This window comes from Selenomonas sp. GACV-9, from assembly GCA_900116485.1.
In the GTDB taxonomy this organism is placed as follows: Bacteria; Bacillota; Negativicutes; order Selenomonadales; family Selenomonadaceae; genus Selenomonas_A; species Selenomonas_A ruminantium_G.
In genome coordinates this window covers 1-102,410 of the sequence record FPAX01000007.1, presented here as the reverse complement: position 1 = coordinate 102,410, position 102,410 = coordinate 1, and the positions used below count along the sequence as shown (strand labels likewise).

The 102,410-nt window shown below is 53.3% G+C and carries 98 protein-coding genes, 2 tRNA genes and 1 other RNA gene; 19 read left to right on the top strand and 82 right to left on the bottom strand.

Translation table 11 applies throughout. The features are described from left to right. Nucleotides 1–152 precede the first annotated feature (152 nt). On the bottom strand, nucleotides 153–1,139 hold the full coding sequence (locus BM322_RS08080) for a diaminopimelate dehydrogenase (protein ID WP_075429477.1): 987 nt from the start codon (nucleotides 1,137–1,139) through the stop codon (nucleotides 153–155). A 202-nt stretch (nucleotides 1,140–1,341) separates the two neighbouring features. Between BM322_RS08080 and BM322_RS08075 the strand changes: the two genes are divergently transcribed. Beyond that, the gene (locus BM322_RS08075) at nucleotides 1,342–1,590 is read left to right on the top strand and encodes a DUF896 domain-containing protein (protein ID WP_177220839.1); all 249 of its coding nucleotides are present in this window, start codon (nucleotides 1,342–1,344) and stop codon (nucleotides 1,588–1,590) included. Between the two features lie 60 nt (nucleotides 1,591–1,650). On the opposite strand, the gene ssrS is transcribed toward BM322_RS08075, so the two are convergent. Further along, nucleotides 1,651–1,823, bottom strand: a non-coding RNA gene (gene ssrS / locus BM322_RS08070) — 6S RNA. 221 nt (nucleotides 1,824–2,044) lie between these two features. Between ssrS and BM322_RS08065 the strand changes: the two genes are divergently transcribed. Further along, nucleotides 2,045–2,359, top strand: coding sequence for a hypothetical protein (locus BM322_RS08065; RefSeq protein WP_075429475.1), 315 nt, complete (start codon nucleotides 2,045–2,047; stop codon nucleotides 2,357–2,359). Between the two features lie 48 nt (nucleotides 2,360–2,407). On the opposite strand, the gene BM322_RS08060 is transcribed toward BM322_RS08065, so the two are convergent. Then, nucleotides 2,408–5,725 (bottom strand): DEAD/DEAH box helicase, encoded by a 3,318-nt coding sequence (locus BM322_RS08060; protein WP_075429474.1) that lies wholly within the window; start codon nucleotides 5,723–5,725, stop codon nucleotides 2,408–2,410. Nucleotides 5,726–5,880: 155 nt separating this feature from the next. Between BM322_RS08060 and BM322_RS08055 the strand changes: the two genes are divergently transcribed. Further along, nucleotides 5,881–6,960 (top strand): glycosyltransferase family 9 protein, encoded by a 1,080-nt coding sequence (locus BM322_RS08055; protein ID WP_075429473.1) that lies wholly within the window; start codon nucleotides 5,881–5,883, stop codon nucleotides 6,958–6,960. A gap of 18 nt (nucleotides 6,961–6,978) precedes the next feature. Here BM322_RS08055 and BM322_RS08050 read toward each other — a convergent pair whose 3' ends face one another. After that, nucleotides 6,979–8,232 carry a DAK2 domain-containing protein gene (locus tag BM322_RS08050; protein ID WP_075429472.1) on the bottom strand — a complete coding sequence of 418 codons (1,254 nt, stop codon included), beginning with the start codon at nucleotides 8,230–8,232 and terminating at the stop codon, nucleotides 6,979–6,981. Between the two features lie 132 nt (nucleotides 8,233–8,364). Between BM322_RS08050 and BM322_RS08045 the strand changes: the two genes are divergently transcribed. The 3 genes from BM322_RS08045 (at nucleotide 8,365) to BM322_RS08035 (ending at nucleotide 11,526) form a co-directional block, all read left to right on the top strand. Next, nucleotides 8,365–10,857, top strand: coding sequence for a cell division FtsA domain-containing protein (locus BM322_RS08045; protein WP_075429471.1), 2,493 nt, complete (start codon nucleotides 8,365–8,367; stop codon nucleotides 10,855–10,857). Nucleotides 10,858–11,024: 167 nt separating this feature from the next. After that, entirely contained in the window at nucleotides 11,025–11,204 is a 180-nt protein-coding gene (gene rpmF / locus BM322_RS08040) for a 50S ribosomal protein L32 (protein WP_005842638.1), read from the top strand. 136 nt (nucleotides 11,205–11,340) lie between these two features. Further along, nucleotides 11,341–11,526 carry a helix-turn-helix transcriptional regulator gene (locus BM322_RS08035; RefSeq protein ID WP_075429470.1) on the top strand — a complete coding sequence of 62 codons (186 nt, stop codon included), beginning with the start codon at nucleotides 11,341–11,343 and terminating at the stop codon, nucleotides 11,524–11,526. A gap of 325 nt (nucleotides 11,527–11,851) precedes the next feature. On the opposite strand, the gene BM322_RS08030 is transcribed toward BM322_RS08035, so the two are convergent. Next, nucleotides 11,852–12,259, bottom strand: coding sequence for a very short patch repair endonuclease (locus BM322_RS08030; RefSeq protein ID WP_075429469.1), 408 nt, complete (start codon nucleotides 12,257–12,259; stop codon nucleotides 11,852–11,854). Nucleotides 12,260–12,432: 173 nt separating this feature from the next. On the opposite strand from BM322_RS08030, the gene dcm reads away from it, so the two are divergent. After that, nucleotides 12,433–13,629 (top strand): DNA (cytosine-5-)-methyltransferase, encoded by a 1,197-nt coding sequence (gene dcm / locus BM322_RS08025; RefSeq protein ID WP_082334431.1) that lies wholly within the window; start codon nucleotides 12,433–12,435, stop codon nucleotides 13,627–13,629. A gap of 35 nt (nucleotides 13,630–13,664) precedes the next feature. On the opposite strand, the gene BM322_RS08020 is transcribed toward dcm, so the two are convergent. The 4 genes from BM322_RS08020 to BM322_RS08005 form a co-directional block, all read right to left on the bottom strand. Continuing rightward, nucleotides 13,665–15,167 (bottom strand): Sau3AI family type II restriction endonuclease, encoded by a 1,503-nt coding sequence (locus BM322_RS08020; RefSeq protein ID WP_075429467.1) that lies wholly within the window; start codon nucleotides 15,165–15,167, stop codon nucleotides 13,665–13,667. Nucleotides 15,168–15,319: 152 nt separating this feature from the next. Next, complete coding sequence (locus BM322_RS08015; protein WP_075429465.1) at nucleotides 15,320–17,923, bottom strand: SNF2-related protein; 2,604 nt, start codon at nucleotides 17,921–17,923, stop codon at nucleotides 15,320–15,322. Further along, on the bottom strand, nucleotides 17,901–19,157 hold the full coding sequence (locus BM322_RS08010; protein WP_075429463.1) for a hypothetical protein: 1,257 nt from the start codon (nucleotides 19,155–19,157) through the stop codon (nucleotides 17,901–17,903). The genes BM322_RS08015 and BM322_RS08010 overlap by 23 nt, the downstream gene beginning before the upstream one ends. A gap of 3 nt (nucleotides 19,158–19,160) precedes the next feature. Continuing rightward, nucleotides 19,161–21,842, bottom strand: a complete 2,682-nt coding sequence (locus BM322_RS08005) for a hypothetical protein (RefSeq protein ID WP_075429461.1) — start codon at nucleotides 21,840–21,842, stop codon at nucleotides 19,161–19,163. Nucleotides 21,843–22,466: 624 nt separating this feature from the next. Between BM322_RS08005 and BM322_RS13590 the strand changes: the two genes are divergently transcribed. Then, the gene (locus tag BM322_RS13590; RefSeq protein ID WP_177220838.1) at nucleotides 22,467–22,631 is read left to right on the top strand and encodes a hypothetical protein; all 165 of its coding nucleotides are present in this window, start codon (nucleotides 22,467–22,469) and stop codon (nucleotides 22,629–22,631) included. A gap of 1,101 nt (nucleotides 22,632–23,732) precedes the next feature. Here BM322_RS13590 and BM322_RS08000 read toward each other — a convergent pair. Then, entirely contained in the window at nucleotides 23,733–24,935 is a 1,203-nt protein-coding gene (locus tag BM322_RS08000) for a hypothetical protein (RefSeq protein ID WP_075429459.1), read from the bottom strand. 293 nt (nucleotides 24,936–25,228) lie between these two features. On the opposite strand from BM322_RS08000, the gene BM322_RS07995 reads away from it, so the two are divergent. The 6 genes from BM322_RS07995 (at nucleotide 25,229) to BM322_RS07970 (ending at nucleotide 27,912) form a co-directional block, all read left to right on the top strand. Then, complete coding sequence (locus BM322_RS07995; RefSeq protein ID WP_074513851.1) at nucleotides 25,229–25,450, top strand: hypothetical protein; 222 nt, start codon at nucleotides 25,229–25,231, stop codon at nucleotides 25,448–25,450. A 20-nt stretch (nucleotides 25,451–25,470) separates the two neighbouring features. Continuing rightward, the gene (locus BM322_RS07990) at nucleotides 25,471–25,683 is read left to right on the top strand and encodes a DUF2922 family protein (protein WP_074513852.1); all 213 of its coding nucleotides are present in this window, start codon (nucleotides 25,471–25,473) and stop codon (nucleotides 25,681–25,683) included. A gap of 77 nt (nucleotides 25,684–25,760) precedes the next feature. Continuing rightward, a complete protein-coding gene (locus BM322_RS07985; RefSeq protein ID WP_075429457.1) occupies nucleotides 25,761–25,967 on the top strand; it encodes a hypothetical protein in 207 nt (68 codons plus the stop codon). A 13-nt stretch (nucleotides 25,968–25,980) separates the two neighbouring features. Next, nucleotides 25,981–26,196, top strand: a complete 216-nt coding sequence (locus BM322_RS07980; protein WP_075429455.1) for a DUF2922 domain-containing protein — start codon at nucleotides 25,981–25,983, stop codon at nucleotides 26,194–26,196. 12 nt (nucleotides 26,197–26,208) lie between these two features. Then, entirely contained in the window at nucleotides 26,209–26,358 is a 150-nt protein-coding gene (locus BM322_RS07975) for a YvrJ family protein (RefSeq protein WP_074513855.1), read from the top strand. 78 nt (nucleotides 26,359–26,436) lie between these two features. Beyond that, nucleotides 26,437–27,912, top strand: a complete 1,476-nt coding sequence (locus tag BM322_RS07970; protein WP_074513856.1) for a DUF4885 family protein — start codon at nucleotides 26,437–26,439, stop codon at nucleotides 27,910–27,912. 58 nt (nucleotides 27,913–27,970) lie between these two features. Here the strand turns inward: BM322_RS07970 and BM322_RS07965 are convergent, their stop codons facing one another. From BM322_RS07965 to BM322_RS07935, 7 genes are all read right to left on the bottom strand, one after another. After that, on the bottom strand, nucleotides 27,971–29,344 hold the full coding sequence (locus BM322_RS07965) for a FlxA-like family protein (protein ID WP_075429453.1): 1,374 nt from the start codon (nucleotides 29,342–29,344) through the stop codon (nucleotides 27,971–27,973). 1,303 nt (nucleotides 29,345–30,647) lie between these two features. Beyond that, on the bottom strand, nucleotides 30,648–31,214 hold the full coding sequence (locus BM322_RS07955) for an N-acetylmuramoyl-L-alanine amidase (RefSeq protein WP_074513859.1): 567 nt from the start codon (nucleotides 31,212–31,214) through the stop codon (nucleotides 30,648–30,650). Nucleotides 31,215–31,244: 30 nt separating this feature from the next. Beyond that, on the bottom strand, nucleotides 31,245–31,805 hold the full coding sequence (locus BM322_RS07950; protein ID WP_074513860.1) for a hypothetical protein: 561 nt from the start codon (nucleotides 31,803–31,805) through the stop codon (nucleotides 31,245–31,247). A gap of 2 nt (nucleotides 31,806–31,807) precedes the next feature. Next, nucleotides 31,808–32,320: a hypothetical protein gene (locus BM322_RS07945; protein ID WP_074513861.1), complete on the bottom strand. Its 513-nt coding sequence runs from the start codon at nucleotides 32,318–32,320 to the stop codon at nucleotides 31,808–31,810. After that, complete coding sequence (locus BM322_RS13450; RefSeq protein WP_074513862.1) at nucleotides 32,305–32,517, bottom strand: hypothetical protein; 213 nt, start codon at nucleotides 32,515–32,517, stop codon at nucleotides 32,305–32,307. The genes BM322_RS07945 and BM322_RS13450 overlap by 16 nt, the downstream gene beginning before the upstream one ends. Before the next feature lie 64 nt (nucleotides 32,518–32,581). Next, complete coding sequence (locus tag BM322_RS07940; protein WP_177220837.1) at nucleotides 32,582–32,926, bottom strand: helix-turn-helix domain-containing protein; 345 nt, start codon at nucleotides 32,924–32,926, stop codon at nucleotides 32,582–32,584. Between the two features lie 20 nt (nucleotides 32,927–32,946). Further along, complete coding sequence (locus BM322_RS07935; RefSeq protein ID WP_143102209.1) at nucleotides 32,947–33,159, bottom strand: helix-turn-helix domain-containing protein; 213 nt, start codon at nucleotides 33,157–33,159, stop codon at nucleotides 32,947–32,949. A 244-nt stretch (nucleotides 33,160–33,403) separates the two neighbouring features. Here BM322_RS07935 and BM322_RS07930 point away from each other — a divergent pair, with 244 nt between their 5' ends. Both BM322_RS07930 and xerC read left to right on the top strand, forming a co-directional pair. Next, nucleotides 33,404–33,844: a helix-turn-helix domain-containing protein gene (locus BM322_RS07930; RefSeq protein WP_074513865.1), complete on the top strand. Its 441-nt coding sequence runs from the start codon at nucleotides 33,404–33,406 to the stop codon at nucleotides 33,842–33,844. A 307-nt stretch (nucleotides 33,845–34,151) separates the two neighbouring features. Then, the gene (gene xerC, locus BM322_RS07925) at nucleotides 34,152–35,372 is read left to right on the top strand and encodes a tyrosine recombinase XerC (protein ID WP_074513866.1); all 1,221 of its coding nucleotides are present in this window, start codon (nucleotides 34,152–34,154) and stop codon (nucleotides 35,370–35,372) included. A 186-nt stretch (nucleotides 35,373–35,558) separates the two neighbouring features. Here the strand turns inward: xerC and BM322_RS07920 are convergent. After that, nucleotides 35,559–35,647: transfer RNA gene (locus BM322_RS07920), tRNA-Ser, on the bottom strand. Between the two features lie 242 nt (nucleotides 35,648–35,889). On the opposite strand from BM322_RS07920, the gene BM322_RS13585 reads away from it, so the two are divergent. After that, nucleotides 35,890–36,087, top strand: a complete 198-nt coding sequence (locus BM322_RS13585) for a hypothetical protein (protein WP_075429449.1) — start codon at nucleotides 35,890–35,892, stop codon at nucleotides 36,085–36,087. Nucleotides 36,088–36,152: 65 nt separating this feature from the next. Here the strand turns inward: BM322_RS13585 and BM322_RS07910 are convergent, their stop codons facing one another. The 59 genes from BM322_RS07910 to BM322_RS07615 all read right to left on the bottom strand — a co-directional run bounded on the left by BM322_RS07910 (nucleotide 36,153) and on the right by BM322_RS07615 (nucleotide 95,607). Continuing rightward, the gene (locus BM322_RS07910) at nucleotides 36,153–38,081 is read right to left on the bottom strand and encodes a TRAP transporter permease (protein WP_075429447.1); all 1,929 of its coding nucleotides are present in this window, start codon (nucleotides 38,079–38,081) and stop codon (nucleotides 36,153–36,155) included. Further along, nucleotides 38,078–38,554, bottom strand: a complete 477-nt coding sequence (locus BM322_RS07905) for a DUF1850 domain-containing protein (protein WP_075429489.1) — start codon at nucleotides 38,552–38,554, stop codon at nucleotides 38,078–38,080. The genes BM322_RS07910 and BM322_RS07905 overlap by 4 nt, the downstream gene beginning before the upstream one ends. Before the next feature lie 82 nt (nucleotides 38,555–38,636). Beyond that, on the bottom strand, nucleotides 38,637–39,599 hold the full coding sequence (locus BM322_RS07900) for a TAXI family TRAP transporter solute-binding subunit (protein WP_075429445.1): 963 nt from the start codon (nucleotides 39,597–39,599) through the stop codon (nucleotides 38,637–38,639). 158 nt (nucleotides 39,600–39,757) lie between these two features. After that, complete coding sequence (locus BM322_RS07895) at nucleotides 39,758–41,080, bottom strand: M18 family aminopeptidase (protein ID WP_075429443.1); 1,323 nt, start codon at nucleotides 41,078–41,080, stop codon at nucleotides 39,758–39,760. Nucleotides 41,081–41,112: 32 nt separating this feature from the next. Continuing rightward, on the bottom strand, nucleotides 41,113–41,943 hold the full coding sequence (gene rnfB, locus BM322_RS07890) for an RnfABCDGE type electron transport complex subunit B (RefSeq protein WP_075429441.1): 831 nt from the start codon (nucleotides 41,941–41,943) through the stop codon (nucleotides 41,113–41,115). Nucleotides 41,944–41,982: 39 nt separating this feature from the next. Then, nucleotides 41,983–42,558, bottom strand: a complete 576-nt coding sequence (locus BM322_RS07885; protein WP_075429439.1) for an electron transport complex protein RnfA — start codon at nucleotides 42,556–42,558, stop codon at nucleotides 41,983–41,985. After that, nucleotides 42,558–43,208, bottom strand: a complete 651-nt coding sequence (gene rsxE / locus BM322_RS07880; protein WP_075429437.1) for an electron transport complex subunit RsxE — start codon at nucleotides 43,206–43,208, stop codon at nucleotides 42,558–42,560. Before rsxE ends, BM322_RS07885 begins: the two co-directional genes overlap by 1 nt. 1 nt (nucleotide 43,209) lies before the next feature. Continuing rightward, on the bottom strand, nucleotides 43,210–43,761 hold the full coding sequence (locus BM322_RS07875) for an RnfABCDGE type electron transport complex subunit G (protein WP_255449356.1): 552 nt from the start codon (nucleotides 43,759–43,761) through the stop codon (nucleotides 43,210–43,212). After that, on the bottom strand, nucleotides 43,758–44,747 hold the full coding sequence (locus BM322_RS07870; protein WP_075429434.1) for an RnfABCDGE type electron transport complex subunit D: 990 nt from the start codon (nucleotides 44,745–44,747) through the stop codon (nucleotides 43,758–43,760). Before BM322_RS07870 ends, BM322_RS07875 begins: the two co-directional genes overlap by 4 nt. After that, a complete protein-coding gene (gene rsxC / locus BM322_RS07865; protein ID WP_075429432.1) occupies nucleotides 44,744–46,099 on the bottom strand; it encodes an electron transport complex subunit RsxC in 1,356 nt (451 codons plus the stop codon). Before rsxC ends, BM322_RS07870 begins: the two co-directional genes overlap by 4 nt. Before the next feature lie 33 nt (nucleotides 46,100–46,132). Beyond that, nucleotides 46,133–46,549, bottom strand: a complete 417-nt coding sequence (locus tag BM322_RS07860) for a SoxR reducing system RseC family protein (protein WP_075429430.1) — start codon at nucleotides 46,547–46,549, stop codon at nucleotides 46,133–46,135. A gap of 819 nt (nucleotides 46,550–47,368) precedes the next feature. Continuing rightward, nucleotides 47,369–49,348, bottom strand: a complete 1,980-nt coding sequence (locus BM322_RS07855; protein ID WP_075429428.1) for a penicillin-binding protein — start codon at nucleotides 49,346–49,348, stop codon at nucleotides 47,369–47,371. Between the two features lie 9 nt (nucleotides 49,349–49,357). Next, nucleotides 49,358–50,506, bottom strand: a complete 1,149-nt coding sequence (locus tag BM322_RS07850) for a toxic anion resistance protein (RefSeq protein ID WP_075429426.1) — start codon at nucleotides 50,504–50,506, stop codon at nucleotides 49,358–49,360. Between the two features lie 17 nt (nucleotides 50,507–50,523). Further along, nucleotides 50,524–51,492, bottom strand: a complete 969-nt coding sequence (locus BM322_RS13690; RefSeq protein WP_218154612.1) for a 5-bromo-4-chloroindolyl phosphate hydrolysis family protein — start codon at nucleotides 51,490–51,492, stop codon at nucleotides 50,524–50,526. A gap of 123 nt (nucleotides 51,493–51,615) precedes the next feature. Further along, the gene (rlmH, locus tag BM322_RS07835) at nucleotides 51,616–52,095 is read right to left on the bottom strand and encodes a 23S rRNA (pseudouridine(1915)-N(3))-methyltransferase RlmH (protein WP_075429424.1); all 480 of its coding nucleotides are present in this window, start codon (nucleotides 52,093–52,095) and stop codon (nucleotides 51,616–51,618) included. Then, nucleotides 52,095–53,231 carry a S1C family serine protease gene (locus BM322_RS07830; RefSeq protein WP_075429421.1) on the bottom strand — a complete coding sequence of 379 codons (1,137 nt, stop codon included), beginning with the start codon at nucleotides 53,229–53,231 and terminating at the stop codon, nucleotides 52,095–52,097. The genes rlmH and BM322_RS07830 overlap by 1 nt, the downstream gene beginning before the upstream one ends. 21 nt (nucleotides 53,232–53,252) lie before the next feature. Next, nucleotides 53,253–54,008, bottom strand: coding sequence for an MBL fold metallo-hydrolase (locus BM322_RS07825; RefSeq protein ID WP_075429419.1), 756 nt, complete (start codon nucleotides 54,006–54,008; stop codon nucleotides 53,253–53,255). A 115-nt stretch (nucleotides 54,009–54,123) separates the two neighbouring features. Then, nucleotides 54,124–56,157 (bottom strand): LTA synthase family protein, encoded by a 2,034-nt coding sequence (locus BM322_RS07820; protein WP_075429417.1) that lies wholly within the window; start codon nucleotides 56,155–56,157, stop codon nucleotides 54,124–54,126. Nucleotides 56,158–56,242: 85 nt separating this feature from the next. Further along, nucleotides 56,243–56,776: a hypothetical protein gene (locus BM322_RS07815; protein ID WP_075429414.1), complete on the bottom strand. Its 534-nt coding sequence runs from the start codon at nucleotides 56,774–56,776 to the stop codon at nucleotides 56,243–56,245. Next, the gene (locus tag BM322_RS07810) at nucleotides 56,776–57,804 is read right to left on the bottom strand and encodes an ATP/GTP-binding protein (protein WP_075429412.1); all 1,029 of its coding nucleotides are present in this window, start codon (nucleotides 57,802–57,804) and stop codon (nucleotides 56,776–56,778) included. Before BM322_RS07810 ends, BM322_RS07815 begins: the two co-directional genes overlap by 1 nt. Nucleotides 57,805–57,924: 120 nt before the next feature. Next, nucleotides 57,925–58,296, bottom strand: a complete 372-nt coding sequence (locus BM322_RS07805) for a hypothetical protein (protein ID WP_143102208.1) — start codon at nucleotides 58,294–58,296, stop codon at nucleotides 57,925–57,927. A 222-nt stretch (nucleotides 58,297–58,518) separates the two neighbouring features. After that, nucleotides 58,519–58,755: an acyl carrier protein gene (locus tag BM322_RS07800; protein WP_075429409.1), complete on the bottom strand. Its 237-nt coding sequence runs from the start codon at nucleotides 58,753–58,755 to the stop codon at nucleotides 58,519–58,521. Between the two features lie 12 nt (nucleotides 58,756–58,767). Continuing rightward, a complete protein-coding gene (locus BM322_RS07795) occupies nucleotides 58,768–60,273 on the bottom strand; it encodes an amino acid adenylation domain-containing protein (RefSeq protein ID WP_075429407.1) in 1,506 nt (501 codons plus the stop codon). After that, nucleotides 60,251–61,102 (bottom strand): AAC(3) family N-acetyltransferase, encoded by an 852-nt coding sequence (locus BM322_RS07790; RefSeq protein WP_075429405.1) that lies wholly within the window; start codon nucleotides 61,100–61,102, stop codon nucleotides 60,251–60,253. The genes BM322_RS07795 and BM322_RS07790 overlap by 23 nt, the downstream gene beginning before the upstream one ends. After that, entirely contained in the window at nucleotides 61,092–62,393 is a 1,302-nt protein-coding gene (locus BM322_RS07785) for a DUF4910 domain-containing protein (RefSeq protein WP_075429403.1), read from the bottom strand. Before BM322_RS07785 ends, BM322_RS07790 begins: the two co-directional genes overlap by 11 nt. Then, a complete protein-coding gene (locus BM322_RS07780) occupies nucleotides 62,394–63,488 on the bottom strand; it encodes a polysaccharide pyruvyl transferase family protein (RefSeq protein WP_075429401.1) in 1,095 nt (364 codons plus the stop codon). It lies immediately after the preceding gene. Between the two features lie 4 nt (nucleotides 63,489–63,492). After that, the gene (locus BM322_RS07775) at nucleotides 63,493–64,569 is read right to left on the bottom strand and encodes an N-acetylneuraminate synthase family protein (protein ID WP_075429399.1); all 1,077 of its coding nucleotides are present in this window, start codon (nucleotides 64,567–64,569) and stop codon (nucleotides 63,493–63,495) included. Further along, entirely contained in the window at nucleotides 64,562–66,196 is a 1,635-nt protein-coding gene (locus BM322_RS07770) for a cytidylyltransferase domain-containing protein (protein WP_082334429.1), read from the bottom strand. Before BM322_RS07770 ends, BM322_RS07775 begins: the two co-directional genes overlap by 8 nt. A 51-nt stretch (nucleotides 66,197–66,247) precedes the next feature. Beyond that, nucleotides 66,248–67,402, bottom strand: a complete 1,155-nt coding sequence (locus BM322_RS07765; protein ID WP_075429395.1) for a polysialyltransferase family glycosyltransferase — start codon at nucleotides 67,400–67,402, stop codon at nucleotides 66,248–66,250. 53 nt (nucleotides 67,403–67,455) lie between these two features. Then, complete coding sequence (locus BM322_RS07760) at nucleotides 67,456–68,361, bottom strand: VirK/YbjX family protein (protein WP_075429394.1); 906 nt, start codon at nucleotides 68,359–68,361, stop codon at nucleotides 67,456–67,458. Between the two features lie 12 nt (nucleotides 68,362–68,373). Continuing rightward, nucleotides 68,374–69,453 (bottom strand): glycosyltransferase family 4 protein, encoded by a 1,080-nt coding sequence (locus BM322_RS07755; protein ID WP_143102207.1) that lies wholly within the window; start codon nucleotides 69,451–69,453, stop codon nucleotides 68,374–68,376. 13 nt (nucleotides 69,454–69,466) lie between these two features. After that, nucleotides 69,467–70,231, bottom strand: coding sequence for a glycosyltransferase family 2 protein (locus tag BM322_RS07750; protein WP_075429392.1), 765 nt, complete (start codon nucleotides 70,229–70,231; stop codon nucleotides 69,467–69,469). Between the two features lie 117 nt (nucleotides 70,232–70,348). After that, nucleotides 70,349–71,887: an L-lactate permease gene (locus BM322_RS07745; protein WP_075429391.1), complete on the bottom strand. Its 1,539-nt coding sequence runs from the start codon at nucleotides 71,885–71,887 to the stop codon at nucleotides 70,349–70,351. A 79-nt stretch (nucleotides 71,888–71,966) separates the two neighbouring features. Next, entirely contained in the window at nucleotides 71,967–72,479 is a 513-nt protein-coding gene (locus tag BM322_RS07740) for an HAD family hydrolase (RefSeq protein ID WP_318254569.1), read from the bottom strand. After that, the gene (gene rfaD, locus BM322_RS07735; RefSeq protein ID WP_075429388.1) at nucleotides 72,463–73,449 is read right to left on the bottom strand and encodes an ADP-glyceromanno-heptose 6-epimerase; all 987 of its coding nucleotides are present in this window, start codon (nucleotides 73,447–73,449) and stop codon (nucleotides 72,463–72,465) included. Before rfaD ends, BM322_RS07740 begins: the two co-directional genes overlap by 17 nt. 31 nt (nucleotides 73,450–73,480) lie before the next feature. Further along, nucleotides 73,481–74,458 (bottom strand): D-glycero-beta-D-manno-heptose-7-phosphate kinase, encoded by a 978-nt coding sequence (gene rfaE1, locus BM322_RS07730; protein WP_075429386.1) that lies wholly within the window; start codon nucleotides 74,456–74,458, stop codon nucleotides 73,481–73,483. Nucleotides 74,459–74,488: 30 nt separating this feature from the next. Continuing rightward, nucleotides 74,489–75,655 carry a glycosyltransferase family 9 protein gene (locus BM322_RS07725; protein WP_177220836.1) on the bottom strand — a complete coding sequence of 389 codons (1,167 nt, stop codon included), beginning with the start codon at nucleotides 75,653–75,655 and terminating at the stop codon, nucleotides 74,489–74,491. Nucleotides 75,656–75,661: 6 nt separating this feature from the next. Further along, entirely contained in the window at nucleotides 75,662–77,542 is a 1,881-nt protein-coding gene (locus BM322_RS07720) for an LTA synthase family protein (protein ID WP_318254568.1), read from the bottom strand. 101 nt (nucleotides 77,543–77,643) lie between these two features. Continuing rightward, on the bottom strand, nucleotides 77,644–78,666 hold the full coding sequence (locus tag BM322_RS07715; RefSeq protein ID WP_075429384.1) for a glycosyltransferase family 9 protein: 1,023 nt from the start codon (nucleotides 78,664–78,666) through the stop codon (nucleotides 77,644–77,646). A gap of 10 nt (nucleotides 78,667–78,676) precedes the next feature. Next, complete coding sequence (gene rfaE2 / locus BM322_RS07710) at nucleotides 78,677–79,150, bottom strand: D-glycero-beta-D-manno-heptose 1-phosphate adenylyltransferase (RefSeq protein ID WP_075429382.1); 474 nt, start codon at nucleotides 79,148–79,150, stop codon at nucleotides 78,677–78,679. Between the two features lie 12 nt (nucleotides 79,151–79,162). Beyond that, complete coding sequence (locus BM322_RS07705; RefSeq protein ID WP_075429380.1) at nucleotides 79,163–80,152, bottom strand: bifunctional heptose 7-phosphate kinase/heptose 1-phosphate adenyltransferase; 990 nt, start codon at nucleotides 80,150–80,152, stop codon at nucleotides 79,163–79,165. Nucleotides 80,153–80,193: 41 nt separating this feature from the next. Continuing rightward, entirely contained in the window at nucleotides 80,194–81,732 is a 1,539-nt protein-coding gene (locus BM322_RS07700; protein ID WP_075429378.1) for an organic solvent tolerance protein OstA, read from the bottom strand. A gap of 153 nt (nucleotides 81,733–81,885) precedes the next feature. Next, nucleotides 81,886–82,812 carry a hypothetical protein gene (locus tag BM322_RS07695; RefSeq protein ID WP_075429377.1) on the bottom strand — a complete coding sequence of 309 codons (927 nt, stop codon included), beginning with the start codon at nucleotides 82,810–82,812 and terminating at the stop codon, nucleotides 81,886–81,888. 86 nt (nucleotides 82,813–82,898) lie between these two features. Beyond that, nucleotides 82,899–83,846: a cation diffusion facilitator family transporter gene (locus BM322_RS07690; RefSeq protein ID WP_075429372.1), complete on the bottom strand. Its 948-nt coding sequence runs from the start codon at nucleotides 83,844–83,846 to the stop codon at nucleotides 82,899–82,901. 96 nt (nucleotides 83,847–83,942) lie between these two features. Further along, on the bottom strand, nucleotides 83,943–84,410 hold the full coding sequence (locus BM322_RS07685) for a hypothetical protein (protein WP_075429371.1): 468 nt from the start codon (nucleotides 84,408–84,410) through the stop codon (nucleotides 83,943–83,945). A gap of 106 nt (nucleotides 84,411–84,516) precedes the next feature. Beyond that, complete coding sequence (hypE, locus tag BM322_RS07680; protein ID WP_075429370.1) at nucleotides 84,517–85,524, bottom strand: hydrogenase expression/formation protein HypE; 1,008 nt, start codon at nucleotides 85,522–85,524, stop codon at nucleotides 84,517–84,519. Then, entirely contained in the window at nucleotides 85,514–86,623 is a 1,110-nt protein-coding gene (gene hypD, locus BM322_RS07675) for a hydrogenase formation protein HypD (protein ID WP_075429369.1), read from the bottom strand. Before hypD ends, hypE begins: the two co-directional genes overlap by 11 nt. Beyond that, nucleotides 86,616–86,873: a HypC/HybG/HupF family hydrogenase formation chaperone gene (locus tag BM322_RS07670; protein WP_075429368.1), complete on the bottom strand. Its 258-nt coding sequence runs from the start codon at nucleotides 86,871–86,873 to the stop codon at nucleotides 86,616–86,618. Before BM322_RS07670 ends, hypD begins: the two co-directional genes overlap by 8 nt. After that, on the bottom strand, nucleotides 86,873–87,472 hold the full coding sequence (locus BM322_RS07665; protein WP_075429366.1) for a HyaD/HybD family hydrogenase maturation endopeptidase: 600 nt from the start codon (nucleotides 87,470–87,472) through the stop codon (nucleotides 86,873–86,875). The genes BM322_RS07670 and BM322_RS07665 overlap by 1 nt, the downstream gene beginning before the upstream one ends. A gap of 158 nt (nucleotides 87,473–87,630) precedes the next feature. Next, complete coding sequence (gene hypB / locus BM322_RS07660) at nucleotides 87,631–88,299, bottom strand: hydrogenase nickel incorporation protein HypB (RefSeq protein WP_075429364.1); 669 nt, start codon at nucleotides 88,297–88,299, stop codon at nucleotides 87,631–87,633. Continuing rightward, entirely contained in the window at nucleotides 88,300–88,641 is a 342-nt protein-coding gene (gene hypA / locus BM322_RS07655) for a hydrogenase maturation nickel metallochaperone HypA (RefSeq protein WP_075429362.1), read from the bottom strand. A gap of 92 nt (nucleotides 88,642–88,733) precedes the next feature. Continuing rightward, nucleotides 88,734–88,976: a hypothetical protein gene (locus BM322_RS07650; protein ID WP_075429360.1), complete on the bottom strand. Its 243-nt coding sequence runs from the start codon at nucleotides 88,974–88,976 to the stop codon at nucleotides 88,734–88,736. Between the two features lie 29 nt (nucleotides 88,977–89,005). Further along, complete coding sequence (cybH, locus tag BM322_RS07645; protein ID WP_075429358.1) at nucleotides 89,006–89,707, bottom strand: Ni/Fe-hydrogenase, b-type cytochrome subunit; 702 nt, start codon at nucleotides 89,705–89,707, stop codon at nucleotides 89,006–89,008. 36 nt (nucleotides 89,708–89,743) lie between these two features. Continuing rightward, a complete protein-coding gene (locus BM322_RS07640) occupies nucleotides 89,744–91,657 on the bottom strand; it encodes a nickel-dependent hydrogenase large subunit (RefSeq protein WP_075429356.1) in 1,914 nt (637 codons plus the stop codon). Then, nucleotides 91,658–92,749 carry a hydrogenase small subunit gene (locus BM322_RS07635; protein ID WP_075429354.1) on the bottom strand — a complete coding sequence of 364 codons (1,092 nt, stop codon included), beginning with the start codon at nucleotides 92,747–92,749 and terminating at the stop codon, nucleotides 91,658–91,660. Between the two features lie 325 nt (nucleotides 92,750–93,074). Continuing rightward, nucleotides 93,075–93,150: transfer RNA gene (locus BM322_RS07630), tRNA-Ala, on the bottom strand. 52 nt (nucleotides 93,151–93,202) lie between these two features. Next, a complete protein-coding gene (locus BM322_RS07625) occupies nucleotides 93,203–93,712 on the bottom strand; it encodes an 8-oxo-dGTP diphosphatase (protein ID WP_075429352.1) in 510 nt (169 codons plus the stop codon). Beyond that, nucleotides 93,709–94,533, bottom strand: coding sequence for an ATP-dependent sacrificial sulfur transferase LarE (gene larE, locus BM322_RS07620; protein WP_075429350.1), 825 nt, complete (start codon nucleotides 94,531–94,533; stop codon nucleotides 93,709–93,711). The genes BM322_RS07625 and larE overlap by 4 nt, the downstream gene beginning before the upstream one ends. A gap of 21 nt (nucleotides 94,534–94,554) precedes the next feature. Next, nucleotides 94,555–95,607 (bottom strand): FAD:protein FMN transferase, encoded by a 1,053-nt coding sequence (locus tag BM322_RS07615; RefSeq protein ID WP_082334428.1) that lies wholly within the window; start codon nucleotides 95,605–95,607, stop codon nucleotides 94,555–94,557. An 873-nt stretch (nucleotides 95,608–96,480) separates the two neighbouring features. On the opposite strand from BM322_RS07615, the gene BM322_RS07610 reads away from it, so the two are divergent. Next, a complete protein-coding gene (locus BM322_RS07610; RefSeq protein ID WP_075429346.1) occupies nucleotides 96,481–96,759 on the top strand; it encodes a hypothetical protein in 279 nt (92 codons plus the stop codon). A 55-nt stretch (nucleotides 96,760–96,814) separates the two neighbouring features. Here the strand turns inward: BM322_RS07610 and BM322_RS07605 are convergent, their stop codons facing one another. From BM322_RS07605 to BM322_RS07585, 5 genes are all read right to left on the bottom strand, one after another. Further along, a complete protein-coding gene (locus tag BM322_RS07605; protein WP_075429344.1) occupies nucleotides 96,815–97,351 on the bottom strand; it encodes a 2-oxoacid:acceptor oxidoreductase family protein in 537 nt (178 codons plus the stop codon). After that, complete coding sequence (locus tag BM322_RS07600; RefSeq protein WP_075429342.1) at nucleotides 97,348–98,172, bottom strand: 2-oxoacid:ferredoxin oxidoreductase subunit beta; 825 nt, start codon at nucleotides 98,170–98,172, stop codon at nucleotides 97,348–97,350. The genes BM322_RS07605 and BM322_RS07600 overlap by 4 nt, the downstream gene beginning before the upstream one ends. A gap of 2 nt (nucleotides 98,173–98,174) precedes the next feature. Then, nucleotides 98,175–99,317: a 2-oxoacid:acceptor oxidoreductase subunit alpha gene (locus BM322_RS07595; RefSeq protein WP_075429340.1), complete on the bottom strand. Its 1,143-nt coding sequence runs from the start codon at nucleotides 99,315–99,317 to the stop codon at nucleotides 98,175–98,177. Next, nucleotides 99,314–99,514, bottom strand: a complete 201-nt coding sequence (locus BM322_RS07590; RefSeq protein ID WP_075429338.1) for a 4Fe-4S binding protein — start codon at nucleotides 99,512–99,514, stop codon at nucleotides 99,314–99,316. The genes BM322_RS07595 and BM322_RS07590 overlap by 4 nt, the downstream gene beginning before the upstream one ends. A gap of 287 nt (nucleotides 99,515–99,801) precedes the next feature. Next, nucleotides 99,802–100,686, bottom strand: a complete 885-nt coding sequence (locus BM322_RS07585) for a DMT family transporter (RefSeq protein WP_082334427.1) — start codon at nucleotides 100,684–100,686, stop codon at nucleotides 99,802–99,804. A 236-nt stretch (nucleotides 100,687–100,922) separates the two neighbouring features. Between BM322_RS07585 and BM322_RS07580 the strand changes: the two genes are divergently transcribed. Next, nucleotides 100,923–102,107 (top strand): iron-containing alcohol dehydrogenase, encoded by a 1,185-nt coding sequence (locus BM322_RS07580; protein WP_075429336.1) that lies wholly within the window; start codon nucleotides 100,923–100,925, stop codon nucleotides 102,105–102,107. Nucleotides 102,108–102,410: the final 303 nt, after the last annotated feature.

Genomic DNA, 102,410 nt, shown 5'->3' with positions numbered 1-102,410 from the left:
ATTTAGCGGAGCGGAGAAAAAGTGCACCCACCCTCACCCAAGCTGAGCTGCAGCAAGCTTATTGTAATCGCGCACTGACAGACAAACTGCAATTTATAATACAAAGATCCGCCGACACATCTCTGCATCGGCGGACCAACAATCATATTCTCTTAGAGCAGATGGGCGCGCAGTTCCTCGCCGCTCTGTGCACAAAGGTAAGCTGGTGCGATATCGAGTACCGTGCGGCAGCCAGTCTGCCCTTCTTTCGCCAGACGATAGGCGGCACGCGCATAAGCGATGAGCACGCTCGTCGTGAACTCCGGATTGGAATCCAGGTCGAGCTTGAACTCGATGACATGCTTGTTCTCCTGCGCATGTCCCGTCGCACCCGTACGGATGACCGAGCCGCCATGTGGCAGGCCGCGATGATTTGCCTGCAGCTCCTCCTCGCTGATGAACGTCACCGTCGTGTCATAGTCAGCGAAGTAGTTCGGCATCGTCTTGATCTCGTTCTCCACATAAGCCGCATCAGCGCCTTCCTCCAGCACGACGAAACATTCACGCGTATGTTTCTCCCGCGTCGTCAGCTCCGGATTCTTGCCAGCGCGGACAGCCTCCAGAGCTGCCGGAACCGGCACCGTGTACTGGCGGGCATCCTTTACGCCCTTGATGCGGCGGATGGCATCGGAATGCCCCTGCGAGACTCCGCGGCCCCAGAACGTGTAGTCCTTGCCGTTCGGCAGGATAGCATTGCTGTAGACCCGCGCCAGGGAGAACAGGCCCGGATCCCAGCCGACAGAGATGATCCCGATATGGCCCGATGCCTTGGCAGCTGCGTCGACAGCCGCATAATGCTCAGGAATGCGCGCATGGGTGTCAAAGCTGTCGATGATATTGAACAACTTCGCATACTGCGGCCCCTGCACCGGCAGATCCGTGGCGCTGCCGCCGCAGAGGATCATGACATCGATCTTGTCCTGCCAAGCCTCAACATCATTGACACTGACGACCGGCACGCCAGCCGTCGCAATCTTGAGTGCCGACGGATCGCGGCGCGTGAACACAGCTGCAAGCTCCATGTCCACATTAGCCGCAACGGCACACTCAACACCGCGGCCCAGATTACCATAGCCCAGGATACCAATACGAATACTCATCAGGAACTACCCCTCTCTGTCAAATATCACCTAGAGTGAATTATCATAATAATACGGTATTAATATATCATACAAGTCCTGAATTGAAAACGGATTTCTCTCGCTGAATGCGACATATTTCCCTATACAATTTCCCAGCGACCCGCTATAATAGTAGCATTACCGCAAAATTCAAAGACAGCAATATCAGGAGGTCTTTTTCATGATTACACCGGAACTCATCGCCCGCATCAACGAGCTTTCCCGCAAGAAACGCTCGGTCGGCCTTACGGAAGAAGAACTGGCCGAGCAGCAGGTCCTGCGCCGCGAATATCTCGATAACATCCGTGACCAGGTAAAGGGCATGCTCGACAACATCGAGATCGTCGATGCACCGCTGCAGCAGCCAGTAGAGCCCAAGGTCACACGCATCAACGAGGTTTCTTTCTCCCTGCGCCGCCAGCTGCACTGATTTGGATAAATATACACAAAGAGGGACTGCCAGCCCTAAGGCAGCAATCCCTCTTCAAAGCAGGGGTCCAAAATGCCGTTCGCTTTTCATGCCTAAAACCTGCGACTCGCAGGTGGGTGCCTTAAGTCTGACTTCTGGCATACGCCGAGGCGGACCTCCATCAGAATCAAATCAGGCTCCCTAGAAAAAATGTAGGTTAGACATAACAAAGCCCGCGCACATTCCAGGCTTATCCTTCTTTGTCTGTATAATAGCATAAAAAAAATATGCATGCAAGACTTGACAAATAAGGCTTAGTTGTTAGTTGACAAAAAAATCAGTATGTTTTAACTTTTACCGCATTATGCATTTCTGCCAACACCTTTTGGACTTTCGCGGCAAAATAGACTATAATGAATAAATAAGTTTCTGAAATATGACATGCAATACATTCACGCATAAAGGAGTTTTACTTATGGCTACTACTTTCAGCGTAGCAATCAGCTACAATAACGCTCTCGGCTGGATTGACTACGATGCTGACGCCCGCAAAGCTGAGGTTCATCTGAGCGACGACGAGGGCAAAAAGCTCACAGAAGACTATCTGCGCACGACTCACGAAATCAACATTCCTCACGAGACGCTTATGGACTTCACCCATGAGACCATCGACCCGCTGGCCGATGAGAATAGTTTCAAGCTGGCCCTTACGCGTCTCTGGAACGAAACGAAAGTTCATGTTGACTGGAGCCGTCCGGTCGACTACGTAAAGCAGCATCCGCATTATTGATTGCAAAAGGCAGCCGCAATGGGCTGCCTTTTTTGTTTCCCTATGATATCAGCGCTTGGAAAACAGCTCCCGCACTTCTTCTTCGGTTAGTTTTGACAGGAAGTTGTCGCCAGGCTGGATCATCTGATCGATCAGCGATTTCTTCTTCTCCTGCAGTTCGAAGATCTTCTCCTCGACTGTGCCCTTGGTGATGAACTTCAAGACCTGCACGTTGTTCTTCTGCCCTAAGCGGTAAGCACGGTCTGTCGCCTGATCCTCGACAGCTGGATTCCACCAGGGATCGAAATGGATGACCATATCCGCCCCCGTAAGATTGAGACCTGTGCCACCCGCCTTGAGTGAAATCAAAAATACCGGAATATTGCCAGCATTGAACAGCTTCACGAGACGGATGCGCTCAAGGGCCGGTGTCGAGCCGTCCAGATAATAATACGGCACACCGATCTGCTTGAGCCGCTCGCCGATATGGCCGAGCATCGTCGTGAACTGCGAGAACACGAGGATACGATGACCGCTGGCCACAGCCTCGCCAACGACTTCCTCGAGCATATCTAGCTTGCCCGAGCCGCCCTCATACCCTTCGAGGAACAAGGACGGGTCACAGGCAATCTGCCGCAGGCGCGTGAGGATAGCCAGGATCTTGATGCGGCTTTCGCCAAAGCCATTGGCCCGGAGCTCCGCCGCAAACTCCCGCTGGCTGCGGATGAACCAGGCCTGATAGACCTTCTCCTGCTTGGCCGTCATCTCCCCCACCATCTTGCGCTCGACCTTATCGGGCAGCTCCTTCAAGACATCCTTCTTCATGCGGCGCAGGATAAACGGCATCACATGACGCTTGAGATCCGTAAGGGACCGTTCATCCTGCTCACGGACAATCTGCGTCTCATAGTGCTCCTTGAATTTCTTATGGGTCAGCAGATACCCGGGCATCAGAAAGTCAAAAATCGACCAAAGCTCGGTCAGCGTATTCTCAATCGGCGTGCCTGTCAGGGCGAAATAGCCGCCAGTCTTCAATTTCTTGACCGCCCGCGCATTCTGCGTCGTCGGGTTCTTGATATGCTGGGCCTCATCGAGGAACGCATAGCGGAACTTGCGCTTTTCATAAAGTGCGATATCGCGCTTGAGCATGTTGTAGGTCGTGATCAATACATCGTAGCTCTGGTCAGCTGCCGCGAGGATTTCCTCGCGCTGCGCCTTGGTGCCGGCTACAGCGGCAGCCTTAAGCGACGGCGCAAAGCGCGCGATCTCATCGAGCCAGTTATACATCAGCGACGTCGGGGCCACGACAAGGGAAGGTGGCTGCGCCGCATCCTGCCGCGCCAGCAGGAAAGCAATGACCTGCAGCGTCTTGCCAAGGCCCATGTCATCGGCTAAGATGCCGCCCAGATGATAGTCGGCCAGTGTCGACAGCCAGTTGAATCCCGTGACCTGATAGTCGCGCAGCACACCACGTAAAACCTCTGGCACCTCATACTCCGCCTCTTCGGGCCGGCGGATATTGCGCACGATGGCGCGGAAGGTCCGGCTGCGCTCAAGGTGCAGGTTCTCATCGGCTCGTGCGAGTTCATCGAGATACATGGCATGGGACAGCGGCAGCTCCACCGTCGCACCATCCGCCGCATTCTTGCGCGTGATGCCTGCATTCTCGACGAAATCTGCCAGCGCCTGCATCTGCTGCTCCTCCAGCGTCACAAAGGTCCTGTCCTTGAGACGATGATAGCGCCGTTTCTGCTTATAGGAATCGAGGATATCCATAAGCTCATGGAAATCGAGATCCTTCATGTTGAAGGTGACTTCCAGCAAATCCATATCATTGACGCTGACGCCCGCCGCCACTTTGGGCATCGGCCGTATCGGCCGTTTGACGAAGCTGTCTGCATAAAAGACATCGACCCATTCCGGCAAATTCGGCAATTCCTCGGTCAGGAAATCATAGCTCTTTTCCTCATCTTTCTGCACGAGCTGATCCTTCTCGGGCCGGAACCCATAGTGGGAAAGACGCAGCATGATTTCCTGCTCGCCACGCGCATCGCGCACCAGATGGCGGCCATCCCGCAGCGGTGGCTCCGCGGTCACCAGCGGGTTGAACTTTGCATCGCCATAGCAGAGCTGCGGCCGCACCGCAATGCCATCGCCAGCATAATCGATATAGAGCTCTGCCGTCAGCGGCTGGAGCGTATACTGTTCCAGGAACGCAGGGTCTACTTCGACATCAGCGGCCTTCTCGATCCGCGGCAGCACCTCGCTGAAAAACCGTCCCATCTCTGAACGCGGTACCTCGATGCGCGAGGCTGTGCGGAAGGACTGCCAGAGAGGCTTTACTGCCCGGGCAAATTTCGGTGACACCGCATAGATATGCTGTCCCTGAAAGATATAGCGGCACGCATCGTCCAGGGGCATGATCTCCTCAGTTGTCAGGCTGACCTGCCCACGCCCATCCTGCTCACGGACGCTGACCCCCAGCTGCGGCTTTTCCTGACTGCCGCGCACATCGCCGAGATCCGCGCCATTGATGCGCATCTCAAAGGCCATATCCCCCATGACCGCCAGGAACCGGCCAAGATTATCCGCAGACAATCTGAACTTCTTCTGCTCAAAGATATAGCTGTGATAACCCGTGTAATAAAAGCCGCTGTTCGGGCCATAGGAAAGCACATCCTTCTCCGCCCGATGTGCCTCCTTGAGCATCGCATAGAGCTTGGCTGACACGGAATCTGCCCAACGGATGGCCGCAAGATCGATTTCGGCATTCCGCCCGAGCTGCCAATGCCCTCCCTTCTCCTTGCTGCTCAAGAACTCCAGAACATTGCGCACCACATAAAGCCGCTCCGTGCCAAAGCGGAACTCGAGCCAGCACTCCGTACGCCCGTACAGATCCTCCACATACAAACGCGGCACAAGATACGCCGGCTGGCTGGCCATCCGGTACTGTGAATCTTCCTCACGGTCAGCATCGGCAAAAAAGCGGAACATCCGCCGGCTGTGTGTCGACTCCCCGCGCTCGCCCTGCTGGCGCACATCAAAAGTTCGCTTGAGCTGGCTGAAAATCTCATCCTTTGAAAGTGCGCTCTCATGCTCCTCGTCAACCTGCTCTTCCTGGATGGCCTTGAGCACTGCGACAACATGCTTGCAGGCGCCAAGATACTGGCTGGCCGCCGGACAATCGCAAGTGTAGTGCTCAATCCCACTGCCATCTTTGGAAAGCCGGACCTCCACCTCATATTTTACCGAGCCATCCACTTCCGCCCGGTAACGGCTGTCCCGCACGCGCTCGAGCCGTGCCACCCGGCCCTGATTATAGTAGCGTACACCGCGGCTGTAGGCCATGTCGCTGGCCACCGTACGAATCATCATATCTTTCAGCAAGTGTTTCCGCTCCTTTTCCGCCTGGATCCTGCCCTCCAGCGCTTGAATCCACGGCTTTTCCTATGCTAAGATAATACTATCGCTTTATTGGCAATTACGTATCCTTTTATTTTACTATGTAACAGTAGAAAAACCAACCAATACGAAGGAAATTTATGAAGAAAAATCATCCGGTTCTTACAGCTGGTACCCGCATCCTCATCGTCCGCCTCAGCGCAATCGGCGATGTGCTGCACGCGACTACTGTGGTCCATAATCTCCGGCGCAGCGAACCAAACTGCCATATCACCTGGCTCGTCAGTCCGCCGGCCGCTGGCTTGCTGGCAAACAATCCCGACATCGACGAGCTGCTCATCTGGGACCGCCGCGAGCTCGACCGCGCCTTTGCCCAGAAAGACCTGCGCGCCATCGCGCGCAGTCTCCGCAAAGCCCGTGCGCTGCTGCGCGCCCATACCTTCGACATCGCCCTCGACATCCAGGGCCTGTTCTTAAGCGGCTTATTGACCCGCCTGAGCGGTGCCCCGCGCCGCATTGGCATCCATGAACGCCATGAGGGCAATTTCCTGTTCATGACCGAGCTGGCTCCAAATATCACCGCCAGCCATAAGATCCATCGCTATATGACAGCCCTTGCGCCGCTCGGCATAAGTCCTGACAGCTTCCAGCCCGGCCTCGTCCTGCCAATCAGCGCGGACCAGCGCAGCTGGGCCCAAGGATTCTGGCAAGCCAAGGACATCGAGACCGGCAATCCCCAGCATCCGCTGCTGCTAGTCAACACGCGCACGACCTGGCCTGACAAGAACTGGCCCGCCGAAAACTTCGGCCGCTGCCTGCGCGGCATTGATCCTAAGATACAGATCGTCTTTACCGGCGCTCCCAGCGATATGCCCTATATCGCCAAGGCTCAGCAATCCCTCAGCCGCCCCAGTCTCTCCATTGCAGGCCAGACGACACTTATGGAGCTTGCTGCCCTGTTTGCCGAGGCCGACCTGCTTTTGACTGGCGACACGGGGCCGTTATACATTGCCGAGGCTGTCGGCCTCACGACGCTTTCGCTCTGGGGGCCGACCCATCCGGATATCTATGGGCCGCTGACGGCTGGCCATCACTTCATCCTCAGCCCGCACAGCTGCACGGCCTGCTGCAAAACAAAATGCAGGCATCATACGAATGCCTGCATGCAGGCCATCGAGCCTGCTCTGGTCACCGAAAGAATCAACCGCCTGCTTTCCTGACAGGCGGTTGATTTTTCCTTATTCCACTGTGACAGCCCGCGTCATAGCGCGGACATTGTCGGCCACTGATTTCTTTGGATCGAACAGCCGGACAGCCTCTGCTTGCTGCTGCTTGTCCGCGCAGAGCACCAGCTCCACACGGCCCCCCAGCAGGCGCTTGGCCTGCCGGAACGCCAGCCAGAAATCACGGCTCCAGGCCAGCATGATGTAGGCATCAGCCAGGTCGCTATGCGCGGCGCTGACAAGCTCAGCTACCGACGGGCCAGCATCCTCGCTGCCACTTACCAGCACATGGATGCCCATATCCTGCCATTCACGCGCCTGTACCTTGTTTTCGGCCACAGCCATCAGCGCTACCGGCATCAACGCACCGTGAGCGCCAAGCACATGACTCTCGCTCATATTCGTGACATGGATATCCTTGAGTGGCCCCCAGCCGACAGCCTGCTCGATCACCTTGCCCGGATGATCGGTATGCAGATGGACCGATACACCGCGTTCCTGTGGCTGTACCAGCACGAAATTCGAATATTCCTTGAGCTGCTGCTCCATGGCCTTGCAGTCAGGCTTGGCATTTATGACGGCAAAGCGCACGCAGTAGGGGCGCACGATATCATTGCGCGGATCCGGCATCCCCGACTGCGGTGACTCCAGCCCCAGCGACAGGCTCACAGCCGGTGAGACGAAGTTGCCATCAAGGCCCTTGAGGCAGCCTTTGAGGAACGTGAACATGATGCAGGCGCCTGCATCCTCACTGCCCACCGTTGGCAGTGCCGTCTCGCCCGCGGCGATAGCCGCCTCAAGGATCTCTGATATCGGCTTATTGGCACGCACTGCATGATAGGCACCCTTGGCCACCGCCTTGGCCAGCTTGATGATTGGCCGCTCCGGCTGCTCGGGGATCACGCGCTGCGAGTAGAGGATGCCGTACTGGAAGGCTTTGCCGAACTCCGAGGAAGTCGCACTGTACTTGCCCGACAGCCCCTTGCCGAGACCGCGGAACATCTGCGCCAGCACGACACCGGCACTGCCACGGGCGCCAAACAAGGCCCCCGATGCCACACGGCGCGCCAGTCCGCCAATGCCATCATCCTTCACATCCCGCAGCGGCATCACCGCCGCCCCCATCGTGCGCAGCACATGGGTGCCCGGCAGGCGGCCTGCTCCCGCCAGCTGGTTGATGTTCTCATACTCGAGCAGGAACTCGCTATACGCACCGCTGACCATGCGCTTGAAATCGCCAGCAGTTATTACCTCTTTATTTCCTGTCATAACAATCACACTCGTTTCTTTATAATGTAGTATCAAACTTTGAAAATTTCTGCTAAAAACAGGATTCTATTATATACTTCGCGAAATAATAAAAATAACCTTTAAAATTCTAAAAATACAAGGAGTTTTTTTATGCCCACGATAGATAAATCCACGGACGCTGCCACCAAGAAAACCACCGCAGCATCCAAGACCACCAAGGCTGCCAAAACAGCAGCTGCGGCAAAAACCAAAGCTGCCAAAACGGCAAAGACGGCCGCCAAATCCGCCGAGTCAAAGTCTGCGAAAGGCACAGGCGACCGCATCTTCTCCCTCGATATCGGCACGCGCAGCGTCATCGGCATCGTCGCCGAATACCATGAAGATGACGAACAGCTCCACGTCGTCGCCACTGACCGCCTCGAGCATACGACACGGGCAATGCTTGACGGCCAGATCCACGACGTCCCACAGGTAGCCGCTGTCATCGAGAAGGTCAAGAGATCCCTCGAGGCTAAGACCGGCCCGCTCAAGAACGCCGCCGTCGCTGCCGCTGGCCGCGCGCTCTACACGATGACCGCCGAGGCCGAGATGGATGTCAACGGCCTCATTACCGCCGAGCAGCAGCGCAACCTCGATTTTGCCGGCGTACAGGCCGCCCAGGCGGCACTGGCCGACTCTCATACCGTCGATGACCCGACGCGCTACTACTGCGTCGGATACAGCACCATCCGCTATATCCTCGACGACATCCAGCTCAAGATGCTGATTGGTCAGCGCGGCAAAAAGGCCAAGGCCGTCGTCATCGCCACCTTCCTGCCACGGCAAGTCATCGACTCGATGCAGAGCGCCCTCCATGCGACGAACCTTGAGATGCGTGCACTGACCCTCGAGCCGATTGCGGCCATCAACGTGCTGATTCCACCGACCATGCGCCATCTGAACCTCGTGCTCGTCGATATCGGCGCCGGCACCTCCGACGTTGCCATCACGAAGAATGGCTCCGTCATCGCCTACGGCATGGTACCGCTGGCCGGCGATGAGATTACCGAGGCTATCAGCCAGCGTTTCCTGCTGGACTTCAATATCGCCGAGGACATCAAGCGCCGCGCCGCTAGTGGGGAGGACGTATCGTTCACCGACATCCTCGGCATGGACTACGAACTCAAGGCAAACGAAATCATCGATCCGGTGCTGCCGAACATCGAGAACCTCGCCGGCGCCATCGCCAAACAGGTCCTCGAGCTCAACGGCGATGCGCCCCAGGCCGTCATGCTCGTCGGCGGCGGCTCTCTGACCCCGCATCTGGCAGAATTCGTGGCTGAGGCCCTCGGCATGCCCGCCAACCGCGTCGCCGTGCGCAAACCCGACCGCGTTGACGGCATCACGGACCTGCCCGAGGAGCTCCACTCCCCGGACGCCGTCACGCCCCTCGGTATCCTGAAGATCGCCTCGCTCAACACGCTGCACTTCCTCTCCGTCTATGTCAACGACGAGGAATACAGCCTGTTCAACTTCCGCGAACTCACGATTTCCGACGCGCTGCTCAATGCCGGCATCAACATGCGCAAATACAACGGACATCCTGGCCTCGGCCTCATGGTCAACATCGGCACCGAAAAGAAATTCTTCCCAGGCACTCTCGGCACCTTCGCCAAGATTATGCTTGGCGATGAAGAGGCCGACCTCGACACCGTCATCCACGACGGCGCCCGCATCACGATCATCCCAGGCGAAAACGGCACGACACCGAGCGTCCGCCTCGGCGACCTCGTGACCGCCGGACAGGAGTACACCATCTATATCAACGGCCGAGAAAAACACATCCGCCAGCGCGTGACCGTCAACGGCAAAGAGGCCACAGCTGACCAGCTGCTCGCCGACGGCGACACCATCGAGAGCCGCGAGTTCAAGAGTCTCGGCGAGGCCCTGCTGGCTGCCGGCTACCCGCCGACAGGCCGCAAGATTCACTATAAGCTCAATGGCAGCGATACGACTTACAGCTGCACACCGGAAATCCTCTTGAACGACAATCCGGCCAGCATCTCGATGCCCATTCATGAAGGCGACCACGTCGAATATATCGCCGACGAGGAGCCAAAACTTGGCGATATCTTAAACCTCAGCAATTCCGATACCTCCATCGTCATCTACTACGAAAACGCAGAGTATCAGATCCCCTCCGCCAGCGTCGAACTCACAGTCAACGGCCGCAAGGCCAGCCCGGGCACATTGATTGACGATGGCTGCGAGATCACCTACATCAAATCCGAGCGCACGGCGACAACCGTCAGCGATGCACTGCTGGCCGTAAACTTCCAGCCGCCAGCTGCCACGAGCCGCGTGACCTTCACGATCCTCGTCAATGGCCAGCCCGTCGACTTCACCGATCCGGTCAAGAACGGCGACAGCCTCGAGGTGCGCCTGACGTCACTGGAACCGCCCACGTCTGCCGCACAGACCGCTCCAACAGTCTCGCCACAGCCAGCTGAGCCGGAAAGACCTGCGGCCCCTAGCATCAGCAGTTTCATCCACACGCCGCAGCCAGCGATCCAGCCCAGCACGCAGCCAGCAGCAGCGCCGGCAGCCCCTGCAGCACCCCAGCCACGGCGCCGCACCATCGCTGATTTTATCCGCACCGATTGATTGTATTACGGAGCGCAAAAATTTTGCTTGCATAAATGACAAAAAGAAGGTATCATAGTAACATGTGTCAACGCACATCAACATGTGAAATGAATCCATTCAGCATCAACCCATTGCATGGATTTCACTAACAAGGAATAAGATTCGCTCCGGAGGTGAAAATCAACATGGCAGTACCAAAGCGTAAAACTTCCAAGGCTCGCCGCGATCAGCGCCGCGCTAACTGGAAGCTCGAGGCCCCAGGCTTCGTTGCCTGCCCGCAGTGCCACGAGCCGAAAATGCCACATCATGTATGCCCGGAATGCGGCTACTATGATGGCAAAGAGGTCGTAAAAGCAGCAGAATAATGCATACTATAACAGGGCAGCCTTTTGGCTGCCCTGTTATTTTACTCAGGAGCGGACATATAACCTTGTCCTCACTTCTTTTTCATGCAATAATTATATGGGTAATATCTACAAACTCACAGAAAGGAGCTTTCGCTTGAACATCAAATCCTTCCGCGCCATCGAACAGATTCGCGCGGCTCGTATCGATCAGGGCCTCAGCTGCAGTCAGCTGGCACTCAAATGCGGCGTCCGCCCCTCCCTGATTCTCAACTTCGAATGCGGCACGCGCCCCATTTGCGAAGACACCTACAAAAAAATCCGTACCGTATTAGGGCTGTAATGCCCCAGCGGCACATCCCGTATAAAATCGTAAAGGCTTCAGGACCAATACACAAAATGTCCTGAAGCCTTTTTCCGTTTATTCGTCATAAACTCTCCTAAGCCATATTATACCATAACATTCGCGCACAAGAAAGACAATCCGCATGAGCAGTACGGATTGTCTTTCTTGCTGTGTATTATATTTTAGGAGAGCTTTGACACCCGTTCAGCGCCTCCACGCTTTGAACAAATGCCATAACGAAAGCCTGTACATAATATACCGTAAATGAGAATTGTTGTCAATATGTTTTCATGAAAGTTTTTCTCAGATACTACAATCCGATTCATAGATATTCTTCAAGCTGCCGAAGGCATTCGCTTAAATCCTTCTTTATATCGCTCTCCCAGAACCGCAGGACAAGCCATCCCTCTTGGGTCAAGGCATCATTGACTTCCTTGTCACGCTCGACATTCCGCCCAAGGTGCCGCGTCCAATATTCCTTGTTGCACCTTACCTGCGCCCCTGGATTATCCTGATAGCCACGCGCGTGCCAGAAATCACCATCGACGAAGATAGCAATTTTCTGACGCGTCAACACGATATCCGGCGTCCCGGGCAGTCCCCGATAGTTCTTGCGATAACGGATTCCCTTATGCCAGAGTGCCTTGCGCAACATGACTTCCGGCTTCGTATCCTTACCGCGTATCTTAGACATGACTTGACTGCGTGTCTTTCTTGCATTTTTTACCATCATGCACCTCAAAACCATTGAAGGCCCTAATTCTTGCCATATGCACCATTGACAATACTAGCATCCCCCATCAGAAAAACCTTGACAAAAAATCTTTCTTGATCGAAAATAGTTCTTGTGCTATAATAGGCCAATAGAACAATCGTACTGACAATAAGGAGGAACTACCGATCATGGATAAAACCTTATGCGAACTCTTTGCTGGTGTCGGAGGTTTCCGCGTTGGGCTCGAACGTTCCTCTCAGGAATGGGATACAGTCTGGGCCAACCAGTGGGAACCCAGCCGTACTCGCCAAGACGCATTCGATTGCTACTGTGCACATTTCGGCAAGAAAGACATCTACGTAAATGAAGACATCGGGAATATTGACAAGTCAAGCATCCCAGACCATACATTGCTGGTCGGCGGTTTCCCATGCCAAGACTACTCTGTTGCCCGCACCGGTGCAAAAGGCATCGAGGGCAAGAAAGGTGTCCTCTGGTGGCAGATCCGTGAGATACTTGACGTCAAGCGCCCACCATTCGTCCTGCTTGAGAACGTCGACCGCCTGCTCAAGTCTCCAGCCAGCAAGCGTGGCCGCGACTTCGGCATCATCCTGGCGTCCTTCTGGGAATTCGGCTACAGCGTTGAATGGCGTGTCATCAATGCTGCTGACTATGGTTTTGTCCAGCGCCGACGCCGGACGTTCATTTTCGCTTATCGTAACGATACCAACTATGGACAAGATATGGCCGGACATGATCCGCTCGAAGCCATCAACCAAGATGGATTCTTTGCCCGGACATTCCCGATTGAAGAATGTCCGACAGTAATTGAGCGTGACCTGCCATCCCAGGACCTCTATGAGATCACTCAAGATTTCTCGTTCCCCTTCGAAACAGCAGGCTACATGCATGATGGTCATATCGCTACGGCAAAAGCTGTTCCAGCTTATCATGGGCCGCATAGAGTCCTCGCCGACATCATGGATCATGATGTTGACGAGAAATACTATATCGGCGATGATTTGGAAAAATGGACTTACCTGAAAGGTGCCAAGAGAATTGAGCGAACATCACGGACTGGCCATAAATACATTTTCTCCGAAGGCCCCATTGCCTTTCCTGATCCGATAGACAGACCTGCTCGCACTATGCTGACGAGCGAAGCCACCACGAACCGCAGCACCCATGTTGTCAGAGACCTCGACACCGGCAGGCTCCGTCTGCTTACTCCGAATGAGACCAACAAGATTCAAGGGTTCCCCGAACACTGGACAGACACCGGCATGAGCGAACGATTCCAATACTTCTGTATGGGCAATGCCCTCGTTACTGATTGCGTCGAGAAAATGGGCGAAACCTTGAACAATATCATCGACCAAGAATGATAGTTGACTTTTGCCGCATGAAGCTCAGTCGATCTTCATGCTTTTTTCGTACCTGCAAAATGCATCCTCAATTGCGACAAGATATAATCATTGTTCAACCAAAAACACTGCTTAGAAAACATCGTATCATCCGGCCATTCAAAATCCTTTGACCGATTGCTGCGCACAGTAAGATGCGTCCCTTTCGGCAAAGGTATCATATCCGACCGATCAGCCCCATGCGGGCGAACATGACAAATCATATTATCACTAGCTTTGGGAAGGTTATTACGCACGAGTCCGCCAGGCGTAATATCCAGCATCAGCTTACCATCCCTGAAGATATCACGTGTCCGCTCCCAAACCTCACGGACAGGTCCTTCGATATCGTGATATGGCATATTCCAGAAGCAGCTGCCTTTCAAACGGTAGATACCATCCTCACCTTCTTGAAAGAGCACAAAGAAGAACCTCTGTTCTTGCAGAAAATTACCGAATACACTATTTTCCCATTCCGTCTTCACCAACGCTTGGAAATCAAATGGTGAAAACGACATACTTTCTTTGATTTTGCCGTTCTTTTGGATGCGAATGGTCTTCACTACGATATTTGCCTTCCGGAACTCCTGTGCAGAATTCCCCTTTATCCCCAACATCCTATAAGCCAACATTGCATAGCGATTTTTTGCATTGGATCCCATCTCAAGTGCAACAGCCAGTTCATCCTCTGACCGTCCGATATAAGCCGCTATTTTCCGCTGCACATACTTTTCCAGATCATCGACCAATACATCCGATGATATAATTGACTCTTCATCCCGGTTCTGTCCTTCATAATGGTATGTCGGTTGTTGTTTGAGGATATACTCATTGAGCAAATACGTCATATAGCTGTTTTTCAACGAGAATGCACGTTGCTTCGCCTCAACATCACTGAATGGCTGTTTGCGGACAGATTTGGCCGAAGAGCCTTTCGTACATGCTCCTAAATAGAGCGTATCGCCTTCGGAAAGGTCTTCTGCCTTTCCCGCTTCAATTTTTGCCAAGATTTTCCGATAATCAGTCTTGATGATTTCCAGATCTTCTGCCGGCAACGTGAATAACTGCACGAAGTCCACCGTGCTATCGATGTCATTCTGACCGTCTTTATGAAGATACCAAGCCAGCAGGATGCACCCCAGCTTTTTCCACAAATGACTGGATAGCAGATCCTTCTCCTTATACACTTCCATATAATCGATCAGCGTCAGGACCAGACGTTCTTTTGCCGAGAAACCTTTCTTGACAGCTTTGTATGGTGTGACCTTCAGCTCGACGCCTGCCTTCTCGAAATCCGGCTCCGGATTGCTGTTCGCCTTATATCCAAACCAACATTCCTCGACCAAGTTTCCCATGCCGCCCTTGAAATTCTTATCCGCATGGATGTCCATATACTTCTTGTCTGCTACTAATGGATTGCCTTCCGCCACTGCCCGTTCGAATATCTCACGGAAACTCATCCCAATCATTTCCTTGCCATATCTCTCGATGTCTATAGGGTCAGTCTCATCGTATCTCACGATATCTCCTCCATTGTCATGATCTACCTATATACAGTTTAGTCCTAAATCCATTTGTCCTGCAACCCATCTCATGAAAATAAGCATAACCAACAAAAGGTGGTTCACCGACTCCTATGAGTCAGTAAACCACCTTTACCATATCTATCGATTCAGGATCTTCCCCAATCATCACCAAAGACTTCCGCAAAGATCATCTCAAGATCTTCATCACTGGTAGTCGTATCTTCCAGCACACCATCGTCGATAGCTGTGAGCATGAGCTGCTCTTTCTCCTGGAGCCGCTCATAGACAGCCTTGTCCACCGATACAGGCTTTCCTTGGAAATCAAAGTCTACCATCATGTAATAGTATTGCGTATATTGGCCATCAGGAAGCCCAAGTCGATGGATCCTGTCCTTCGACTGCAAGAGATGGACAAGATTATAGGTATACTCCATATATACAGCATCATGACAAACGCTATGCAAGGATACGGACTCTGCCAACGTATGCGGATTCGTGATCAATACATCGAATCCTCCCTTGCGGAAATCATCAATGATCACCAACCGATCCGCCTGCTCTACGCTGCCATCGATAAACCTCGCTCGGATTCCCCTGCGCTGCAACTCCTGCTGGACCTTGCGGATCGTACGCCGGAACACGCACCAACATACCGCAGTCTTCCCAGCAGCCACCAACGATACTAGCTGCTCGATACAGCATCTCATCTTGGAGCTAAGACCGGAACATGCATCCACCAGCTTCGGGACCTCATCCGAGAAGTCCTTGAAATCGATATCATCGATATCTTTGGCATCGTACTCCATGACATCCTCATAATCCGACATGCTGATATTATCCATGAGCATCGCAGGATCAGACTCCAACTGCAGCACACGAAGGAAGAACAGCAAAGAATTCCCCTTGCCATAGGCCTCCCGCAGGATGTAGAACAACCTGGACTCGGCTTCACTTGCCGTCACTTCACGATATATATCTGGCGATACTGGCGGGACAGCCAATTGTTCCTTCGTCGTACGGCAATAGAATGGCTTCAGCTTGCGATTGATTTCCTCTTTCTCCCACTCCGTCGGATCTTTCAGCTCACTGAGCTGATATCCAAAGAACGAACGATACTCATTAGGGAACATGATATGCAGCATATTGTAGATATCAACGTAACCATTCGGTATCGGTGTTCCTGTCATGACCGTCACATAACGTGCAGCACTTGCAATAGAAAGCGCGACCTCGGCACGCTTCCCATTGACCCCCTTCACCTTATGGACCTCATCGAATACCAGCATGGTATCCGACCTGGCGACCAATGCCTTCAATTCTTCCTCATAGGTTCCGATACTTTCATAGTTGAACAGCATCAAATTATAATTCTCGAAATGATACCGCAACAGGCGACGATTCTCTTCCTTCGTACGGGGCTCCTCATCATGGAGGTTGAACAAGCACAGCTCCTGCTTATCGCCGAAGCAGGCCTGGAACTCGTCTATCCAGGATCCGAAGGAGTTCTTCGGTCCCACCATGACGATGCGCCGCATCCCTGCACGCTCTTGCAGGAATGCGTACATACCAAGGACAGAGGATGTCTTACCCGACCCTGGCACCGAGAAGTTGCCACTCTTCACCATAGTCGTCATGAAGAACGCATCCCACATCTGACGCTCACGCAGCTTACGTTCCATCCGATGATTGACAATGACTGCAAACTCCTCGAAGCGTTCCAATAACCTCTCATCGCGCCGTTTGATGTCCAGCCCCATAGTGGAACGCTCATCGATATGGATCTCTCGCTCCCGGATGAAATCCTTCAAGACCTCCGTCATGCGATAAGTATAGCCTTCCTTAGGGATGCGGTCTGCCAGCAGCTTATCGATTGCGATGCAGTCGATATGGCTGAGCCCTTCACGGAACAAGATCTTGCCGGTCCTTTCCTCTGCATCCCGATCCATATACTTCTTTATCCGCCGCATGAAGCCTCTGGTCTTGAGGTATTCTCCACGGTCTTCCACATTCAAGTGCAAGAGGAATCGCCCATCCACGACGTCTAGTATACAGGCGTTATCCATCAGCAAAGCAGCCTCCCTTACCATCTCACCTTTGTCATGACGCATGATCTCCTGCAGTACCACATCATCTACATCACGTACGATCACACTACCATACCCGCCATCCCAGTACGCGTCGAAGATGCGCTGGCACTTGTCGATACCTCGACCATAGAATCCATCCTTGTCATACCAGCTGCAGACCACATCAAAGGATTCATGATTCTGCCACATCGCTGCAGTCGTCTCATTGTTGGAGCCTATGAACTTGATCCGATTCCCTGCATCATCCGTAAGGATGCCGAACTTGTCATGGAATATCCCTCGCTTATTGTAAGCGATCTTGATATCCATCCTTCCAATCGCAATCAAGTGGGCAAGGTTCGAGAGTCCCTTCTCTGCAGATATATCCAACTCCCGGCGAAGGTCAGCGAGCATCTCTTGCCGCAAAGAATCACGCAGCGCATAACCACGTTTCATCGCTTCGAAATCTTCCTCTGAGATATCCTTGGAGACAATCAAGCGATAGGAATGCTCTTTGCCGCAGAATTCCTCCAAGCCTTCCGCATAAGCGGCCAAGGAACCAGCCGTGAAATAGGCACTGACCCTGTCATAGGTCTTTGCCTCCTTCAATACTGGCGTCAAGAAGTTCTTATCGATATCATCTTCCGATGTATAGAACGGACTAAGCGTCAGATCTGTGAACACCTGCTGCCTCCTTGATCTCTCCCAACAGCTCTATCAGCTCATCTGCATCCTCAACGATCGTCGTCCGCAACTCTTCTGACAGTTTCGGGAAGATTCTCTGGTCAAGCTCACGGATAGAATCGATCGCCTTCTCGATGACATGGGCTGCACGCTCGCGGTCTGCCGTAGCTCGTACACGGTTGTCGAATACCTCCGTGCAGCGTGATGCCTGCTTGGCCAAGTCAGACTCTGCCTTCAGGCTCTCCAAGGTCTCCATCACCTTGCCATCAGAGACCATCTTGCTGTCGCTGATCTCATCGGTCAGCTTCTCGGCGATATCCAGCTGCTCTTCTATGAAGTTCTTCGCCTGACGCTTGTCCTTCAAGATTCTCTTGATATTACGCATGTATCGCGTCATATCGGTATGGGGCATGAGTGTAAGCTGGGTAAAGGCCACCTCTTTCATGTCTGCCTTCATATCCTCATCTTTCTCAGCACGGATCACCGAGAAGATCTCACGGATAGGGCCATCCAGCTTGTTCTTGCGTGCGATATGGAACTGCAGCGGCATCTGGATAGAATCCAGATACTCAGCCAAGAACTCCGCCAGTTCCAGGTCCTTCTGCACATCGGACTCCTGCTGATTTATGCTCTGGGCATACTCTTTGACCGTCAAGAGCTTGTTGCGCACCAGGTCATTATAGAGCCCTGCCAAGCGATTTATCGGGTCATAGTCCACACGGCTTTCCTCACCATGCTGTACCATGAGCTCCAGCATCTTGATATGCTTCATATCTTTCTCGATGCTCTCCGGAAGGATTACCGTCTCGAAAAAGGCAAAGTTCTCATTATGCAAATTCTCTCGGTGAAGCTGACGCAAACAAGTAAAGCGACGATTCCCGTCTACGACACGGCCATCTGCCAACGAGATGCCTGCTTCACGCTGGCAGAACATCGCGATGTTGTTGCGCGTCTGCACGAGCTTTTCCCGATTGCTTTCCTCGATGAATGTCTCGATGAGGCTGTTATAGGACTCCATCTCATCCTCATTACAGTTCAGCTTATCTATGCCATTTTTCAGGCAATACTCCTCGATCCAGGTAGAGATACGGTCATTCTGATCGTTATAGTACAACTTGTCCAGCCGGACACGATAGACCGGATATGCCATAGTCTTCCCTGCCAACGTAAGCTTACGGGTCAATTCCGTCTTCTCTACCCAACCATTCTCGATACCTTCAACTAAAAGATCCATAAATCAAACCTCCGCATAATATGTCTCATAATCCCGATAGACTCGACGCCTGATGTCGTTGTAATAGAGCTCATTATCACCACGTCTGATATTGTCCAACACATGGAATGTATTCGGCAAGCATATGCCATAATCCATTCGCAGCATATCCATCAGATCATCCAGATCAACAGAACCTTCACGCTCCAGCAGGTATTCCAAGGCCCCCGCAAAAGTCCCTTTGGCATTCAGTGATGCATACACCTGTACCCCACCCATGCGGAATACCTGGAACGCATCCGAAGCCCATAGGATCGAATCCACGAAATCGTCCTCAAACCCCAACCGGTCTAGCGACAGCTTCATCCCTGCTTTCCGCAGGGAATACATCGTAAAATAATCATCCTTGGCAAACTGCTTGACCTCATCGGCCGCTGCGAGCAACTCATCTTTCGTGACACCGACACTCTCCAGCTTCGTGATATGGATGAACTGCGCAGGTGCGAACTCGATGACTTCCAGATCATGCTGGAACGCATTCAGGTAATTGTAGAAGACACCGTACGACCTCATAGCCGCCCCCCTATCACCTGATAGCCCAAAGATGCCTTCCTGCCTGAACTGTGCCTCCATAGCAGCTTTGACCGATGGAAAATCCGTACGGTAGATAGTCTGCTCATTCCAGCGATATCCGAGTTGCTCCATATTGTAATGATTGAGATATCCATGCTTGTCGGGGAACAGCTTCCGGAATATCCCCTTCATCTCACCGATTGAATAGAAACTGCGTTTCAATACGGACGAGAGTTCCGCCAACTCATCCTGCGACAGCTTCTTCACATCCACCGTATAGGAATCTCCATGCCTGTATTGCCGGATATACTTTGCCAAGTTAGCCTTGAATGTATCTGATGCGACTCCATACATTTCCCGATATGCCTCTGCAAACGCTTCCTGCTTGATTGTCCCTTTCTCCTGCAAGAGATCTAGCACCTGACTCTCCGTGTCTGCTTCACCGAATCTCAACATCGGCATCCGCCCGAATCCCAGCTGATATTTCTCACACAGTTCAGGACTCAACCGTTTCTTCAATAGATTGTGAAGCTCATAGCAATCCCGCAGGTCATACTGTTCGCGCAAGGCGGGATATTTATCCAAGAACAGTTGGGCACTCACTTCCACATCCTGATATTCATCGACATGCATATCCCGAAGCAGTTCATCGATATCTACCCTATCGACCTCATAATAACGCAAGACTTGTCCCTGCTTCCATAACAGTTTATGGGACATCGGCAAGGTAGCTGTATAATACCTGTCCTCAATATGCAGCTTCTCCTCATCTTCCCGCCCCAGGAGCATGAGGAGATACTCATACTTCTTCTGGAAATCAGCAACAGTGATATCCTCCTGACAGAACTTCTCCAGGAAATATTCCAGCAAATCGTGCCTGCGTGCCTTGACATATGTACCATCCAGCTTGATGTAGGAACGATACAAGCTCTTCCGCAATCGTTTCCGATATGACCTGGGGATAGAATCATCCACCAAGGCTTCCTTAGCCGACCTCTCCCCCTTCTTATATCTCAGCTTCAGGTACTGATACGTCTGTGGTAAGATATCGAACGCCGCAACCATATCTTGCTCGCCGATATCATATTCTTCGAACACGTTCCGATAGCGCACGGCATCAACATCTTTGACATGCTTGAAAAAACATTCTATGATCTGAGAGGCTCGTTGCCTAGTCAGACCTTCTTCTTGTCCTGCTTGTGCTGCCGGCTTTCCTCCCAGTACCGCACGGATCATCCTCTTGTCCCGCGAGACATTGTCACTACGCCAGCCGATTCCCTCATCTTGCGTCAACACTTCAAGGATATCCGGTCGATGTCTCCAATACCCCTCGGGCATAAGGTCTACCAGCCCGGATTCCACCGCCTGATCCAGCTGTTCCTGTACGCCCATGTCCAGTATCCATTCTGCAGGGAATATGCGCTCGAGACTCTCTTGGATGATATCTGCCGAACTCGGCCATTCCGTATCCGTTGCCACCTCGAGCCATCTAGCCATCCCCTTCCGGAAAGGCTCCGTACGGAACAGCACCTTACGGAACTCGCGATTCCCCACGATATCTGCCGCCTGCTCACCAAAATCCATTACCCCCACAGGCAACGCGATGATGGCTGCTTCTAATATCACGTAGGCTCCTGACGCTTCTAACCGTCTCCTGCTGATACCTGGATGCCCCTCCAGCACATCGGTCATATATACAAACACTTCATTCGCCAATCCATCAGTGCTCATATTCTTCACATTTCCAAATTGGATCGGCTTTTTCTGTAAAAGCCCCGCTGCCTGCGCAGAAGCAGATTGCTGATCCGCGTTCATCAATCGTCCCAGCAATCCCTGAACAAAAGCTGCAGTATCTTGCGATACTCCTTGCGTCTCCAAAGTCATAGACTCCATGCATTTCCCTATCTCTTGCTGGAGGCAAAGCAGTCCATCGACCTTCTTCTTGCCCACATAGCGCATAGCCTGGAACTCTTCTCCTGAAGCAGCCAAGAACCCCCCCAGCGTATCGATTGACTCGAGCACGGTATCTATAGTCTTCTGGGTCATGCTCCCCGCTAGAAATCCACGAAACATTTCCAATGGGATCTTATGAAGGATTTCCTCCAATTCTTTCCTGTCCGCAAAAACATCCATGCTGATCACTCCTCAAACGGTTCTTCAATCCTTTATCTCAACATATAATAGGATACCGCATCAATCTCCACTAAGCAAGCAAAAACACGCACAAAAAAAGCCTCGTGAAAACTCACGAGACCAATGATATCAATGGCAGAGAGGGTGGGATTCGAACCCACGGTGGCTATTAACCACACTTGATTTCGAGTCTTGCCCGAGGAGAGCGAAAACGGATTTCTCCTCATGTCTGCGAGGCGTGTACTGGTGCGGAGTGGCGGAGTCCTTGATGGGATTGGGGAGCGGGCGGGGGAGATTAGAAAACTGGTTGATTCGTGACGTTTAGTTCCTTTTAATAGCTGATGGATTTCTTCATGGTAACCCGCTTATTACCCGCTGTGGGGGTAATAAACATTATGAGGATGCAAATCTTTGAGATTGTGAATGGTTGAGTAAGGAAAGGCGTGGACTTAATTTATCGCAATCAACAAAATCATATACTGGAAAACGCTGACAAGCTCTATGTGGATAGCATAGGGCTTTTTTTTTTAGGAAAAAGTCAAATGGGGATTTATTCATTTTGATGGGAGTTTATGCAGGGGCTTTCCTTATTGTCTATATTAGCGAGTTGACTGGTCAAAGGCAATGCGTTTTTTTATTGGTCAAAAGGTTTCCCCGCCCTGCGGCATCCCTGCTTTGGTGGACGCTGGCACCCATGACGACGTGCCACCGCCACGGACGGCCAGCGTCCACGTCGCAGAGGGACACCGCGCCCCGCCCTTTGACTCATCATCGGCACTGGAAAGCTAGGCGGAGCCGGACTGTCCGCCTCCGTTCCCTCGTTTCTCCCTCCGTCAGGTCAGGCCGTGACGTGCCACCGCGTCCCGACCTTCCTCCCTCCGGCGCTCAGTCACTACGTCGGACAGACCGCCCCCGCGTACAACGAGCAACAGGCAACGGGTGTCCAGTGGCTTTGGTGTATAGCTGCGCTATCCACGTCGCCACAGACACAGGCACAAATTGACCAGTCAATCTTGAAAAAGGTCAACATTATGCAAAGGTCAATGCGCAGGGGGGGCAGGTTTCGGGACGTGCAGACGCACCTCCCGCTCGTTACAATCCGGTCACCGCAGGCCGCAGCCTTGTCGGTCAAAATCGGCAACAAGGCGGGCGGCACTGAGGGCAGGGGGCCGTCTCTGCACATGGACGCATCCGCGTCCATTCTCCGCCCCCTTTCCCCCTACGGCCCCGGCGGGCGGGGCCTACCCTCTTTCCTCCGTTTTCCTGTCCTGCGGTGCGGCAGCTCCTCGGCCAGAAGGGGAATAATGTGCTGCGGGATAGGGGGACAGGGGGCTTGGCAGCCCTCCCTGCGGTCGGGACGACTACGGCGTCCAGCGAGATAGGAGCAGGATAACTCGCGCCGCCGTACCCCCTGCCCTCAGTGCCGTGAAGTGACCTCACGGGCTATATGCAGCCTGCTTGTCGGTCATGCGTATTCGGTTTGTGTCCATCTGCTCGGGTGGACAGCTTCGCCGTCCACTTCGCAGCAGACACTTTCCGTTGCTATGGATGGAACGATATAAAAAGGAACTGGTTCGCTTATCTCGTCAATGAGTAGTTGACCCGTCAGGCGGGGCAGGACAGCGGGGCTTCACTCCTGCGGCCTTTCGGTCGTCAGTCTCACGCCTATGCAGGCGTTCAAGTCTTCACGCTATTTCTGTATAGGTGTGAACCTTCCTCCCTCCAGCACTTCGTCCTTCCGCCCCGCAGACCTGCCCGGGCACAAGCCGTCACAGGTTCGGGTGTCCGTTGCTTTTGGTGGACAGCTTCGCTATCCACGTCAGCAACCGACACAAGGGGCTGACCAGTCAAAATTGACGGTCAGCCCTGCTGGGTGTTGTATTTAGGTGTTTATGTATCTGTTCGGATGACACTTCCGTCATCTAATATGCGCCAGCTTACAGGAGCGCGGCTTCCCGGTGCATGGTATAGATTGTTGTTGTCTTCAATCGCCTGATTTAGCGCACGATTTAGTTCACGGACCGAATAGGTCAAATTAGAGCCGTTTTCAATGCCTGCCTGTTGTTGGAGTTTCTGATAGTTTGTATCGCTCACTTCCCGGCCATTAAAGCCTGTACTGCTGGCCCAAAGAGCGCCTGTCTCACGGGTAAAGTTATTGTTTAGAACATTGTCCATCGTGTAGACTTTTCCGCGTACCGCTTTTTGCAGGTGTTCGGTATAAGTTGCGGCGGTATCACTTAGGCCTCTGTTTTTGAGCGCCTGCACGATTTCGCCCTGATTATGATACTTGCCCTGTATCGCGCTTACCCAGATAGACTCTGCTTCTTTGTGTTCGGCCATAAAGCCCAGTTCCTTGATGCCTACTTTGACGAGCGAGTTATTGTAGCTGCTGTCTATGCTGGTCTCAAAGCGCTGGCTGGAAGTGCCGAGATTTACCAACACAAATACACCTGCCTTTTGCTGCAGGTTTTGTGCGTAACTCTTGGCCTGTTGGTATTCCGCATTGGTAAATTGACCGCGTTCGATACGATTCGCGGCTTTTTGGTCGTTGGTGCGTGTCTCCGCCTCAAAAGTCATAGCAGCGAAGGTCAGGTTATATTCACGGAAGGAGGATGCACCTCCTGCGGTAATTTTCTCATATACATTGAGGAATTTGCTTAGTGCCTTGTCCAGGCTCCCGGAAAGGCGATTGAGATTGCCGGCATTTTCTGCTGCCTTGTCATTCTGGTGCATTTGGATAGCCCAGCTGATTAAGGTTTCGCCATCAATAAGGACTTCGTTGCTGGGATGATTTAGCTCGTAGTCATACTCACAAGCCTCAAGCGCTGTCCCTCCCCAGACAGTTCTGCTTTCCTGGCTTTCCTTCTCCTCACGTTTGGCCTGCATTTCTTCCGGTGTCAGCGCCCGGAGCTGGCTGGCATCAATGTTCTTAAAGGTTTTCGCATTTATCAGCATCGTATCCGCAGAAATATCCACTTGATAAGCTGCATTTTCCTGCGCCGCTCCGTCTTTTGGTGCGGCTTCCTCTTTGAGCTGTTGTGAGTAGGGTTTGATATAATATGGATTATGGCCGGATGTTTTGTCTACAAGCATTTTCGATACCTCCCTGTTTGCATAAATTCATTCCACATAATATTATCGGTGAACTGGGGCCGAATGTTAAATGATTTCGCGAAATTTTTGGAAAATCTCTTGCTTTTGACCGGTCAACTCCATAATATGGAACTGGAAAGAACTGAATACCGTTGCGGAAATGACAGAAAAAAAGGTTATCCGGCGCGAGTCTCGCGCTTGATATATGGGTTGTCATTCCGCAAGAGGGCCGCCGGGTGACAATCCGGCGGCTCTTTTGCTAGGAAACAGAGTTCCATAAGGAGGGAAACAACATGACTGTTCGCACGAAACAGACCACCACCTTGAAAATCACCCGTGTCACTGGCACGTCCAGTACGGGGAAGGAAACCCATGATTTTGTCAACCTGTCCGTCAATCCAGAACTTGCCGACGGGGACGTGCTTTCCATCGGGAGCAAGCTCAGCAACTTGCAGAAGTACCCCGTGGACGGCATTGGCCGCATTGACGCAAGTACGCTGGCAGAAGAACACTAAGGTTAAGGGAGGGCTAGACCATGAAAGAAACGCTTTTGATTGAGTTTGCGGTGGAAAACGGCAAAAACACCACCATTTCCATTCCCGACCCCCGGGCTGATGTGGCCAAGGCCGATGTGGCTGCGGCGGCAGAGGAAATCGTGGCCAAGAAGGCCGTCCTTTCTGCAGGCAACCCGGTGACGGCCTTTAAGCGGGCCTACGTCCGCACCATTCAGGAGACGGAACTGGAATAAGGGCAGCGCATTTGCGCCTAAAGGGGAGGCCGCTGGGGAAACCTTGCGGCCTCCTGTTTTCATAGGAGGGAAGAATTATGCGAAAGAATCCGACCACCACCTTGAAAATCGCCTGCGAGTGTGGCTATGACTACGACCGGGTGATTTGCAAAAACATCAATCTGACGGTCAATCCCGAGGCGGCCGATGACGACCTGCTCCTTGCCGCCAAGACCATTGCAGGCTTGCAGACGCTCCCCCTGCACGGCGTGGAGCGTCTGGATATGTGCGATTTAGCAGAATGAGGAGGGCTGACTGATGCAAGTAACACTGATGATTATCCTTTGGCTGGAAAACGGCAAAACCATGACGCTGGGCATCCCCGACCCCCGGAAGGGCCTGACGGAAAGCGAAGTCTATACGGCCATGTTTGAACTCCTGAAGCGGGAGGTCATATTCTCCGAGGGCGGGGTGCGGGCCACTTCCTACAAAAAGGCCTACCTGCGCATTGTGGATGAGCAGGCTTTGCCATAAGGAGGGCGGAAAATGGAACAGACCATACTCACCGCCATTTCCGCCGTGGGCTTTCCCATCGTGGTGACCTTTTACCTCCTCACCAGCTTCCAGAAGTCCATGGACAAATTCACCGACAAGCTGGGAGAGCTTATACAGGAGCTGAAACGGTTGGAGAAATGACAAAATCCATTTAACAAATCAGCTGGTTATCCGATAATATAAGTGGTTGGAGCGATTTTCTGCGGGGAGGCGAAAACGATGCTCTATAACAAAGTAGGTCACTTGGATGCCAGCGGTAATTACGTCTATACCAAGAACAGTGACCGCATTGCCAATGAAAAGCGGCAGTATCTCAGCACAGACAGCGAGTATACGGTGGAAATCAACGCCCGGAAGGGAAAGATTATTGCCGATAACTTCCATGATGAAATCGTGGAGCTGCAGCACAGTGAAAATCCCGGCGCCATCCTGTATAAGCGCTATGACATGACCGACCTTATGCAGTTTAATCATGTGCAGACATTATGGAATTTTTTGAACGATGATGGCTCCGGCAGTATTGGCACGGGGATGCTTATCGAGCCTATCCTCAAAGGCGAGCCGGTGATGAGAGGCGACATGGAGGAGGCTTTGGAAAAGCGCTTTCAGCGGCAGATTATCAACAAGCAGCTGGACAATATCTTTACGGCGGCAAATATCAAAATCCCGGAAAATGTTTCGCTGGATTTCACCGTTACCACGGACTACAAAATCCACGTTATCGGGGATGCAGATGCTTCTCTGCTAAAGCGGGTCGAAAACGTCCTCAACCGCACCCCGGGCAATGGCCGCGCCTTGTCGGAACACATTCGGGAAATGACCTATTGCAGCTGCATGAAGGCAGACGAGGCGGACAAGGAGGCCTTGAAGACCTGGGCGCAGGATGCGCACAAGATACGCTATGAAAACGGCTCCCTCTACGATTACAGCCATTACCAGTACGGCGACGGACAGACACAATGGCTGGAAGAATGGGAGGCCAATCTGCGCAAGATAGGCGATAACGAAGAAGACTTTGCCACGCCCAGCTGGCTGAATGCCGCGACGCTAAAAGAATCTGCGTGGCCACAGATGTTATTGAAAAAATCCCGGGAAACACTGGACAAAATGGTATGCAATGGCTTTTTGTCCAACTGGGCAGCCGAAATGGGCAACCGAAATATCGACATTACCCATTGGAATTTCCGCTTTGACTTTTCCGCCCGGCGCGGCGGCTGGTGCGTTGTGGGCCATGAGGGAACGCCGGCGGCCTCCATCATGGAAAAGACCTTAAATCAGGAGGACATCCGCCGGAAACTCCTGCGGAATGTGATTGCCTCCATGAACCCTGCGCGGCTGCAGCACAAGGTAAAGGCCTATTTTCGCCCCATGACCCTGCGGGAAATCGAGGATGTACTGATAATTGCTGAAAAGTATGCCAACCGGCATGAAGAACTGCTGCCCCCCAAGGTATTAGACCGGCTATATGATGCCGCTGAGGATATGTCCAAGGTGATAGCGGATAATGAGGTGGCGGTATATAAAATCGAACAGCAGCTATACAAGCGTGTAGAAGAAGGCTGGGACCCCTGTTCCGACTTTGATGTAAGCATCGAATACCGCAATGGCCATATCTATGACTTAGGACAGGAAGAACAATACGGCTGGGGCGAAACCGAATGGATAGAACGGGTCTATTGCCATAAAGAAGCATAGGGCAAAAGCGGGGGCTGACCGTCAAATTGACTGGTCAGCCCCCGCTGGTTGTTATGGATTAGCGGTTTCTTTGTTGTTCCAGCTGTTGCAGCTGTATGTCGGCAATCTGCTGCTGGTAGGTGTTAATCATCTTCTGATAGGTTGCCGCCTGTTTCTCGATAGCTTCCGGGGATAGGTTGAAATTCTTGTGCAGGGCGGAAATCTGCTGGCGCAGGCGTTGGATTTTTTCCCGCAGGGCGGCTATCTGTTCTTCGCCTTGCTTGTTTTTGGCAACAGGTTCGTCCTGGTCTTCCTTATTGTCCACCAGAAAGCCGTTTTCATCGCGCTTTTGTGGATTGGCCCGCAAATCGGCCAGTCCTTCCTTGCCCCTTTGGGCGATGGCGGCCAAATCCTTGGCGGAAAATCTCACCTTCGTTTCGGACAGGCCTAATTTCTGTGCAAAGTCCTGATAGGCCTCTTCGCCGACGGTTTCCCGCCACAGCTCGCCCATATTGGCCTTGTAAGAGAATTGGCCCACGGATTTATCCAGTTTCATGCTGCCGCTGCCTATGTGGCTGCGGGCTTCTTCGATATTGGCCTGCAGGGCAGCAGCCAAATCCTCATGCCCATCTTCCGTCAGGGCGGCATAGAGTTCGTCTGCATCCTTGTACTCGCCCTGTACGGCTTTTATCCAGATGGCTTCCCCTTCCTGATGGTTAGCCATGAAATTCAGCAGGTTTACGCCTACATGAGCCATGGAACCTAAATTGCTGGCTTCGATGCCGTTGGCAGCGTTCAGGTGCTGGGGGGATTTATATACTAAGTCCACGGCCAGCAGTACGCCGGATTTTCCCTGCAGGGTACTGGCGTAGTCCTTGGCCTCCTGATAGAATTTTTCCAATGACGCTGACCATTGGCCGTCCTTCTTCCAGCCCTCAATGGTTCCCTCGTTGCTCCGCTCTGCGGCGGCCTGGGTAATGCCTGCATACAGCTGGTTATATTGCAGGAAGGTTTTGGCACCGCCCTGCTGTATGTTGTCCGCCGCCTGAAAGAATTTTTCCTGCCGGGCAACAACGTCCGCATCAAAGTTTTTCGTCCAGCCGTAACTGCTGCGCAAAATCCCCATGTAAACGCCTGCACTGGTATCGCCGTTCCGATTGCTCAATAAATCCATGCTGATGTCCGTAGCGGTGATTTCCCACAGCGGAGTCTGGGTCTGACTGCTGGCCTTCATGGCCCGGGTGGCTTCCCTGTCCATGAGAGTGCTGTCTGATAGCAGCTGGCCGCGCTTGTCTGCAAGGGTCGGGGCGATTTTGGCCGCCTCTTCTTTTCGTGTGCTTGCAATCTCCACCGTATAGGCAGGCGTGGCCATAGGGTCTTCCTGCTTGACTGTGACCGGGGATTGGTATTTCATGCCAGTGCCGGGCACATTGGCAATGCTGTCAATTTTCACGATGTTTCCTCCTTGAAAAGTTCCGTTCCTAAATATTCTCAACCTATATATCGGATAATTCCTGCAATTTATTAAGGGAATTTTGAAAAAAAGCGGGGATGGCAGGTGTCGGTTGGCGACGTGGATAGCGAAGCTGTCCACCAAAGCCAACGGACACCCCGTAGCCTGTGACCGCTTGTGCCCGGGCAGGTCTGCGGGGCGCAGTGACGAAGTGCTGGAGGGAGGAAAACTCCTACCTGTACGGAAATAGTGCGAAGACCTGAGCACCCGTACAGGCAGGAGCTTGACGACCGAAAGGCCGCAGGAGTGAAGCCCCGCTGTCCTGCCCCGCCTGACGGGTCAACTTCTTTCTTGCGGGATAAGCGAACCAGTTTCTTATTATATCGCTCCATCAATAGCAACGGAAAGTGTCTGCTGCGAAGTGGGCAGGTTTCCTGCCCACCCGAGCAGGCGGACACAAACCGAATACGCCCTATCGACGAGCAGGCTTCCACCAGTCTATGAGGTCAGCACGAGGCACTGCGGGCAGGGCGGTACGGCGGCGCGAGTTATCCCACTCCGCTCTCGCTGGACGCCGTAGTCGTCCCGACCGCAGGGAGGGCTGCCAAGCCCCCTGTCCCCCTATCCCGTGGCACATTATTCCCCTTCCTGACCGAGGAGCCACAGCACCGCAGGACAGGAAATCAGGGGTAAGGGGGTAGGCCCCGCTGGACGGGGCCGTAGGGGGAAAGGGGGCGGAGAATGGACGCGGATGCGTCCATGTGCAGAGACGGCCCCCTGCCCGCAGTGCCGCCCGCCTTGCTGACGATTTTGACCGACAAGGCCACGGCCTGCAGATGCCGGATTGTGACGAGCGGGAGGTGCGCCCGCACGTCCCGCCACAACAGCCTGGGCACGGTCAAAGTATATATTTTTTGTTCACGTTACGCGCACATTGCCGTGATTTTGTGCTATACTATTTTTGCCGCTACCTCTTACCATGGGAATCTCACGGCAGCGAGGGAGGTGAGGCTTGTGGTTGAGAACCTTCTGGCATCGTTTGTCGTAGGTGTAGTCAGCAGCTTCATTGCTGCATGGCTCTACGACAAAACCCGTAACAGCGGCAACCGGTAAAACTGTCACCTGTCTGCCCTTACCAATCAGGCGGATGACGCAGAAAAGCACCAGTGCATTGCATTGGTGCTTTTTCTGTATCGGGCATAATAAAAGAGCCTTGCAGGTTACCAAGCTGCAGGCTCCTTTACCGGTGTAAACTTGTGGTCTACCCTCTTGCATCGTTTGTAGCTTCATTATACCATTTCTGCTAGGGGCTGGCAAGAAAATTTGCGTAGTCCGTCACCCCCCGGGCGATGGCCCGTGCGATGTCGTCACCGTGCTGGGTCAGGAGGGTGACGTCTGCGCTATCAATAAAGCCGGTTTCCACGAGGACGGCGGGCATGGTGGTATGGCGCAGGACGCAGAAGGAGGGATGGGCTTTAATGCCTCGGTCTTTATAGCCTGCGTCAAAGGGGGAGAGACTTTTGACAAGCTGGTTTTGGATGCAGCGGGCAAGTCTGCCGCCCGCGCCTGCCGTGTCGTAGCAGAAGGTTTCTGCGCCCCGCCCGCCGCCCGCGTTGACGTGGATGCTGATGAATACATCCGCAGGCCATGCGTTGGCGGCATCCACTACGCAGGGGAAGCCCGGGGCCTCGCCATAGAGGTTGTGGCTTTGCAGGAGCTGGACGGAGCACCCCGCCGCCTCCAAGTATTTGCCGCACAGGGAGCCATAGGTCAGAGCAAGGTCACATTCCCGCAAGCGGCAGGTGGGATTGACACAGCCGGGGTCAGGGTCACCGCCCAGAGCATGGCCGGGGTTTAGGAATACACGCATAGAGTCGCTTCCTTTCTTTCCACAGAGGGCTTATTCTACCACAAAACCGTCCTCGGTCTGCCAGGTGTGGTAGGTGTCCTCCCCTTCGTATTCGTGGGAGTATACGGTATAGGTGCCTTCTTCCAGCAGGCTTTCGCTGATGTCAACACAGGAGCCCAGCGCGTTCATCAGGGCGTCCGTCCATTCGTCAAAGTCGTAGAAATTCCCCGCGACATGGGGCATGGCAGGCAGAAAGCTGTCATGGGCGGCGGGGAGCGTTTTGGCGGCGGGCGGAGGGGCCGTGGCAGAAGGGGCAGGCCTGTTATTGGTGGGCGGGGCAAGGGGGACTTCACCGCTGGGATTGTCCCCGGCCTTCCCTTGGCCCTTTTCCTCCTGCTGACCGCTTTCGCCCTGTTGACTGGTCAAGGTATAGATGAGCTTGCGGCTCTCTTTGGTGATGGAAAGAAGCCCCTCGGCCACCAGTTCCTGCCGGGCGGCCACAATGCTGCCGTGACTTAATCCCGTCTTATCCCGCAGCCAGTATTCGTCAAAGTAGCCCCCGCCCCGGGCGGTGATGACCTGCAGGAGATTTTGTGCTTTGGCCGATAACATGGTCACACCTCCCCGAACATTTGCATTACCACATATTCCCGCACACCGTGAGGCGGGCGCTTTTTGATGCCGTGCTCCCGGTCGCGGATATTCATGCCGTTTTCAAAAAGCCTGCGGCCTGCGATGGTGGAAAAGTCGATATAATCCTGTCCCAGCATGGCACAGCGGGGCAGAATTTCCCGGGCCACATTCCAGGCAAGGCTGGCATAGAGCTGGGCCCAAAGCCGGGCCATGTGGGTGTAGCCAAAATCCCCCAGCGCAAGGGAAATATCCAGTATATCGCTGCCGGAAAGGTCAGCGTCCTCCGTAAGGTCAACGCTATGGGGCGCAATATGCAGGGGCACCCACAGGAAAAGTCCCGCAGAAGTCAGCCGTTCATCCAGTAGCTGCCGCCAGTAAGCGGCGAGGGTGGGCGGCCCGGACAAAACCTCTGAGGCGGGCTTTTCTCGTTCGAGACAATCTGCGATATAGAGGGCCTGCGGCCCGTCAATCCTTAATCTTATGCTTCGTTCCATGTCCGTACCGCTCCTTTCTCCTCTGCCCGGGCAACTCTGGCCACCGGGCGGCCATTCACTAAGGCGACCATGGTTGACCGGTCAACGCACAGGGGAACCCGCGCCCGCCGATACACCTCCAAGACCGCACACTCCACGGCTGTCCTGCCGCTAAATTCTGTGTATTCCTCGAATCCAACTTCTCGCGTAATTCTCAATGTCAAATCTCCCCCTACCGGGTGCCCTGACCCACCCCCACGTGGATCAGGACACCTGATGTCGTTATGACGGGTCAGCCTTGCCCTCACTCGCCGCCTTCACTTTGGACGGGCGGGGCGCAAGGGGCTGACCGATGTTGATGTTCGAGAGCAGGTAATAGCCTGCAGGCTTGTTGCCTCCAAAGGCGGTGTGGCGGATATAACCGTAATCCTCCAGCTCCCGCCGGGCCCTTTTGACCATGGTCACGGACATTTTCGTACCCCCGGCCAGTTCCAGCAGGGACAGCCGCAGGGGAAAATGCCAAAAGGCTTCATTGCCCCGATACATCAGATAAGACCATAATGCCTGCGCATGGGTGGATAACGGGAAGGCCAGCTGCCGCTTGTAAAAAAAGCGGATTTCCTGCATCCACCCGCCCACCGTATCCATTAGATTTCAATGGACGGCAGGCAGGCGTCCTGATGGGCGGCATAGTCTGCCAGCCAGTCCTCTGCTGACTGTTTGTGAATCATAATACGATGTCCGATGCGGATAGCTGGAAAACCCCGCACATGGGAGAGCCGCCGGATGGATTTTTCCCCCAGCCCTGTGATTTTCGAAAACTCCTGCACCGATAAAAGAATCTTGCTTGTTTCTGCCATTTCATCCACGCCTTTCCTGCTATTCAGATGGGAGTACCTACCCACATGGACATTGACCAGTCAAAATCTGCCGAACTACTAGAAAATAACTGGTTTTGAAACATTACTCCCCATCTGTTAGTCTTATTATACTATTATTCGGGCGCACTGTCTACCAAAATGTAATGATTTTATCGTATTTTAACAGTATTTTGTGGTATTTTGCGGTAGACTATGGTAAAATAAGGGTGAAAGGAGGTGTGCCATGAACGACAAGAGCAACAAAGACCGCGTGGCAAAATCTGACCGGTCAATACGGGAGGAGCGTCCTGATTTAGCGGCAAGGTTCGCTGATTTGGCTGCTCAGGAGGCTTGCGATAACCTGTTTCCCAAGCGGATTAAATCCCTGCGGCAGGATTTGGATATACGGCAAAATGAAATGGCGGATATCTTGGGGGTGCCCAGCACCACTTATGCCAACTGGGAGCAGGGCAGAGCCTTTCCCAGCGTTGACCGCCTGCCGCGCATCGCGGCCTTCTTTGATGTCACGGTGGATTATCTTCTCGGAGCCAATCGGGACACCGTGAACCGCCGCATTGTCGAGCAGCTGGCCGTTCTCTCACCGGAGCAGCGGCAGGCTGTGGAGTTAGTTTTATCCAGTATGAACAGCAATAAGAAAAGCAGCAATAAATCCAGCAAGTCATGATATAGGATTGACGGTGTTTGGGCAGAGCCTACCCACTACTATTATATAGAAGGTTATGTCTTCAAATAGGGTTCGTCTTAGGGAGCCTTGGAGGCCTTGCGCCCCAAGGGATAGCGGCTATCCACAGGGCACATTGTGCCCGCAGTTGTACCCACAGTTGTACCCGCAGATGTGCCCGCAATAGTACCAACCCTGCCCGTTATCCACCGGTTAATCACAAGAAATTCACAGTTTATCCACAAGGTTATCCACATTTTGGTGGATAAGTCCATGCCTTTCCTGTGACGACGTTAAGGAGTGACAGGAAATGACAACGATAAAGAAATCGGCACATCGTTGTGCCGGCGAAGGTTCGATTTACAAGGACAGCACCCGTGACCGCTGGGTTGCCCAGATAACGGTGGGCTTTGACGGGCGGACAGGCCGCCTCATCAAGCGGACGAAATACACCCGTACCCGCAAGGAGGCGCAGGCGGCACTAGCGGAGCTCAAGGAAAAGTATGCAAGTCAGACGGCACTTTTGGCTTGCAGCATGACGGTGGGCCAGTGGCTTGACCGCTGGTTTGATACCTATTCGCGGCCGCATATCCGACAGAATACGGCGGCGGGTTATTTGCTCATGCTCGACCTGGCCAAGGAGTATGTGGGCAGTATTGACCTTGAATCCTTGTGCAGTTTTGACCTGCAGAACATCATCAATAAGCGGCTCTACACCCATTATCGGGAGGCGCAGTATTTTCGGACGGTTCTGCGCATGGCGTTTCGGCGGGCGGTGAAGTTAAAGCTCATTCCGGAAAATCCTGCCGAGGATTTGGAACTGCCCAAGAAACCGCCCAAGCGTCCCTTTGTGGCACCCACCAAGGAGCAACGGGAGGCGCTGATTGAGGCACCGTCCATCTATTACTGCTGGCGGCAGATGATGCTGGTTGAATTTATGACCGGCCTTAGACGCGGGGAGCTTTTGGCCCTCCATTGGGAGGACTTGAATCTTGATGAAGGCTGGCTGAAAGTCCGCCATGCACTGGTCAACGGGCAGAAGGAAGAAGGGATGGAGGCGTACCCGGTCTATTTGAGCCAGCCCAAGACGGAAAAGAGCCGCCGCCAGCTTTATCTGCCGCCTGCCCTCTGCAAGGAGCTTGCGGCCTACAAAGTCCAGCAGATGAAAATGCGGTTGCAGAATGGCCACTGGGAGCACCCGGAAATGGTGTTCACGGATAAGGACGGGGACTACATCAGCCCTTGCGTCTTTTCTTCCCAGTACACCAAAGTCCGCAAGAAGCTGGGCATCCAGACGACCTTTCATATGTTGCGCCACGATATGGCCAGTCGGATGAAGGCGTCCCACCAGTTTGACTTCAAGGATATTCAGGAGCAGCTGGGCCATAGCACTATCCAAATTACTATGGATATTTATACACATATCAATGAAGAAAAAAAGACTGCGGTCAGCAACTGGCTGCAGGAAGATATGGATAATATCGTGGATTTTGGAGAGTGTGATAAAAGTAAATCATATCAGTTGAAATGAAAAAAGGGGACGACCAGAGCAGAAAAATCTGCCTGTTCGTCCCGACCTATCTGACGGAAAAACGTCCCGAAATGGCCTGTAACGGCTGGAAAAATACCTCCGTGTTACCCGCTAATTACCCGCTGAACCTCTAAAAAACACAGCAAAAAAGACCCACGCAAAATCGCGCGAGCCCTTTAATCTCAATGGCAGAGAGGGTGGGATTCGAACCCACGGTGGCTATTAACCACACTTGATTTCGAGTCAAGCACCTTCGACCACTCGGACACCTCTCCGTGTTCGTTGCGAACAGGAATATTATAGCATATATTCTTAGCCCTTGTAAAGCGATAGATTGATGATTTCTTGCAGGTTTTCCGATTTTTTACAGATACCGTTGCTTTTATCAACTTGTCCTGCCTTTTGCTTAAAAGATTATTAGATTATTTCCTATCTATTATTGCGAAACGCACTTCTTTCGACTATAATAATAGTGCGGTCCTGCAAGACCGACGACATACCAACGGGAGGGTCCGGTGTGAATAGTCTACATTCCGATCGAGCCCCCACTAGCTTTACTATGCTGGAGGAAGATTTCTTCCTACTGCAGGCCAAGGCTGAAGACATCCTCTTGGATACAGTGGGACTAGGTCAAAAAATGCAGGAAGCGTTTGAACGTCATGGCGATACCTTGAGCTCTGCAGTACTGTGGAAAGCATTGCAGCACGAAAGATAACCCATTGACGGCGAAAAGCCCCCTGGTTTCGACAGAAACCAGGGGGACTTTTTTTCGAAGAAGAATTATACTGTCTGAGCTTCGCCTCTGCGGCGCTTGAGCTGATACACCAGGATGAGTCCAAACAACGTCAAACCGATGACATCAGTCAAGAGTCCCGGCTGAATCATCAACAGACCGCCGATGACGAGCAGGATACGCTCGAGCCACAGGCAGTTGGCGGCCAGATAGCCGATAAGTGCCGACGAGATGGCAACCATGCCCGCCAGGGCCGTGACCGTCGAGAACAGCAGCTCGGCCATGGAGCCTTCCATCATCAACAGCACTGGCGACAGTACGAAGATATACGGGATGATAAAGGCAGCAATGGCTAGTTTCGACGCATTGATACCGGTCTTCAAGGCATTACCACCGCTGATGCCCGAGCCCGCATAAGCTGCCAGCGCTACCGGCGGGGTAACGTCGGCGATGATGCCGAAGTAGAAGACAAACATATGGGCAGCCAGTACCGGCACTCCCATCTGCACGAGGGCCGGAGCCGCAATTGTCGAAGTGATGACGTAGTTGGCCGTCGTCGGCACGCCCATGCCGAGGATGATGGCTGTAATCATCGTGAAGAACATCGTCGGCAGCAGCATACCGCCCGAGAGCTGCAGGAGTCCCGAGGCCAGCTTGAGGCCAACGCCCGTCTTCGTGACGACACCGATGATGATACCAGCAGCCGCACAGGCTACCAGCACGCCAAGCACGTTGCGCGCTCCATTTTCGAGGCCGCGCACGATCTCGATCGGTTTCATGCGCGTCGATTTGCGCAGGGCCGAGCAGAGGATGGACAGAACGATAGCGACAAGCGCCGCCCGCATCGGCGTATAGCCAGAGACCAGCAGATAGACAATGATGATCAGCGGAATAGCCAGATGACCACGTTCACGGATCAGCGTCATGATTTTCGGCAGCTGGTCGCGCGGGATGCCCTTGAGGTTCTCACGTTTGGCCTCGAAGTGGACGCCGAGCCAGACACCAGCAAAATACAGGAAGGCCGGCACGACAGCGGCCTTGACGATATCGATATACGGCACACCGACGAATTCTGCCATCAGGAAGGCAGCTGCGCCCATGACCGGCGGCATGAGCTGGCCGCCAGTCGAGGCTGCCGCCTCAACGGCACCGGCAAAGTTCTTATGGTAACCGAGTTTCTTCATCATCGGGATGGTCAGTGAGCCCGTGCCGACAACGTTAGCCACCGAGCTGCCCGATACCGTGCCCATAAGGCCCGAGGACAGGACAGCAACCTTGGCCGGGCCACCGCTGGCCCAGCCAGCAATGGCATTGGCCAAATCGATGAAGAACTTGCCCAATCCTGTCGACTCCAGATAGGCACCAAACAGGATGAACAGGAAGATGAACGTCGACGATACACCAAGCGGAATACCGAAGATACCTTCAGTCGTGAAATACAGATGGCTGACCAGCTGCGAGACCGTCAAGCCGCGATGGGCCAGCACTCCCGGCATATAGGGGCCAGCAAAGGCATAGGCCAGGAAGGCCAATACGACACAGACCATCGGCAGGCCAACGACACGGCGCGTTGCCTCGATGACCAGCAGGATGCCCATCAGGCCGACGCCAAGGTCGACATCAGATACCGTACCGGCGCGCAACACGAGATGCTGATACTCATAGATGATATAGGCTGGTGCCGCCGCACCGAGTATCGCCAGCAGCAAATCAAACGGATGCAGCTTATGACGCGACCAGGACTTGCAGGTCGGGTACAAGAGATAGACCAGCGCCAGGCCAAAGCCCAGATGGACGCCGCGCTGCAGCTGGGCATCCAATACGCCAAAGGTCGCGGTATACAGCTGAAAGACAGAAAACGCGATGGCGATGGCCGCGACGATCTTGGCCATCAAGCCCGTGTATTCCATGGTGTCGGACTCCTTGTCATATTTCTTCAGGATGTCCTCGGCCTTTTTTGCTTCAGACTCTTTCATGATAACATTCCTTTCCCTAATGGACTGACAAATAGTTCTACCGGCGTTCCCGGCGGATACGATTCATAGAGACGGTATTCGCGCCCGCCCAGCGTCAACGTCAGCTTTGTACCGACGCCAGTCCGCAGCGTGAGACGCGGGAAATGCCGCTCCATGTCATCCATGATGTAATAATCGCCTTCCTGCCGGAAATTGCCCTCCTGCTCAAGGAAGGGCAGCCCGACGCCAAAAGACTGATATCGTGTCGAGTGAAGGACAAAACTGCTGCCATCTGCAGCCACCGCCAGATTCTCCCAAATCGGTGTCTTCTGCACCGAATGGATGAAATGGATCGTAAATGGCGTTCCCGGCGCTGCAGGCATGACCGCCACCCTCTGCCCGCCTGCCTTGACGAACAAGCATGGCTGGCTCAGTACATTCCCGAGCCCGAGCAATATGCCCAGGATGCACAACCAGACAGGCAGTCTCCTCAGCTTAGACAATTCTGACACTTCCCTCTCACTAAATATGCCTTCCCCATATTGAGGAAGGCATATCTGCGGCAATCACTATCGTTTACTCTTTGAAGAACTTCTCTGCACCAGCATTCATCGGCAGGGACATGCCCTTCGTAGCTCCCTCTTTCGTGATGAGCTTGCCGACCGAATGAGCGGCCTGCAGGCGGTCAAGGTTCGAGAAGATGGCCTTGGCGATATCGTAGCCGAGCTTGTCATCCACCTTGTCCGTTGCTACGAGCATAGCCATGACGGAAATCGTCTTGACCTCCTCATCAAATCCAGCATACGTACCAGCCGGAATCGTCGTCTTCGTATAGAACGGATACTTCGCAATCAGCGCATCAGCCTTGTCGGCATCAACCGGCAGCAGGCGGATCTTGTTCTGGGAGCTGATATCCTGTACCGATGCCGTCGGATAGCCTGCCGTCAGGAAAGCTGCATCGACATTGCCATCTTTGAGAGCGCTGGCGCCTTCGCCGAAGGACAGGTACTGGACTTCGATATCGTTATAGGTGATGCCATAAGCCTCGAGGATCTGACGCGCATTGGCCTCAGCGCCCGAACCAGCTGCACCGACAGCGACCTTCTTGCCCTTGAGGTCAGCAATCGACTTGATGCCGGACTTGTCGAGGGTCACGAACTGGCAGGTCTCCGGATACAGCGTGGCAATGCCGCGGATATTGTCGACCTTCTTGTCCGTGAACATCTCCGTGCCATTGACGGCATAATAGGTAATATCATTCTGAACGATAGCCAGATCCACCGAGCCGTCCTTCAGCATGTTGATATTCGCTACCGTAGCGCCCGTGCTCTGGGCGCTGGCGTTCATGCCCTTGATATCCTTGTTGAGGATCTCAGCCATCGCACCACCGATTGGATAGTACGTGCCGGCCGTGCCGCCCGTTGCGATATTCAGGAACTTCTTGCCGCCATCATCGCCGCCGCAACCTGTCAGCAGTGCTGCCGAAACGACCATGGCCATACCAATAGCTGCCAGTTTCTTGAATCTACCAAAGTTCATACAAACGCCTCCCATGTCTTTTTTTGCATACAGTATTATTCATATCTCATATGTAATTATAGCATAGTGCATATACACAAGCAACCGCTTGAACATAAAAAAAAACGATGTATGTAAAGTATATCTGTATACAATACACACATCGTTTCCATCTTATACTATCCCCGATAGAACCGCTGGAGCAGGCGCACGAGGGCCTGCTGATCGGCACCAGCCATCGTCTCACGCGCTGAATGCATCGAAAGGATTGGCACACCTACATCCATCGTCCGCATCGGTACCAGCGCCGAGGCAATCGAACCAAGAGTCGAGCCGCCACGGCTGTCACTGCGGTTGACGAACTGCTGCCACGCGATGTCCTCATCCTCACAGAGACCGCGCACGATTGCCACAGCCTCGGCATCACCAGCATACGACTGGCTCGCAGCCTGCTTGATGACAAGGCCGCCGCCCAGCACCGGATGCACGACAGGGTCAGCCTTATCCACATGATTCGGATGCACGGCATGGGCGACATCCACGGACAGCATAAAGCCCGCGGCGATATCGGTAAAAAGCTGCTCCTTAGGAAGCTCCAAGGCAGCATAGCTGCGCTCCAACACCTGCATAAGCACAGCCGAGCCTGCTCCCTGCTTGGTATTGCTGCCGACTTCCTCGTTATCAAACAGTGCGGTAAGACTCAGCCCCCGGCCTGCCGCATCAGCCGCGCAGATGCCGTCAAGGCAGGCCTGCACCGATGTCAGGTTATCAAGGCGCGGCGACGAAACAAGCTCAGCTCGCAGCCCCAGTGCACAACCATGCTCCACAGGATAAGCCGACAGCTCATAGGAAAGGATATCTTGAGCTGACGCCTCCAGCTCGGCGGCCAGCCATTTTGTAAAGAATTCCTTCTCGCTGTCCTCCCCCGCCTCTTCTTCGCCCCCATCAGCAGTTTTCCCTGCCGCGGCAAAGGCTGCCGCCAGCGGCAGCATATCAGTCTGGGCATTGAGCTTGCCCTCGTCGTTGACCTCGCGGTCCATATGGATGGCCAGGCTCGGGATTGTCACCAGCGGACGCTCGAAATCCACGAGCCGGATTTCCGGATTGAATGCATCCTCGCCGCGCAGGACGACCTTGCCTGCCAAAGAAAGCGGCCGGTCAAGCCACGAGCGCAGGATAAGACCGCCGTATTTCTCGACATTCAACAGGCCGCACTTCTCCTTGACGATGCTGGCCTGCGGCTTTATGCGGAAACATGGAAAGTCCGTATGGGCCGCCGTTATCCGCAGTGGTCCCTCCGTCTCGCCCACGACAAAAGCCAGCAGGGTCGAGTCGTAAACCGTCACAAAGTACTTGCCGCCCCGACGAAGCTCCCAAGGCTCAGTCAGCGACAGCTCGGCAAAGCCTGCCAGCCGCAGCCGCGTCGCGCTTGCCTGCACCGTGTGGAAAGGCGTCGGGCACTCGGCGATGAAATCAAGCAATTCTTCCGTTTCTACATTCATCCAATCAGTCCTTATCGTATATGATACCTTCATTATACCACAGCCGCGCGTTCCTCACGCTGCACGAGGCTCTGGATTGCCTTGGTCGGACACTTGGCCAGGCAAAGGGGTTCCAGGCAGTCCTGGCACTTTGACTGATCAACCACGGCCACGAAACGGTCGATGGTGATAGCCCCCTGCGTGCAGCTGCGCATGCAGAGCCCGCAGCCGATGCAGGCATTCTGGCAGAGTTTCCTGGCCACAGGACCTTTATCGTGGGAGCTGCATTCGACCTGCACGGGGGCCGTGAAGGTCTGCAAGGTAAGCAGGGCCTGCGGGCAGGTTGCCACGCACTTGCCGCAGCCCGTGCAAATTGCCTTATCGACCACAGGCAGGCCGTCAGCGCCCATCGACAGCGCCCCAAAGGGGCAGGCCCTGACGCAGTTGCCAAAGCCGATGCAGCCATACTTGCAGCCCTTCGGGCCGCCCTGGATGAGCTTTGCCGCTGCACAGTCAGGCACGCCCTCGTAATTTGCGGCCATAGCCGCAGCCGTCTTGGTGCCGCGGCACTTCAGATGTGCGTATTTCGGCTCAGATGCGCCGGCCTTCTTGCCCGTGAGCTCAGCTACCTTAGCGGCTACCGCCGCCTTGCCCGGCACGCAGAGATCCGGCGGCACCGACTCATCTTCGACGACAGCCTCCGCATACTTGGCGCAGCCTGCAAAGCCGCAGGCACCGCACTGCCCCTTGGGCAGGATGTCTTCCACCTCATGAATCAGCGGATTGACCTCCATGGCAAATTTCCTGTCTGCCAGCGCGAGCACGATCCCGAAGAAAGCGCCGACGCCAACGAGCACGACGATTATCATGATTGCTGTGTTCATAGAGTACCTCCTAGTGGCACCTCTCCTTGGAGAAGGCCTTTATAACATCCCCGAAAAGCCCAGGAAAGCCAGCGACAGCATGCCAGCTAAGATGAAGGCAATGCCGATGCCCTCTAGGGGCTTGGGTACGTCAGCATAGGCGAGCTTTTCCCGCAGGCTCGCCATCAGGATGATGGCCACGGCAAAGCCGAGACCTGAGCCGATGGCAAAGACGATGCTCTTCATGAGGCTGTAGCTGTTCTCGACGTTCAGCAGCGGCACAGCCAGCACGATGCAGTTCGTCGCGATCAGCAGCAGGTAGATGCCCCACATGTTGTAGAGGGCCGGCGCCTGTTTCTTGATGATGAGCTCCAAGAGCTGCACGAAACTTGCCGTCAGCACGACGAACACGATAGTCGTCAGGAAGGTCAGCCCGAGCGGCTGCAGCACAAAGAAATAGACAATCCAGGCCAGGATGGAGCTCATCGTCATGACCGAGGTCACAGCCATGCCCATGCCCACCGAGGCGCTGAGATTCTTCGAGATACCAAAGAAGATGCACAGGCCGAGGAATTTCGTCAGCACGAAATTGTTGACGATGACCGCGCCGATGAACAACGTAAGATATTCTGCCATTACGACTCAGCCCCCTTCATTGCCTCGAGCCGGCGCGCTTCCCGCGCCCGCCGTTCTTCCACATGTTTGTTCCAGGTCTTGGTCGCCGCGACGAGATAGCCGATCAGGATAAAGGCCCCCGGCGGCAATACCATCATGAGCATGGGCTCATAGCCCTCGCCGAACACCGGCATGCCGAGGATTGTCCCCGCGCCTATGAGCTCGCGGATCACCGAGATGATCAGCATGGCCAGCGTGAAACCGCAGCCCATGCCAAAACCGTCAGCAAAGGATTTGACGACGCCATGTTTCGAGGCATAGACCTCGGCGCGCGCCAGGATGATCGCAAAGACGACGACCAGCGCCAGATAGATGCCCATGGCCTTGTACAGCTCGGGGAAATAGGCCTGCAGCACGAGCTGCGCCACCGTGACGATCGTGGCAATCGACGTGATATAGACCGGCACACGCACCTTGGGATTTACCCACTTGCGAACGATCGAGACGACCACATTGTTCGTCGTGATGACGAAGGTGACCGTAAGGCCCATCGTCAAGCCATTGATGACCGTTGTCGTGACGGCCAGAGCCGGGCACAGGGACAAGGCGAGAATGAAGATAGGATTCTCCGCCACGAGCCCTTTGCTGAAGATCTGCCAAAGTTCCTTCATATCATTTCCCTCCCGTCAGCTGCGCGACTTCCTCAACGGCCTGCTTGACGCCCTTGGTCACAGCCCGCGAGGAGATGGTCGCACCTGTCATGGCCTGGATGGCCTCCTTGTCGGCAGGATTCTTCGTGACCGTCAGTTCCGCAGCACTCTTGCCTGCAAACTGCCCGCGAAAAGCCGGTTTCTGTGCATTGTCGCCAAGCCCCGGCGTCTCATTGTGCTCGAGGATGTTGTAGTCGATGACCTTCGCATCGGCAGAGACCGCCACCAGCAGCTTGATGGTGCCGCCATAGCCCTTGGTCTCGCTCGGCACGATATAAGCAGCGGTCTTGCCCCCCTTCTGTGCGGCAAACCAGCCCTCATGACCGTCAACCGGCTGGAAATCCTCCGCATCGGGAACCAATGACTTCATCGACTCCTGCCGCATGAGCTCAGCCTTCTGGGCAGCCACCGGTGCAGTCACATAGTAGACCGAACCGATGACGACGCCTGAGATGAAACACGCCATGGCCAGATTGGCGGCAATCTTCACAATCGAATGTTCCTCAGCCATCATTTGTCACCCCCTGCGCCAAAAATCCGCGTTTTCGTGAAACGATCGATAAGCGGCGTCACCGCATTCATCAGCAGGATCGAGTAGCAGACCCCCTCTGGATAGCCGCCAATCAGGCGGATCAGCACCGTGATTGCACCAGCACCTACGGCAAAGATAATCTGCCCCTTGACCGTCATCGGTATCGTGACCATATCGGTGGCCATGAAGAACGCACCGAGCATAAGGCCCCCCGCCATCATATGAAACAGCGGATCCCCCGTGAACAGTCCTGCCGGCCCAAATACAAAGGTCAGCACGCCCACCGTTGCAATCATGACCGCTGGCACGATCCAATTCACATAGCCTTTCACAATCAGATAGAGGCCGCCGATGAGCAGCAGCACCGTGCTGGTCTCGCCTAGGGAGCCGTTGCGCGTACCGACGAACATATGCCAGTACATGGTCGCCTGCCCACCAAAGGTATTCACCAGCGCATCATAGCCCTGCAATTTGAGGATGTTGAGGGGCGTCGCACTCGTCATCGCATCGACGCCGGCGCTCATGTCCTGCATCTTCGACCAGGTCGTCATCGCCACTGGCCAGGAAACCATCAGCGCCGCCCGGCCAATATGCGCCGGATTGAAGATATTGAATCCCAGGCCGCCCATGGACTGCTTGGCCACCACGATAGCCAGCACCGAGCCGATAGCCACCATATACGGCGGCAGCAGCGGCGACATCGACATCGCCAGCAGGAGGCCCGTGATGCAGGCACTGCCATCGAAGGCCGTAACCGGCCGCTTGAGCGCGCGCTGCCAGACATACTCAGCGCCTACGGCAAATATGACACCCACAAGCATATTGATAAGTGCGGGGAAACCAAACCACCAGATGGCAAACAGGGCTGCGGGCAAAAGTGCCGCATTGACCTGCCACATGATATGGGAAATCGTCTCATCGTCGCGGATATGCGGCGAGGCAGAAATCGTGTAGCGCGTCTCACTCATTTCCCATCGCCCTCCTTCTTCTTTGCATCAGCCTTGGCCTTGGCTTTGGCCATCTCCGCCCGCACAAAGCCCTTCGCATTCTTGATGTATTGCACGATATTGCGCTTGGCCGGGCACACATAGGTGCAGCAGCCGCACTCGACACAGTTCATGAGTCCGTATTCATCCCGGCAGGCCGCAAAGTCCTGCCGCTCGGAAAGGATTGACAGCATGCTCGGCACGAGCCCCATCGGGCAGGCCTTGACGCAGCGCCCGCAGCGGATGCAGTTCATCTCGGGGCCATGCCCGGTGACTTTGCGCGTCAGCGCGAGGATGCCTGACGATCCCTTCATGATGGGCACTTCATCCGTCGCCTGGGCCATGCCCATCATCGGGCCGCCAGCGATGAGCTTATCCGGCGTCTCGCGCAGGCCGCCGCAGAACGCGATCGCATCGCTATACTTCGTGCCGATGCGCACGCGCAGGTTCTTGGGCTCAGCCACCGCATCACCGGACACCGTCGTCACACGCTCGGTAAGCGGCAGACCATGCACCACCGCATCGTCGATGGCCGCCACAGTACCCACATTCTGCACGACAGCCCCCACATCCATCGGCAGGCCGCCCATCGGTACCTCGCGGTCCGCGATGACCTTTATGAGCATCTTCTCGGCGCCCTGCGGATATTTCGTCTTGAGCGCCTTGACCTCGATATCCGTACCAGCACAGGCCGTCTCCAGCGCCGCAATAGCCTCCGGCTTATTGTCCTCGATGCCGATGACGCTGCGCTTGACGCCGAGCACGCGGGCCAGTATCTGCACACCTTCCACGATGCGCCCAGGCTCCTCCAGCATCAGCCGGTAGTCTGCCGTCAGATACGGCTCGCATTCCGCACCATTGAGGATCAAGATATCCACGGGCTTAGAAGGGTTCAGCTTGATATGTGCTGGGAAGGTCGCACCGCCCATGCCGACGATGCCCGCCGACTGGATAGCGCTGAGGATTTCCGCATCCGTCATCGCCTGCCAGTCACGAGCAAGCGGCAAGCCGTCAGCCCATTCGTCAGTGCCATCGCATTCGATGACCACCGACAGGCAGCTGATGCGCCCCGAATGCGGCCGCTCCTCGATGCGCACGACCTTGCCGGCCGCCGGCGCATGGATATCCGCATGCATGAACGCCGGACTCGTACCGATAAGCTGACCGCGCTTTACCATATCGCCAACCTTCACGCAGGGCTCGCACGGCGCACCGATATGCTGGCTCAGCGGCACGACAAGCTCTGCCGGTGGCGCCATCACTTCGATGGGCTTATCCTTGGCCAGCGCCTTGCCGTCCTGCGGATGGATTCCCCCCCAAAAACTCTTGAACATCAACATCACCTCATAGCTTTCGCAATCTACGCGTCAATCCGTCAGGATTTCGACGATGACGGGTTTCATCTCCTGCCGTCTGGCCACTCGGCGGTCAAAGGAGCGCACAAAGGCCAGGGCCAGCACCAGCGCTATAACCGCGCCGCCCACGCTCCCCTGTGCCTCTGGCAAAGACAGAGACGGCGCCAGCCACCAGCCAGCCACAGCACCAAGCCCTGCACCTAGCAGCGGCAGCACGAACACGACAAATGCACCGACAAGCACATCCTGCTCCTGCAGTGCAAAGCGCACGCGCTGACCGGGCTGGGCCCCAAGGCTATTGACCGCCTCGACCATCACCTGACGGCTTGACGGGCACGCGCCGCAGCTCGTGCACTCTGCATGGCGACCGACTTTTATCTTCGCCAGCCCGTCATAGACCTCGACGACGAGACCTTGTTCCTGTTTCATTTGCTCTCCTCCCGTCTATCGATATACACTTACTCTATTCGACTCACATTCAAAATATCCTGTTTCCTATTAATTGTGAAAATTATATTTTACAGAAAGTTTCCCAGGCAAACACATCACATTCCTTGAGTCCATAAAATTGCAGTTTGTCTGTCAGTGCGTGCGGGAAGAACCCCTGAAAATACGCAGCTCGGGGTTCACGGGGTAGTACTTTTTCTGTTTCCGCTGAATGGACCGTACGGCTAGCTCTACGGACTCAGTTACCTGCTCCCGTTACCAGGTCGCGACGTACATAGTTCTTTCTAGGTTATGCGCTTACGGCCCAGTCCTGCTGCGCAGGACAGTCGCTCCAGACAGAAAAGAGCACTACCCCGTTCGCCCCTTTGGCAACGGAAATCTGAGATTGTACGAATCGTTTCTCCCGTAACAAGCACATCGATGTAATTCGTGGCCTATCGCCGGAACGGAGCAGGCTTATTCCAACATATCGGAGGGCGAGGGTGGGTACACTTTCTTCGTAGACGGAGCGATTGCCCGAACGCAGTGAGGGATGGCACGCGGTAGGTATAAACTAGAACGCCAAGATGTATTGGCGCGCCGCCGGCCTGCCCGGCGCATGTCCCTAAATACGTACAACCTATCAGCGCGGGTCATTTAGCGGAGCGAAGAAAAAGTGCACCCACCCTCACCCAAGCTGAGCTGTATCACGCTTATTGTAATCTCGTACTAAGCAAACAAACTGCAATTTTCCATAAGAAAAGTCCGCTGACACTTACCTGTGTCAACGGACTCATATGTATCATATTCCTATGTATTTCCCTAATCGGGCTTGAAGTACACCACGACGCCTGTCCCTTGGTCGACCAGCGTATTTACCGGGATGCTCTGCCCCGTCGCATAACCCGATCCTTCGCTGGTAAAGCTCAGCCCCTTATCGCTGGCGATCTTGGCTGCCTCGCGCAGGCTCTTGCCCGTGAAGTCAGGCATCACGATCTTGCCCTCAGGCACCTCGCCGTCGTATGGCTTGACCGGCTTGGGCTGCGGTGCAGTCTTTGACGGCTCCATATTGGCAAAGGGATCGCTTGACGGCGCGATGTGCATATAGCGGAACAGCTGGGCAAAGATGCGCCCCGCCACTGGTGCTGCAATCTGGCCGCCATAGTAGTTGCCCGTGCTCGGATCATCGATCATGACCAAGACCGTGAGCCGCGGATCCTCGACCGGCGCAAAGCCACAGAACGAAGCAATATAGCGCCCTTCCATATAGCCTGCACCATCCTCACGGATCTTCTGGGCCGTACCAGTCTTGCCGGCGATGCGGTAGCCCTTGACCGCCGCCTTCTGGCCGCCGCCGCTGGCAACGACCTGCTCTAAGAGCCCCACCAGCGTCTTATCAGTCGCCGACTCGATCGTGCGACGCACCTCCTGGGGCTGCCGCTCCTCGTAGACCGAGCCGTCGGCATTGCGGACGGACTTGACGATATACGGATGCAGCAGCACGCCATCGTTGGCAATAGCTGACATTGCCGTCACGAGCTGCAGTGGCGTCACGGCGATACTCTGGCCGATGGACATCGTCGCGATATCCGAGTCACGCATGTTCTCCGGCTCGAACAGGATGCCGCTCTCCTCTCCCGGCAGATCGATGCCCGTTGCCGTACCGAACCCAAACTTCTTAGCATAGTCGGTAATCTTCTCGGCACCAAGACGCAGGCCGACCTGAGCAAAGCCAGTATTCAGCGACTGCTTGACGACGTCAGTGAAGGTGACCGTGCCGAAACTCGTACCGCTCCAGTTCTGGATGCGGCGTCCCGATACCATGACATAGCCTGGATCCACAAAGACCTGATTCGGCGTTACGACCTTCTCCTGCAGTGCTGCACCAGCTACCACGGACTTGAAGGTCGAGCCCGGCTCATAGATGAAGGATACCGCGCGGTTCTTCCAGACCTCTGGCTGATAATCCCAGAACTTGTTCGGGTTGTACGATGGCCGCGAGGCCATCGCGAGGACCTCACCGCTCTTCGGATCCATGACCACGCAAGTGATGGACTTCGGATTATTCTCAGCCACGGCACGGTCGAGCTCCTGCTCGACGATGAACTGGATGCCGCTGTCAATCGTGAGCTCGACGGTCTTGCAGTAATCGCCACGATAACGGCGATTGCTCATGAATATTGAGTCAAGGATTGGCCGGTCCCGACGATCCGTCGTCAGATATTTTTCCTTGATCTCGCCTTTGAGCAGGCCATCCAAGGCCTGCTCGACACCATCGAGGCCCTTGTCGTCCGTGCCGACAAAGCCCAGCACATTAGCCGCCAAGGCATCGTTGGGATAATAGCGTTTGGCCTCATCGCGGAAGCCCAGGCATGACTGATACGACTTCTCGCGAATCAGCTTGCGCACAGCCTCGTACTCCGACTGCTCCATGCGCCGCTTCACCCAGACAAAACCACCACCGACATTGATGTCGTCAAGGATCTCCTGCTCCGGCTTGTCCAGTACCGACGCCAGATCAGACGCCAGTACCGCCGCATCCTCCACATGGTTGGGATCCACATAGAGGGACTTGGTCATCGTGCTGACCGCCAGCTCCCGCCCATTGCGGTCAAGGATTGCACCGCGCGGCGACTGGATCGCATAATCATGGCCGACCTGGTTCTTCATGCGCTCTGAGAGCTCATTGCCCTGTACGAGCTGCAGCCATCCATAGCGCAGGACGACTACGCCCAACACGACCAGCATCAGCATCGCCAGCCAGGTAATATGCTTTTGTGTCGTGTACCGTCTCTTATTCATTCCCGTCTATCACTCCCGGCGGCCGCTGCTCCTCAGCAGAGTCTCACGCAGACGCCCCTCTATCTGTACCAGCTCGGCCTCAGCCGCTTGCCGTTTTGCCCGGCCTTCCTGCTGGATTTTGATTGTCTCCTCAATGGTTGCCACAAGCTTCTCATTGACCTCGCGCACCGTCTCGATATCGACAACACCACGCTCATTCTCCCGGGCCGTCTCCACCGTATTCTGCTGCAAGAGCTCCGCATTGCGGCGCAGGAGCTCATTGGTCGCATCGGTCACAGCTCGCTGCATCTGCAGCGTCTGCTGCTGCGCCGACAGGCCCAGCGCAATGACCATCTGGTTCTTCCAGAGCGGGATCGTGCTGTAGATAGCCGTCTGCACACGATCGATGAGGGCCTTGTCGTTATTCTGGATCAAGCGGATCTGCGGCGCTGTCTGGATGGCAATCGTCTTGCTGATCTTGAGGTCGTGGACCTTCTTCTCAAACCGCTCGACGCTGCCCTCGAAGTCAGCCACGACCTGCACCGCCATCGGGTCATTGGCCGCAGCCGCCTGCGCCCGCAGTTTCGGCAGGGTCACCTCACGCATTTCCGTGAGCTTTTCCTCGCCGGCCTGGATATAGACCTGCAGCTGCTTGAAGTAGGCCAGATTCTCATCGTAGAGCTTGTCGAACAGGACGACATCCTTCATCATCTTGACCTTAGCCTGCTCGAGACTGCCCTGGATGCGATCCACCTGCACCGAAAGCTTGTCGTAGCCATTCTTGATATCCTCTGCCTTGCTCACGAAACCGCCGACAAAAGGCAGCTTGCCCAAAAGGCCGCCAGGCTTATGCCCTTCAAGGCCGCGCACCTCGGTCACAAGACTGCCGAGCAGCTCGCCAACCGGCCCGCTGTCCTTCGTGCGGACCTGTGTCAGCACGCCATCGGCAAACTCGGCAATCTTCTGCTGGGCCGGTGCACCGAAACTCAGCACCGCCGTCGAGTCGGTCAGATCAAGGCTTTCCTTGATCTTGTCAGCCTGCGCCCGCTCCTCAGGCGTCAACTGCAAGGTCTGCTGCTCGACCTGAGCCGTGAGCTCCTCACTCGATACTGCCACCGGCGCTTTAGCGCCCTCTGTTTCTTTCTTAGCCTTCATGAGATCTTCCAGATTGATATCCATCGTCATCACCTCAAAAATCAGCGGTAATACTTCTCATAAAAATCATCAACGGGCATGAACAGGTAGCGGACGCCCTCGATAAAGCCGATGAATCCCGGCAGGAACGTCCAAAACAGCACCAGATACATGATGCCCGCAAAGGTCTTGCCCTGATAGAACTTATGGGCACCGATGCAGCCAAGGAATATGGCCAGCAGGCTCATGATGATCTTTTCCTTGACGACATCGCCGCGCACAGCTGGCGGCACAATGCTGTAGCTGCCATGACCGCCCTTCATGCGGCCAGCACGCCCCTTGGTACTGGAAAACGGGATATCCTGCCGCGGCCGCTGGGGCTGTGCTGTTTGCTGCGCTTTCCCCTGTGACCGGCCGGGATCGTCAACAATGCCCTCGGACTCGAAATGCTGCTGCATCACTGTCATCTCGGCATCCATATCCATGAGCTGCGGCCCCATGACCTTTTCGAACTCCGCCGCATAGGCCTCATCGAATGCCGCCAGCGTCTCCTTGAGCCGCGTGCGCACCTGCCGCACCTGCTCCGTATCGAGCCGCGTCTGCTCAAGCTCGTAGAACTCCTCACTGAGGCTTGCCGCTCTGTCCTGGTAGTAGTCGATAAAGCGGCGCGCCACTGGCACACGGTCGGGGTGCTTTTCCAGATAGCGCAGCATGCTTGAGGACTCCTGCTGGATAGTCGTGAGCTGACGGCTGAGCTCCACATCGTGGATCTGCCGCCGCACATTCTCGATGCGGTCATAGTCTGCCAGTGCCTTCTGCCAGCCAGCCTCAGCCGCCTGCGCAAGCTCCGTGGAAAGATCCTCCGTCCGCAGCCGGCGCTCCTCGCTTTCACGCCCGGCACGCAGCCCCTGCACCAGCGACCAGCCGCCTGCAAACAACGCCGCCATCCCCAGCCGCGGGAAATCCCCGCTGACCCAATAAGCGCCAGCTGCCAGGAACAACAACCCCAGTCCTATATATAGATTCCGCATAGCGACAATTCCTCCCTGCCGTCTCACGAAAAAAAATAACAAAAACGACATTTATATCATACCACAAAACATCGTGGAACAACACCAAGAACAAAAGCCCTCCCCCGCAGGGGAAGGCTTTCCTCACCAATGATATTTCTCGCCACGATTGATCTTGAAACAGCGGTAAATCTGCTCGACCAGCAGCAGCCGTACCATCTGATGCGTGAACGTCAGCTGCGAGAAACTGAGCTTCTCATCGGCAGCCGCCCGCACCTCCTTGGACAGGCCAAAGGCACCGCCAATCAGGAACGTGATATTGCTGCGCCCCTGGATACCGAGCTGGTCAATCTTCTCCGCCAGCTTTTCCGATGGCATTTCCTTGCCGTACACATCGAGCACGAACAGATAGCTGCCCGCGGGTACGAGCCGCAGGAGTTTCTCGCCCTCCTTGGCCAGCACCTGCTCCTTCTCAGCAGCCGATGGCTCATCGGGCATCTTTTCCTCGTGGATTTCCTTGATTTCCACCTGAGCAAAGGGCCGCAAACGCTTCATGAACTCTGCGATGCCCACACTCAGATATTTTTCCTTGATCTTGCCTGCACAGACAATCGTAATCTTCATTACTTGTTATCCTGCGGCATTTCCTCGAGCACCACGTCCACCGTGCGCTCGGCACCATTGCGGTCGTACGTCACCTTGACCGTATCGCCGACCTTATGCTCGGCAATCTTGGCGCGCAGATCTGAGACGCTGTTCGTCTCCTCGCCGTTGAGCTTCAGGATGATGTCACCACGCTGCAGGCCAGCCTTGCCGCTCGGGCCGTTAAGGGTGAGCTGGAATACATAGACGCCCTTGTCGATGTTGAGCTGATAGCCATAGCGGCCAGCCGTCTGCGGATCGAAGACCGTGACGCCAAGATACGGACGGGCCACATAGCCCTTGCTCATGATCTCATCGATGACGTTCTGCACCGTATTCGTCGGGATGGCAAACCCCATGCCCTCGACACCATTGGCAGCGACCTTGGCACTGTTGATGCCGATGACCTTGCCGTCCGCATTGACCAGAGCACCACCCGAGTTGCCCGGGTTGATGGCCGCATCGGTCTGCAGGAGTTTCACGCGCTTGTCGCTGATGTCAAGGGTGCGGTTCAGGGCACTGATGACGCCACTGGTCACACTGCCCTGGAACTCCAGGCCCATCGGATTGCCGATGGCAATGGCCGGCTCGCCGACCACGATCTTGTCCGAATCCGCAAACTCTGCTGCTGGCAACTTGCCGTCGTCCACACGTACAACTGCCAGATCCGTCATCTCATCAGCACCGACCAGCTTGCCCTTGAGGCTGCGGCCGTCTGACAAAGAGACGATGATTTCCTTAGCACCGCTGATCACATGGTTATTCGTCACGATATAGCTCTTGCCATCATCATTCTTGAAGATGACACCTGAGCCCACGCCCTCGGTCTCCACAGGATTGTTGAACCAGTCACGGGCAATGGCCTTGTTCGTGATGCCGACCACCGTCGGCCCCACTGCCTTGGCCGCGCGCACCACTGGCGTGTTGCGCGCATCCGACAGGTTCGCTTCATTAGCCGCTGTCTGCTGCGCTACCGCAGCCGCTCCCGACGACGTTGTATTATCCGCCGAAGTTCCCGCCGAGCAGCCCGAGAACGAGACTACCGACATGGCAATCAGCAAAGCTCCGATAATATTCTTCTGTTTCTTGCTGCTATTTACATGAAAGAACGATTTCATAAAAATCCCTCCAAATTAGAATCACATCATCGACACCGTCTCCGTCTGGCTCGTCACCGCAAAGTCGATGGCAATGCCCTGACGGGAAAGGATTCCCTGTACCGTGTCCTTCGCCAGCTCCGGCCTGTTGTTTTCCTCCGACAGATGCGCGAGGAAAACCTTCTCAGGCTGCTTGCGCAGCCGTGCCAGCGCCCAGGCCGCATCCGAATTGGCCAGATGGCCGCGGTTCGACAGGATGCGCCGCTTGAGAGGCCACGGATACGAGCCATTCTTCAGCACCTCAGGATCATGATTCGCCTCAAGCACCAGTACGTCAGCGCCGTCAATCGCCGCCTGCACGCTCGCCGTCACGAAACCGAGATCCGTCGCCAGCGCCATGCACTTCGAGCCCTGGATGCGATAGCCCACGGGGTCAGCTGCATCATGGGAGGTAGAAAACGGCATAACCTGCACGCCGTTCAGCCGAAAACCATCCTCAATCGGACAAAGGCACTCAGCTGGCAGCTGCGCCCGGCAGCTCATATGCTCAAACGTTGCCCGCCGCGTGAAGATGGGCAGATGATACCACTTCGACAGCGTCGTAAGCCCTGCAATATGGTCGCGATGCTCATGGGTGATCAGCACGCCGTCAAGGGTCGCCGCATCCACATCCAGTGCCGCAAGAGCCTTCTTGATCCGCGTCGCACTGATACCTGCATCGATAAGCAGCCGACATCCATCCATCTCCACATAGACCGCGTTGCCCTTGCTGCCACTGGCCAGCACCGAAACCTGCATACTTTACTTCTCCTATCCTAATCCTTGATTCTGTAAACTACCTGCAAAAGCCCGGCGCCAAAAGCACCGGGCCAAAACCTATTATACACCAACCACAACAAATCTCATAGTCACATCATACCATCTGCCCGCGCCCGGCATCATCGAGCAGTTCCGGATGGCGCACCAGCCAACCAGTCAGCTCGCACCAGGCATCGCGCTCCGCACGGAACTGCTCGCCGTCACGCGCAAATGGCAGCAATCCTTCCGAGACTGCCAATTGCTGTGACAAGCCATCCCGATAATCACCAATCCAATCGCGTGTCATCCAGCAATACGGCGTGACGACATGGTCGACAGGCTCCGTCAGCGAGCTGGCAATCGAATGATACGTAAAGCCTGCCGGTGCAATGAGCTCAAACAGCGTCGGCATGATGTTCATATGACCGCCAATCGTATTCCCTGCCAGCATGTCCGCAGTAAGCTCGGGGTGCGACATGGCAAAGGACGTCAATACCCGCTCACGCAGATTCGGCTCCGTGCGGCCAACCACACCGCACTGGAACGGAATAAGCCCCGTGGTATGGTCACCAGTCACAACGAACAGGCTGTCCGGATATGCCGTCTGCATCTCCTCGACAAACTTGATCAGTGCTTGATCCGCATACCAGATACCAGCCATCTGTTTCATCATCTTGCCATGTTTCAGCAGGGCCTCCGGGGCATCGGGCATGACCTTTCCTGCCGAGAATCCATACTCAGCATAGGGCATATTATACGGGCCATGATTAGACGTCGTATAAAGGAAATGGAACACCGGCTGCTCCACATCCTCCTTCCGGATTATTTTCGCGGCCTGCTCAAGGAAGATATGGTCGTAGACACCGAGCCAAGTCTTCGGTGAGCCTTGCGGACAGAAGTCCGGGCCTCCATGCCAGGCATCAAACCCGATGGCTGGCACGAAATGCTCCAAGCTGCCCCAGTTGAGGCCGCCACCATACCAGAACTCTGTCCGGTACCCCAGCCGTTTCAACTGCAATGGCAGCGATATAGGGATATTTCCGTACCAGAACGCCTTGTTCTCGTTGAGTTCCATATCTGCATCATAGATACCAGCCAGCAGACTGACCAGTGACGGCTGGGAAATCATGCCCGCAGGCAAGAAATTATCCATAACCACCGTATGCGCCTGGCTGCGGTAACGACAGCTTGCTGCCATCAGATTCAGATACCCATAGGGAGCATCAAAGGGAGCCTGTCCATGACTCTCAGCCAAGAGGAAAAAGATATGCTTGGGCTTGCTGATCCTAGGCCCCTTTGCCTGATGCTTGAAAGGTGCCCACATGCTTTCCGAAAACAGCTGCTTTGAGGAAAGGACTGGCTGCAAAACCTCAAGAGCCTCATCATCCGTATGCTGAAGCGCCTCACTGACCTTACGCTTGCACGCTAGCTCAAAGGCAATCAGGTCATCCACCGTAGCCTTGCCCATGAACATATCATCCTTAACGATTGGCGGGACCTCATCCCACTCTGGTTTCTGACGATGGCGCAGCGTACCGCCATAACGCAGCCAATAAAAGAACAGCACCGCAGCCAAGAATACTACCGTATTGAGCCCATACTGCAACCATGACGACGAAAAGGACAGATATGGCAGGCTCGGCAGCTGAAGCAGGCAGCTGCCTGCCTGCCAGCTCAGCCAGGTATAGGGAATGTAGCCGAGAAGGATCCATGTACCATGATTCTGATTGAAGAAGATATCGATGAAATTCTTCTTATCTGCATTACGTCCCAGCTTCATTGTCGGATTGAAAGTATCATGGAAATGATAATAGAAGATCATCTTTCCCATAAAGGCCGTATACAAGACCACCAGATACGCCGTCACCCCCACAAGACGCACAGTGTCGCTCAGAGCATGATACGCCGGTATGAATGCCGCCGGTAATGAAACCAGCACCAGCAGATACAGATACACATAAGCATTGAAATCCATGCCCCACCAAAAACCATAGCGGAAACATGTAAACCACTTACGCCACTCCCCCGCAGGACTCTTCTTCGGCCCATAAACCAATATGAACGCCAGCCGAAAAAGCGCACAAACCGCCGGAGCCAAAAGTACCAGCTTGATATCCTGCTGTAATCCTGCCCAAAACCACGAAAACATTCCTTGACCTCCAACATCCCAGATGACTAACGATAACCGAAAACGTACTATTCCTGCTACGCCCAATCAACAAACGATCTTGACTCTAAACGCTAATCAAGCCTCGTTTCTGCGCAGTTGTGCGATTTATTACTACAATGTCTAGTTTCCATATTTTTCTCAGTCGCAATAATCTTCGTTCCAACTCTGCTTTTGGTCCCATCATCCATGCCTCTTCTGCCTCAGGAGAGGTTATCACCAAAGCAAATGTTAACTTTGCGAATCTCATATGTACCTTATCATAGAAATTGTGTCCCAGCTCTTCCTTATCAGGATATCTCCCCAAGATAGCTGCAATGAACACATTCACAGAATCCTCCACTTTTTGTGTAATATCCGCAAAATATTCTTCATATTTGATTCTCTTTTCCTCTGATTCCTCTTTGTTCTCTTCATTGGGGCATGTTTTCTTTGCTTCTAACAGTACTATATTCTTCCCTTCATTCCTCAAAAAAATAAACTCTACTGTTTTCAGCCCAGCCCCCAACGATTGATACAACTGCGATTCTTCAATATGAAATAAATCATCCTCTTGAAACGGGCCAAAATCAACCTCAGATTCCGTAATCACCTTACTCATCAAAAAGCTGCCTCCACCTCATCACGATACAAAGAAACGAACGTTTCCATGATTGCATTATGCTTCAATAACGTGAATTGCTCAGATGATTCACAACATAACTGTCCACCATCATAATACAACGAATGATACTTCACTGAATCAGTGTCTTTGCTATTAACATCTAAATACTTACTCAAAAAATAATCGTGGGTGGAAATAAAAACCTGTACACCATTTCGTTGCAATGCCAACAATAAGTTTGTGATGATTGGAATCGATGATGGATTAATATTCGCCTCCGGTTCATCCCAAAATAAAACAGAATTATTATCCACCGCACCATTTTTTACCAAAGTCCACAACAAAGCCAGCTTCCTTACTCCTTCAGAGACCAGACTGAATTCTTGTTTAGAACCAGCTACCCTCAAGAAAAAAGTGTCCTTGTTGGCATCATATAAGACCTTGCCACCTAACATTTTTTCTATATCCTTCAGCATCCTGCTCTTATCTTTCGCATCTCTACCCACACTGATATCTACCTTAGCAGCATTGAGTATATCCAGATACGTATCATCAAATCGAACATTACCGCGTTCTACAGCAGCTGAAAGATTGTAATTATTCGATAGCACTTCCTTTGCAGGAATAAACACCATACTGTCTGATGCAAAAAGCTTCTCCCATTTTTCCACACCAAACACGTCAGCTTCCCACTTTTTCGTTTTGGCATGAAAATTCATCTTCAACTGTGCCTTTGCCGAAGGGGCATCCCCAATAGCTGTAATCTGTATATCAGCCGAACGATTACCACGATGTCGGCTTACAAGTCTGCTGATTTGCCAGTCCAAAGGCATCATCGTGCGCACCAATTTATTCGGGAAAGTTATGCGTCCATTCGCACACATTCCTGCAGAATACAGCAGCTTCATCAAATGAGTCTTGCCTGTACCATTCTTGCCAATAAAAATATTTATCCCTGGGGCAAAAGACATTGGCATATCTTCAAATACAGTATAATTCGTTAATTTTACATCAGTAATCCTCATAACAACGATCTCCTCAAAGCTGCATAATCAATCCGAATCCACTTATTTCATCCTTAAAAATATCAGTTATATCAACTAACAATCTACACCTAAGATATTCCATATGTTTTCATTTGTGTATTAAGCAAAAAAATCTTTATACAGTCCCCTCACCAACCTAGGCACTGCAAAAAACATCAAAACCACCATACTGACAATAACAATTATTTGAAGAGGCATCATCCACCCAGCATTACTAATCAACAGATTTATTTTATCGTTAATTGGCATTTGAAAATATGTCAAATTTGCAACATATCCTAACATCGTAAAATATAGAACAATACTTTGGACAGTCATATTCCCAATATTAGATTCAACGTCTACTACTTCAATATTCAAATCATTTAAATACGGATAGTCAATCATCCCAAATGAAAACAACATTATAAAAGCCACAAACATCCCCGTATATAGCCACAAGAGTGCATATTTATATGTACCATCATCCAACGCTTTATGCTCATTCAAGCACCACATTGGCAGCAGTAAAACTACCCCTAAAAACATCAGAGCCAGACAACTTTTTATACAACCTTTTCTATAATAACCGACTACAAAATATCGATAACATCAAATATTCAATACATGCAAAAGCACATAACAATTACACACATCAAAAAAAGCACCAACCAGTTCAATCAATTATCAGTCAAACAAATAATTATCCTACCATCACTCACAATATCTCTCCATCATTTTTACCATATGTCTTATAGTATTAAAATTCTCTGGCACTATGTCCTCCGGTTTGATTTCAATCTTAAAATCCGCCTCAAAATCAGCCACTATATTTACAATATCAAATGAATCAATATAACCTCCATGCAATAAATCTTCATTTACATCTGTTGGAATCTCATCATTAAATGCCTTAATAATATCTATTATTTTACACTCTAAATTATTCATGGTAATTCTCCTTTACAACTTTGCCTTCAAAGCCGCCCGATCAATTTTACCATTTAAATTAAATGGCATATCATCAAGTTGTATCTTTCGGTTCGGTAACATGTAGTCAGGAATCAATCTTTTCAGCTGCTGTATTATTTCATGACCGTCAACATTTCCAGTATAAAAAAGCACAATTTTGCTGCGCCTATCATCATAGACGCAACAACAACGTTCCACCCCATCAATAGACGAAACTGCTGTTTCTATTTCACCTAACTCAATTCTATGACCCATATGTTTTATTTGAAAATCTTTACGACTTATATATTCCAATTCTCCATATTTATTGTATTTAACCAAATCACCAGTTCGATAAATAAGTTCCGGATAACAATCGTTCAAGGGATTCTGCACAAAAGCTGCCGCTGTCTTTTCCTGATCTTGATAATATCCATAGGATAAACTCGTGCCACGGATACACAATTCACCCACTTCGTCGCCCTTCACCAGTTCATTCGCCTCATTTAAAAGGATTATATCTGTATTCCTACAAGGATATCCTATCGGTAAAGCCTCATCATCTGCAAACGCTCTGTCTACTACATAATAAGTAGAAGCATCACAAGTTTCCGATGGACCATAGAGATTGACAAAAGTTGTTTTAGTAAAAACTTTACGCCATGCATTCAACTGCTTATTGGGCATAACTTCTCCACAAAACAGCACCATGCGCAAAGCAGGCAACTTTTCTGCTCGTAAAGCTTTGAGATTCGCTACCAGACACAGCGCGGATGGCACCCACATAATTACATTTATCCGCTTTTCGTTTAGATATTCCATCAGCTGAATTGGGAATGCAAACTTTTCTTTCTCTATCAAATAAGTCGTACACCCAGACTTCAAGGTAGCATACACATCCTGAATCGACAAATCGAAATATAGCGGTGCCTGATTTCCCAAAGTGTCTTTCTCTGTTATTTGAAACTCATGAACAAACCATTCCGTGTAATCAATAACACTACGCTGAGGAATAATGACTCCTTTCGGGGTTCCTGTTGAGCCAGATGTAAACAATACATATAACACATCCGCGTCTGTGACTTTTCGACTAACAGTGTCTACTGTTTCATCATTGATATCCTGTTGTAAAAGTTCTTCATAAAGCAACACCTTTGCATCGTCAGAAAAAAGAGCAGCACTATCTCTATGGATCTCGTCTGTTATAATCAACGCCGGTTGTAACGTTTGCATAATCTTTTCCACGCGTTGCATCGGCATGTGTGTATCCAATGGGGTATAGAAATTTCCGCTGTAAGCTGCGCCCATAAAAGCCGCAACACATTCCGGACTTTTTTCTAGAAAAACTACGACAGGCTGACGAAAAATATCCTCTTGGATGATTCCCCTAGCAATCTTTCTAGCCTCCTGCCGTAATTGTCTAAAAGTCATCTGTCTTTTATCATTTGCAAAAGCTATTTTTTCTGGATATTTTCTCGCTGTTTCATCCAAATAATCAGTTACTAAGGTCATCTGCATGCGTCGCCTCCTTGTTCCATTCTATCTCATAGTTTGTGAATTTATAACACATTTTTCCTGCATTATTAACCAAATCATCACTAACAATATCAAATGATTTTTTTAAATCGAACGCCTTTACGATTAAGTTCCCCCAATTTGCCCGTTCTACTATGCCATGAACTTCAAGCATTTCGTCTGGCGCATACTCCTGTGACTTTATAGCTAAATCGCGCACATACATTGTATAGCTACGCTCACTTTCTATACCATTCACATCAGTATACATACCACGAAAGTTTTTCATATATCTATAAGGAACACTAACCGCCTGTTCCACATAATGCATAAAGGTAAAACCGCGCTGCAGAGACACGTTTAACAACAACATCTTGCCAGAATTCTGATGCAGATATGCAAAAGGTGAATCCCCCCCCCAGGCATCAACATTGTTCAACGCTAATAATTCATCAGCCCTATTCCCCCAAACCATAAATGAATATAGCGGATGCTTTGTGCGATGAAAATCCACACGGTTTTGCAGCACCCAATTATTCAGTGCGCCTACTTCACCTAACGTGTTCTTTATATTAAATCCCTTTCCATGGCAGAAATCCCAAGAAAACACAGGAAACAGTAATGTTCCCTTAGTCCCTACCACATCCTGCAAAGTATCAAGCCATGCGTTCAAAAAAACATTACGTTCCGTTGCTGTCTTGACTCCACATTTTTTTCGTGCCTCCAATAACAATAGCGATGCATCCGAGGCAACATATAGCATATCACCATGTCTAATACCAACCTTCCGCAGCACCTCCTGCCACGTCCGCAATATTTCCTCATAGGCCATTGCTACGTTCCACCTTTCTCACTAACCCAGCTTCTAATAATCGCTCTGCTATGGCTATGCCCTCTTTGATTGGAACTTCAATACGACAACTGATATCCATTAAATCATTTTTCCCATCCGCATACGCCAAGAAATCAATATAATGCCAAGCACCACTGGCACGCGAACCACCACGAACACTCGTTGTAGGATATAACCCCCGCCTGCCTAATTGCGGTTCACAAAGGCACGTCGCCTGATAATAATGATTTTTCTCCAACACCTGCACGATTGATTTCATCATTTCATACGACTCTTCCAATGCTTTTGCCGATACAAAATCCATATTATCAAGTGATGTATGATAAAAATCATACTCATTGGATTTTGACCTATAAAGCCCCACTACCGGAAGATCAATTCCTGGCATATTATACTGACGTTCATCAGATCCTCTTTTCAAAAAACTATACCTGTGATATTTCTCATCATAAGCCCCCATAACGCTTTTTGCCACCTTGTCAGCCAAAGTATCGCCATATTTAGATGCCACATAGGTATAAGCTAGATCATCTCCCAAACACGATAAATTAAACCCTGCTACTACCGTATCCTTTAGCTCTTTGTAATTTCGACTCAGATATGTTATCGAACCAATAGTCTCCGGTACAAATACAAACCGATATGTATACTTATGCCTTGGCAATCCTGATAAATATTTTGCCAGATGGATAGCGACTCCAGGTCCAGATAATTCATTATTAGCCATTGATGGATGACAAACATAGGTAGAAAACAGTATTTCTTCTTCTGAATCACCTGGAAGAATCACCTCTCCATAGGTAAGCGCCCCTTGCGTAAGGGAACTATCTATCACAATATGATAAGTATCTTCCGGCAAAGAATCCCATTGTTTCTGTGACATACAAAAACCGTACATTTCTTTATAATAGGACGTAACATACGGAATCGCTTCTGGCAGCTTTGGATAAGTATGCACAATCGCCTTAAGTTCTTCTAGATTTACAAATTTATCCACTGATTGAGAATAACTGACCACATGAAGATTATTTTGTTTAAAATCTATGATTCGCTCGCCCTTAGAATTCTCAATATATGCCTGATGGCAATTCCATTCGTTTGGTACCTTCCAATCGAAAACTTGCGTACCACTGGGAACCTCGTGAATAGTCATCAACGGGCAGATTCTTTTCATATCACGGAGCGTCTGCCGAACACCATCCCCAGTAATACTACGGCAATACGGGAAAACTTTTTCCATAAAAGCGTATATCTCATCACCAACAGACATCTACCGCACCTCCCCGATTACATTCTTTATGTAAGGCACTACAACTCGCTGATAAATATCCTCCATGCGGTTCACCGCCTGCTGCAATCGACTACAATCTTCCCGTTGCAGTTCTTGCAGATAGACCTCTAACTCCTTAAACAAATAAGGATTTTCTATAAATTGTTCGCCATCATTAGTAGAATAGTTTTGTATATCAGGCAACCCAAGAGCCTGATTGACACCGCCACCACGAGCATCTTCCTCAATCAATACCGTAGGAATACGCTGACTAAGACAATAAATATGCGAATGTACTCGATAGCCAATATGCAAATCTATATCATCATATACATGGAATCCATTCATGCTCCCAGACAAATCACAGAAAGAAATATTTTGTTCTGACAAAAACTCACATATTCGCCGATTAAAATTTCCCGAATACTTCGTATCAATGCCACCATTAAAAGTGAATACTATTTCCACTTTAGGAAATCTAGTTTGCACAAATTCTACCAATTTTTTCGTCTGTTTAAATTTCACTTCGTGCCATTTACTATTTTTTGTCATTCCTTGATCAGAAATGGCAATTTTGCGTACCTTCGAAAAATCCAGATTCCGCAACTTTTGATTTTCCAGTTTTTCCATATCATACCAGGCTGCACAACCAACCATATGTATATTTTTCAAACCATTATTACGTAATACCGTTTCCGTAATATAATCCCGACAGGAAAAACTGCCGCCATGTTCCTCAATGTATTTTAAATCAGCAATAACGCTATCATAAAAATTATATATATATATATATATATTATTTATATTGCTACCATACCATCCATTACTTAAAAAATGAATTGGTGGTTTTATCTCTGCAAGAAAAGCAAAAAAAGGAATCGACTCGCGAGTCAGGAACCGATTATCGTACAAAGGTCCTCCAGCAATGACAACCTTATCAAACGTATTAATATAAGCAGCATCCATCTCATCCAACAAATGGTGTACCGTCACTTCTGCCTGAGGAAGATTAGCACATAATAACTCTTTCGCTCGTTCTGAAAACAGGAAATCACCACCATTGGTTATCGGCCTAGACAAAAACAATATCTTCATTTCTTTACTCCTCGCTAAACATGTTCATAGTCAATATATCATCTTCCGCTATATCGCAAAGAGCTGTCTTGCCAACCACACAATCAATTTTTGCTGGACTTATCCCTGTCCCTGGCCGCTTAAAAGTAAGCATCTCACGCTCAATTACCGTCCCCTTAGCTATATCTACAGACGCCACCAATGACCGTCTGGCATTCATACGAGCCGCTACTTCCGTATCCAAACTTACCAAATTGCCATTTCCTTTAAGCATATCTACATAATCCATAGCCTTTAATATTTTTTCAGCATCATGAGCATCCATAGCATGATAGTGATCATTACCCACTAATTTCTTGTCCAAGGTGAAATGTTTTTCTATCAGCTGTGCCCCTAACAAATGTGCCGCCTTCAACACATCAAACCCTGCATCCGGCTTGGTATGATCAGAATAACCGATATAGCACTGCGGAAAAGTTTTCTTTAACATTTCTATTTTAGCCAAATTGGCATCTGCATACGGCGTAGGATATTCTAAAACACAGTGCAACAATGTGATTTTCTTATCATTATGTTTTTCAATAGTCTCCACAGCGCGACGAATCTCATCTTCATTGGAAGCTCCAATTGACAACAGTATAGGCTTACCTTTTTTTGCCATATATTCGATAAAGGGAATATTGCTTAAATCCGAAGATGAAATCTTATATACATTCATCAATGGATTAAGATAATCTGCTGACTCAATATCAAAAGGCGTCGAACAAAACTCAATACCTATCTGCTCACAAAAAGACTGTAACTGCCGATATTCTTCCTCACCGAAACGATCATATTTCTGAAACAGCTCATACTGTGAGGTTGTTGCTTCCTCACTCGTATCCCAATAAGATGGTGATTTTTTCGCCGCCAATGTTTCAGCCTTATACGTTTGAAACTTAACCGCATGAACTCCTGCATTCTTTGCAGATAACACCATGAATTTTGCAGCTTCCATCAAGGATATATTAAGTTTACTAGCAATATCATAATAATTGACACCTATTTCCGCAATCAACACAAACTTGCCTGCAGACAATCTTTTATTAATGCAATCAATCATCAATTTCATCCCCTAATATTATTTGCTTTACACGCGAAATCCCCGAGCGTAATTTACATTTTCTCATCAAGCCATACATGTCCTTACGAATAACAGGGGTATTGACAAGCCATAAAATCGTATTATAAAGCCCTTCAAAAGAAGCTAGACTTCCTAACCCCAAATTAATGAATCCATTGTTCATTTTTGCAAACGTGTGTGACATCTCTCTCTCATTCTGCGAAAGCACAATCGACGGTACACACATAGCTGCTAGTTCAAAAATAGTCCTTCCCTGACTGGTAATCGCCAAGTCGGCCATCTGCATGTATTTTGTTACACGTGGCACATCCGGACATACAAAAATATTATATTCCGGGTGACTAACGACTCCATTCTTCCCACAATCATAACCAATTCCAGTGATAAAATAGAAATTCACCCCAGCTATGCCTTTTTTTGCCACCAATCCATCATATACCATCTTATTGAGATTTGACGGATCTGTACCACCAAACATAATAATTATGTTTTTCACATCAGCCGAAAATTCTTTCGGTCGTGTCATCTGGAATTCATCACGCAAACAAACATATTTGTGACCACTGTATACCTGTGGCAAAGTATGCTGATCTGTATATAAGGCATTGATTACAGCATCAGCTACTTCGATCCCTGTACCTAAATCCTCAATCGTGATTACTCTAGGCACTAATTCCTTCAAATGGCTGATATATTCTGCCGTAGTATTCAAGCAATCGTTCACCCATATATCCGGCTGAAAATCAGAAATAATATTATCTATATCAGCCTCAGACTCAATGATGCGATAAGGAAGATTGGACGCCTGAATCTTGCGCAAACCTGCCTGCGCACTTGCCTTAGTAACCAGTAAAACCTTCTGCCCCAACATACTATACGCCAAAGTAATACAGTTATAGATATGGCCCATCCCCAGTTTCTCATAGCCATCTGCACGAAAAATGATTTTTTTTCGATTGAGAGCATGTTCTACCAAAAGCCAATCATTTTCATCATCGATATCAATGCTCTCTCTTTCTGGTACCTCATAAACAGATATTTTCTTGCCGATACGACTATCCCGCCGCACAACATCATGTTTGGCAATAACAAACCCACCTGTCTCAAAGTACTGTGGAGGCAGCTCCTGGCGATTCAATCTTTTTTCATAAAGCGGATAAACCTCTCCCCCCTTTTTTCCCCAGCAGAGATGCGGTCGGTTCACCACACTGAGAACAGTATCATAGCCACCATTCAGGAAATACTCAATCGCGCCATCCAAAGTTTTCGTAGATAAGGTTGGAGAAGTCGGTTGCATAGTGATAACAACATCATAATGCCCCCCCTTTTTTTCTACTTCTCCCAATGCATGAAAGATAACAGGATCTAACGTAACCATATCCGAAGACAAATTCTCATCTCGATATACGATTTCCGCTCCATATGCCATACCCACTTCAGCAATTTCTCTACTATCTGTAGATACCACAACATTTGTCACATACCGACTACATTTTGCTGTTTCAATCGCATAGCTGATTAATGGTTTGCCTCCCAATAAGCGAATATTTTTCTTAGGTATCCCCTTAGATCCACCACGAGCCGGAATTATTGCCAATATATCCACCAAAAATCTCTCCTTTTTCATCAGAGACTTAACTATCTAAAACAATTAATTTCACAACTGTTCCGTTGGTATTGAAAAGACATTTGGATAATATGTCATCATCTTTTCCATAAACTTAACAAAATCATCGCTCACCGTCTCACCTGTTATTTTGTAAAGCAATACATACTTATTATTTCTAGTATTCATCAATACAGGTTGCATACAAACTGCGGATGATAACGTTGCATACATCGTCACATTTTTTAATTTCATATTCAAAGTAAATAATTCCCAAGGTATTTGATATGATTTTATTTCTATAATTTTACTATTTGCAAATTCATCCATAAATCCGCTAGCAGTTCTTGGATGCAATTTCATATAAACATTACCAATACTTTTTTGAGCAATCTTTTTAAAACACTCAACCTGTTTTACATATCTTTCATGCATCCTATAATGTTTTTTATACGGATTACGTAGCAATATTTTCTTGATGCCGTGTGTATTTGTTAAATATTCCGGCATTTTCTCACAACCGTTTTCAAACAAAATTACACTATTATCATAATTTATATCATTATCACTATCTGAATATCCAAATATAAAATTTGCATATTTCAATACATTTTTATCTCCATCAATTACTGGTAACTTCTTAAATTCTTTACATTTGTATAGTGCCAACCTCGGATCATAGAGATATGCACAATCAGCTAAAGTCCCCCTAGCTCCTATATTTTCTTCCATATAGGAACCAATCCCCTCTTCCAAGATTGACAGTTTACATTTATGTTTTTTTATTTTTTTCAAAAAAACATTTACAATTTTTGAATTATTTTGAGCCAGCATCTCATCATACGTATATCCTTTTATTCTCTCATATCCATGCAGTAAATAATTTAAAGTTACGTCTTCACCAAAAATCTTCTCTTGAACAGATACTATGAACGTAGAAATATCATTACATAGTGCCTTAGCAAACGTTATTTTTGATTCACTTCTCGAAGTAAACTTTCTCAACCAGTCATGGAGTCCCAGTGCCTCCTCGGCGGCATAACATACTTCCGCAAACAGCCCGCTTTCCTTCAAGCGCGCTGCCAACTCCCGCGAATTTTTCCTTTGCAGGACAATATCAGCATCTACCTGCGCAAATAAGTTCAGCTTTGCCGATATAGCATTCAACAATTGGTATTCTGTTGCACAAACAAATAAGATCCGCATAGTACTCCTTTACCATAAATCCAACCAACTAAATAAGCCTTCAAATCACATGCTTAGATGCGCATCTTACGGATCGCCTCAGCTATGCTTTGATCGATCTCATCCAACAAGGCAAAGCGACGACGGTAAACAGCACGTTTCCTTGTGGGCACCTCATCCATGGTCTTGCGATACTCCACTAACGGCAACTCATAGAATCGCTCATCTCCACAAGCAGTCCCACCGGATTCCTGCCAAAATTCACTGAAATCCGTCTTGAGTTTTCGATCCATACGGACATGATTGTTCGCATAATAGCCATAGTTCGTGACAGCATACAGATGCTTGACCCCTAAATTTCGCACTACTTCCTGCGTTGCATGCAGAATGAGGTTTTTCGTCCGGTAGGCATGACACTGTTTGGTGATTTTCTTGATCACATCTTTTGCATTATCCATATTGGGGCCCTGCATGGCACCGATATATGCCGCCCATTCCCCCTGTGGATCTTTCTGAATCCAGAATATCATTTGGTATAATGGCTTTTCTCCCAGTCGCAAGATGACGGACAGCAGGCCTTCCTTCCGCTGTCCTGGTTCATAGTAGATTACCAGGCGCAGCGGTTCTCCCTCGTGTTCATTCTCCCATAGGATCTGATCATTCTCACGATATATATCCAGCAATACCTCTGGTCTTATTTTCTGCTCCAAGAAAGTGAAATGCTCCTGAAGCAAACGCATCCGCTCTGCAAAATTCGATTTATTATAGAAAAAAGCCCGCTGTGGCTGCTCATAAACAAACGGGTAGATTTCGGCCAGTTCCCGCCGCATCTCATTCTGCTGATAAAATGCATCAATCTTCTTCATCCGGCCATAGTTGAGCCAGCACCGCGCAACGAACACAGCACATCTACGCGCCTCTCGCGGATTGCTCATGTTATAGATTTTTTTCCCCAGGGAAGTAAAACTTTCCACACTCATTGCCTCCAAAATTCACACGCGCTTTTCCCATAACTCTACGATATGCGCGATATCCTGTTTCACCTGTTGGAAAATCGTCTCATAAGATAAGTCTTCCAACCGATTCTTCCTGCCAGCAGCCAATCTGGCCAATGCTTCCTGCGATGCCAAGGTATCATGGATAACCTGTGCAGCCCGCGCCGGGGTCTTATCCTGCAAGATGATACCGGCGCGCCCTACGGTCTCCGGCACAGCTGCCGCTGCATAGGCAAACACCGGCTTATCGAAGGCCATCGCCTCTACTAGCGGCACACAAAATCCCTCATGCTCACTCAAGCAAAGCAATGCATCAGATACTTGATACCAGGTACATAGCTCATCATCTGAGACACTTCCGGCAAATACGACATCCTCCTGCATCCCATAGCGTTCTACCATCCGATGCAGCTTTTTCTCAAACGATGGTTTCATATTGCCAACGACAATCAAGCGGACCTCGGCATCGATATGCTCCTTGTAATATCTGACGATATCGATTGCCTCATCCTGCTTCTTATGCGGCACCCCACGACCAACTATCAAGAGATTCAGCTTCCCATCATGATATTTCTCGTAAATATCGTGTACCAAAGGACGCTTCAGGATCTTTTCCGGTTCAACGATGATAGACAGCGGTTTTGCTTCCAGAAGGCCCAATGCACGTAACTCTTCACAGGAATACTCAGATGCTGCCCAGGCATAGAATGTGTTCTTCGCAATCGACTTGAGCTGGCGTCTTCCCTGTATGCATTTGAGCCACGATCCCCAAGCATTGCCAAAGAAGAACTTTGCCGGAGTGATGTTATGATAGTACAGGACGACTCGCTGCGGATAGTTCGCCACCCATTTATTGAACGATGTTCCCGTCGTCATATGATAGATGACAATATCCTCAGTCGTCCCATCAAAATGTTCCATGGTGCGGATATGATCATTCTTTATCCGCGCATCCAATCTATTGGCAAAGATTTCCGTATCATAACCTAATCTTCGAAACATCCCATCCAAATTCTGGACAAATTCACTTGCGGCATCATGCAACGTCAGTGCATGCGCAATCTGTATCAAACGCACGATATTTCCCCCGTTACTCCTGCTGTCCCTTAGCCAACCGATAGAGATTCCGCAGTTTCAGATATTTTGTCATTGACGCATTCGCAGCTAAGACCGACATGACAAAACCTAGATAGCCATCACGGAATCCCTGTTTCAATACATACGATTTCAGGAAAGCAAAAAACGCATGTGACAACACACCCATCCTGCTGGCTTTTTTCTTGTTGGCAAACATAGTTTGTGCCGATAGCGACGTGTATTGATTAGACTTGGAGAAATACTGCTGCCAAGTGGTATAAGTATAGTGATGGAGACACCCAGGCAGCTCCTTGATCGGCAGTACTGTCTCAATCCCTTCATGTACGCGTCCATGCCATTTTACAGACTGACGTGGATAAAAACGTGCTACATAATCAGGCCGATGCCCACCATATTGCATCATTTTCCCCATGATGACATTTTTCCGCTGCACGCGGTAAGCAGTCGGGGTATCTGCCGCAACGATTGCCTTGATCTTCTCCGCAGCATCTTTGACGATACGCTCATCCGCATCAAGGAAAAATACCCAATCTGCCTCAGTCTGCGTCATAGCAAAGTTCCGTTGCCCAGCAAAGCCACTGTCATCCATCGGATGCACGACAAACCGCGCGCCAAGGGACTCAGCCTTCGCCTGCGTCGAATCGGTGCTGCCCGAGTCGATCACGACGATCTCGTCAGCAAATGACGCACTCTTGATGCATTCCTCAATATTTGCCTCTTCATTCTTAGTCAAAATCAATACAGCCAGTCTAGGCATAAGAATCTCCTTCATACAAATTTAATCTCTAACGTAATATTATAACATAAAACCATGAAAAACACTGCGTCCCCCAATGAGAAAAACGCTCCATCATCCGATGGAGCGTTTCCTTATCTATAGCCATACGCGGCCCATATACACCAAGAAGCCAAGTAGTAGGATAAAGGGCAGGTAAACCTTTATCGCCAAGGCCAGCAGATGGCTCTCACTGCCTTTGCCAGCCACGCCGATGGCCGCTACGCCGATGGCGATGCTCTGCGGAGCGATGATCTTGCCGGCGCAGGCCCCCGTGGCGTTGGCCGCAGCTATCCAGACCTGCGTGTTCTCTGAGGCCCCGATGGCCACCGCCGCATCCATCTGGAGCTTGCCCAGCAGGATGCAGGTGGAGGTTGCCGATCCCGTGATGAAACCGCCCACCGAGCCGATGAAGGCGGCGATGGCCGGATACATGACGCCCGTGGCCGCCACGGTATGGTCGGCAATGGTCGTCGTCATGCCGCTGTAGCCCATGACCTTGGCTGTGGCGATGATGCTGATGATCGTCACGAAGGTCGGCCGCAGGCTGAACACCGTCTTGCGCAGGACCTGCAGCATATCGGTGACCGGCGTCCGCTGGATGAACCCGCTGAGGAACGTGGCAAAGAAGATCACCATGCCCGGCGTCGCAACCCAGTGGAAGGTATAGGGACTGCCGCCATCCCCCTTGTAGATGAGCACCGACGTGCGGATCTGCGAAATCGAATCATAGATCATCGGCACCAGCTTGCTGGTCAGGAGCAGCAGGATGAAGATCAGCACAAAGGGCAGCCAGGCAAAGAACGCCTGCCGGCGGTTGACGGCTGGCGCTTCCTCCCGCTGCAGCACATAGGCAAAATCCTGCGGGGGAAAGAACCGCACGGCAGCCATGATGGCTCCCATGGTGCAGACAGCCCCCGCGACGCCCGCCAGCTCGGGCCCCAGGAAATACGATACGACGAGCTGGGCCGCGACATAGCCGACGCCAGCTGCCAGACAGATAGGCACCATGCCGCGGATAGCCCGCCAGCCGCCGCCAGCAATCGCCACCATCAGGAAGGGGCAGAAAATGCCCAGGATGCTGATCTGCAGGGCCACGTAGGTGGCCAGCTGGGCAGGATCTGTCCCCATGATGCCCGACAAGGTAACCAGCGGAATGCCAATCGAGCCATAAGCCGATGGCACGAAGTTAGCCACCAGACAGACGGCCACGGCACTTACGGGATTGATGCCCATGCCCGCGAGCATGCTGGCCGGGATCGCCACCGCCGTGCCAAAGCCCGCCATGCCCTCCAAGAAGCCGCCAAAGCCAAAGGCGATGAGCAGGATCAGCACGCGGTAATCGCTGCTGACCGAGGTGAGCATGGCCTTGATGCGCTCCATGCCCCCCGTATGTACCGATAGATGATATGTATAGATAGTCGCTGTGATGATAAGAAGTATCGGCCAACACGCTAGCGCCGTGCCTTCAAGCACTGCACTGGCCATGTAATCCCACGGCATGCCAAAATTGATGACACTTACTACCAAAGACAACAGCAGCGCCACCGGGCAAGCCTTCCAGGCCGCCATTTTTAAGCCGGAAAGCGCTAAGATAAGCCAGAGAATCGGCAGCACAGCCAGCAAAAAAAGGGTCACAGGTATCCCTCCCTCATAAATTGTTTTCTATGGAATACTATTCGCTGCCTGCAAATAAATTCCTGTGCGGGATGCAGAGTTATTTGACGATGAAGCCCTGCAGGCAGTCCAGCAGACTGCCTGCCCCATAGCGTATAGGCGTGAGCCCTGCCCTGCGGGCACATTCCATATCGCCATCGCTGTCGCCAACAAAATACGACTGGCTGCGGTCAATCCCATAATCCGTGCAGGCTTTGTCCACCATGCCCGTCTGGGGCTTACGGCAGGTACAGGCCTTGGCATACTGCGGGATTTTCCCTTCCGGGTGGTGCGGACAGTAATAGAGCGCATCAAGATGCGCTCCAATCCTTGCCAGCTCTCCATTCATCCAGTCGTAGACACGCTTCACGTCTTCTTCCGGATAATAGCCCCGCGCCACACCGCTCTGATTCGTGACGAGGATTGCAAGATACCCCAGATCATTGACATACTTGATGGCCTCCTTGGCCCCCTCGATCCAGGCGAAATCCTCGGGACGGTGCAGATAGTGGATGTCGACATTCAGCGTGCCATCGCGGTCGAAGAATACCGCCTTCTTATTTGCCGTAGACAAAATAGCCTCCTGCATCGAGGAACTCGACGTATTCTTTAACGGCATCGCTCATCTCGTGAAAACCTTCATCATAGCCGGCTGCCAAAAGATTTGCCGGATCAGCCTCGGTGTAGTTCTGATATTTGCCCTTGAGGACTTCCGGGAATTCACGGTAAGCAATCTCGCCCTTGCCCATTGCCGCAATAACTGCCTGGGCCACCTCGTTATAGGTGTGTGCATGGCCCGTGCCGCAGTTGTAGATGCCGCTTTCCCCCTTGTTCTCCCAGAACCAGAGGTTGACGTTCACGACGTCCTTGACATAGACGAAGTCACGACGCTGCTCGCCATCCTTGACCGGCGTGCCATTGATATCCCCCCAGCCTTTGAACAGGCGGACCGTACCCGATTCGTTGATCTGGTTGTAGAGCTGATAGAAGATCGATGCCATCTTGCCCTTGTGGTGCTCCTGCGGGCCATAGACGTTGAAATATTTGAGGCCGACAATCTGGCTCTTGGCCTCCGGCATGACCTGACGCACATAGCGGTCAAAGGCCAGCTTCGAGAAGGCATAGGGATTGAGGGCATCCTCGCACTCGTCGCCCTCGCGGAAACCATTGCGGCCGCTGCCATAAGTCGATGCCGACGATGCATAGAGGAACGGGATGCGGTGCTGCAGGCAGAAGTGCAGCAGTGATTTCGAGTACTCGTAGTTGACGCGCATCATGAAGTTGACATCATACTCCATCGTGTCAGAGCAGGCCCCCTCATGGAATACGGCGTCGATATCCGTGCCGTCGAAGTCATCCTCCTCGATGCTCTGCAGGAAATCGTCCTTGTGCTGATAGTCGATGAACTGCAGACCGCGCAGGTTCTTGTAGTTCTGACCATCCTTGAGGTCATCGACGATAAGGATATCCGTGCGGCCACGGCGGTTGAGTTCTTTGACAAGGTTGCTGCCGATAAAGCCGGCGCCTCCCGTTACGATAATCATGGTATACTCCTCCTATTTCAGAACAATTCTCTTACTTCAAGACTTCCAGCAGCTCATCCCTGCTTATCGCATAAGTGCCGAGCTTGGCAACAACCACGCTGGCGGCCAGATTGGCCATGCGGGCACTGCTGACAGGGGCAAGGCCACCAGCCAGTCCCAGCGAGAATACCGCAATGACGGTATCGCCAGCACCTGAGACATCGTAGACCTCCTGGGCCTTCGTCGGGATATGGGTGACAGCCTCTGGCGTCACCAGAGTCATGCCATTTTCCGACCGCGTCACGATGATGTTCTTGAGCTGGTATTTCTCCATCGCATAGCGCGCAGCCTTCTCGACGGCTGCATCCTCATTCTTGATGCGCACTGGCAGGATCTCGTTGATCTCCTTGAGATTCGGCGTGATGTAATCTGCCCCTGCATACTTATCCCAGTCATTGCCCTTCGGGTCGATGATGACGGGAACCTGGTGCTCGTGCGCCACCTGGATGATTGCCTGGCAGGTTGCCGGCGTGCAGCAGCCCTTGCCGTAGTCCGAGATGATGATGGCATCGACGCCCTGCGCGAGCGCCGCCTGCACATAGCCCTGCAGCCGGTCCGCATACGGGCCCTCGACCGGCTCGGCCTCCTCGAAGTCCAGCCGCATCATCTGCTGATGACCGCCGATGATGCGCAGCTTCGTAGTCGTCGGCCTGTCGGTATGGATGAGGCCTTTGTAGCTGATGTCACGCTCTGTGAACTTATCCAGCAGGCTTTGGCAGTGATAGTCCTCACCGACAAAACCGGCAATATCCGTCGCGCAGCCCAAAAGGGCCAGATTATGCGCCACGTTAGCCGCACCACCCAGTGTCTCCTTCGACGACAGCACGTGGGTGATTGGCACCGGAGCCTCCGGCGAGATGCGCGTGACTTCCCCATAGAAATATTTATCCAGCATGACATCGCCAACGACGAGCAGGCGACAGCCTGCCGTGCCGTTGGCAATGAAATCATGCATCGCTTGCTTATCCATTCGCGGATTCTCCCTTCCTTGACCACTCATTCAAGCCTCAACGACCTGGCATTCATATTCCCCATAATGCGCAGGCAGCTGATAGGCGGGAACGCCCTGATATCTTTCTAGCAGCGCATCGACATGTTCCATGACGACGGCCGGCGTGATCTTCTTCATGCAGGCCAGGTTCGCTTCGCCAGCGTGCGGGCATTCATGGATGCCGCAGGGATGGCAGCCTACAGGGGCCTTGATGAGCACGTCCTTGGCATCGTAGGGATAGAACCCCGGCACAGGGCTCGCGCCAAACATCGTGACGATTGGGACGTTCATCGCCACACCGATGTGCATGGGGCCCGAGTCCGTCGTCAGGAACAGGCAGCAGCGACTGAGCAGCCCTGCCAGTACGGAAAGGCTCACCTTACCCGTAAACACATGCAGCTTGCCGCTGTCTTTCTGCTTCATCTGGGCGATGCATTTCTCGACGATGGATAGATCCATCGGACCGCCGAAGAATGCCACCTGATAGCCACGGCCAATCAGCGCATCGGCGCACTCGGCAAAGTAACTGTCCAGCCAGCGCTTGGTCGGCCAGCTGGCGCCGATATTGAAGGCGATGACCTTGTCCTCCGGCGCAAAATGCTGCTGCCAAAGGGACTCCGCCTCCTGCTCTGCCGCCTCAGGCAGCCACATCTCCAGGCCGCCATCATCGATGGTATCGACACCGACGGCTTCCTTCAATACCTCGAGGTGGGCATGCACCTGATGTTTCCACCCCGGCACGTATTTATGCGGCGGCAGCAGATGAAAGGGCCCCTGGCCGATATGGTGAGCCACCGACGGATTCTGCATGACCTTGTCAAAAAACAGCGAAAAGCCCGGCTTGCTGTAGCCGACAATCCGCTTGGCACCAGAAAAGGCCGCAATTGCCGAGGCACGCTCGTTGCGGTGCAGGTTGATGACCAGGTCGTATTTCTTCTGCCGCAATCCCCAGATAAACCGGAACAGCGAGCCGAAATGGTCATCCTTGCCCTTCTTGTCGATAAGCAGGCATTCGTCAATATATTCATTATGCTCGACGAGGTCGCGGAGCTTCTTGTCCGCCAGCAGGCTGATGCGGGCCGCTGGATAATTCGTGCGCAAGGTGCGCAGGACCGGCGTTGCCAGCATCAGATCGCCGATATGCATGAGATTGATTACGAGGATATTTTTATACACGAATGATTACTCCTCCACTGAATTCCCCTTTTGCAGCAGCCACCAGGCTATCGTGCGTACAGCCGGCAGCAGGTTATCTACCTTCTGTCTGGCCGCAGAAACATCATCAGCCTCCTGACCAGCAAGCATCGATGCTTTGCTACCCTCCAATTGGCCAATCATGCCGTCAGCCATCCAGGTCGATCCATTGAATGCTGCCTGCGAACCGCTGGTCATACTCGGTACCAGCGAATAATAGTGAAAGCCCTTCGGGGCAATAAGCTCCAGCAGCGTGGGAACGATATTCAGATGGCCACCGACAGCCTGCGCAGGCAGGATGTCTTTCGTAACACCCTGGCCATAGAGTACGAATGGCACGCTTTGGTGTTCAAACAGCGTTGGCTGCGTACCAGGATCCATGCGCACAGCATGGTCACCAGTGATGACAAACAGGCTGTCCGGATATCTTTCCCGGGTCTTGCGGACAAAATCAGTCACGACCTTATCCATGTACCAGTAATGGCCTAGCTCCACAGCCAGCTCATCGGGATCATCGGCCTGCGGCAGCTTTGCTGTCTCAGCCTTTTCCCGCTCAAGGTCAAAGCCCTCGGCCGCCAAGTCCAGATTGTATGGCGGATGGTTGGTCACCGTCATGATGAGATGCACCGTCGGCGGTTCATCGGCAAGGTGTTCTTCCAGCGCGTCAAACATATAGCCATCCTTTGTCCCCCAAGCGCTCTGCTTAGGCGCGTTGTAATCAGGATAGCCATAGAAATGGTCGAACCCCTGCGCAAGTGTTACCCGGTTGATACTATCCCACGAGGGAATACCGCCATACCAAAAGTCAACCTGGTACCCCAACTGCTTGAACTGTGGCGCCATGGCTGTCGGATAGACTTCCTTGAAGGTCCGCAGCTGGTACTGCGGCGCAATATGGATTTCGGGCAGTCCCGTCACCATGCCGGTAATCGCGATTGCCGTATATTCGCCATTGGGTAGGAACGACTGGGTAGAATAGCCTTCGGAGGCCGCCGCCAGGCTGCGGATGCCATCAGCAGCCTGAAGATCCGCATACTGATCCAGCATTGGCCACTGCGCCCATGACTCTCCCAAAATGATGAAGATATGCTTGGGGCGCGGTATCTTAGCCCCCTGGGCAGTACGCTCCAGATAAGGCTTTATCTCTTTTACCTGCAGGTCTTCATGACCAGCGATCTGGTGCAGGAAGCTTGCGATATTATCCCTGTCCACACCAGCAATGTGACCCGCCTCCATATTGATGGCAAAGTCACGGGCACGATAGAGTGCCTGGACATCATCCAGTATGCACTCATTGAGGAACGCGTCGTTCGTCACACCGCAGTTTTCCCAATTGATGCTCTTCTCATAATTGAAACTGGCGCCAAAGCGGACAAACAGGCCAAAGACAAATATCACAGCTGTCAGTACTAGTGATGCCAACGCCACGGGCAGCTTGCCTTTGAGCGCCGGCAGCGGGAACACAGACGTCCGCAAGAGACGTTTCAGTATATACCAGAACAACACGGTCAGGCCAATCGCCACGGCCAGCCGCCAAGGCAGGCCATATTCTTGCACCATCGTCCAGAAAAGTGCTGTGCGGTCATCCTGCCAGCCTTGCACCACCTGCATATTATAGGTCATATGGAATTCCCGATAGTAGGGAAAACGCGCCTGGAAGAATACCGACAAGAAAAACGAGGCTACCGTGCCTATCCACAGCCGCCCCCTGCCCAGTTCCGGCCGCGGCCAAAAGAGTCCCACCAAGGAACAAAACACAAAGGACAGCAGCGTGATTGCTCCAGCAGACTTCAGGCTAAGCCGGGCTCCTGTCCAAAGTGCCAGCCCGATTTCTTGGGCATCAGCAGCCGCAGAAAGATATGACGACATATCCCATATGAAAATAACCCGGTATAAGCAAATCAACAACCATAAAGCCGCAAACAGCTTCAAATCCTGTTGGATGCTCGCAAAGAATTTCTGTAATCGTATCATAACCGCAAGACTTTCTTTATAGACTCACAAACCTGCTGAACCTGGATATTCGCCAGGCAGTCAAGCTGCTTGGGGCAGGCACGTTTCCAGCAGTACTTGCAGGCCCGGTCAACCTCGATCGCGTTTTCCATCTGCCCGTAGGGGCCATTGCGGTTCGCATCAGTGGGGCCCATGAGCATGATGGTATTCGTGCCGACACCGGCGGAAAGATGCACCGGCCCCGTATCGCCGCCGATGACGAGCTGAGCATTCTGCAGGATATAGGTGAGCTGCTTGAAGTTCGTGCGGCCTACGAGATCTATCGGCGGGATTTCCGTCTGCGCACAGATCTCGGCGGCCCGCTGCTCATCGACGACACCGCCGCCCACGAGAACTGGGATCAAGCGCCGCTCATAGAGCCAGTCGGAGAGCTCGGCAAAGCTTTCCACCGGCCAGCGCTTGTTGGGCCAGTTGGCACCAATGGCAAAGACCACATAGGGATTGCCCATGTTGGCCCCCGCCTGGCTGAAGATCCGCTGGGTGAGCTCTGCCTCCCGCTCGGGAACCTCGAGGGGGAACCGCACCTGATCGACGCGGCAGCCAATGGCCCGCGCCACATCGAGGTAACGCTCGACAATATGCCCCTGGGCATTGGGCCCGATGACAGGTTTTGAGATCTTGTCACTGAACTCGCGCATGTTGCACATGCCGAGCTTTACCGGCGCCTGGCCGAGGCGGGCGATAGCCGCCGACTTGAACAGCCCCTGCAGATCCAGCACCGCATCGTAGCGGCGCTGCTGGATCTTGCGCTTGAGCGGCCCATAGTTGCTGAGGAACCCGCCGATGGATTTGAACTTCTTCTTTTCAAAGACGATGATTTCATCGATATAGGGATTCATCGTCAACAGGTCATAAGCCGGCGGCTCCACGACCCAGGTCAGATGCGCATCCGGATACGTTTCCTTGATGGCATAGGAGACCGGCAATGCATGGATGACGTCGCCTATGGCACTGAGTTTTACTACCAGTATATTTTTCATACGTGCTTCCTTACTCGTTCTCCCCCTGCTGGATCTTGCGGATCACATTGCTCGTCGAGCGGCCTTCGACCATCTGGACAAACTCAACCCGCCCGCCGTAGCTCTGCACGATCTTCGCCTCCGGCAGAGTCTCCAGCGTATAGTCGCCGCCCTTGACATAGATGTCCGGCCTGACCTTGGCAATCAGCGTTTCCGCCGTCTGCTCACCGAACAGCACCACATAGTCGACGGCCTTCAAGGCACCGACGACCTTCGCACGGTCAAGCTCGCTGTTGATGGGCCGCGTCGGCCCCTTGTTGGCTCGCACCGATGCATCGTTATTGAGCCCGAGCACCAGGCAGTCGCCAAAGGAGCGTGCCTTCTCCAGATACGTCACATGGCCGGCATGCAGGATGTCGAAGCAGCCATTGGTGAACACGACTTTCTTGCCGCCCTTGCGCAGTACCTCGCAGAAAGCGGCGATATCATCCTTAGATATCAGCATTTCATTCCCTCATCATTTCCCTAATGCAGCGGCCAGCTCCGCCTTGCTGACAGTAGCCGTGCCCAGCTTGCGCACGGCGATGCCGCTGGCGATATTGGAAAGCTCGGCTGCCCTTGCCGGCTCCACGCCTGCAGCCAGGGCCAGGATGACCGTCGCCACGCAGGTATCGCCAGCACCTGATACATCGAATACCTCGCTCTTGTCCGACACGGGGATGTTGTGGATGGCACCATCCTTTTCCAAAAGGACCATGCCATACTCGCCCCGCGTCACCAGGACACCATCGGCCTGCAGTTCCTCTAAAAGCTCCTGCCCAGCCGCATAGATATCCTCCTCCGTCGCCAGATCCCTGCCTACCGCAGCCGCCAGCTCCGCGTCGTTCTGCTTGACATAGCCGATGTCCTTGAACCGGTGGATGTCATAGCGTGAATCCACCATGCTCGGGATGCCGTGGCGGCGGCACCAGCTGATAAGCTGCTGCGAAAGCTTTGGCGTAACTGTCCCCGAGCCGTAGTCGCTGATGACGACGCCCTTTACTTTCGGCAGCAGAGCTTTGATATACTGCATGATCTGCGACTCGAAAGCCGGCGTCATGGGCTCATGGCTCTCCTTGTCGATGCGCACGATCTGCTGGCTGACCGTCGCCCGGCCGCCCGCGATGACCCGGGTCTTCGAGATGGTCGGACGCTTCTCATCGCAGAACAGGCCATCGGTATGGGCCCCATTCTTCTCGAGCGCTTCCTTGAGGCCGCGCGCTGCCGAGTCGAGCCCGACAAGGCCAACGGCAAAGACATTGCCGCCCAGGGTCGCCACGTTATTGACCACATTGGCCGCACCGCCTGCGATGATCTTCTCACCGGCCTGCTCGAGCACGAGCACCGGTGCCTCCCGCGAGATGCGTGAGATGCGGCCATCAAGATAGATATCGGCCACCATATCGCCGATGACGAGTATATTCTGTCCCTGGATTTCCTCTAAGATTGGAGCCAGTTCTTTCTTCATGATTCAACCTTCTTCGGTAGATAATTGTTCTATGTTCCTGCTTACCACGGTGTGAACTGGAAGCGTACACTGATCTGATTATGCAAGGATTTATAACGTACGATCGACTCCGCACAATGCATATCATGATACCAATAATAATCGATATTCTTCCACTTGCCATGATCGAGATCGTACTTCGTGCCAACTGCCAGACGGTTCTTCTCGTCGACGCGGTAGCTGAACCCGCCCTCAAGCTTGCGGCGGTAATCGTCTGTATCGAAATTGAACAGGGAACTTGCGGCATCCTTCCGGCTGTAGTGATAGCCAGCATAAGCTGCCCAACGGTCATTGAAGTCCTTCGTCAGCACGGCATCAGCCTTGATGCCTGCCACACGCGAATCATCATACGATTCCCGCGTGATATTATAGCCAAGGTTCAGATAAAGCGTATAACGATGGAACTTGATGGGATCATAGCCCAAAGTTGCTGAATAGTAGCTGTGATTGCTGTGGATCCCCGAACCATACCAGCGGCCATACTCCGTATAGAGCTTATAAGTGAAATGGCTGTCGCCGATATGGTCGCCATAGCGCCAGAACACCGCTGGCTGCTTGCGGATCCAGCGGTTGTCGCTGTCCTCGAAATAGCCATAGGTGATGCCCGTTGCCATCTTCTTGTTCGACCAGGTCACATCGTAGTTGCTGCGCCAGCCATCGGCACCTGTGATATAGATATTCGCATTGGCAGCAACATTATCCAGCAAAGGGAAAGACAGATCCCAGCTGAATGTCAGCTTGTCATCGGTATTGTAGCCAACACGCGGATAAGGATATTTCCCATTGCCAGCCCCTGGACGGATATCGACAACATAACGCTTGCGCGAATAGATCTTGACCTTCTTGAGCCAGAAGGAAACATTCTCCATGACGATCTTGTCATTCGGGTACATGGTGATCTTCTTGGCACTCAGATGATAGTCTGGCGATTTCGCACCGCATTTTGTCTGCGTGCCTTCGTATACCACCATATGGTCCGGATAGAACTCGAACCGCTTGCCCGTGATGTAATGGGCATCAGCCTTGCCTTTGACATTTTCCAGCGTACCGGTCTTCGTACCATAGTTGTAGTGCGCTTTGTAGCCATCGAGGGTCACGCGCATCTGTCCTGGCGTCATCTGCAGGATATGGGCCTTGTCAGGGATATCGATTTCCTGCTTTACCGTATTGCCCGTGACTTCCTCACCCTGGAAACGGTGCGCATCCATCTGCAGGATATCCACCTTGCCCTTGGCGATGAAACTGCCGTCACGTTGGTCATAGGTGAGGTCTTCACCTTCAAAGGCCACCGGCATCGGCTTGTCTTTAGCCAGTGGCTGCCGCAAATGTTTTTCCATATTCGCCGCATCCTCAAGCAGTTTCTTCTGCTCATCCGTCAAGCGGCGCTGACGCTCTGCGATGCGCTCATTCTCGATATAATCAAGCGCCTCGATGCCCGTATCCGAGTCCGCCGAATACGCCGCATAGGCTGTTCCTGACACGACCGGGAACACAGCGGCTGCCACCGCCATCCCCGCCAGTATTTTCTGGTTGCTATTCATCAAAAGGGTCTCCTTCTGTACAATACGTTTGAAATTAAACACACTACTTTAATAATATAACAGAAATGCATTTCCCGCAATAAAAAGGAACGACAGCAAAAAGTCCGCTGACCCTCATCTTGAGCCAGCGGACCTCCAGCATATTCATCTCAATCACTCGGCCGTCGTCGTAGCTACGCCGTAAAGCATCGTATCGGCCTTAGTCTGGATATAGAACTCCGTGCCCTCCGGCAGGTCGATGTTCTTGCCTTTGACAAACGCACCACCGATGATGCCGATTGGGCCGAGGATTACCATGCCGGCAAGGCTTGCACCAGCGGCCATGGCCAGATTCTTCATCTCTTTTTCGGCCTCAGCACCGAGCAGCGTGTCCACATCGGTACCTTCGATGGCCTTCGTCTTGTAGAAGTCGATCTTCACCTCGGCATTGCGGCCGAAATTCTTGGCCTGCTCCACCTTCTGGACCTTGCCTTCGCCCGGTGCGCCCTTGGCGAACACCAGACGGTTGTTCACGATGACATCTTTGGCTACTTTAAAACGAACAGTATCTCCGGCCTTGAGGTTCTTGGCATTGACCGGGTCGACGAGGGCCACCTTGATGAGCGTATTAGCCGGAACATTGACCTGCTCCACCGGCAGCGTCTCGGAACCGAAGGACAGTTTTGCCAGCTCCTTGATGCGCTGATCATAGGAACCTTCAGCCGTCTTGCCGTTGATGGACATCTCCATATCGGCGACGCGTTTCTCGACCGGATTCATGCTGACCTCATGATCGATATTCCACTCGATAGCATTGAGCTCCGCAATGGTCGACGGGGTCGAACCGTTGGTATAGAGGTCATGGTAGATGGCATCGACCCGGGCCATCATGCTGCCCGTGCGATGCGCGCCGTTGTAGTCGCGTTCGAGTTTATCGATGCGCTCCGTTATGGCTCCGGTCTGCTCGACGCCATAGGTATCCTTCTCGATCATGGCCAGCTTGTCCTGCACCGTGGCCGGCGTGGCGGCAGCGGCCATGCTCATGGACGATGCCAGCAGCACCGTGCTCAAAAACATACTGCATACTTTGCGGAATCTCATTACTATCTCCTCCGTTTCAAAATGAACTCGGTATTCATTGTACCATATTTCCAGCCAAAAAACTTGAAATCCTGCTAAAAGACCGATTAATGCCGGCTTAAATCCGCCTCAGCCCCTTGTTTCTGCTGCGACTCCTCATAATGGCTGGATTTCGTCTCAGGGGCATGGGAGCCATCTGGCTCTGGATGGATCAGGATATCAAAGGTGCCGAGCTCCGCGCGAATAAGCTCCTCGAGCTCGTCGCAGACCGCATGGACATGGGAAAGATGCATGTTGCCATCAAACAGCACATGGACATCCAGCAGCTTGTAGGAGCCCGACTTGCGCGTGCGCAGGCAGTGGCAGCTGCGCACCTCGGGAACGCTCTCGATGATTTGGGTGATGCGCTGCTCCTGCTCAGCGGGCAGACTCGCATCGGTAAGCTCCATGGCCGACTCGGTGACCATATGCCAGCCCGCCCGGAAGATGATGCCCGCAACGAGGATGGCGATGACCGGGTCCAGCCAGGCCCAGCCAGTAAGCTGCATGAGGGCCAGACCGATAAGGACGCCGACCGACGTCCAGACATCCGACTGCAAGTGCAGGCCATCAGCCTCGAGAGCCTGGGAGCCCGTGACTCTGGCGACATGGATCAGCCGCCGCGAGACAAGGATATTGACGACTATCGATACGAGCATGATGGCGATGCCGTAGCCCAACGCTTCCGGGACCTCAGCCGACTGGAACTTCTGCGCCGATTCGTAGACGATGCCGATGGCCGCACCGACAATCAGCAGCGCCTCCACCGCTGCCGAGAGGTTCTCGAACTTGCCATGTCCATAGTCATGCTCCTCATCAGGCGGCACCAGCGATTTCTTGACCGCCCAGAACGCAATGAGCGCCGCAACGAGGTCGACACCCGAATGCAAGGCCTCAGAGACAAGGCTCACAGCCCCGACATAGAGGCCGACAATCAGCTTCATGACCACAAGGGTCGTATTCGAAAAAATGGACAGCCAGGCTGTCCGCTGCTTCAGTGCAGCATGCTCAGTCATATGAATCCCTCCCGCAGGTTGGTAAAAAGAATCTTTATCCCTACTGCCGCCATCTGAAAAGAGCCTCCTCTTGGGGCAGAGGAAGCTCTTTGCTCATTATTTTCGTGGCTGCTCATAGATGAAGTCCACCATCTCATGCATCGGCGACGCCACCGTATACCCTGTAGCCGTAAGCGGCGTATTATCGGTCTGCAGCGTCGCACGCGTGTCATACTGCTGGGTAACCGACGACAGGATCTGATACGTCGACAGCGTCGGATTGAACCGCATGCGATAGATGAACCGGCGGTTCTGGCGAGCCTTGATGACGGCCACGCGTGCCGTCACCAGCTCCACCTCAGCCATATAGCCCTTGGGTACCACCGAGGGTTTGCCTGGCTCCTTGGCCGGGATCGGATCCGGCTGTATCCATACCTTGTCAGTCGAGAACTCGATGGAGTCCACGTCGACATAGTAGCCCGTTGCGCCATTGGCATCCACGAACTGCATATTCTCTGCCAGGCAGGTGCCGCTAAAGAACACCATGGCCATCAGTAAAAACGGCAGGACACGCTTCTTTATCATCAATCTTTCGCTTCCTTCTATAGTCTAGAGTCTTCAAACGATTTCCATTATAGAAGAGTTTGCCCATAAGCGTCAATAGCCACAAGATTAAGATTTACCGAGATGATCAGCAGATACGCGGCACGAGGTTGCCAAGCGGCATATCAACGACGCGGATGCCGCCAATAGCCGTGCGCAGGCCGACCTGGCCCTTGGCCGTCTCCGTGACCTCGCCGATGATGCGCGCATCGCGGCCGTATTTATTGGCCTGCATGACAGCGAGGACTTCTTCAGCCTTCTCCGCCGGCACAAAGGCCACGCACTTGCCTTCATTGGCCAGGTAGAGCGGATCGAAGCCAAGGATATCGCAGACCCCCTGCACTTCCTCATGGATGGGCAGAGCATCCTCGTCGATGAGGATACCGCAATCCGAAGCCACAGCTATCTCATTGAGCACCGCCGCCACACCGCCGCGAGTGGGGTCGCGCAATACAGCGATATCAGGCGCAACCTCGAGCATTGCCCGCGTCATATGGCAGAGCGGTGCGCAGTCGGTCTTGACCGTATCCGGCAGCGTAAGACCATGACGGCCAGCCAGGATAGCTGCCGCATGGTCGCCGATATAGCCCGACAGGATGACCTTCATGCCAGGCTTCACATTCTTCGGTGAGATATGCGTGCCACGGATGACATCGCCGATGCCGGCAGTATTGATGAAGATGCCGTCCGCCTTGCCCTTCTCGACGACCTTCGTATCGCCTGTGACAATATAGATACCAGCCTCATCGGCCATCTGGCGCATCGTCGCCAGTATCTCCTTGAGTTCCTTTACCGGGAACCCCTCCTCGATGATGAGCCCCGCCGAAATGTAGCGCGGGATTGCCCCCGTCATCGCCAGGTCGTTGACCGTGCCGCAGACTGCCAGCTTGCCGATATTGCCGCCCGCAAAGAACAACGGCTGCACCACATAGGAATCCGTCGTGAAGGCCACCTGGCCGCCCATCTGCACCTGCGCACCATCGTGCATCTCCGCCAACAGCGGATTGCCATAGGCCGGCAGGATGACTTCTTCCATGAGCTCCTGGCTCATCTTTCCGCCCGCGCCATGCGCGAGTGTCACCTTATCACTTACCATATTCGAATCTCCCTTGTCCATACTTGAACCAGGCCGCACAGACACCCTCGACCGATACCATGCAGGGCCCGATGGCATGCGTAGGCACGCAGGCCTTGCCAAACAGCGGGCAGTCCTGCGGCGTCACGATGCCGCGCAGCACCTCGCCGCAGCGGCAGGCCGTCTTCTTGGCCGGTGGCAGCTCACCTTCCGGCAGCGGCATGACCTGCTCGATATCAAAGGCCGCGTACTCACTCCGCATCTTGAGCCCCGACAGCGGCACGATGCCCATGCCGCGCCAGCCCGTGTCAGCAGCCTCATAGACCGTATCGGTGATGCGCTGCGATACGGGATTGCCCTCTGGCCGCACGACTTCCTCATACTCGTTTTCCACCCTGGCCTCACCAGCTGCCACCTGCTTGACCAGCCGATAGAGGGCTCGCAGGATCTGCAGCGGCTCAAAGCCCGTGACAACCCCCGGCACATGATACTTCTGCACGATAGGCTCATAGATGCCTGTGCCCGTCACCACGGAGACATGCCCCGGCAGGATAAAGCCGTCGACATGGACCTGCTCGTCATTCAGCAGCACCTCCATGACCGGCGGCACCAGTTTCTGGGCCGATAGCATGAAGAGGTTATTTACGCCCTGCTGTTCAGCTGCCAGCACCGTAGCTGCCGCTGTCGGGGCCGTCGTCTCAAAACCGACAGCGAGGAACACGACCTTCTTGTCAGGATTGTCCTTGGCAATCTGGATGGAATCCAGCGGCGAGTAGACGATGCGGATATCCGCGCCATTCGTCTTGGCCTCACTGAGGCTCGATCTCGTGCCTGGAACCTTCAGCATATCGCCAAAGGTCGTGATGATGACATCGGGATGCAGCGCATAGGCGATGGCCTTGTCCATATAGTCATCAGGCGTCACGCAGACAGGGCACCCCGGCCCCGACACGAGCTCGACATTATCTGGCAGCAGCTGGCGGATGCCCGCCCGGAAAATCGCTACCGTATGCGTGCCGCAGACCTCCATGAAGCGCAGCTTGCGCCCCGTCTTTTCTGCCAACGCCTTGATCTCACTGACCAGCCGCGCCGCCAGCTCCCGTTCTTCCTGCTTATCCATTGCTGACCGACTCCTCAATCGCCCCGACTGTACGCGGCGCGCCCTTCATCTCCGCCAGCAGCGCGTTCGTCTCCTCCGCATCCTTCTCATCGACGATCTGCATGGCAAAGCCCGCATGCACCAGCACGAAATCACCGGGCTTGGCCTCAGGCAAAAGCATCATCGAGACCTCGCGGCTGACGCCAGAAATCTCCACCTTGCCGATGGCATTATCTATTTCCAAAACCTTGGCCGGAACTGCCAGACACATTATGAATCCCTCCTGATTGCCTCTTCGGCTACGATTCCGAAATCAACTGCCGCCGCACGCTCCTTCGCCTGCGGCTCGACGCCCCAGGCCTTAAGCTCCGCAAGCGCCTGCTCCACCACCTGCGGCATGAGTTTCTGCATGCCTGGCGACAGCTCCACACCAGCCTCCAGATCATAAGGCTGCGCCCCGATGACCACCACATCCGGGATCTTATGCCCCGTCACCGTGAGCAATGCCAATACATCCTGGATACCGACCTCGTGCGCCGAAATCTTCTCCTGGAAATGATTCATGACATCGTCATTATGGAACCGGAACAACGTCCCCGGCTCCGCACCGCCATTGATCGAATCGATGACCAGCAGCTTATTCGTGCCCGTCACATACTGCGTAAGCTCGATTCCCAGCGTACCGCCATCGACGATCTGCACATTCTCAGGGAACGCATAATGCGCATCAAGGTACTCCGCTACCCGCACGCCGAACCCCTCATCGCGCAGGATCACATTGCCCACACCCAAGATCGTCACATCCGCCGGATGCAGGACATTATCAAGGCTCGACACCGCATCCGAGCCATTACCAAATACATCAGCCATATGATTAAACCTCTCCTAAAACCTCATCCGTCAGCCTACGGCTGCCACCTTCCCCAGAGGGGAAGGCTTTTTGCTCTACGTAAGCAAGGACAGGCAAGGGATGCTATAAGCGCAGCATTGGCATTCCTTACCTGTCCGCGCGCCTTCGATGCTCCCCCTTACCTGCTGCCAGCCTTTTTATCCGCCACCCGTTTGCGCAGCCACTCACACCATTCCTCGAGCCCCTGCTCCGTCGTGCACGACACCTCGAGCACCTTCATGCCAGGATGCAGCGTCGTGATATCCTCCTTGGCCGCTGCCATATCGAAATTGCAGTACGGCAGGATATCGACCTTGTTCAGCAGCGCAATGGCCGACTCCTTGAAAATCAGCGGATACTTCATCGGCTTGTCATCGCCCTCGGTAATCGAGAGCACCACGCCCTTGTCATCCTCGCCCACGGCAAACTCCGCCGGGCAGACAAGATTGCCGACATTCTCGACAATAAGCAGGTCAAGATTGTCCAGATCCATCTGCTGCGCCACCTTCTGCACCATCGGCGCATCGAGATGGCAGCCGCCAGCCGTATTGATCTGGATGACCGGCACGCCATGGCGCTCGATGCGGTCCGCATCCTTGCTCGTAAAGAGATCGCCCTCGATGACAGCCATCTTGAGCTTTTCCTTGAGCTTTTCCATCGTCTTCTCGAGCACTGACGTCTTGCCAGCTCCCGGCGACCCCATCAGATTGATGACATAGACGCCCTTTTCCCTGAACATCGCCTGGTTCTCTGCCGCCACGCGGTCATTCTCCCCCAGGATATTTTTCATGACCTGAATCTCAGCCATTTAATCTACCTCCAGATACTCTACCTGCATCTCACGCCCCGAAATCGTCTTGAGGACACCATCCTTGCACTCGGGACACCAGAAATCGTAATGGTCGATATGGAACTCCTTGCCACACTTGGAGCACTTGCCGATCAGCGGCACATCCTTGATCCTTAGCACCGCGTCCTCGGCAATCGTCCCCTTGACCAGCATGGCAAACGAAAAGCGCAGCGACTCCTGCTCGACACCGGACATCTCACCGATCAGCAGGCCGACCTCATTGATTTTCTGCGCGTTGTTCTGCTTTGCATAATCGAGGGCAATATCAAGGATTCCCTCGGCCAGAGCCATCTCATGCATTTGTTTTCCTCCTGCGCCAGCAGGCCTCCTGCGGCCCTTTGGTACATAATAAAGGGGACCGCCGCACGGCAGCGGCAGTCCCCTATCCAATCTTACAGAGCAGCCTCAAGACCACGTGCACTGAACACGCTGACGATGTCCATGAGCCCCGTCTTGGCAGGCGCGTAGTCAACTACCGTCTCACCATCGTGCGCATGGATATGGACGAACAGGACACCCGGAAGGCCCAGAAGTGCTTTTTCGACCTCTTTGGCGTTCTCTTCCGTATAGCCTTTGACAAAGAACTGGAGACGCGTGTTGCCATTCGTCTCGCCGCAGCCACATTCTTTACACATAATCTGATTCTCCTTTGGTACTATTGACGTTATTTCTCGGTTTTCGGCGGCTCGACTTCGCCGGCATCCTTCGGTACATGCTCAAGGAATTTGACACCCGAGAACATCGAGGATGCCTCGCCCTCTGCCTCCATGATGTCGGCACGCAGGACCATGTAGACATGGCCGATGGCGAAGACGATGATGAGCCAGGCGACGATGTGATGCACCCAGTGCGTCATCATCTCGCCACCTAAGACCACATTGACCCAGCTAAACAGGATACCGCCGATATTCGACGGCTCTGTCATATAGTACATCGCAAAGCCCGTGAGGATCTCCACGAGTACCATGGCGTAAAGGCCAGCATACGAGGCACGCGCCAGCGGATTGCGCAAAAACGGCGCATGGTGCGGTTTCAGAAGCATGTAGTGAAGCGCAACGTCAATGGTCTCACTGTAGAAGTGGCCCTCCCAAACGCGCGGGAAAAGACGATCGCCCTTGTTCACGATAAACCCGTAGATGCGCAGGATGAACGCTGCGCAGAACGCAAATGCCGCGATAAAGTGGATATTCCTTACCCAGTCCATGGACATGGATGTGTAGGTCGGTTCAATGCCCAACACGGTTACCGGTTTCGTGACCAATAACCCCGTGATGAAGAGCACGATGATTGCCAGCACCATGATCCAATGGAAAATCCGCAGATACGGACTGAACAGGTAGTAGATCTTGCGTTTTTCTTCCTTCATTCTACTGTTCCCTTCCTTTCCATCCGGTAGCCCGGCTTATTTCTCAACGTGCGTGCCAGAATACGGATCGGTGGTGATGACGTTGATCTTCTCGCCCTTGGCATTGAACATATGCGTAGCGCAAGCCATGCACGGGTCGAAGGAACGGACGACCTTGACGATCTCAAGCGGCTTATCCGGAACCTTGACCTGCGTATCCATCATAGCCATCTCATAAGCGCCGTGGCCGGCCTTGTCATCACGCGGGCAAGCGCTCCAGGTCGTCGGAACGATGCACTGGTAGTTGTCCGTCTTGCCATCCTTGATGGCGATGTAGTGGGACAGTGCGCCGCGCGGAGCCTCGTAGATGCCGACACCCTCGCACTCTTTCGGCCAGGTGGACGGATCCCACTTCTCGTTGGAAGCGACTTTCGTATCGCCGGACTTGATGTTGGCGATGAGCTTGTCGAAGAAGTACTTGTTGATCTCGGCAGCCAGCTGGCAGTCGAGCGCACGGGCAGCCGTACGGCCGACCATCGTCGGGAGCCAGACTTCCGGAGCCAGACCGAGCACCTTCGATACGGCATCGATCTGATCCATCATCATCTTCTCTGCCCAGGTCAGCTCGCCGAGCAGGCCCTTCTTGGCCTTGACATAGATGATGATATAACGGGCCAGCGGACCGACCTCGCAGAGCTTGCCATTCCATTTCGGCGTCTTGAGCCAGGAGTACTTGCCCGTCTCATTGAGAGCCTTCCACTCCGTAGCCGTACCCTCTTTCGGGCCCGTGTATTTCGGCGAAGTAACGCCATCCCACGGATTCAGTGCATCTTCGCTCTTGGCCGGATACTCGTACCAGGAGTGATCGACGCTCTCGGTGAAGACCTTGCGGTTTGCAAAATCCTCGCCGTTGACCTCGGTGACCTTGCAGCCAGCGAGACCCTTGCCGAAGTCCTCGACAACGCCATTGCAGCGGATCAGCAGATTCTTGAAGAAACCGCCGTTCTTCGTGCCGCTGAACGGCTCTTCCGGATAAGCGCCATAGCCCAGCACGCAGGTCTTGGCCATACCGCCGCCATCGACGCGGCCAGCCTTGACATAAGCGGAGCCGATAGCCAGGAGATCCGGCAGATAGTAGTTGTTGACCAGCGAGCGGCCCATGTTGATGGCGCGGTCGACGATGTCGAGACGGGCCGTATTGACCGGTGCGTTGCCATCTTCCATCGAGATGGAGCACGGCATACCGCCGACAACATAGTGCGGATGCGGGTTCTTGCCGCCGAAGATGACATGCGGCGTGACGAGCTCACGCTGCTTGTCGAGCATCTCGAGATAGTGAGCTACAGCCAGCAGATGAACCTCTGGCGGCAGCAGCTTGTAGTCCGGATGATCCCACCAGTTCGCCGAGAAGATACCGAGCTGGCCGCTCTCGACGATGGCCTTGACCTTTTCCTTGATCTGCTTGAAATACTGCGGCGTAGCTGCCGGGAAATCATGCTCATAGGCCTCCGTCACCGACGTGCCCGGTGCACGGAACGGCAGCGTATAGTCTTTCAGCAGCGTGTTCTGCAGGTTAGCCGTAGCGATATCATCCGCAGCCAGTGCCTCAACCGGGCTGACCCAGTCCAGGGCATGCAGATGATAGAAATGGACGATATGGTCCTGCACCGTCAGCGTAGCTGCCATGATGTTACGGATATAATTGGCGTTCTTCGGGATCGTGATGCCGAGCGCATCCTCTACCGCGCGGACAGCACCCAGTGCATGGGCCGTCGTGCAGACGCCGCAGATGCGCTGGATATATGCCCAGGCATCACGCGGGTCACGGTCCTTCATGACGAGCTCAAGGCCGCGCCATGCCGTACCGGACGAAAGGGCATCGGTTACTTTGCCCGTTGCTTCATCAACCTGAACCTCGACGCGAAGATGACCTTCGATACGGGTTACTGGATCTACTACTACGTGTTTCATTTATTCACCTGCTCCCTCATTCTTCTTTTCATCAGCGATACGTTTCTTCTTCTGGACGACGCTGGCAGCGGCATGGCCAGCTACGCCAACAGCCGTAGCGGCAGCCATGACGGCACCGATCTGGTCGACATCACCGATTGGCTGTCCGAATTTCGGCAGGCGCTCGGTCATCGCACCGTCATCCCAGAAGTGCGCATTGGAGCAGCCGATGCACGGAGCACCGGACTGGATCGGATAGCTCATGCCCTGGAACCAGCGCAGGTTGCCGCAGGAGTTGTACGTCTCCGGGCCACGGCAGCCCAGCTTGTAGAGGCACCAGCCAGCTTTAGCCCCAGCATCATCGAAGCTCTCGGCGAACATGCCGGCATCGAAGAACGGACGGCGATAGCAGGTATCATGGATACGATTGCCATAGAACTGTTTCGGACGGCCCTCGCCATCAAGCGGCGGTACCGTACCGAAGAGGGCGACATGCATGACGACACCCGTCATGACCTCCGGAATCGGCGGACAGCCCGGTACATTCACGACCGGCGTGCTGCCAGCGAACTGGGCAATGCCCGAAGATCCCGTCGGATTCGGCTTCGCGGCTTGGATACCGCCAGATACTGCGCACGTGCCATAGGCGATGACCGCAGCAGCATTCTGAGCCGCATGCTGCAGCGTATGCGTGAACGTATGGCCACCAGACATACAGTAAACACCATTGTCCTTCGTGCAGGCAGCACCCTCGACGCAGAGGATATACTGACCCTTGTACTTCTGGATCGTCTCCTCGAGATGTGCCTCAAAAGGCTCGCCACTTGCTGCGCTGAGCAGATGGTCGTACTCGAGGGCAATCTGGCTCAATACCAGATCGGATGCCAGCGGTGCGCCGGAGCGGATGAACGACTCATCGCAGCCTGTGCACTCGTGGCCATGAATCCAGACAACAACTGGCAGCGGTTTCTTCTCCGCGGCCTCAACGACTTTGGACACCTGGTCCGTGCTGAGTCCCATCAGAGACGTCAGCGCCACGCAGCTCTTGACGAACGTGCGGCGGCTCATGCCTTTTTTGAGATATAAATCCCACATACTCTCCCGTTTGTCCACTTTTTTACCTCCTCATGTTATCCTTGCGGATACTTGCGATAGAATCCCTCAGGCTGGTGGCTCAATACCAGCCGGCAGAAGGTCCCTACATAGTGAATACTTCTATTATACGCTATAGAACAATAAAAATCCATATCTATTCTGAACAGTACTCACTATTAATTTTGTTTATGGAATCATTACAAGACGCAAGGATATCCTTAATATAGTTTGGCTCGCTACTGCTATATTTCGCGATGCCCTGCTTTTTTCCTGCTGTTTCCCCCGATAAAATAATAAGAAATAAACAAAAAAGGCCAGGCATCTGCCTGACCTGTGACTTCGATGGTGGAGACGAAGGGGATTGAACCCTCGACCCCCAGATTGCGAACCTGATGCTCTCCCAGCTGAGCTACGTCCCCATCCAGATCGTTTACTGAATATTCATCAGCAAACAAATTCAGTATAGTACTTTCATTTGAAAATTTCAAGACCTTTTGTCAGATCCAGCCCCCGGCCATCGATGGCCGCCTCACAGAGCTCCTCGCCCTCATAGCGAAGCTTCAGCGAGAAGAACTCCGCATGCGTCTCCAGCAGGCGGAAGAAGAGCTTGTCCCCTTCCCAGACCGGAAGGTCATAGACTGCCGCCTTGTCGATCCACTCGAGGGTGCCCTCATTGCAGTCGCCGATCGTCCCCGCAAAGCCCGTGGCCGTGTAGAGGAACATGTACTCCGTCTGCCAGCGGTCGGAGATGAAGGTGATGACGCCGCGCAGCCGGTAATCCGTGAGCATGAGCCCCGTCTCCTCGCGGCACTCGCGCAGCAGGCATTCCTCAGGGCTCTCGTCAGGCTCGAAATGGCCACCGATGCCCACCCACTTATCCTTGTTGATGTCATGTTCCTTCTTGACGCGATGCATCATCAGGTACTGGCCCTCGCGCTCAATATAGCATAGCGTCGTCTGGTTGCTCCTTGCCAATGTCATTTCTCTCCTTCTTCCAAAACCTCATTCATGCTGCCCGTACGGTAGCCAAGCAGGTCAAGCGTCACATAGTCAAAGCCGATGTCCCGGAAGGCCGCCGCCGTCTGCTGGCGCAATCCTGCCGTCAGGAAGCGGTCGATGTCAGCAGGCGGCAGCTCGATGCGCGCGAGATTCCCATGACGGCGCACGCGAAACTGGCGGAAGCCCTGTGCCAGCAGATACTCCTCGGCCCGATTGACCGCGTCAAGCTTATCTGTCGTGAGCTCCTCGCCATAGACAAACCGCGAGGCCAGGCAGGCAAAGGAAGGCTTATCCCAGGTGGCAAGGCCCATCTCTGCCGACAGGTCACGGATATCCTGCTTCGTCATGCCAGCTTCATGGAGCGGACTCACGATGCCAAGCTCCTGCAGGGCCCGCCGACCCGGCCGGTAGTCGCCATCGTCGTCTAGATTCGAGCCGTCAACGACACAGCCTAGTTCCTGCTCAGCAGCCATGACCTTGAACTGGCTGAACAGCGCATATTTGCAGCGGTAGCAGCGATCCGCAGGGTTCTTGCGGATGCCCTCGATGGCCAGCACATCGAACCGCCGGACGATATGGCGCACACCTTCTGCTGCGCAGAATGATGCCGCCTCTGCCACATCGCGCTCAGGCACGAATGCGGAACCTGCCGTAAAAGCCACACAGCGCTCACCAAGCACATCATGGGCTACCTTCAGCAGGAACGTCGAATCCACACCTCCGGAAAAGGCCACCGCCACTGAGCCCAGCTCCTTAAGGTGCTGTTGCAGCACCGCCAGTTTCTCCTGTAAATCGTCACGCATATCTATCGTCAGCCTTTCTAGTCATTTATCAATTTTATTCAACTGCAGCTCCTGCAGGCAGCCGGTGAAATCATGGGCCGCCCAGAGCCTATACTGCTTGTCACAGATCATGCCCTGCACCTCAGCGGGCAGCTCCGCCAGGAAGGCCTGCCCCTGCTCAGGGCCCAGGACGAACACCGTCGTCGTCAAAAGATCGGAAAGCAGGCCCGCATCCTCCAAGCTGCCCGCAACGACGATGGTCGCACTCATCGCCATATTCTGCGCCGGTGCGCCCGTGCGCGGATCGATGATATGATGATAGCGCACGCCGTCCTGCTCGAAATAGCGTTCATAGTCCCCCGAAGTCGACAGCGCCGCATCCGCAAGCGGCACGACAGCCAGCCGCGCCTCCTTATCTGCACCGCGCGGATCGCGGAGGCCGATGCGCCAGGGCTGTCCCTTGTCATTCCTGCCGAGGGCATAAAGGGAGCTTGCCCCGAGATTGATAAGACCATCCTGGATGCCATGCTGCGCGTAGATCCTGCGCACCTCATCGAGAGCATAGCCCTTGGCGATGCCGCCGAGGTCAAGGCTCATGCCAGGCTCCTTGAGTCGGGCACTCTGCGAGGCTGGCTCAAGCTCCAGATTCTGCCAGCCAACCTTGGCCCGCGCCGCCGCAATCTCCTGCGCCGACGGCACGCGCGCATTATCAGTGCCGATGCCCCAGAGCTTTACCAACGGCCCCGCCGTGACATCCCAGGCTCCGCCTGAGCGTTCACTATACTGCTGGGAAACCGCCAGCATATGGTAGACCTCAGGATGCAGCCTGACCCACTGGCCATTTCCCGCAGCTGCCGCAAGCTTTGCAAGGTCACTATCCTCGCCTGCAGGGCTCGCCATCGCATCGAGCTCACGCAGCCGCTGCACACCCTCCGTCACAGCCGCCTGCGCCTCCGGCCCCGTCGCCGTCAATGTCGCCACCGTATCCATGACCAAAACCGTCTGCCGCACCGGCTCCTGTCGCCCGCAGCCAGCCAGCCACAGACAGATTGCTGCCAAGACCAGCAACCCAGCCATCCCTAAACGCCTAACCATCCCTTCGCCTCCTCGTAAACTCATTCTCTTATTATACCGCAATCAAGCCGCATTTGCCGCAGATCAATGCGCCGATTCGTGCGAAAAACAGCCTTGTTGCAGCTCAGTCGAGGTGGGGGCGGGGGCACAAATTATAGTTCGTTTGCTGCTTTGTGCAGGAAGGAATCCCGTTCATACGCGGCTCGGGGTTCGCGGGGTAGTACTTTTTCTGTTTCCGCTAAATGGACCGTACACCAAGTTCTACGGACTTAGTTACCTGCTCCCGTCACCAGGTCGCGACGTACATAGTTCTTTCTAGCTTATACGCTTACGGCCCAGTCCTGCTGCGCAGGACAGTCGCTCCAGACAGAAAGAAGCACTACCCCGTTCGCCCCTTTGATAATGGTAGTCTGAATTAGCACGAACCGTTGCTCCCGTAACAAGCACATCGATGTAATTCGTAGCCTTTGGCCGAAACAGAGCATGATTATCCAAACGTAGCAGAGGGCGGGGGCGGGTACACTTTCTTCGCAGCGGGAGCGACTGCCCGAACGCAGTGAGGGATGGCCCGCGGCAGAACCTCTCTAGAACGTCTAGATGCCTTGGCGTGCCGCCGGCCTGCCCGGCACATGTTCCTAGATACGTACAATCTGTCAGCGCGGGTCATTTAGCGAGAGCAGAGAAAAAGTGCACCCACCCCCGCCCAAGCTGAGCTGTTGCAAGCTTATTTCATGCACGTATCACCAAACAGCTGTCATCCAAGAAACTTCGCAGTTTTCTGTAAACTTTGCAGGATTTTGCCTATGGTTCGCGAAATATTATAAATAACTTATAAGAATCGTGCTGAATAAAACTGTACGGGATGTACAGACTGCTGTCAAAGGATGTGATATTATGCCACCTCGCCGGCTCCATGCGGATAAACTCGCCTACTTCTTCATCGCCTTTGCCTGTTACCTGCTGATCCGCGCAATCGCAACGGCAACGGCCACCCCGCCCGTCAACGTGCTGCTCTACGTCTCCATCGCCTCCTCGCTGCTAGCCAGCAATGTGCCCCGCGTCATCGACATTCCGCTGCACTACGCCTACCCTGTGCGGTGCATCGAGATCTTTACCTTCGGCGTCTCCGTCGTGTGTTTCATCACACTGTGCTTGCGGCATGTATGGCTGTAAGAAAACAAGGGTGAGAAAAATGATCCCGCATTTTTCTCACCCTTGTTTTTTATTTTCAGTTGGCAGCGCTGCCGGCGGCATCCCAGCCCACCTGCAAGGCCTTCATATTCTGCTCCACCGTATGGGACGGCACCCGGTGTGCCACGGCGGTCTTGATGGTATCGAAAGCAACGATGCCTGTCAGCCGCACCAGCGCCCCCAGGGCGACGATATTGGCAAACAATGGCTTACCGACCTGCTCGATGGCCAGTTTCGTGATCGGGATGCGGACAACATTCGGAAAGTCCGGCGTCTCCGGCACGAGGCTGTCGTCAAGGACCAGCAGCCCCTCAGGGCTCAGATCGCTATAATACTTGTCCGCGGCCTTCTGGGTCATCGCCAGCACGAGGTCTGGCACCAGTACATGGGGATGATAGATAGTCGTATCATCGATGATGACCTCGGACTTCGAGGCACCGCCGCGGGCCTCGGGGCCATAGGACTGGGACTGCACAGCCTCCTTGCCCTCAGCGACGGCCGCCTCGGCGAGGATGATAGCCGCCGTGATGACGCCCTGGCCGCCCGAGCCTGATAATCTCAGCTGTTTTCTCATTTCGACGCACCTCCTGCCCGCTCGATGACCTGATCATAGGCCGTATCATAGTCCATAGCCTCAGCCTGATAGAAGCAGCCAATCGGGAATTTCTCCCCCGCCTTGGCCTCATCCGGCAGCTTGTCCCAAGCCGCTTTCATGACGGCGTTGTCGCGCATCCACATGAGCATGTTGGCGGGGCTGCCCATCTTGTTCTTGCGGCCATAAGCCGTCGGGCACTGGACGAGGGCCTCGATGAACGAGAAGCCCTTGTTGTCAAAGCCGCCAGCAATCATGTCGACGAGGTGTTTCTCATGGAACGCCGTCGAACGAGCCACATATGTAGCACCGGCAGCCTCAGCCAGATGGCAGGCATCAAAAGGCCTGTCCACCGAGCCGTAGGGAGCCGTCGTGGCCTTCTTGCCCAGCGGCGTCATCGGCGAGGCCTGGCCGCCCGTCATGCCGTAGATATTGTTGTTGAACAGCACGACCGTAAGGTCGACGTTGCGGCGGCAGCCATGGATGAAATGGTTGCCACCGATAGCCGTGCAGTCGCCATCGCCCGTGATGACGACCACATTGAGATCAGGATTGGCCAGCTTGATGCCCGTAGCGAACGGGATGGCGCGGCCATGGGCCGTATGGAGCGTATCGAAGTCCATATAGCCCGACGCCCGGGACGAGCAGCCGATGCCCGAGACGATGACGGTATTATCCTGGGACAGGCCCTTCTTCTCGATGGCCTGCACGATTGCTTTCATAGCGATGCCATTGCCGCAGCCCGGGCACCAGAGGTGCGGGAGCCGGTTCTGACGGAAATATTTCTCGTAACTTCTTTCCATGGTTATGCCTCCCCGCAAAGCTTGTCGATGCCGGCCTCGATCTCATCCGGCTCAAATGCCTTCATGTCGTACTTGCCACAGAACTCCACCGGACACTGGCCAGCAGCTGCGCGGCGGACTTCATGGACAATCTGCCCGTAGTTGAGCTCAGCGACCATGATACCCTTGACCTTGGCTGCCAAGCGCTCGATGGCCTTGTCGGCAAAGGGCCAGATGGTCATCAGGCGCAGCAGGCCCACCTTCTGCCCCTTCTTGCGGGCATTCATCACAGCCTCATAGGCCGTGCGCGCCGTACCGCCAAAGGATACGACCGCATACTCAGCATCCTCCATGAAATATTCCTCGGTATGGATGATCTCCTCGCCAACGCGGGAAATCTTCTCATGCAGGCGGCGGATGGAGGTCTCCGTGACCTGCGGACTGCCCACCGGGAAGCCCGTATCGTCATGCAGGAGGCCCGTGACATGGATATGATAGCCCTGGCCAAAGTCAGCGACATTGGGCACGAGATCCGCATCAGGAGCAAAGGGTTCATAGCCTTCGGCCCGCGTCTTCTTCGGCGCGCGGCGCGGATAGATGTCAAGCTCACTGGCCTCAGGCAGCTCGACCTTCTCACGCAGATGGCCGACGACCTCATCCATCAGCAGGATGACCGGCGTGCGGAACCGCTCGGCGTAGTTGACCGCCATGACCGTCGCATCGAAGGTCTCGCGGACGCTCCAGGGCGAGAGCGCGATGATCGGATGGTCGCCATGGGTTCCCCAGCGGGTCTGCATGACATCGGCCTGGGACGGCGCCGTCGGCTGGCCCGTGGAGGGACCGACGCGCTGGACATTGACGAGCACGCACGGAATCTCTGCGCAGGCCGCATAACCGATAAGCTCCTGCTTGAGGGAAAAGCCCGGGCCCGACGTGGCGTCCATGGCCTTCTGGCCAGCCAGCGATGCGCCGAGGATGGCACCCATGCTCGCGATCTCATCTTCCATCTGGACGAATTTGCCCCCGACCTGCGGCAGAAGTTTCGCCATGGTCTCAGCTACCTCCGTCGACGGAGTGATCGGATAGCCCGCGAAGAAACGGACTCCCGCGGCGATCGCGCCCTCTGCGCAGGCCTCATTGCCCTGCATCAATCTTGCCTTGCTCATGCCTCTGCCCCCCTGTCTACAAAAATCGCATAATCCGGACAGCGCAGCTCACACTGCCCACAGGCGATGCAGGCATCGCCGTCTGCCACCTGTACCTTGCCGAGCTCATCGAGCGCCAGCACCTGTTTGGGGCAAAATGCAACGCAGATTCCACAGCCCTTGCACCTAGCCATCTTGATGGTGATCTCTGACTTCATCGGGGTCCCTCCTAATAATCACACAAGCGAAAGAAATCGCACGTTAATATGCTTTAAAATACATAGAACCTATGTATATTCTGCAATATACTTTTACATCATAGCAGATACGATATTAAAAATCCAGCATTTTTGTAAATTTATAATATGTATACAATAAACAGCATTCTCCATCAGCATGCTTTCAGAAACATACGAATACTATGACATATTGACAACTAAAAAGGAGTTCGCCATTTGTGGACGAACTCCTGCTTCTGTATGATATAAATAGACAAACGCCGCTGCTATGCCTCTACAATGCCGCTTTTCTCCTGCTTGCTGCTCCTGCCCTGACGCCCTGAAAGGATGACGCCTGCCAGCACCAGTGCTGCCCCGATGAAGCTGCCAGCACCAAAGGGCTCATGCAGATAGATGACGCCAATCATCGCCGCAAACACCGGCTCAAGGCAGAACAAGATGCCGATGCGCTCAGCCGAGGTGTACTTCTGCGCGACGAGCTGCGCGATAAAGCCAAACGCCGAGCAGATGAGGCCGAGATAGAGCACGGCAAACCAGCCCGCACCACCAGCAGGCAGTGCCGGGGTCTCGATGATGAGGGCTGTTACCAGCCCCATGATGCCCGTGAAGCCGAACTGCAAGACACTCAGGACAAGGGCATCCATCTTCACCAGCAGGCGGCTGGCATAGCAGACCTGCAGCGCATTGAGGGCTGCCCCCAGCAGACATAAGAGGTCGCCAGGATTCAGCCGCAGGCCATCCTGCAGCGTCAGGAAACCGATACCGATAACTGCCAGCAGCGACGTCGCAAAGATGCCGCGCTGCACGGGACGATGATAGACGATCTTTTCCACGAAGGGAATGAAGACTACCATGAGGCTCGTGATAAAACCTGCATTCGAGGTCGTCGTCGACTCAAGGCCGATGACCAGAGCACTGAAGGCAACAAACACGATAGCCCCGACAAGAAAGCCCGCCTTGACCATCGCCCAGCTCACCTTGCGCCAAGCCCGCCCCAATAGCAGTGCCGCCGCCACAAAAGCGATGCCAAAGCGATAAGCCACCAGCGTGAACGGCCCAATCGAGTCAAGCCCTTCCTTCATGAATAGATACGATGAACCCCAACAGAACGTCACAAAGAGCATCAGCAGCTCCGCGCGTTTCGTATTCAAAACCTCCGGCCTCCTTCATCACGATTCATTCCTTGCATTCTTATAGACAAGACTAGATTCTAACAGATGGAAAGCCCTTTGGCTATACCTTGGAAAAATTTTGGTGAACACTGTTACACAAAGGGCCGCAAGGACCTGGTTCCCTAAATGGACAAAGTGTGACCTGCTCACTTGAAAGCAGGATTTTTCCCTGCTATGCTAGAAGTTAGCATCATTACGCAGATAGGAGGATCTTCATGCAAAGTTTCAACTTCAAATGTCCTACAGAAATCGTCTTTGGCCACGGTGCCGAAGAACAAGTTGCCACGAAACTGCGCGAATACGGCGCCAGCCATATCTTCATCGTCTACGGCGGCGGCAGCGTCGTCAAATCGGGGCTGCTGGCTAAAGTTGAGCGCATCCTGCTCTCGGCCGGCTTTGCCGTCCAGAGTCTCGGCGGCGTCCAGCCGAACCCGCGCCTCGGTTTTGTCCGCCAGGGCGTGCGCACAGCCATCGCCTTCCATGCCGACTTCATCCTCGCCATCGGCGGCGGCAGCGTCATCGACAGCGCCAAGGCCATCGCCCACGGCACGGCAAACCCCGGCATCGATGTCTGGGATTTCTGGTGCGGACGCGAGAAACTCACCAAATCCATGCCGGTCGCCAGCATCCTGACCCTGGCCGCCGCTGGCAGCGAGACCAGCGACTCAGCGGTCATCACCAACGAGGAAACGGGCAAGAAAGCCGGACTCAACACCCCCTTCAACCGCCCGGCCATCGCCTTCATGAACCCGGAACTCACTTTCACGGTGCCGAAAAAGCAGCTCGTCTGCGGCATCTCGGACATCCTCATGCACACCCTCGAACGCTACTTCACGAGCTGCAAGGAGACGAACGCCTTCACCGACCTCGTCGCCGAGTCGCTGATCAAGAACGTCATGGCCCAGTCGAAGGTCGCCATCCAGGACCAGCACGACTACGATGCCATGAGTGAGATCATGTGGTGCGGCAGCGTCTCCCACTGCAACTTCACGGAGCTTGGCCGCGCCAAGGACTTCACCTGCCACAAGCTCGGCCACGAGCTCAGCGGCAAGTTCGACGTCACCCACGGCGCCTCGCTGACCACCATCTGGCCAGCCTGGGCCCAGTACGTCTGGCAGGACGATGTCCCCCGGTTCGCCCAGTTCGCCGAGCGCATCTTCGGCATCACCGAAGGCTGCGACGAGGAAAAAGCTAAGGCCGGCATCGCCGCCATGGTCGAATACTTCCGCTCCCTCGGCATGCCGACAAACTTCACCGAACTCGGCATCGGGGTGCAGGACAAGAACAGCATCGCCCACCTGGCCGACATGGCCACAGCTGGCGACACCAAGAAACTCGGCAACTTCCATCCCCTCGACAAAACGATGGCTATCGAGATCTATCAGCTGGCTAACCACTAAAAAGCAGGAGTGCCCATGCGAAAGCATGTTGGCACTCCTTTTTTCTACTACAATCGCAGTTTGTCTGTTGGTTCGTGCGGGAAGTAATCCCGATAGTACGCAGCTCGGGGTTCACGGGGTAGTACTTTTTCTGTTTCCGCTAAATGGACCGCATGCCTAGTTCTGCGGACTTAGTTACCTGCTCCCGTCACCAGGTCGCGACGTACATAGTTCTTTCTAGGGTATGCGATTACGGCCCAGTCCTGCTGCGCAGGACAGTCGCTCCAGACAGAAAGAAGCACTACCCCGTTCGCCCCTTTGGTA

Excerpts from the sequence above, each read along its gene's own strand:
- BM322_RS08080 (WP_075429477.1), bottom strand. The coding sequence starts at position 1,139 with ATGAGTATTCGTATTGGTATCCTGGGCTATGGTAATCTGGGCCGCGGT.
- BM322_RS08075 (WP_177220839.1), top strand. The coding sequence starts at position 1,342 with ATGATTACACCGGAACTCATCGCCCGCATCAACGAGCTTTCCCGCAAG.
- BM322_RS08065 (WP_075429475.1), top strand. The coding sequence starts at position 2,045 with ATGGCTACTACTTTCAGCGTAGCAATCAGCTACAATAACGCTCTCGGC.
- BM322_RS08055 (WP_075429473.1), top strand. The coding sequence starts at position 5,881 with ATGAAGAAAAATCATCCGGTTCTTACAGCTGGTACCCGCATCCTCATC.
- BM322_RS08050 (WP_075429472.1), bottom strand. The coding sequence starts at position 8,232 with ATGACAGGAAATAAAGAGGTAATAACTGCTGGCGATTTCAAGCGCATG.
- BM322_RS08045 (WP_075429471.1), top strand. The coding sequence starts at position 8,365 with ATGCCCACGATAGATAAATCCACGGACGCTGCCACCAAGAAAACCACC.
- rpmF (WP_005842638.1), top strand. The coding sequence starts at position 11,025 with ATGGCAGTACCAAAGCGTAAAACTTCCAAGGCTCGCCGCGATCAGCGC.
- BM322_RS08030 (WP_075429469.1), bottom strand. The coding sequence starts at position 12,259 with ATGGTAAAAAATGCAAGAAAGACACGCAGTCAAGTCATGTCTAAGATA.
- dcm (WP_082334431.1), top strand. The coding sequence starts at position 12,433 with ATGGATAAAACCTTATGCGAACTCTTTGCTGGTGTCGGAGGTTTCCGC.
- BM322_RS08010 (WP_075429463.1), bottom strand. The coding sequence starts at position 19,157 with ATGGATCTTTTAGTTGAAGGTATCGAGAATGGTTGGGTAGAGAAGACG.
- BM322_RS08005 (WP_075429461.1), bottom strand. The coding sequence starts at position 21,842 with ATGGATGTTTTTGCGGACAGGAAAGAATTGGAGGAAATCCTTCATAAG.
- BM322_RS13590 (WP_177220838.1), top strand. The coding sequence starts at position 22,467 with ATGCGTTTTTTTATTGGTCAAAAGGTTTCCCCGCCCTGCGGCATCCCT.
- BM322_RS08000 (WP_075429459.1), bottom strand. The coding sequence starts at position 24,935 with ATGCTTGTAGACAAAACATCCGGCCATAATCCATATTATATCAAACCC.
- BM322_RS07995 (WP_074513851.1), top strand. The coding sequence starts at position 25,229 with ATGACTGTTCGCACGAAACAGACCACCACCTTGAAAATCACCCGTGTC.
- BM322_RS07990 (WP_074513852.1), top strand. The coding sequence starts at position 25,471 with ATGAAAGAAACGCTTTTGATTGAGTTTGCGGTGGAAAACGGCAAAAAC.
- BM322_RS07985 (WP_075429457.1), top strand. The coding sequence starts at position 25,761 with ATGCGAAAGAATCCGACCACCACCTTGAAAATCGCCTGCGAGTGTGGC.
- BM322_RS07980 (WP_075429455.1), top strand. The coding sequence starts at position 25,981 with ATGCAAGTAACACTGATGATTATCCTTTGGCTGGAAAACGGCAAAACC.
- BM322_RS07975 (WP_074513855.1), top strand. The coding sequence starts at position 26,209 with ATGGAACAGACCATACTCACCGCCATTTCCGCCGTGGGCTTTCCCATC.
- BM322_RS07970 (WP_074513856.1), top strand. The coding sequence starts at position 26,437 with ATGCTCTATAACAAAGTAGGTCACTTGGATGCCAGCGGTAATTACGTC.
- BM322_RS07955 (WP_074513859.1), bottom strand. The coding sequence starts at position 31,214 with ATGCGTGTATTCCTAAACCCCGGCCATGCTCTGGGCGGTGACCCTGAC.
- BM322_RS07950 (WP_074513860.1), bottom strand. The coding sequence starts at position 31,805 with ATGTTATCGGCCAAAGCACAAAATCTCCTGCAGGTCATCACCGCCCGG.
- BM322_RS07945 (WP_074513861.1), bottom strand. The coding sequence starts at position 32,320 with ATGGAACGAAGCATAAGATTAAGGATTGACGGGCCGCAGGCCCTCTAT.
- BM322_RS07940 (WP_177220837.1), bottom strand. The coding sequence starts at position 32,926 with ATGCAGGAAATCCGCTTTTTTTACAAGCGGCAGCTGGCCTTCCCGTTA.
- BM322_RS07935 (WP_143102209.1), bottom strand. The coding sequence starts at position 33,159 with ATGGCAGAAACAAGCAAGATTCTTTTATCGGTGCAGGAGTTTTCGAAA.
- BM322_RS07930 (WP_074513865.1), top strand. The coding sequence starts at position 33,404 with ATGAACGACAAGAGCAACAAAGACCGCGTGGCAAAATCTGACCGGTCA.
- xerC (WP_074513866.1), top strand. The coding sequence starts at position 34,152 with ATGACAACGATAAAGAAATCGGCACATCGTTGTGCCGGCGAAGGTTCG.
- BM322_RS07910 (WP_075429447.1), bottom strand. The coding sequence starts at position 38,081 with ATGAAAGAGTCTGAAGCAAAAAAGGCCGAGGACATCCTGAAGAAATAT.
- BM322_RS07900 (WP_075429445.1), bottom strand. The coding sequence starts at position 39,599 with ATGAACTTTGGTAGATTCAAGAAACTGGCAGCTATTGGTATGGCCATG.
- BM322_RS07895 (WP_075429443.1), bottom strand. The coding sequence starts at position 41,080 with ATGAATGTAGAAACGGAAGAATTGCTTGATTTCATCGCCGAGTGCCCG.
- rnfB (WP_075429441.1), bottom strand. The coding sequence starts at position 41,943 with ATGAACACAGCAATCATGATAATCGTCGTGCTCGTTGGCGTCGGCGCT.
- BM322_RS07885 (WP_075429439.1), bottom strand. The coding sequence starts at position 42,558 with ATGGCAGAATATCTTACGTTGTTCATCGGCGCGGTCATCGTCAACAAT.
- rsxE (WP_075429437.1), bottom strand. The coding sequence starts at position 43,208 with ATGAAGGAACTTTGGCAGATCTTCAGCAAAGGGCTCGTGGCGGAGAAT.
- BM322_RS07875 (WP_255449356.1), bottom strand. The coding sequence starts at position 43,761 with ATGATGGCTGAGGAACATTCGATTGTGAAGATTGCCGCCAATCTGGCC.
- BM322_RS07870 (WP_075429434.1), bottom strand. The coding sequence starts at position 44,747 with ATGAGTGAGACGCGCTACACGATTTCTGCCTCGCCGCATATCCGCGAC.
- rsxC (WP_075429432.1), bottom strand. The coding sequence starts at position 46,099 with ATGTTCAAGAGTTTTTGGGGGGGAATCCATCCGCAGGACGGCAAGGCG.
- BM322_RS07860 (WP_075429430.1), bottom strand. The coding sequence starts at position 46,549 with ATGAAACAGGAACAAGGTCTCGTCGTCGAGGTCTATGACGGGCTGGCG.
- BM322_RS07855 (WP_075429428.1), bottom strand. The coding sequence starts at position 49,348 with ATGAATAAGAGACGGTACACGACACAAAAGCATATTACCTGGCTGGCG.
- BM322_RS07850 (WP_075429426.1), bottom strand. The coding sequence starts at position 50,506 with ATGGATATCAATCTGGAAGATCTCATGAAGGCTAAGAAAGAAACAGAG.
- BM322_RS13690 (WP_218154612.1), bottom strand. The coding sequence starts at position 51,492 with ATGCGGAATCTATATATAGGACTGGGGTTGTTGTTCCTGGCAGCTGGC.
- rlmH (WP_075429424.1), bottom strand. The coding sequence starts at position 52,095 with ATGAAGATTACGATTGTCTGTGCAGGCAAGATCAAGGAAAAATATCTG.
- BM322_RS07830 (WP_075429421.1), bottom strand. The coding sequence starts at position 53,231 with ATGAAATCGTTCTTTCATGTAAATAGCAGCAAGAAACAGAAGAATATT.
- BM322_RS07825 (WP_075429419.1), bottom strand. The coding sequence starts at position 54,008 with ATGCAGGTTTCGGTGCTGGCCAGTGGCAGCAAGGGCAACGCGGTCTAT.
- BM322_RS07820 (WP_075429417.1), bottom strand. The coding sequence starts at position 56,157 with ATGTTTTCGTGGTTTTGGGCAGGATTACAGCAGGATATCAAGCTGGTA.
- BM322_RS07815 (WP_075429414.1), bottom strand. The coding sequence starts at position 56,776 with ATGAGTAAGGTGATTACGGAATCTGAGGTTGATTTTGGCCCGTTTCAA.
- BM322_RS07810 (WP_075429412.1), bottom strand. The coding sequence starts at position 57,804 with ATGAGGATTACTGATGTAAAATTAACGAATTATACTGTATTTGAAGAT.
- BM322_RS07800 (WP_075429409.1), bottom strand. The coding sequence starts at position 58,755 with ATGAATAATTTAGAGTGTAAAATAATAGATATTATTAAGGCATTTAAT.
- BM322_RS07795 (WP_075429407.1), bottom strand. The coding sequence starts at position 60,273 with ATGCAGATGACCTTAGTAACTGATTATTTGGATGAAACAGCGAGAAAA.
- BM322_RS07790 (WP_075429405.1), bottom strand. The coding sequence starts at position 61,102 with ATGGCCTATGAGGAAATATTGCGGACGTGGCAGGAGGTGCTGCGGAAG.
- BM322_RS07785 (WP_075429403.1), bottom strand. The coding sequence starts at position 62,393 with ATGTCTGTTGGTGATGAGATATACGCTTTTATGGAAAAAGTTTTCCCG.
- BM322_RS07780 (WP_075429401.1), bottom strand. The coding sequence starts at position 63,488 with ATGAAGATATTGTTTTTGTCTAGGCCGATAACCAATGGTGGTGATTTC.
- BM322_RS07775 (WP_075429399.1), bottom strand. The coding sequence starts at position 64,569 with ATGATTGATTGCATTAATAAAAGATTGTCTGCAGGCAAGTTTGTGTTG.
- BM322_RS07765 (WP_075429395.1), bottom strand. The coding sequence starts at position 67,402 with ATGCGGATCTTATTTGTTTGTGCAACAGAATACCAATTGTTGAATGCT.
- BM322_RS07760 (WP_075429394.1), bottom strand. The coding sequence starts at position 68,361 with ATGAGTGTGGAAAGTTTTACTTCCCTGGGGAAAAAAATCTATAACATG.
- BM322_RS07750 (WP_075429392.1), bottom strand. The coding sequence starts at position 70,231 with ATGCCTAGACTGGCTGTATTGATTTTGACTAAGAATGAAGAGGCAAAT.
- rfaD (WP_075429388.1), bottom strand. The coding sequence starts at position 73,449 with ATGATTATCGTAACGGGAGGCGCCGGCTTTATCGGCAGCAACCTTGTC.
- rfaE1 (WP_075429386.1), bottom strand. The coding sequence starts at position 74,458 with ATGGATAAGCAAGCGATGCATGATTTCATTGCCAACGGCACGGCAGGC.
- BM322_RS07720 (WP_318254568.1), bottom strand. The coding sequence starts at position 77,542 with ATGTCGTCATATCTTTCTGCGGCTGCTGATGCCCAAGAAATCGGGCTG.
- BM322_RS07715 (WP_075429384.1), bottom strand. The coding sequence starts at position 78,666 with ATGAAAAATATACTGGTAGTAAAACTCAGTGCCATAGGCGACGTCATC.
- rfaE2 (WP_075429382.1), bottom strand. The coding sequence starts at position 79,150 with ATGCTGATATCTAAGGATGATATCGCCGCTTTCTGCGAGGTACTGCGC.
- BM322_RS07705 (WP_075429380.1), bottom strand. The coding sequence starts at position 80,152 with ATGAAGAAAGAACTGGCTCCAATCTTAGAGGAAATCCAGGGACAGAAT.
- BM322_RS07700 (WP_075429378.1), bottom strand. The coding sequence starts at position 81,732 with ATGAATAGCAACCAGAAAATACTGGCGGGGATGGCGGTGGCAGCCGCT.
- BM322_RS07695 (WP_075429377.1), bottom strand. The coding sequence starts at position 82,812 with ATGAGATTCCGCAAAGTATGCAGTATGTTTTTGAGCACGGTGCTGCTG.
- BM322_RS07690 (WP_075429372.1), bottom strand. The coding sequence starts at position 83,846 with ATGACTGAGCATGCTGCACTGAAGCAGCGGACAGCCTGGCTGTCCATT.
- BM322_RS07685 (WP_075429371.1), bottom strand. The coding sequence starts at position 84,410 with ATGATAAAGAAGCGTGTCCTGCCGTTTTTACTGATGGCCATGGTGTTC.
- hypE (WP_075429370.1), bottom strand. The coding sequence starts at position 85,524 with ATGGTAAGTGATAAGGTGACACTCGCGCATGGCGCGGGCGGAAAGATG.
- hypD (WP_075429369.1), bottom strand. The coding sequence starts at position 86,623 with ATGGATAAGCAGGAAGAACGGGAGCTGGCGGCGCGGCTGGTCAGTGAG.
- BM322_RS07670 (WP_075429368.1), bottom strand. The coding sequence starts at position 86,873 with ATGTGTCTGGCAGTTCCGGCCAAGGTTTTGGAAATAGATAATGCCATC.
- BM322_RS07665 (WP_075429366.1), bottom strand. The coding sequence starts at position 87,472 with ATGGCTGATGTATTTGGTAATGGCTCGGATGCGGTGTCGAGCCTTGAT.
- hypB (WP_075429364.1), bottom strand. The coding sequence starts at position 88,299 with ATGGCTGAGATTCAGGTCATGAAAAATATCCTGGGGGAGAATGACCGC.
- hypA (WP_075429362.1), bottom strand. The coding sequence starts at position 88,641 with ATGCATGAGATGGCTCTGGCCGAGGGAATCCTTGATATTGCCCTCGAT.
- BM322_RS07650 (WP_075429360.1), bottom strand. The coding sequence starts at position 88,976 with ATGTGTAAAGAATGTGGCTGCGGCGAGACGAATGGCAACACGCGTCTC.
- cybH (WP_075429358.1), bottom strand. The coding sequence starts at position 89,707 with ATGAAGGAAGAAAAACGCAAGATCTACTACCTGTTCAGTCCGTATCTG.
- BM322_RS07640 (WP_075429356.1), bottom strand. The coding sequence starts at position 91,657 with ATGAAACACGTAGTAGTAGATCCAGTAACCCGTATCGAAGGTCATCTT.
- BM322_RS07625 (WP_075429352.1), bottom strand. The coding sequence starts at position 93,712 with ATGACATTGGCAAGGAGCAACCAGACGACGCTATGCTATATTGAGCGC.
- larE (WP_075429350.1), bottom strand. The coding sequence starts at position 94,533 with ATGCGTGACGATTTACAGGAGAAACTGGCGGTGCTGCAACAGCACCTT.
- BM322_RS07615 (WP_082334428.1), bottom strand. The coding sequence starts at position 95,607 with ATGGTTAGGCGTTTAGGGATGGCTGGGTTGCTGGTCTTGGCAGCAATC.
- BM322_RS07610 (WP_075429346.1), top strand. The coding sequence starts at position 96,481 with ATGCCACCTCGCCGGCTCCATGCGGATAAACTCGCCTACTTCTTCATC.
- BM322_RS07605 (WP_075429344.1), bottom strand. The coding sequence starts at position 97,351 with ATGAGAAAACAGCTGAGATTATCAGGCTCGGGCGGCCAGGGCGTCATC.
- BM322_RS07600 (WP_075429342.1), bottom strand. The coding sequence starts at position 98,172 with ATGGAAAGAAGTTACGAGAAATATTTCCGTCAGAACCGGCTCCCGCAC.
- BM322_RS07595 (WP_075429340.1), bottom strand. The coding sequence starts at position 99,317 with ATGAGCAAGGCAAGATTGATGCAGGGCAATGAGGCCTGCGCAGAGGGC.
- BM322_RS07590 (WP_075429338.1), bottom strand. The coding sequence starts at position 99,514 with ATGAAGTCAGAGATCACCATCAAGATGGCTAGGTGCAAGGGCTGTGGA.
- BM322_RS07580 (WP_075429336.1), top strand. The coding sequence starts at position 100,923 with ATGCAAAGTTTCAACTTCAAATGTCCTACAGAAATCGTCTTTGGCCAC.